The 102932-nt window shown below is 61.3% G+C and carries 92 protein-coding genes and 2 pseudogenes (1 of these 94 only partly in view); 36 read left to right on the top strand and 58 right to left on the bottom strand.

Annotated elements, in window-relative coordinates:
• Window positions 1-41: 41 nt before the first annotated feature.
• Both GR158_RS17540 and GR158_RS17535 read right to left on the bottom strand, forming a co-directional pair.
• Window positions 42-1310 (bottom strand): D-tagatose-bisphosphate aldolase, class II, non-catalytic subunit, encoded by a 1269-nt coding sequence (locus GR158_RS17540; RefSeq protein WP_160871982.1) that lies wholly within the window; start codon window positions 1308-1310, stop codon window positions 42-44.
• Window positions 1307-2293, bottom strand: coding sequence for a sugar kinase (locus GR158_RS17535; protein WP_160872005.1), 987 nt, complete (start codon window positions 2291-2293; stop codon window positions 1307-1309). Before GR158_RS17535 ends, GR158_RS17540 begins: the two co-directional genes overlap by 4 nt.
• 322 nt (window positions 2294-2615) lie before the next feature.
• Between GR158_RS17535 and GR158_RS17530 the strand changes: the two genes are divergently transcribed.
• From GR158_RS17530 to GR158_RS25660, 5 genes are all read left to right on the top strand, one after another.
• On the top strand, window positions 2616-3929 hold the full coding sequence (locus GR158_RS17530) for a sugar ABC transporter substrate-binding protein (RefSeq protein ID WP_160871981.1): 1314 nt from the start codon (window positions 2616-2618) through the stop codon (window positions 3927-3929).
• 137 nt (window positions 3930-4066) lie between these two features.
• A complete protein-coding gene (locus tag GR158_RS17525; protein ID WP_160871980.1) occupies window positions 4067-4837 on the top strand; it encodes an L-iditol 2-dehydrogenase in 771 nt (256 codons plus the stop codon).
• 3 nt (window positions 4838-4840) lie between these two features.
• Window positions 4841-5851 carry an alcohol dehydrogenase catalytic domain-containing protein gene (locus GR158_RS17520; protein WP_160871979.1) on the top strand — a complete coding sequence of 337 codons (1011 nt, stop codon included), beginning with the start codon at window positions 4841-4843 and terminating at the stop codon, window positions 5849-5851.
• A 114-nt stretch (window positions 5852-5965) separates the two neighbouring features.
• On the top strand, window positions 5966-6976 hold the full coding sequence (locus tag GR158_RS17515; RefSeq protein WP_160872004.1) for a LacI family DNA-binding transcriptional regulator: 1011 nt from the start codon (window positions 5966-5968) through the stop codon (window positions 6974-6976).
• Entirely contained in the window at window positions 6906-7463 is a 558-nt protein-coding gene (locus GR158_RS25660) for a GGDEF domain-containing protein (RefSeq protein WP_371731733.1), read from the top strand. Before GR158_RS17515 ends, GR158_RS25660 begins: the two co-directional genes overlap by 71 nt.
• Before the next feature lie 207 nt (window positions 7464-7670).
• On the opposite strand, the gene GR158_RS17505 is transcribed toward GR158_RS25660, so the two are convergent.
• Entirely contained in the window at window positions 7671-7997 is a 327-nt protein-coding gene (locus tag GR158_RS17505) for a helix-turn-helix transcriptional regulator (protein WP_134650286.1), read from the bottom strand.
• A gap of 86 nt (window positions 7998-8083) precedes the next feature.
• Between GR158_RS17505 and GR158_RS17500 the strand changes: the two genes are divergently transcribed.
• Window positions 8084-9271: an MFS transporter gene (locus tag GR158_RS17500; protein ID WP_160871977.1), complete on the top strand. Its 1188-nt coding sequence runs from the start codon at window positions 8084-8086 to the stop codon at window positions 9269-9271.
• Window positions 9272-9517: 246 nt separating this feature from the next.
• On the opposite strand, the pseudogene GR158_RS25420 reads toward GR158_RS17500, so the two are convergent.
• Window positions 9518-9771, bottom strand: a pseudogene (locus tag GR158_RS25420) (oxidoreductase); the annotation flags it as partial.
• On the opposite strand from GR158_RS25420, the gene GR158_RS17495 reads away from it, so the two are divergent.
• Window positions 9742-9984 carry a LysR substrate-binding domain-containing protein gene (locus GR158_RS17495; RefSeq protein ID WP_160871976.1) on the top strand — a complete coding sequence of 81 codons (243 nt, stop codon included), beginning with the start codon at window positions 9742-9744 and terminating at the stop codon, window positions 9982-9984. The pseudogene GR158_RS25420 and the gene GR158_RS17495 sit on opposite strands and share 30 nt — an antisense overlap.
• Before the next feature lie 60 nt (window positions 9985-10044).
• Here the strand turns inward: GR158_RS17495 and GR158_RS17490 are convergent, their stop codons facing one another.
• Window positions 10045-10923 (bottom strand): LysR substrate-binding domain-containing protein, encoded by an 879-nt coding sequence (locus GR158_RS17490; protein ID WP_160871975.1) that lies wholly within the window; start codon window positions 10921-10923, stop codon window positions 10045-10047.
• 188 nt (window positions 10924-11111) lie between these two features.
• On the opposite strand from GR158_RS17490, the gene GR158_RS17485 reads away from it, so the two are divergent.
• Complete coding sequence (locus GR158_RS17485; protein ID WP_160871974.1) at window positions 11112-12218, top strand: mandelate racemase/muconate lactonizing enzyme family protein; 1107 nt, start codon at window positions 11112-11114, stop codon at window positions 12216-12218.
• Window positions 12219-12312: 94 nt separating this feature from the next.
• Here the strand turns inward: GR158_RS17485 and GR158_RS17480 are convergent, their stop codons facing one another.
• The 15 genes from GR158_RS17480 to GR158_RS17410 all read right to left on the bottom strand — a co-directional run bounded on the left by GR158_RS17480 (window position 12313) and on the right by GR158_RS17410 (window position 30130).
• On the bottom strand, window positions 12313-13056 hold the full coding sequence (locus tag GR158_RS17480; RefSeq protein WP_160871973.1) for a sulfite exporter TauE/SafE family protein: 744 nt from the start codon (window positions 13054-13056) through the stop codon (window positions 12313-12315).
• A gap of 34 nt (window positions 13057-13090) precedes the next feature.
• A complete protein-coding gene (locus tag GR158_RS17475) occupies window positions 13091-13855 on the bottom strand; it encodes an SDR family NAD(P)-dependent oxidoreductase (protein ID WP_134650281.1) in 765 nt (254 codons plus the stop codon).
• Window positions 13856-13867: 12 nt separating this feature from the next.
• Window positions 13868-15463 (bottom strand): rhodanese-like domain-containing protein, encoded by a 1596-nt coding sequence (locus tag GR158_RS17470; protein ID WP_160871972.1) that lies wholly within the window; start codon window positions 15461-15463, stop codon window positions 13868-13870.
• Between the two features lie 56 nt (window positions 15464-15519).
• Window positions 15520-16578, bottom strand: a complete 1059-nt coding sequence (locus tag GR158_RS17465; RefSeq protein WP_246665696.1) for an ABC transporter substrate-binding protein — start codon at window positions 16576-16578, stop codon at window positions 15520-15522.
• Between the two features lie 56 nt (window positions 16579-16634).
• On the bottom strand, window positions 16635-17996 hold the full coding sequence (locus tag GR158_RS17460; RefSeq protein ID WP_160871970.1) for an LLM class flavin-dependent oxidoreductase: 1362 nt from the start codon (window positions 17994-17996) through the stop codon (window positions 16635-16637).
• A 12-nt stretch (window positions 17997-18008) separates the two neighbouring features.
• Complete coding sequence (locus tag GR158_RS17455) at window positions 18009-19595, bottom strand: FAD-dependent oxidoreductase (RefSeq protein WP_160871969.1); 1587 nt, start codon at window positions 19593-19595, stop codon at window positions 18009-18011.
• A gap of 11 nt (window positions 19596-19606) precedes the next feature.
• Complete coding sequence (locus GR158_RS17450; RefSeq protein WP_160871968.1) at window positions 19607-21346, bottom strand: iron ABC transporter permease; 1740 nt, start codon at window positions 21344-21346, stop codon at window positions 19607-19609.
• A complete protein-coding gene (locus tag GR158_RS17445; RefSeq protein WP_202402328.1) occupies window positions 21343-22494 on the bottom strand; it encodes an ABC transporter ATP-binding protein in 1152 nt (383 codons plus the stop codon). The genes GR158_RS17450 and GR158_RS17445 overlap by 4 nt, the downstream gene beginning before the upstream one ends.
• A 36-nt stretch (window positions 22495-22530) precedes the next feature.
• Complete coding sequence (locus tag GR158_RS17440) at window positions 22531-23868, bottom strand: LLM class flavin-dependent oxidoreductase (RefSeq protein WP_160871967.1); 1338 nt, start codon at window positions 23866-23868, stop codon at window positions 22531-22533.
• A 211-nt stretch (window positions 23869-24079) separates the two neighbouring features.
• On the bottom strand, window positions 24080-25048 hold the full coding sequence (locus GR158_RS17435) for a D-2-hydroxyacid dehydrogenase family protein (RefSeq protein WP_160871966.1): 969 nt from the start codon (window positions 25046-25048) through the stop codon (window positions 24080-24082).
• A gap of 93 nt (window positions 25049-25141) precedes the next feature.
• Window positions 25142-25798 (bottom strand): methionine ABC transporter permease, encoded by a 657-nt coding sequence (locus tag GR158_RS17430; RefSeq protein ID WP_134650272.1) that lies wholly within the window; start codon window positions 25796-25798, stop codon window positions 25142-25144.
• Window positions 25779-26840: a methionine ABC transporter ATP-binding protein gene (locus tag GR158_RS17425; RefSeq protein ID WP_160871965.1), complete on the bottom strand. Its 1062-nt coding sequence runs from the start codon at window positions 26838-26840 to the stop codon at window positions 25779-25781. Before GR158_RS17425 ends, GR158_RS17430 begins: the two co-directional genes overlap by 20 nt.
• Before the next feature lie 77 nt (window positions 26841-26917).
• On the bottom strand, window positions 26918-27748 hold the full coding sequence (locus GR158_RS17420; protein WP_134650270.1) for a MetQ/NlpA family ABC transporter substrate-binding protein: 831 nt from the start codon (window positions 27746-27748) through the stop codon (window positions 26918-26920).
• A 194-nt stretch (window positions 27749-27942) separates the two neighbouring features.
• A complete protein-coding gene (locus GR158_RS17415) occupies window positions 27943-29070 on the bottom strand; it encodes a YeeE/YedE family protein (protein ID WP_371731731.1) in 1128 nt (375 codons plus the stop codon).
• A 133-nt stretch (window positions 29071-29203) separates the two neighbouring features.
• The gene (locus GR158_RS17410; protein WP_160871963.1) at window positions 29204-30130 is read right to left on the bottom strand and encodes a sulfurtransferase; all 927 of its coding nucleotides are present in this window, start codon (window positions 30128-30130) and stop codon (window positions 29204-29206) included.
• A 639-nt stretch (window positions 30131-30769) separates the two neighbouring features.
• On the opposite strand from GR158_RS17410, the gene GR158_RS17405 reads away from it, so the two are divergent.
• The 4 genes from GR158_RS17405 to GR158_RS17390 are packed head-to-tail and all read left to right on the top strand — an operon-like array spanning window position 30770 to window position 35464.
• Complete coding sequence (locus tag GR158_RS17405) at window positions 30770-32116, top strand: NtaA/DmoA family FMN-dependent monooxygenase (protein WP_160871962.1); 1347 nt, start codon at window positions 30770-30772, stop codon at window positions 32114-32116.
• A 28-nt stretch (window positions 32117-32144) separates the two neighbouring features.
• On the top strand, window positions 32145-33113 hold the full coding sequence (locus tag GR158_RS17400) for a glycine betaine ABC transporter substrate-binding protein (RefSeq protein ID WP_160871961.1): 969 nt from the start codon (window positions 32145-32147) through the stop codon (window positions 33111-33113).
• A 3-nt stretch (window positions 33114-33116) separates the two neighbouring features.
• Window positions 33117-33965: an ATP-binding cassette domain-containing protein gene (locus tag GR158_RS17395; protein ID WP_160871960.1), complete on the top strand. Its 849-nt coding sequence runs from the start codon at window positions 33117-33119 to the stop codon at window positions 33963-33965.
• Window positions 33962-35464, top strand: a complete 1503-nt coding sequence (locus tag GR158_RS17390) for a proline/glycine betaine ABC transporter permease (protein ID WP_160871959.1) — start codon at window positions 33962-33964, stop codon at window positions 35462-35464. Before GR158_RS17395 ends, GR158_RS17390 begins: the two co-directional genes overlap by 4 nt.
• 124 nt (window positions 35465-35588) lie before the next feature.
• Here GR158_RS17390 and GR158_RS17385 read toward each other — a convergent pair whose 3' ends face one another.
• From GR158_RS17385 to GR158_RS17375, 3 genes are read right to left on the bottom strand one after another with little or no spacing between them, the layout of a single operon-like run.
• A complete protein-coding gene (locus GR158_RS17385; RefSeq protein WP_160871958.1) occupies window positions 35589-36797 on the bottom strand; it encodes an acyl-CoA dehydrogenase family protein in 1209 nt (402 codons plus the stop codon).
• Window positions 36794-38074 (bottom strand): SfnB family sulfur acquisition oxidoreductase, encoded by a 1281-nt coding sequence (locus GR158_RS17380; protein ID WP_160871957.1) that lies wholly within the window; start codon window positions 38072-38074, stop codon window positions 36794-36796. The genes GR158_RS17385 and GR158_RS17380 overlap by 4 nt, the downstream gene beginning before the upstream one ends.
• A 30-nt stretch (window positions 38075-38104) precedes the next feature.
• On the bottom strand, window positions 38105-39475 hold the full coding sequence (locus GR158_RS17375; protein ID WP_160871956.1) for an LLM class flavin-dependent oxidoreductase: 1371 nt from the start codon (window positions 39473-39475) through the stop codon (window positions 38105-38107).
• 203 nt (window positions 39476-39678) lie between these two features.
• Between GR158_RS17375 and GR158_RS25415 the strand changes: the two genes are divergently transcribed.
• The 7 genes from GR158_RS25415 to GR158_RS17340 all read left to right on the top strand — a co-directional run bounded on the left by GR158_RS25415 (window position 39679) and on the right by GR158_RS17340 (window position 46783).
• Entirely contained in the window at window positions 39679-40635 is a 957-nt protein-coding gene (locus tag GR158_RS25415) for a homocysteine S-methyltransferase family protein (RefSeq protein ID WP_246665695.1), read from the top strand.
• Complete coding sequence (locus tag GR158_RS17365) at window positions 40538-42223, top strand: ABC transporter substrate-binding protein (protein ID WP_371731737.1); 1686 nt, start codon at window positions 40538-40540, stop codon at window positions 42221-42223. The genes GR158_RS25415 and GR158_RS17365 overlap by 98 nt, the downstream gene beginning before the upstream one ends.
• Before the next feature lie 53 nt (window positions 42224-42276).
• Window positions 42277-43272: an ABC transporter permease gene (locus GR158_RS17360; RefSeq protein WP_160871955.1), complete on the top strand. Its 996-nt coding sequence runs from the start codon at window positions 42277-42279 to the stop codon at window positions 43270-43272.
• A gap of 29 nt (window positions 43273-43301) precedes the next feature.
• On the top strand, window positions 43302-44081 hold the full coding sequence (locus tag GR158_RS17355; protein WP_160872000.1) for an ABC transporter permease: 780 nt from the start codon (window positions 43302-43304) through the stop codon (window positions 44079-44081).
• 2 nt (window positions 44082-44083) lie between these two features.
• The gene (locus tag GR158_RS17350) at window positions 44084-45691 is read left to right on the top strand and encodes an ABC transporter ATP-binding protein (RefSeq protein ID WP_160871954.1); all 1608 of its coding nucleotides are present in this window, start codon (window positions 44084-44086) and stop codon (window positions 45689-45691) included.
• A 293-nt stretch (window positions 45692-45984) separates the two neighbouring features.
• On the top strand, window positions 45985-46170 hold the full coding sequence (locus GR158_RS17345) for a hypothetical protein (RefSeq protein ID WP_134650257.1): 186 nt from the start codon (window positions 45985-45987) through the stop codon (window positions 46168-46170).
• Window positions 46160-46783: a helix-turn-helix domain-containing protein gene (locus GR158_RS17340; RefSeq protein ID WP_160871953.1), complete on the top strand. Its 624-nt coding sequence runs from the start codon at window positions 46160-46162 to the stop codon at window positions 46781-46783. Before GR158_RS17345 ends, GR158_RS17340 begins: the two co-directional genes overlap by 11 nt.
• 47 nt (window positions 46784-46830) lie before the next feature.
• Here GR158_RS17340 and GR158_RS17335 read toward each other — a convergent pair whose 3' ends face one another.
• A complete protein-coding gene (locus GR158_RS17335; RefSeq protein WP_160871952.1) occupies window positions 46831-47160 on the bottom strand; it encodes a hypothetical protein in 330 nt (109 codons plus the stop codon).
• Window positions 47161-47753: 593 nt separating this feature from the next.
• Between GR158_RS17335 and GR158_RS17330 the strand changes: the two genes are divergently transcribed.
• Entirely contained in the window at window positions 47754-48107 is a 354-nt protein-coding gene (locus GR158_RS17330) for a TIGR01244 family sulfur transferase (protein WP_160871951.1), read from the top strand.
• 116 nt (window positions 48108-48223) lie between these two features.
• Here the strand turns inward: GR158_RS17330 and GR158_RS17325 are convergent, their stop codons facing one another.
• From GR158_RS17325 to GR158_RS17310, 4 genes are all read right to left on the bottom strand, one after another.
• The gene (locus GR158_RS17325; protein ID WP_160871999.1) at window positions 48224-49012 is read right to left on the bottom strand and encodes a transporter substrate-binding domain-containing protein; all 789 of its coding nucleotides are present in this window, start codon (window positions 49010-49012) and stop codon (window positions 48224-48226) included.
• Between the two features lie 89 nt (window positions 49013-49101).
• Window positions 49102-49761, bottom strand: a complete 660-nt coding sequence (locus GR158_RS17320; RefSeq protein WP_160871950.1) for an amino acid ABC transporter permease — start codon at window positions 49759-49761, stop codon at window positions 49102-49104.
• On the bottom strand, window positions 49758-50567 hold the full coding sequence (locus GR158_RS17315) for an amino acid ABC transporter ATP-binding protein (RefSeq protein WP_160871949.1): 810 nt from the start codon (window positions 50565-50567) through the stop codon (window positions 49758-49760). Before GR158_RS17315 ends, GR158_RS17320 begins: the two co-directional genes overlap by 4 nt.
• Complete coding sequence (locus GR158_RS17310) at window positions 50564-51190, bottom strand: DUF1989 domain-containing protein (RefSeq protein ID WP_160871948.1); 627 nt, start codon at window positions 51188-51190, stop codon at window positions 50564-50566. The genes GR158_RS17315 and GR158_RS17310 overlap by 4 nt, the downstream gene beginning before the upstream one ends.
• A 364-nt stretch (window positions 51191-51554) precedes the next feature.
• Here GR158_RS17310 and GR158_RS17305 point away from each other — a divergent pair, with 364 nt between their 5' ends.
• Window positions 51555-52730 carry a M24 family metallopeptidase gene (locus GR158_RS17305; RefSeq protein ID WP_160871947.1) on the top strand — a complete coding sequence of 392 codons (1176 nt, stop codon included), beginning with the start codon at window positions 51555-51557 and terminating at the stop codon, window positions 52728-52730.
• Between the two features lie 61 nt (window positions 52731-52791).
• Here GR158_RS17305 and GR158_RS17300 read toward each other — a convergent pair whose 3' ends face one another.
• The 8 genes from GR158_RS17300 to pxpB are packed head-to-tail and all read right to left on the bottom strand — an operon-like array spanning window position 52792 to window position 59624.
• The gene (locus GR158_RS17300) at window positions 52792-53205 is read right to left on the bottom strand and encodes a VOC family protein (RefSeq protein ID WP_113049404.1); all 414 of its coding nucleotides are present in this window, start codon (window positions 53203-53205) and stop codon (window positions 52792-52794) included.
• A gap of 31 nt (window positions 53206-53236) precedes the next feature.
• On the bottom strand, window positions 53237-54421 hold the full coding sequence (locus tag GR158_RS17295; RefSeq protein WP_160871946.1) for a Xaa-Pro peptidase family protein: 1185 nt from the start codon (window positions 54419-54421) through the stop codon (window positions 53237-53239).
• A 12-nt stretch (window positions 54422-54433) separates the two neighbouring features.
• Window positions 54434-55072: a GntR family transcriptional regulator gene (locus tag GR158_RS17290; protein WP_160871945.1), complete on the bottom strand. Its 639-nt coding sequence runs from the start codon at window positions 55070-55072 to the stop codon at window positions 54434-54436.
• Window positions 55069-56325, bottom strand: a complete 1257-nt coding sequence (locus tag GR158_RS17285; protein WP_160871944.1) for a hydantoinase/carbamoylase family amidase — start codon at window positions 56323-56325, stop codon at window positions 55069-55071. The genes GR158_RS17290 and GR158_RS17285 overlap by 4 nt, the downstream gene beginning before the upstream one ends.
• Window positions 56322-57266: an NAD(P)-dependent oxidoreductase gene (locus GR158_RS17280; protein WP_160871943.1), complete on the bottom strand. Its 945-nt coding sequence runs from the start codon at window positions 57264-57266 to the stop codon at window positions 56322-56324. The genes GR158_RS17285 and GR158_RS17280 overlap by 4 nt, the downstream gene beginning before the upstream one ends.
• Complete coding sequence (locus GR158_RS17275) at window positions 57263-57907, bottom strand: GntR family transcriptional regulator (RefSeq protein WP_160871942.1); 645 nt, start codon at window positions 57905-57907, stop codon at window positions 57263-57265. Before GR158_RS17275 ends, GR158_RS17280 begins: the two co-directional genes overlap by 4 nt.
• Window positions 57904-58884 carry a biotin-dependent carboxyltransferase family protein gene (locus GR158_RS17270; RefSeq protein ID WP_160871941.1) on the bottom strand — a complete coding sequence of 327 codons (981 nt, stop codon included), beginning with the start codon at window positions 58882-58884 and terminating at the stop codon, window positions 57904-57906. Before GR158_RS17270 ends, GR158_RS17275 begins: the two co-directional genes overlap by 4 nt.
• Window positions 58881-59624 carry a 5-oxoprolinase subunit PxpB gene (gene pxpB, locus GR158_RS17265; RefSeq protein WP_160871940.1) on the bottom strand — a complete coding sequence of 248 codons (744 nt, stop codon included), beginning with the start codon at window positions 59622-59624 and terminating at the stop codon, window positions 58881-58883. Before pxpB ends, GR158_RS17270 begins: the two co-directional genes overlap by 4 nt.
• A 230-nt stretch (window positions 59625-59854) precedes the next feature.
• On the opposite strand from pxpB, the gene GR158_RS17260 reads away from it, so the two are divergent.
• A complete protein-coding gene (locus tag GR158_RS17260; protein ID WP_160871939.1) occupies window positions 59855-60628 on the top strand; it encodes a LamB/YcsF family protein in 774 nt (257 codons plus the stop codon).
• 14 nt (window positions 60629-60642) lie between these two features.
• On the top strand, window positions 60643-61497 hold the full coding sequence (locus GR158_RS17255; protein WP_160871938.1) for a D-amino-acid transaminase: 855 nt from the start codon (window positions 60643-60645) through the stop codon (window positions 61495-61497).
• A gap of 192 nt (window positions 61498-61689) precedes the next feature.
• On the opposite strand, the gene GR158_RS17250 is transcribed toward GR158_RS17255, so the two are convergent.
• Window positions 61690-62631, bottom strand: a complete 942-nt coding sequence (locus GR158_RS17250) for a LysR family transcriptional regulator (protein WP_160871937.1) — start codon at window positions 62629-62631, stop codon at window positions 61690-61692.
• 32 nt (window positions 62632-62663) lie between these two features.
• Here GR158_RS17250 and GR158_RS25410 point away from each other — a divergent pair, with 32 nt between their 5' ends.
• On the top strand, window positions 62664-65510 hold the full coding sequence (locus tag GR158_RS25410; protein ID WP_371731730.1) for an MFS transporter: 2847 nt from the start codon (window positions 62664-62666) through the stop codon (window positions 65508-65510).
• Window positions 65511-65747: 237 nt separating this feature from the next.
• Here the strand turns inward: GR158_RS25410 and GR158_RS17235 are convergent, their stop codons facing one another.
• Genes GR158_RS17235 through GR158_RS17225 form a run of 3 tightly spaced genes read right to left on the bottom strand, consistent with a single transcriptional unit; the run spans window position 65748 to window position 68415 of the window.
• Window positions 65748-67382, bottom strand: a complete 1635-nt coding sequence (locus GR158_RS17235) for an NTP transferase domain-containing protein (RefSeq protein WP_160871936.1) — start codon at window positions 67380-67382, stop codon at window positions 65748-65750.
• Window positions 67379-68086, bottom strand: coding sequence for an XdhC family protein (locus GR158_RS17230; protein WP_160871935.1), 708 nt, complete (start codon window positions 68084-68086; stop codon window positions 67379-67381). Before GR158_RS17230 ends, GR158_RS17235 begins: the two co-directional genes overlap by 4 nt.
• Entirely contained in the window at window positions 68086-68415 is a 330-nt protein-coding gene (locus tag GR158_RS17225; RefSeq protein WP_160871998.1) for an XdhC family protein, read from the bottom strand. The genes GR158_RS17230 and GR158_RS17225 overlap by 1 nt, the downstream gene beginning before the upstream one ends.
• Before the next feature lie 494 nt (window positions 68416-68909).
• Between GR158_RS17225 and arr the strand changes: the two genes are divergently transcribed.
• Window positions 68910-69323, top strand: a complete 414-nt coding sequence (gene arr, locus GR158_RS17220; RefSeq protein WP_160871934.1) for an NAD(+)--rifampin ADP-ribosyltransferase — start codon at window positions 68910-68912, stop codon at window positions 69321-69323.
• 136 nt (window positions 69324-69459) lie between these two features.
• Here the strand turns inward: arr and GR158_RS17215 are convergent, their stop codons facing one another.
• From GR158_RS17215 to GR158_RS17160, 12 genes and pseudogenes are all read right to left on the bottom strand, one after another.
• A complete protein-coding gene (locus GR158_RS17215) occupies window positions 69460-69648 on the bottom strand; it encodes a hypothetical protein (RefSeq protein WP_246665707.1) in 189 nt (62 codons plus the stop codon).
• Between the two features lie 91 nt (window positions 69649-69739).
• Window positions 69740-70664, bottom strand: a pseudogene (locus GR158_RS17210) (ABC transporter substrate-binding protein); the annotation flags it as partial.
• A 139-nt stretch (window positions 70665-70803) separates the two neighbouring features.
• Window positions 70804-72135, bottom strand: coding sequence for an FAD-binding oxidoreductase (locus GR158_RS17205; protein ID WP_160871933.1), 1332 nt, complete (start codon window positions 72133-72135; stop codon window positions 70804-70806).
• A 1-nt stretch (window position 72136) separates the two neighbouring features.
• Window positions 72137-72847, bottom strand: coding sequence for an SDR family NAD(P)-dependent oxidoreductase (locus tag GR158_RS17200; RefSeq protein ID WP_160871932.1), 711 nt, complete (start codon window positions 72845-72847; stop codon window positions 72137-72139).
• On the bottom strand, window positions 72847-73332 hold the full coding sequence (locus GR158_RS17195) for a MarR family winged helix-turn-helix transcriptional regulator (RefSeq protein ID WP_160871997.1): 486 nt from the start codon (window positions 73330-73332) through the stop codon (window positions 72847-72849). Before GR158_RS17195 ends, GR158_RS17200 begins: the two co-directional genes overlap by 1 nt.
• A 383-nt stretch (window positions 73333-73715) precedes the next feature.
• Window positions 73716-74186, bottom strand: a complete 471-nt coding sequence (locus GR158_RS17190) for a MarR family winged helix-turn-helix transcriptional regulator (RefSeq protein ID WP_134650212.1) — start codon at window positions 74184-74186, stop codon at window positions 73716-73718.
• 156 nt (window positions 74187-74342) lie between these two features.
• Entirely contained in the window at window positions 74343-75656 is a 1314-nt protein-coding gene (locus GR158_RS17185; RefSeq protein WP_134711007.1) for an MFS transporter, read from the bottom strand.
• A gap of 175 nt (window positions 75657-75831) precedes the next feature.
• On the bottom strand, window positions 75832-76863 hold the full coding sequence (locus GR158_RS17180; RefSeq protein ID WP_160871931.1) for a leucyl aminopeptidase: 1032 nt from the start codon (window positions 76861-76863) through the stop codon (window positions 75832-75834).
• Window positions 76864-76904: 41 nt separating this feature from the next.
• Window positions 76905-77552, bottom strand: a complete 648-nt coding sequence (locus tag GR158_RS17175; protein ID WP_160871930.1) for an N-carbamoylsarcosine amidohydrolase — start codon at window positions 77550-77552, stop codon at window positions 76905-76907.
• Window positions 77553-77561: 9 nt separating this feature from the next.
• Complete coding sequence (locus GR158_RS17170) at window positions 77562-78314, bottom strand: Asp/Glu racemase (protein ID WP_160871929.1); 753 nt, start codon at window positions 78312-78314, stop codon at window positions 77562-77564.
• Window positions 78315-78386: 72 nt separating this feature from the next.
• Window positions 78387-79187 (bottom strand): alpha/beta fold hydrolase, encoded by an 801-nt coding sequence (locus tag GR158_RS17165; protein ID WP_160871928.1) that lies wholly within the window; start codon window positions 79185-79187, stop codon window positions 78387-78389.
• Window positions 79184-80320: an FAD-dependent monooxygenase gene (locus GR158_RS17160; protein ID WP_134650206.1), complete on the bottom strand. Its 1137-nt coding sequence runs from the start codon at window positions 80318-80320 to the stop codon at window positions 79184-79186. The genes GR158_RS17165 and GR158_RS17160 overlap by 4 nt, the downstream gene beginning before the upstream one ends.
• Window positions 80321-80699: 379 nt before the next feature.
• On the opposite strand from GR158_RS17160, the gene GR158_RS17155 reads away from it, so the two are divergent.
• The 11 genes from GR158_RS17155 to GR158_RS17105 all read left to right on the top strand — a co-directional run bounded on the left by GR158_RS17155 (window position 80700) and on the right by GR158_RS17105 (window position 97385).
• On the top strand, window positions 80700-81200 hold the full coding sequence (locus GR158_RS17155; RefSeq protein WP_230640297.1) for a (2Fe-2S)-binding protein: 501 nt from the start codon (window positions 80700-80702) through the stop codon (window positions 81198-81200).
• Window positions 81197-84739 carry a molybdopterin cofactor-binding domain-containing protein gene (locus tag GR158_RS17150; RefSeq protein WP_160871927.1) on the top strand — a complete coding sequence of 1181 codons (3543 nt, stop codon included), beginning with the start codon at window positions 81197-81199 and terminating at the stop codon, window positions 84737-84739. Before GR158_RS17155 ends, GR158_RS17150 begins: the two co-directional genes overlap by 4 nt.
• Window positions 84740-84750: 11 nt before the next feature.
• Window positions 84751-87438: a carbohydrate-binding protein gene (locus GR158_RS17145; protein WP_160871996.1), complete on the top strand. Its 2688-nt coding sequence runs from the start codon at window positions 84751-84753 to the stop codon at window positions 87436-87438.
• A 15-nt stretch (window positions 87439-87453) separates the two neighbouring features.
• Window positions 87454-89682: a trehalase family glycosidase gene (locus GR158_RS17140; RefSeq protein WP_160871926.1), complete on the top strand. Its 2229-nt coding sequence runs from the start codon at window positions 87454-87456 to the stop codon at window positions 89680-89682.
• 383 nt (window positions 89683-90065) lie between these two features.
• Window positions 90066-91142: a PotD/PotF family extracellular solute-binding protein gene (locus GR158_RS17135; RefSeq protein WP_160871925.1), complete on the top strand. Its 1077-nt coding sequence runs from the start codon at window positions 90066-90068 to the stop codon at window positions 91140-91142.
• A complete protein-coding gene (locus tag GR158_RS17130) occupies window positions 91132-92046 on the top strand; it encodes an ABC transporter permease (RefSeq protein ID WP_160871924.1) in 915 nt (304 codons plus the stop codon). The genes GR158_RS17135 and GR158_RS17130 overlap by 11 nt, the downstream gene beginning before the upstream one ends.
• Before the next feature lie 10 nt (window positions 92047-92056).
• A complete protein-coding gene (locus GR158_RS17125) occupies window positions 92057-92836 on the top strand; it encodes an ABC transporter permease (protein WP_134650200.1) in 780 nt (259 codons plus the stop codon).
• Window positions 92823-93872, top strand: a complete 1050-nt coding sequence (locus tag GR158_RS17120; RefSeq protein WP_160871923.1) for an ABC transporter ATP-binding protein — start codon at window positions 92823-92825, stop codon at window positions 93870-93872. The genes GR158_RS17125 and GR158_RS17120 overlap by 14 nt, the downstream gene beginning before the upstream one ends.
• A gap of 2 nt (window positions 93873-93874) precedes the next feature.
• A complete protein-coding gene (locus GR158_RS17115; RefSeq protein WP_160871922.1) occupies window positions 93875-94480 on the top strand; it encodes a cysteine hydrolase family protein in 606 nt (201 codons plus the stop codon).
• Between the two features lie 44 nt (window positions 94481-94524).
• Complete coding sequence (locus GR158_RS17110; protein ID WP_160871921.1) at window positions 94525-95013, top strand: MarR family winged helix-turn-helix transcriptional regulator; 489 nt, start codon at window positions 94525-94527, stop codon at window positions 95011-95013.
• 38 nt (window positions 95014-95051) lie between these two features.
• Window positions 95052-97385: a beta-glucosidase gene (locus GR158_RS17105; protein WP_160871995.1), complete on the top strand. Its 2334-nt coding sequence runs from the start codon at window positions 95052-95054 to the stop codon at window positions 97383-97385.
• 145 nt (window positions 97386-97530) lie between these two features.
• On the opposite strand, the gene GR158_RS17100 is transcribed toward GR158_RS17105, so the two are convergent.
• From GR158_RS17100 to GR158_RS17075, 6 genes are all read right to left on the bottom strand, one after another.
• Window positions 97531-98607 (bottom strand): ABC transporter ATP-binding protein, encoded by a 1077-nt coding sequence (locus GR158_RS17100; RefSeq protein WP_160871920.1) that lies wholly within the window; start codon window positions 98605-98607, stop codon window positions 97531-97533.
• Window positions 98604-99404 carry an ABC transporter permease gene (locus tag GR158_RS17095; protein ID WP_160871919.1) on the bottom strand — a complete coding sequence of 267 codons (801 nt, stop codon included), beginning with the start codon at window positions 99402-99404 and terminating at the stop codon, window positions 98604-98606. The genes GR158_RS17100 and GR158_RS17095 overlap by 4 nt, the downstream gene beginning before the upstream one ends.
• A gap of 2 nt (window positions 99405-99406) precedes the next feature.
• Window positions 99407-100258, bottom strand: coding sequence for an ABC transporter permease (locus GR158_RS17090; protein WP_160871918.1), 852 nt, complete (start codon window positions 100256-100258; stop codon window positions 99407-99409).
• Between the two features lie 69 nt (window positions 100259-100327).
• A complete protein-coding gene (locus GR158_RS17085) occupies window positions 100328-101338 on the bottom strand; it encodes an ABC transporter substrate-binding protein (RefSeq protein WP_134652769.1) in 1011 nt (336 codons plus the stop codon).
• Between the two features lie 29 nt (window positions 101339-101367).
• Entirely contained in the window at window positions 101368-101697 is a 330-nt protein-coding gene (locus tag GR158_RS17080) for an NIPSNAP family protein (protein WP_160871917.1), read from the bottom strand.
• A gap of 5 nt (window positions 101698-101702) precedes the next feature.
• Window positions 101703-102932, bottom strand: the 3' portion of a protein-coding gene (locus tag GR158_RS17075; RefSeq protein ID WP_160871916.1) for an aldehyde dehydrogenase. It continues 234 nt past the right edge of the window; only the last 1230 of its 1464 coding nucleotides appear in the window; its start codon lies beyond the right edge, outside the window — the gene reads right to left on this strand; the stop codon is at window positions 101703-101705.

The raw sequence follows: 102932 nt of genomic DNA, 5'->3' as shown, positions 1-102932 counted from the left end.
AATTTTTTCAGGTGACGGCTTCGTTCGTCGCGCCCGCTCCGCTACGACCGCTCGGCAGCCGCGCTATTGTAGATCGCCAGCACCTGATCCACTGCGGCAATCAGGATATCCTCCGGGCGGTCCGCTGCTGTCGGCGCGATCATCGGCAGATACTGATGTAGCACCGTTTCGGGGATGCGAACGCCGTCCAGCACCGCCAGCAAGGCCGAAACGGCACGTTCTGCCTCAGGTCGGGTCCAGTAGTAGCGGATGCGATCGCTGTAGCTGAAATGGCGCTGGATCCTGAGCGCCGTCTCGTCGCCGTGGTAATAGCCGCTCCAGTTCCCGGGTGCGGCCAGCATCAGCGCTTCCATCGCCCGCAGGAGCGGGCGATCACCATAACCGGGCACGATGTCGGAGGCGATCAGGTCGAGAGCATAGAGCGCCTCGCGATAGGCGAAGGTCAGTCCTGGCCCGACCTTCAGGATCGGAAAGCCGTCTGCGACGAGGGCCGCCAGTGCCTCCTGCGTCTGGTAGTCGGTGGAATGGGCCTCGAAGACCAGCGCCGGCTCCCTATCGAGAAGGGCACTCAAGGTTGCGGCGCGCGGCGGATCATAGGCGACGACATTGTCGCTGCCAAATTCCACGCCGGGCTGAACGACGAAGGCGATGACCCGCTTGAAGGCATCGGATAATCCTGCCTTGGCAAAGGCGTCGCGGTGCACGGCAATCGTTTCGCGCGCAGCGCTGGGCGCGGTGGGCTCGACGCCGTCCAATACATGATCGGCACCGCCTGGTATCGGCACTTCCGTGCCAAGGACATAGACCGGCATCGGTAGATTTTCACGCCGGGCCGTTTGCTCGCCAACGGCGCAGAGGGCGGCGGCGCGCGCAGCGACGGTGCGATCATCCAGCGCGACCGGTTCGCCGGCACAGCCCATAGAGGCATCGAGATGGATTTTTGTGAAACCGGCCGCGACATAGGCCTCTACCATGCCTGCCGCCTTTTCGAGCGCCACGGCTGCCGGCTCCTTGCGCCAGGGGTTCGGTCCCAGATGATCCCCGCCGAAGATAATCTTGTCGCGCGTGACGCCCTCTTCGCGCGCGATCGCCTCGACAAAGGCGATGAAATCGGCCGGCGTCATACCCGTATAGCCGCCGAACTGGTTGACCTGGTTGCAGGTCGCCTCGATCAACACCGGACCTTTTCCTTTCGCGGCACGGCGCAATGCTGCACGCAGCACGATTGGATGGGCGGAGCAGACGGAAACGATGCCATAAGGGCGACGGGCGCGGCGGGCATCGGCAAGGCCTGTGAGAAAACGGCTCATATCCCGACCTCCCGGCCCGCTGCCGCGATGAACTCGTCGAGCTCTTCTCGATTGGACACGCCCTCCATCGGCCCCTGCCTCGTGACCGTGCGCGCTCCGGCAGCATTGGCATAAAGCAGCGCGCGGGCCGGGGCGAGGCCGGCGCGTCGGCTCGTCAGATAGGCGGCACCGAAACAGTCCCCCGCGCCCGTCGGATCGACTTCCTCCACAGAGAAGGCCGGGCAATCGACACGGCCGAATTGCCGGCTGAAATGGCTGGATCCGGCACTGCCGCGCTTCAGCGCGATCTCGCCGATGCCCAGATCAAGCAGGCGCTCCACAGCGGCTTCTTCAGTCGCCGCATCAGCCGCGACAAGCAGTTCATCACCAGAGGGAAGCAGGAGATCGGTGACGGCCAGTACATCATCGACAAGCTTGCGACCCTCGTCGGCCTGGGCCAGCTCTTTGCGGATATTCGGATCGAAGGAAACCGACCCGCCGCGCGCCTTGACGGTCGCGACCGCTTCGACGAGGGCGGCGGCGATGCCCGGAATAGCGAATGCCGAACCCATGACGTGAACATGGCCGGACTTGGCCACGAGCGCGCGGGCAGCCTCGGTCATGCGTGCTTCGCCGGCAGCAGAATGGGTGATGTTAAAGATGAAGTCGCGTGCGCCATCCGGCCGGTAGCGCACGAAGGCACTGCCGGTCGGCCTGCCTTGGATGGTCGCAATCGCCGAGACATCGACACCGTCGGCTCGAAGCCGCTCCACGTTGATCGTCCCGAAATCATCCGCGCCCACCGCGGCAACGATACCCGCCGCACCTCCGAACCGCGCAACTTGGTCGATGAAGATTGCTGGCGCACCACTCGGAAACGGGCCAACGAACGACTGTGGCGACAGGAACCCCGCACCGACTGTCGTCGCCATGATCTCCACTAAAATCTCACCAACGGTGATCGTCAGGCCCAGATTTTCAGGCGCCAATTCGCTTGGTCTCATCAATGCTGCCTCCGCCGCAATGGGCCGGTTATCGCCCGAAGCGGCCAACTCGATACGGCAGCAACTTACATCATGTCAATTCAATATTTACGCGCGTAAATTATTTTTTGGAGTGCAGTTCGCTATGTGAGGTTGGGAAGAGCAAATCGAAAAGCGGCATAGAGAATACCTTTATCTATATTTCTCATATACATACGCTTGGCTGTCGGCTTCCCGCCGTCGCACTACGCCACCAGGCGCCTTGACAAGACCCAAGTCGTGCACGATAAAACTTTACGCATGTAATTTTATGCGTAAACATCCGTAAAGGAGGAACGGACCTATGAGGAACATGATCCGCATGCTGTCGGCGACCGCCGTTGGCCTTGGGCTCTTTGCCGGTCTGGCGCAGGCTGAGGAAATCAGCATTGCCACCGTCAACAATGGTGACATGATCATCATGCAGAAACTGTCGGCGGCCTGGGAGAAGCAGACCGGCAACAAGATCAACTGGGTCGTGCTGGAAGAAAACGTGCTGCGCGAGCGCGTGACGACCGACATCGCCACCAAGGGCGGCCAGTTCGATATCATGACGATCGGCGGCTATGAGGCACCGATCTGGGGCAAACAGGGCTGGCTCGCACCAGTTGACGATCTCGGCGACGACTACGACTACGCCGACCTTCTGGAGCCGATCACGGCCGGCCTGACGGTCGACGGCAAGCTCTATGCCGTGCCCTTCTACACGGAGAGCTCGTTCACGCTTTACCGAAAGGACCTCTTCGAAGCGGCCGGCCTCACGATGCCGGACCAGCCGACCTACGAGCAGATCAAGGAATTCGCCGCCAAACTGACCGACAAGGACAAGCAGCAATACGGCATCTGCCTGCGCGGCAAGCCGGGCTGGGGCGAGAACATGGCCTTCGTCGGAACCATGGTGAACGCCTATGGCGGCCGCTGGTTCGACATGGACTGGAAGCCGCAGCTGAACTCGGACGCCTGGAAGAAGGCGATCACCGACTATGTCGCACTTCTCACCGAATATGGCCCGCAGGGTGCCACCGCCAATGGTTTCAACGAGAACCAGACGCTGTTTGCGACGGGTCATTGCGCAATGTGGATCGATGCGACGTCGGCCGCCGGCCGCGTTTATGATCCCAAGCAGAGCGAAGTCGCCGACAAGATCGCCTTCACGCGCTCACCGATCGCCGAGACGTCCAACGGCTCCAGCTGGTCGTGGTCGTGGAACCTCGCCATTCCGGCCACGTCGCAGAAGGCCGAAGTCGCCAAGTCCTTCCTGAAATGGGCGACCTCCAAGGACTATGTGAAGATGGTTGGTGAAAGCGAAGGCTGGGTCGCCGTACCGCCGGGCACGCGCAAGTCTACCTATGCCCTGCCGGAATACCAGAAGGCCGCGCCCTTTGCCGCAACGGTGCTCGAGGCGATCATGTCAGCCGATCCTTCGAAACCGACCAAGGATCCGGTGCCTTATACCGGCGTGCAATTCGTCGCGATCCCGGAATTCCAGGCGATAGGCACGTTCGTCGGGCAGCAGGTCAGCGCCGCGCTGGCCGGCCAGCAGACCGTGGACGCTGCGCTCGAGGCCGCACAGGCCCAGGTCGAACGCGACATGACGCGCGCCGGCTACATCAAGTGAGGCTCCCGTCTGCGGATCAACCCGCAGGCCCTCCCAGGAGGACCCGGCACTTCGGCGCCGGGTTTTCCCAAACCGGATCATCTCAACCAATGGATTTCGCGGCGCCGGCCTTGTCCTGTGACGCATGGAGAAGAGACATGAAACTCAAGGACAAGGTAGCGCTCATTACCGGCGGCGCCCGCGGCATCGGTCTCGGCTTTGCCGAAATCTTCGCCGCCGAGGGTGCGAAGGTCGTTATCGCGGACATCAATCTCGCGCGCGCCGAAGCAGCGGCAGCCACAATCGGCGCGGCCGCGACGGCGATGAAAGTCGACGTGACCAGGCTTGAGGATATCGACGCCGTCGTCAGCAAAATCGACGCCGATTTCGGGGGCATAGACATCCTTGTCAACAATGCCGCCATCTTCGACATGGCGCCGATCCAGGCGATCACCGAGGAAAGCTACCAGCGCGTCTTCGACGTCAACCTCAAGGGGCCGCTCTTTACCATGAAGGCTGTGGCGAATGTGATGATCGCCCGCGGTCGCGGCGGTAAGATCATCAACATGGCAAGCCAGGCCGGTCGGCGCGGCGAAGCCCTGGTGACACTCTATTGCGCCTCCAAGGCTGCGATCATCTCGGCTACCCAGTCGGCAGCACTGGCGCTCGTCAAATACGGCATCAATGTCAACGCGATCGCTCCCGGCGTCGTGGACGGTGAGCACTGGGACATCGTCGACGCCAAATTCGCCGAGTGGGAAGGCCTGAAGCCGGGTGAAAAGAAGGCGGCTGTGGCGAAGTCCGTCCCGATCGGCCGGTTTGCCACGCCTGATGACATCAAGGGCCTGGCCCTGTTCCTCGCCTCCAGCGACAGCGATTACATCCTCGCCCAGACATACAATGTCGACGGCGGAAACTGGATGAGCTGAGCGATGCGAGCGATCCAGTTCACCGCCAAGGGAGAAGCAAGGCTTGCCAATCTGACGATTGACGACATTCCCGCAGGCCACGCCTTGGTCAAGGTAAAGGCATCGGGTCTTTGTCATACAGATATCGACGTGCTGCACGCGCGCTATGGCGACGGCGCCTTTCCGCTGGTGCCGGGCCATGAATATGCCGGCGTGGTGGACGCCGTTGCCGCCGATGTTGCCGGCCTTGAAATTGGCACCCGCGTCGCAGTCGATCCGAACCTGCCCTGCGGCACCTGCCCGTCGTGCCGCAAGGGGCTGAGCAATCTCTGCCGCGACTTAAAGGCCTATGGGGTCTCGCACAATGGCGGCTTTGCCGAATACAGCCTCGTGCGCGCCGATCAGCTGCACGGGATCGGCGCCATGCCCTTCACCGTCGCGGCCCTTGCCGAACCACTGGCCTGCGTGGTGAACGGCCTCAACAGCGCGGGCCTGCGCGGCGCAGCACCTGTTCCAGAGGAGGCGCTGGTCATCGGCGCAGGGCCGATCGGCCTGCTTTTGGCGCTGTCGCTGAAGGCGAAGGGCGTAAAGAGCGTCACCGTCGCCGATATCAACGAGACCCGGCTCGCCTTTGCCGCCGATCTTGGCCTTGGCGGCGTTGTCTCCGGCTCCGCCGAACTTGCCGCCAGACGGCGCTCGTTCGACTTCGTGGCCGATGCCACCGGCATTGCCGGCGTCGTTGAGGGCTTGATCAATCTCGTCGCAGATGGTGGGACGGCACTTCTCTTCGGTATCTGCGCGCCGGACGCCCGCATCTCGATCGCCCCGTTCGAGATCTTTCGCCGACAATTGAGGTTGGTCGGGTCTCATTCGCTCAACCGCAACATTCCCGACGCGCTGGCCATCTTGGAAAAGGACGACGGCTCCATGGCGCAGCTCGTCTCGCACCAACTGACGCTCGACGAAGTCCTGCCGTTCTTCACAAGGAAGCCGACGAACCCCGTGACGATGAAGGTGCAGTTCGTCTCCGACTGATCGCAGAACCGCTTGGCCGACCTCAATTTCGGCTTTCCGCGCGAAATGAGGCCGGTTATGAAAGCGAACACCGGAACCGTAGGGAGCAGCCGCTTGGCCAAGTCGATCAGAACCATGGAGGATTTTTCCGAGTTCGTCGGCCTGTCACGGCCCACGGTATCGAAGTACTTCAACGACCCTTCCTCGGTGCGCAAAAAGACGCGCAATACCATTGAGGAGGCACTCAAAAAATCGGGCTTCAGGCCAAATCTTTTTGCCGTCAATCTCAATCGCCGCCGCTCGAACATCATTGGCGTCGTGATTCCAAACTCGCTAGATCCCTTCTATATGGCGCTGACCCGCCGCATCGAGCTTATTGCTAACGAAGCCGGCTTTCTTGCATTTGTGCTCTCCTCTGACGGCCGCTCGTCAATGGAAGATAATGCGATCAAAACGCTCAAGTCGATGAACGTGGCCGGCGCAATCATTGCCCCTCTCGGCGTTCGCTCCCGCCAGGTTACACTTGAGCAATTGGGTGAAGCGATCCCTCTTGTTTACGTTGATTCACCTATTGACGAATCCTCGGCTTTCGTTGGGACAGATAACCACCAGAGTTTCGGGCTTATCGTTGACTATCTATGCCGTTCCGGTGAGCCGCCATGTTATTTCGGAATGCCTCATGTGAACACCAATGCCGAGAAGCGCGTTTCCGCCTACAGAGAGTCGATGAAGCGTCTGAACATAGAGCCACGCGTTATCACGGTTTCGGATCACTCGACGTGGGATTTCGAAGACTTTGCGTTTCAGGAGGCAAACCGGCTTTTCGAGCGACTTGAACTACTCCCAACGCGCACGATCCTGTGCGCGAACGATCGACTGGCGTTTGGTGTTATTGCTGCAGCATGGCAACGAGGAATAAAAGTCGGCCATGGCAGCGAGTACGACCTGCGCGTCGCCGGCCACGACGATCATCCGCTGTCACGCTATGCTTGCCCACCGATTACCACGGTCGCACAGAACTACAATGAAATCGGTAGGCTTGCGATCGAACTGTTACTCGGTAAACTTAGCGAGAATGAAAATCCCAAACGACGGTCGGATAGGGTTTTCCTCAAGTCGGAGCTCATGCTGCGGCAGTCAGCCTGATTGTTCCCACCTTCGCTTATGGATGGAGAGCTTGCTCTCGAGCGGAATAGAACATCCGTCCAGCCAGATAGCGCCTTTGGCGGAGTTTATGGCATCCTCATGGGGTGGCAGTTACATGTCAGCGACAAGATCGCCGCCGGGCAGCTCGTCCGCCTCCTTCTCGGGCGTTCGTCCATGCGACCGGCTATTCCGGCTGGGTGGCGACGAATTCGCCATCTTCATGCCGGGCCTCTCAGTCCAGGAAGCCAACCTCGCATGCCAAAGATTGTCGCTTTCCCTCTCAAGACCAATGCGGCTGCTCGACTGCCAAGCGACTATTGGAGCATCGTTTGGGGTGAGCGAGGTCAACTCTTCAGGAGCAGACTGCGATGCAGCTTTGCGGTCTGCCGATACGGCTCTGTATCAGGCTAAGGCGCTTGGGCGCGGAGGCGTGATTTCGGCTTCCATCCAACCGGTTCGACGACCGCGCCTTATTCGCAACGGTTGAAGGTGCAGGCGCGATCTGCCCGAGCACTGCGAGCAGCGCCAAGCAATCGTCGACCGCTAGACGCCCATCATGAAAATTTCCCTGACCGCCGATCCGATATCTCAACTGCCTCCTTCAAAAGACTGATATTCTTCGGAGGCCGGATCATCTGCGCTCATCTGCCGCCCGTCAGCCAGCGCCCCTTGACCGCATGCCAGCGAAAACGTCCTAGACCCTGGCGCTGGCAGACAGGACTGCGCCGAGCAATCCAGGAAATCGCGCCTCCAGATCGTCATGCCGGAGGCTCAGCCGACGACCACGCCCCAGGGGCTCGTTGCGAATGACACCCGCCTCACGCAGCACCTTCATCAGGTGCGATTTCGTCGATTTGGGTATCGCAGGGTCGGAAAGATGGCATTGTGCCATATCTAGGGGGCCCCCAGCGAGCTGGCGAACGATCGCCAGGCGTTCGGGGTCACTCAACGCAAAAAGCACGTCGGTCAGCTGCATATCAGACCGAGCAGGATGTGGGAGATCGGTGACATCAGAGGCCATGGTTCGATTTTAGTTGAACCTTTACGGAAATGATAGTAGCGATTAGTTCGAAATTATTCGAACCAATTAGGTATACCGTAACCGATATGACGTTCGCCTTACCGCTCCGCAGTTCGGCCGGCTTCCGCATCACGCTTGCCGGCATGGCCGTAATGATGGCCGGCGCCAGTGCGCCCTCGCCATTTTATCCCGCGCTTCAGCAGGAGATGGGCTTTTCAGCCGCGACGCTGACCGGAATCTTTGCCGTCTATACCGTCGCGTTGCTGATATCGCTGCTCGTCACCGGGTCGCTCTCGGACCACATCGGCCGACGACCGGTGATTTCGGGAGGTTTTGCCCTGATGGCGCTGAGCCTGCTGATCTTTTGGCAGGCGGGCGACGTCGCGGGATTGATCGTCGCACGTGGGCTGCAAGGCATCGCAGCCGGATTGCTCCTCTCGGCTCTGTCAGCCACCGTGGTGGATCTTGAACCCGAAGACAAGCCGGGAAGTGCCTCCATATGGAACTCTGTCATCCCACTGGGCGGGCTCGCCGTCGGCGCACTGCTGGCGGGCATCTTGATGGATGTGACGGATCATGCGGAAGCGGATGTATTCGGCGCGTTGGTCACTGCCTACGCGCTGTTTGCCGCCGTGATCTGGCTCATTACCGAAACAGCGCCGCGGCATGAAGGCGTCTGGGCGTCGCTTCGTCCGCGCATCGGCGTGCCGAAGACCGCTGCTAAAGCTTTCTGGCGCAGCGCACCGGCGGTGATCGCCGGGTGGGCGACGGGTGGCCTCTATCTCTCTCTCGGAGCCCCGATCGTCCGGCATGTCTTCGGCGCGAAGGATCATGTAACGCAAGCCGGCGTGATCGTGCTCCTCTGCGCCGCCGGCGCGATCGCTTGTTATGTCGCGCGCAGCCACTCGTCGCGGCAGGTCACGCTTTACGGGACATCCGCGCTGGCCATCGGCACCGCCCTGACGCTCGCGGCAATCGCCTGGTCATCGCTGCCCGCCTATCTTGCCGCGCTTGCAATCGCCGGAACGGGTTTTGGCACCTGCTTTTACGGCGTGCTGCGGTCGATCGTTCCGGTCGTTCGCCCGGATGAGCGCGGAGAACTCTTCGCCGCCCTGTTTACGTTGAGCTATCTCGCTTTCGGACTGCCCACACTATTGGCCGGCCTATGCGTCGGTGCGTTCGGCCTCACGCCAACAACCCTCGGCTACGGCGCCCTGATCGTCGTGTTCTCAGCAGTGGCGGGCATACTGCGGAAGTTCGGGACAGGGGATTGAGACGTCCCCTGGATCTGGTGCTTTGCGGACCATGGCGACGTGATGCTCGCATCCGTTGCCGATCTCGGGTTTGCAAGCGGGGGCGCCTCCGTTCCGTTATGCGTCGGTGAATTCGTCTCCGCGATACGCCATTAACCGCATGGGCGCACCGTTCCGACTTCCGGCCACGGCAAAGGCCTGATCGGCGCCAACCCACCGCGCATGCGAAACCCGCCCGGCCGTTCAGTGCCAACGGTGCCTTCCGGATTATAGCGGCGTTGCCTGCATCCGCGTCGCCATCTTCCAGAGACGGAAGGCATTCTCCGGATCGACAGCGTATCTTGCCACGCCTTTGAATGGTCCCTGGCCGCGCTCGTCGACCACCGGGGCCTCCTGACAGTCGTCGAAGTACCTGCCGGAAACCCCGTCCACCAGCGGCGACCCGCTAGCAGCGCTGTTGTCGACGCGACCTGCTCTATCGACTTGCGGAGATGCTCGGGCGTTCGCAGGCCTCCGATGTGTCCGCCGCTCTGGATGGCTGCGGCCTCGCCTACGTCACGCGGTGGATGGCGGCGGACGCAATCGCCGACGGGAGACTCAAGCAGGTGCTGGCGGAGTGGACGCCGCCTTACCCGGGGCTTCGCCTGTACTACCCGCGACACCGCCATATCGGACCGGGAATGCGCGCGTTTCTCGACTTCCTGAGAAACACACCTCCCGCCCTCAGTTCCTGATGGGATAGGAATCTCCAACCGCGGCGTCTCTACGGGATTCGCATACATGAAACATGCGGATCAGATCGCCTTGGCCAGCCAATCCGCAAACAGGCGCGATTTGCCGCTCGCCTTGGCATGGATTTTCAGATGGAACGGCACGGGTGAGGAAACCGATTGTGGCACCAGCGGAACGAGCCGCCCCTCTGCCATCACGCTGCTCACCAGCCCGTCCCAGCCCAGCACTGCGCCGACATCGTCCTGGGCTGCTTGCAGCGCGATCATATAGTTGTTCACGAAAAAACCTCGCCCTTTCGGCGCCGCATGTCCCAGCGCCTCGAACCAGTCGGTCCAGGTTGTCCAGCCGTTTTCCTCGTTGCTCATATGAATGAGAGGCACTTTGCCCAGGTCCGCAATGCTCGAAACACGGTGCTGGGCGGCAAACGCAGCGGTCCCCAGCGCGACTATGCGGTCCTGAAAAAGAAAGCGGTGTTCCACGCCGCTCTCGCCGGGATCGCCATAGTGGATGCTGAGATCGCAATGCCCGCTGTTGCTTGGAATATCACTCGTAACCTGTGAGACACTCACGGACGGATAGATTTTCCAGAACGCCGAGATTTTGGGCATGAGCCACAAGGAGCTTATCGCCGTGGTCGTGCGGATCGTCACGTCGACCGTCTCGTTTCGATCGCGGGTCTGGGTCACCGCCTCCGATATCCCCTCGAAGCCACGACGGATCGAAAGGAACAGGAAAGCGCCCTTTTCCGTCAGCTCGACGCCACGGCTGCGTCGAACAAACAGGCTGCAACCGAGATCCAGTTCCAAGGCCTTTATCTGATGGCTGACCGCTGCCGGCGTTACGCTCATTTCCTGCGCGGCATCTTTGAAACTTGCCTTGCGAGCGGCCGCCTCGAAACAGGCCAGAGCCGTCAGGGATGGAAGATCGTAGGGGCGGCGCATCGGTCACCTTATCCGGCACTGGCATTAATCCATCTAATCTCACGCCAAAAAAAGTGCTGTTGTCAATTGGCCTTACCGCAATGACAATCCCGCTGAGTTAAACCACCCGAATGTGCGCCATCGTCATGATGGTGCCTGTCCGTCCATTCATGACCTGCACGGCCACCGGCCACTATCTTGAGGCGTCCATGAAAATTACGGAAATCCATATCTATTCACACGCCCTGCCGGTCGTGGACGGCCCCTATAAGATTGCCAGCAGCGAAGTGTTTTCGCTCGATACCACGCTGGTCAAGATCGTTACCGACAACGGCCTTGTCGGTTGGGGCGAAACCTGTCCCGTCGGCCCCACTTACCAACCGCATCATGCTGAAGGTGCCCGTGCGGCACTGGCGGTGGTTGCGCGGGGGCTGATTGGTGCGAACCCGCTTCAGCCTGTCGTGCTCCGCCGCACCATGGACACCCTTCTGAACGGCCATCAATACGCAAAAGCCGCCATAGATATCGCCGCTTACGATGTGATGGGGAAGCATTTTGGTTTGCGCGTCGCCGATCTTCTGGGTGGTGTTGTTACCGAGCGGGTGCCCTCCTACTACGCATCCGGTGTCGGTGAACCAGATGACATCGCTCGTATTGCAGCAGAGCGTGCGGCCGAAGGCTATCCGCGGCTGCAGATCAAAGTGGGCGGCCGACCGGTCGAGATCGACATAGCGGTCGTGCGCAAGGTGTGGGAACGCATTGGTGGCAAGATGCGCCTTGCCATCGATGGCAACCGGTCGCTAACGACGCGCGACACGCTGCGTCTTAGCCGAGAATGCCCTGACATTCCCTTCATTCTGGAACAGCCTTGCAACACGCTTGAGGAAATCAAGGCCATTCGCGGACAGCTCCATCACGGTGTCTATATTGATGAGAACGGGATTGACCTCTCAACGGTCCTCCGAGCTGTCGGCGAGGGCCTTTGCGACGGTTTCGGCATGAAGGTCACCCGCATCGGCGGCCTACAGCAAATGGCGGCGTTCCGCGATGTCTGTGAGGCCCGCTCGATGCCGCACACCTGTGACGACGCATGGGGTGGCGACATCATCGCCGCTGCCTGCACCCACATTGGGGCAACGGTCCTGCCGCGTCTCAACGAAGGAGTATGGCTGGCTCAACCCTATATCGAACATCACTACGACCCTGAAAACGGCGTGGCTATCAAGGATGGACATATCCAGCTTCCGAGTGGACCGGGCCTCGGCGTCGTACCCGATGAGTCCATCTTTGGCGCCCCTGTCGGTTCCTATGGTTGATGTTGGTGAGAGCCCATCGCATTTCAGAGGTTACAGGTGATCATAATGCAGCACTGACGAGCGCTTCCTCTGGTCCTCCCGCCGATGTGAAACTTCACCAGGAGAAATCCGAAAAAGGGATGCGAAGCAGGTAGACGGCGCCGACGGCCGTCACGATCCACCGGGCCCACGTGCGGTAGCGCTCGTTCGACATGCGATGGAGGATGACGTCGCCGGTTCGCGTTCCGATGATCGCGAACGGCATCGCGGCAATGACGACCATCCAGCCATTGACCGTTAGTTCGGCTGCGGCATCGACGTAAAATAGAACCTTCGTGCCGTGTGTGATGAGCTGGAAGGCCGCTTTCGTCGCAATGATCTGCCGACGATCCATGCGCGTGGTGATGAAGAAGAGGTCGACTGTCGGTCCCGAAACGCCGATGGCGATCGACAGGCTGCCGGATATCAGCCCGCACAGAAAGGCCTGGATCGGTCGCTGGCCGTCCAGCCGCAGCCTGCCCATTGGCAGCCAGACAAGAATGGGCATGACGCCGATCACGACGGACACGACGACGAGGCTGGGCCTATAGTCGATGAAGGCGAGGAAGCCGGCAGCCGTCCCCAGACCGGACAAGAGAAGGATCAGCGTCCGGACATCCAGATAGGCACGAGACATCCAAGCGCGCGAGCCGTTCGACACCATCTGCACCAGTCCGTGTACGGCGATGGCCGAGGCTATCGGCAGCAGGAAAGTCAGGATCCAGAGCAGGATCAGACCACCCGCCATGCCGAAGATCCCAGACAGCAGCGATGTCAGGAACACGGCGACTGTTATGGCGATGAAGAAAACGACCGTCATCTCCCGATCCCGGCAGCGGCCTCTCGACAGGGCGTCATGGCAGATAGAGCCCGCCGCTGACATGGATCGTCTGCCCGGTAATATAACCTCCTGCGGGCGAGGCGAGCATCCTGATCACCTCCGCCACGTCATTAGGCTCACCTTCCCGGTTGACGATCGGGCCCCTATCCCCGGCGAAACGACCGCCAGCGCCCGACGTTGCCGACCGCTTGCCGCCGATACGGCCGGGAACAACGAGGTTCGACGTGATGCCATGGTCTCCGAGTTCGGCGGCGAGCGCCTTGGCGAAGCCGATCAGCGCCGATTTCGCCGTTGCGACGTGCAGCCGGTCGATCGCGCCCGCATGGGCGCTCACGCCTCCGATCGTGACGATCCGGCCGCCACCACGGGCAACCATGTCCGGCACGAGTGCCCGCGTCACGAGGAACGCGCCTTCAACGGCAACGGTATAGACCGACCGGAAGGTCGCAAGGTCGAGGTCTGCGAGCGCCCTCTCGCTGCGGATCGCGGCGTTGTTGACCAGAATATCGACGCGGCCAACGCGCTCGTGAATCTCTTCGACGAGCCGTTCCACGGCGACCTCGTCCGTAATGTCGGCGAGCAGCGCCGTTGCCTGCCCGCCGGCAGCGCGGATCTCGTCGGCAACGGACGCGATCTCGGCAACTGACGAGCGGGCGTGCGTTATGACATGGGCGCCCTCCTCCGCCAGAGCGAGCGCCGCCGCCCGGCCGATACGACGGGCTGATCCGGTGACAAGCGCGACCTTGCCGGCCAATGGCGTTCCGCGGCGGTTCGACATGCGGTGCACTCTCTACAGCTTGAAGGACAACGTTCCGTCGCGGCGCACCTGCGCGACGAGATCCAGTTCCCATTGCAGGTACTGGCGCATCGCCTCTTCGCGCTTGTCGGCGCGCTCGAAGGCCTTAAGAAAGACATCGTCCGGCGTCGATGCGAGGTTCGTTCCGCCGCTTTCCACGGCGTGGCCAGCCGCGATCCAGGCGTCTGTTCCACCTGTTAGCACCCTGACGGGCGTTCCCGTCGCCGCCGCCAATTCGGCCGCCGCCAGATGCGCATAGACGCCGTCCGGGGACGTTGCCACATAGAGCGGCGCTGCGGGAAGGCGCGAAGCGTCGGCAGAAAGCCGGCCGCGCAGCGCAAACCATGCACCGGGAATGTGTCCGGCACGATACTGCCGACTTGTCGCGAAATCGACGACGACCGCCTCGCCTGTCGACAAGCGCGCGGCGAGATCCTCGACGCTCGTCGCCTCCGGCGCGGCGTCGTCCGTCGCTAGCAATGTTTCCGGCGCGTCGCCGGTTTCGGTCGGCAAATCGTCGTCCCCTTCGAGGACGAAGACCGACGGAAAGCCCATCCGGTTGAGCCAAGCGGCGGTCGTGCGAGCCCGAATGCCGTCATCATCGGCAAGCACGATCCGCGCCTGTCTGACAGCGATGAAGGTATCCGTTGCCTGGACGAGTTGACCGCCCGGCGCCGAGCGGAAACCGCGGATGTGGCCGCTGCGATATTCGCCCGGATCCCGCACGTCGAAACGGTAGAGGGTGGTCTCGTTCTGCTCGGATTCAAAGCGTGCCAGTTCACCGGCTGTGATCGTCACAACCGCGTATCGTTCCGCGATTTGCCGGGCCGCGGTTTTTGCCCAGGCGCGTGCATCCTGCGTCGGTCGCGGCGCGACGCGGGCGGCGCCGCGCTCGACCTCGAGACCGGCCAGATGCCAGCCCTGTGTCCCATCCTTCAGCGAAACGACGGGATTGGCGAGACCCGCATCGATGAGGATTTGTGCGCCGATGATGGAGCGCGTACGGCCGCCGCAGTTGACGACAACAAGCGATGTCTCGTCCTTCACGGTTTCGCACACGCGCAGCACCAGCTCGCCGCCCGGAATATCCACCGCACCCGGGATGGTGATCCAGTTGTATTCATCGAACGGCCGGCTATCGATGAGATAAACGGTCTCGCCGGCACCGCGTCTGGCCTGCAGTTCCTCCGCGGAAATATGCGGGGTCCCGTATTCGATCTCGACGAATTCCCCGAACGCCTTGCTCGGGACGAAGACGCCCTCGAAGGTCTCGAAGCCCGCTGCCTTCCAGGCCGCAATGCCACCATTGAGCACCGAGAGATCGTAGTATCCCGATTCGATGAGGCGCGAGGCCGCGCGGGCGGCCAGACCGTCGCCGTCATCAACGAGGACGACAGGCGTGCCATCGCGCGGTACGAGCGCACGCGTCAACCGTTCGAGGCGGCTGAAAGGAAGATTACTCGCTGCAAGGAGATGCTCCCCAGCGAAAATTCCTTCCTCCCTGATGTCGAGGAGCGCAAGTTCTCCTCCGGCGAGCAGGCGAGCATGTAGATCCTTCGCGGTGATCGGCTTGAGGGGGGCAGTCAACATCATTCTCCAGTCATCGGCTCCGCCTTCGGACGGAGCCGGGTTTTACGTCTCGCGGGTTACTGGCGGTTGAAGACTTCATCGAACTTCTGCAGAAAAGCTTCGGACGCCTCGCCGCCGATATCCTGGTCGGCGACGATGATCTTCAGGTCGCTAAGCCGCGGAAGGCCACCCGGGATCGGGGTATCGGGATGGGTCGGTATGTAGGAACCGGCCTTGGAAACCACCTCCTGCCCCTCGGCGCTCGACAGCACTTCCAACAGCAATTTCGCCGCCGCCGGATGCGGGCCACCTTCGAAGATCGCAAGATACTGCTCGTTGGCGACGACGCCCTCCTCCAGAATATAGGATTCGATGCTCTGGCCCTTTTCCCGCGCCGTGATGACGTTCTGCGAGGAAATCAGCGGCGAGAGATCACGCTCGCCGGCGACAAGCAGGCGGACGGATTCAGCATTGCCGCGGGTGAAGAGGAAGTCCTGCTTCGCAAGGCCTGCGATCGTATCCCAGTCGATGATCTTGTGAGCAAGCAGCGTCTGGAACCAGGTCAGCTGCGAGGAGGCCGTCCGCGGATCGGAGAAGACGATCTTGCCCTTCCATTTCGGGTCGAGGAAGTCGGAGATCTTCTTCGGCAGGACGGATGGATCCGGATAGACCTTCGGATTGTAGGCGGCCGAGAGCAGGGTCGCACCAACGGCGGTGAAATAGCCGTTGTCTTCACGGAAATAGCCACTGAGCTTGTCGAAATCGCGCACCTTGTGTGCGGTCAGCCAACCCTTGTCGCGCCAGCTGTTCAGGATGAAGCGCTGACTGATGAAGGTGACGTCCGGATTGGTGCGGCCCGCCGCCTTTTCGGCCTCGATGGTCGGGATCAGATCGAGCGTCTGCTTCTGGACGATCGAGAGGCGAACATCCGGGAAGGTGTTGCGCCAGAATTCAAGGACGGCCGTGCTCGTTTCCTGCCGATAGGACGTGTAGAAAACCACCTCCCCGTCCTTCTTTGCCGCCTCGTAGAGATCGGCGAAGCGCTCGGGCAGGGTGTCGGCAAGGGCCGCAGCAGGCGTCAGCAGCCCCGCGACGAGGCCGAAAGCGGCGGCCTTCATCAAAAGTCTCTTTGTCATCGAAGTCATCGTTTTGCTCCAAAGGTCTCGGTGGTCAGTCTGGGGATGGGAAAGGATCAGGCGGCGTCGATCGCTCGGTTGTGCCGATGCCGGCGGCCGGGACGCCGCAGGCCGAGGTGGTCGCGCAGCGTCCGCCCTTCGTATTCCGTGCGAAACAACCCGCGCCGCTGCAGCTCCGGCACGACGAGCGCGATGAAATCGTCGAGCCCGCCCGGCAGATGCGGCGGCATGATATTGAAGCCGTCGGCCCCGTCGTTCAGGAACCGCTCTTCCATCACATCGACGATCTCTTCGGGCGTTCCGGTGACCTGCCAGTGGCCGCGCGCACCGGCGACCCGGAGCGCCAATTGGAGGATCGAAAGCTTCTCGCGTTCGGCTAGTTCAAGCAGCAGCGTCTGGCGGCTGCGGGCGGCGTTGGTGAGCGGGATATCTGTTGGCACGGGCGCATCGTGCGGCAGGTGGCGCAACGGCACGCCAAGCCGATGCTCCAGGATCGACAATGCCACGTCCGGATGGATGAGGTTTTGCAGTGCCTCGAATTTCGCCTCCGCCTCCTCCCTCGTCCGGCCGACAACCGGAAAGATGCCGGGCATGATCTTCACGTCGTCCGGGGAGCGACCATTGGCGATCGCCTCCGCCTTGACCTCCCGATAGAAGGCCTGCGCATCAGCTAGCGTCTGCTGGGCGGTGAAGACCACCTCGGCAGACGCCCCGGCCAGCGCCTTGCCCGGACCGGAGGAGCCTGCCTGTACCAGAACCGGCCAGCCCTGCGGCGAACGTGGAATGTTGAGCGGACCGCGCACGCCGAAGAACTCGCCTCGATGATCGAGCCGGTAAACCTTTTCCGGATCGAAGAAGACGCCCGTCGCCTTGTCGCGGACGAAGGCGTCGTCCTCCCAGCTGTCCCAGAGGCCGCGGGCGACGTCGAGGAATTCACCGGCGCGCCGATAGCGATCGCCATGGGCTAGGTGTTCCTCGCGTCCGAAATTGAAGGCTTCTGCCTCGTTGCCGGAGGTGACGAGATTCCAGCCGGCACGCCCGCCGCTTATATGATCGAGAGAGGCGAATTTGCGCGCGAGGATGTAGGGCTCGTTGTAGGTCGTCGACGCCGTCGCCACGAGGCCGATCCTCTCGGTGACGGCTGCAAGCGCGCTCAACAGTGTCAGCGGCTCGAACTGCGCGACGTAATGGGTTGAAAACCGGGCAAGCGCGCCCCAGTCCTCGCCGCGGGCGCCAGCGCTGTCGGCGAGGAAAAGGAGATCGAACTTGGCGGCCTCGGCTGCCTGCGCAAGGCGTGCGTAATGGCGAAAGTTGATGCCGGCGTCAGCCTGGCCATCCGGATGGCGCCAGGCAGCGGCATGGTGACCGGTCGGGTAGAGGAAGGCTCCTAGAGCCATATGTCCGTTGCGTCTTGTCATGATTTTCGTCCGTCAGAGACCAATGGCCCGCGCTATCGAACGGGCTTCCAACAGGCCGGCGTCCCTCCAGGCGGTCTCACCCGCCGCTTCTCGCCCGGCGATCTGGCCGGTCACGAAGCACTCGGCGAGGTTGCCGGCGCCAAGATAGAGGAAACCCCAGATCGACCCGATCTCACCGGCCTCGTAGAGCCGCGGAATAGGCTCGCCATAAGCATTGATGATGCGCTGCTTTTCATCATGCACCGGCCCACCCTGGGTATTGTTGACCACGGGCCAGAGAGTGCCGACATAAAAAGGCGGCTCCGCCACAGGGAAGAGCGACCTCGGCGGACGGCCGAATGCATCGTCGCGGCCGGCCGCGACCGAAGCGTTCCAACGCGCAATGCTGTCCGCGAGGACGGCCGGATCGGCCCTGATGAGTGCTGCCAGCTCGTCCAGGCTGTCGGCACGGCGCAGGATGCCGTTCTCGACTTCCTTCAGATTGTCCGGGCTCCAACTGTAGGGCTCGACGGTACGGTCGTTCACCACGGCCTGGCCGATCGGGTAGAGCGCCCTGCCCGCCTCGTCGAACACGAGATAGGCGGGGATTTTCGGGAAGCTCTGGGTTTCGGGCGCGAATTCGTCGAGCGGACGGTGACCGGTATCCTGAACATAGGGCTGGTATTCGTTCATGAACCGCCGCCCCGTGCCGTCAAGCACGATCCAGGACATCTGCACCTCGGGTTCGGTGACCTCCGGCGTCCAGTCCGGCAGGCGCTTCACGCGCAGCGCATAGGGGTAGTCCGGATCCGGATGGCGGAAGCCGTAGGAGCCGTGGAAATTCCACATGTGCCAGAGATCGGCGCCGGCGGCCTGCGCCATGCGGATGCCGTCGCCGGTATTGCCGCGCGTCGCGACGGGAAGGACGGGCCGGATCTGCCAGTATTTCCGCTGCAGCACCGGGTCGGCCTCGAAGCCGCCGGAGGCGAGGATCACGCCCCGGCTCGCCGCGATACGCCTCGTCGTCGTGCCGTTTCTCACGACCGCACCCAGAACGTCGCCGTCCGGCCCCGTGATCAAACGCTCGGCCGCCGTTTCGAGCCGCACCTCGATGCCGCGGGTGCGGACATTGTCGTGCAACAGCTTGAACACGTTCGGGCCGAGAAGGCGCCCGCGCGCGTGGGGATACTCCTGGCGCGCATCGAAGCCCGGGATAGACGTCACTTCGACAATGCCGAGCGCGTCATGTCCTGGGAACGGATAGTTGCCGCCGCGATTGCGCAGGTTGATCTCGGCGCCATTGACCTTCGCGAGATCGCGGAAATAGCCCTCCAGATTCGCCATGCCCGAGGCGATGGCGTCGAGGACGGAATCCGGCACGTCCGGTCCGGCGCTGTGGCGGAGATATTCGCGGCCGCGCGGCAGGTCGGTGATGGTCCTGACGCCGCCGCCGGCGCAGATCGAAATACCACCCGGATCGGGCATTTTCTCGATGAGCAGCACACGTGCCCCCGCATCGTGCGCGGCAATCGCGGATGCCGCACCGGCAAAGCCGAAGCCGACGACGAGCACGTCCCAGGTTTCATCGAAGGGTTCGCCTGTCTGGGCGGATCGGGACATGTCTGCTCCTGTCATGTGATGACGGCCGTCTTCTTGCGGTTGAAAATGCGGGCGAGCAGCAGCATGAAGAGGCTGACGCCGACGATGATGACGGCAAGTGCCGCGGCGAGTTCGACGGCGCCGTCTTCGATGAACTGCAGCACGACGGTCGGCATGACCTGCGTGTCCGACTGGGCGAGGATCGCCGACATGGAGAGTTCGCGCAGGCTGAGCGAGAAGACGAGCACCCAGGCGATGCCGACCGCGCCGCGCACGAGCGGGAAGGTTACGTCGCGAATCGAGCGCAGCCACCCGGCGCCGGAAATCCGCGCGGCCTCTTCGAGATCGCTCGACAACTGCTGGATCCCGTTGCGAACCATCACGAAGGCGATCGGCAGCAGCTTGCCGGCATAAGAGATGAGGATCAGCATCAACGTGCCGTAGAAGAGATCGACATAGCCCATCAGCACGCCGACCGCGTAGGCGATCGACGGGAAACCGTAGGCGATCATCACGAGAAAGCTGATGAGTTCCCGGCCGAAGAAGCGGAACCGCTCGACGATCCATCCCAGCACGAGGCCAAGCGTCGCGCAGACCGTGGCGGTGGCAAGCGCCAGCAGGATCGAATGCAGGATGGAGCTGCGTGCCGGATAATAGGGATCGACGATCAAGGCGTAGTGCTTGCCGACCAGGTTGTCGGGCGTGATTTCCGCGCCGAAATTGCTGAGCGTCGACAGGAGAACGAGCGCGCCGAGCGGCAGGACGGCCGTGACGAGGGCCACCACGACGCAAAATGCGCCTGCCGCCCAGCGCCAACGCCCGAGCGCGATGACCTGTTCGGGCGAGGCCTTGCCCGAAAGCGTGCGGAAATTCTCGGCCCGGATCACGTATTTCTGCACGATCAGGCTGATTGCGGTGAAGACCATAATCGGCATGGCGACGGCGGCAGCATAGTTGAACTGGGGCGGGAAGGTCAGCAGATCGTAGATCTTCGTCGTGATGACGGAGAAATTCGCCATCGTCCCGATCGCAGCCGGCGCGCCGAAGGAGGAAAGCGCATCGAGCATGACGAGGATAACGGCCGAGAGAATCGCCGGACGAACGAGCGGCAACGTCACCGTCAGCGTCGTCTTCAAGCGGCTTGCGCCCAGCACCCGGGCAGCCTGCTCATGGCTGGAATCGATATTGTTAAGGGCGACGTTGAGCGCGAAGAAAACAAGCGGATAGACGCCCACGATCTCGATGAAGACGAGGCCGCCGAAGCTCATGATGTTGAGCGGCGCGTGGGTGAATCCGAGATAGTCGACCGCGAGTTTGTTGAGATAGCCGGAATTGGGTGCAGCGAGGAATATCCACGAGATGACCGAGATGAACGTCGGGATGACGAAGGAGATTCCGGCGGTGAGCACGACGAGCGACTTGCCTGGCGCGTCGGTACGCGCGACGATCCAGGCGAGTGGAATCCCGAGCGCGCAGGCCCCGATCGTTACCCAGGTAACGAGCCAGACCGAATTCGTCGTCGCCGTCCACATGCCGCGGCGTGAAAAGGCCGTCGCGAAGGTCTGGATGGTGAGATTACCGTCCTGATCGACGAGACTGTAGCCGATCAGCAGCGCAAGCGGATAGGCGATCAGCGCAAAGAGGATAGCAAGCGCCGCGCCGATGACGAGGGCTCGGACAGGCTGGATTGTCGAGAGATGGCGACGAAGGCCAGCGAGCGCGTCCGGTGACGCTGACGACGCGGCCGCCCTGGCAAGGCTGAGGCCGGTCATTCTACGATCCACGCGCTGTCCGGCCGCGCCCAGAGCCGCGTCTTGCCGTCGACGAAGGCGCCGCGCTCGCGCGATTGCACGCGCAGAAGCGTCTGGCCCGCCCGGAGTTTAACTTCATAGTGTCCGCCGAGAAAGGCTTCCGAGATGAAGTCCGCCTCGATGGGCCGCTCTTCCGCATCGGTCGTCTCGGCCTTGAAACGAAGGTCCTGGAGGCGAATGAGGACGGTGGCGCGGCTGCCGGGCGTGACGCCGGCAAACCAGGCGACCGGCGCGTTGCTCCACACCTGCCCGCCGATGTCGAGGCTGACGAGCGTGCGCCCGGTCCTGACATTCTTTTGCAGCACAGTCCCTTCGAGGAGGTTGGCCGTTCCCACGAAGCTTCCGACGAAGCGGCTCGCCGGCTTGCGGTAAACCTCTTCAGGCGTCCCGATCTGCTCGATCCGACCGGCATTCATCACGACGATCCGGTCCGCGAGCACAAGCGCCTCGTCCTGGTCGTGCGTGACATAGAGCGAGGTGATGCCGAGTTCTTTCTGAAGCTGCCGGAGCTCGAAGCGCATCTCCTCGCGCAGCGAGGCGTCGAGGTTCGACAGCGGTTCGTCGAGAAGCAACAGGGAAGGCCGCGTCGCAAGCGCCCGGGCGAGCGCGACGCGCTGCTGTTGTCCGCCGGAAAGCTCGGCCGGGTAGCGTTTGGCGAGGTCGCCAAGCTTCACCAGATCGAGCGCTGCCGCAACGCCCTCACGCACCTCGGCGCGGGAGTTTCGAGACATCTTCAGGCCGTAGGCGACGTTTTCTTCAACCGTCTTGTGCGGCCAGACCGCATAGGTCTGGAAAACCATGCCGAGGCCGCGTTTTTCGGGCGGGAGCGTATAGCGCGCGTCGGAGGCTAGGACGCCGTCGAGATGGATTTCGCCGCCGTCCGGCTGGAGAAATCCTGCCACCATGCGCAGCGTCGTCGTCTTGCCGCACCCGCTCGGGCCAAGCAAAACAACGCTTTCGCCCGCCGTCACCGAGAGATCGATGCCGCTTACGGCGGCCGTATCGCCGAGCGATTTCCTGAGGCCGCGGAGCGTCAGGCGTGCGGAAACGTCTTCGGCACCGTCCTGATGCTGGCTTGCTCCGGAGAGCGGTTCGATTTTCGCAAGCAAGAATGCCTCCTCAGTCTTTCGGTTTGCCGGTTACGCTCAGGCGCTCCTGGCGTAGCGGCTGGCCGGGCGTGGTAGGCCAAAATGGTCACGCAGCGTGCGTCCGGCATAACGGGTACGGAAGAGGCCGCGCTGCTGGAGGATCGGAACGACCTCATCGACGAATTCGGTCAGGCCTGAAGGCGAGACGGCTGGCATGATGTTGAACCCGTCGGCCGCGCCTTGCTCCACCCATGTCTGGATATGATCGGCGATCGCCTTCGGCGTTCCGGCAAGCACTTTGTGCCCGCGACCCCCGGCCAACCGATGAAGAAGCTGGCGGAGTGTCGGTCGCTCGCGCCGGACGATTTCCAAGATGATTCCGGCACGGCTCTGCGCACCCTGGACGGTTTCCGGCGCCGGAAATGAGTCTATCGAGATTGGCTCGTCGAGCGGCAAATTGGAGAAATCGAACCCGTCAAAGCGTTGCGACAGGTGCTTGAGGCCGACAGCCGGCAGGGAAAGCGCGTTCAGTGCCTCTTCGTTGGCCCTTGCTTCGGCTTCCGTGGAGCCGAGAATAGGTGAGAGACCCGGCAGGATCTTGAGCGATGCCGTATCGCGGCCAAAGGCGCGGGCCCTACCCTTTACATCCGTATGGAAGGCCTGCGCATCCGCAAGGTCCTGTTGGGCTGTGAAGATCGCCTCTGCATAACGGGCCGCAAAATTGCGGCCGCTTTCCGACGAGCCCGCCTGCACCAACAGCGGATGCCCTTGCGGTGAGCGCGCCTGATCGAGCGGCCCGCGGACGGTAAAGTGATCGCCGCGGTGGTCGATCTGATGAATCCGGTCCGTGTCCGCATAGATTCCATTGTGACGATCATAGACGCGGGCGCCGTCTTCCCAGCTGTCCCAGAGCTTAGAGACGACATCGACGAATTCCGTCGCCCGCTGATAACGGTCGCCGTGCTGGGCACGCTCCGATGCTCCGAAATTTCCTGCCGCCTCGGCAGACCAGGAAGTGACGATGTTCCAACCGGCCCGACCACCGCTTATATGATCGAGTGAGGCAAACTGACGCGCGAGATTGTAGGGCTCGTTATAGGTCGTCGAGGCCGTCGCGATGAGGCCGATCCGCTCGGTTGCACCCGAAAGCGCCGAAAGAAGCGTGAGCGGCTCGAGCTTGCCTTGCGCTACGTGCCGTACACTGCGACCGATCGCGAGCTGATCAGCAAGGAACAGGCTGTCGAAGAGCCCGCGCTCGGCAATCTGGGCGATCTCGCGATAGTAGGAAATATCCGTCGTCCGCTCGGGTTGCGCTTTTTCGTGCAGCCAGGAAGCCTCGTGATGGCCGGTTGTTGGGACGAAAACATTAAGATGAAGGGCGGTATCGGCGGTCATCGCGGCTACTGGTTCGTTTCGCTTGCAAAACAGACGGCTATGAAATGGCCTCGTCGGTCGACCGCGAGCATAGTTGGCAAGCACCGGCCGTACAGGACGGATTCACTAAATTTGATAGATTTTATAGATTATTATGGCGCGCCGCGGCTTTTGCTTGCCTTGGAATTGAGCCGCCTTGGAGCGGCCACATCCTGCGGACGCACCAGGGATGTCAGTTCCGGTTCGGTGCGACAAGGACACGGACAGGCTTGCCCTCGCGCCATGCGCGGATATTCTCGACCGTGTCGCGGAAGAACGCCGCATACGCACCATTCGTGACGTAGCCCAGATGGGGTGTCAGTACAGTGTTTGGCGCTGCGCGCAGCGGATGGTTGATCGGTAGGGGCTCCTGATCGAAGACATCGAGGCCGGCAAGAATACGACGCTCTTTCAGGGCTTCGAGCAAGGCGCCTTCATCGACCAGCGGGCCGCGCGACGTGTTGATCAACATGGCGCCCCGCTTCATGGCACGCAGTTCCGTATGGGAAACGACATGCCGGCTTCGTTCGCCAAGCACCAGATGGAGCGAAACGACATCTGCCTCCTGGAAGAGCCTCATCTTCTCGACGCGGAGAGCGCCCGCTTCGGCCGCGCGATCGTTCGTCAGGTTCGGGCTCCAGGCAATGACATCCATGCCAAAGGCTCGGGCGATGGGCACCATGCGCGCACCCAGCTTGCCGAGACCGACGAGGCCAAGGGTCTTGCCGGCGAGCGTAGAGCCGATTGTCTTCTGCCATCCGCCTTGGCGCAGGCGCGCGTCCTCTTCGGGAATGGAGCGGGCAAGCGAAAGGATAAGACCCCATGCAAGCTCCGGTGTGGCAGTGGCAGATTCACCCGCATGCGTGTGGCAGACGGTGATCCCATGTTCTGCTGCCGCCGCCATATCGATCGTGCGCACACGTGCCCCCGTGACAACCACGAGCCGCAAAGCCGGCAACCGGGCAATGACCTGCGCCGAAAGGGGCATGCGCTCGCGCATCAAGCAGAGAACGTCAAAGCTGGCAAGGGCCGAGACGATCGCATCGTCCCGATCCAGATTGTGATCGAACCGGACGACTTCGACGTCCCGTCCGAGCGACGACCAATCGGCCAAAGTAAGGGCGACGTTCTGATAGTCGTCGAGAATGGCCACGCGCAGCATTTAGACCCTTTACGCTTTATCCTGATGCATTTCATTCGAAACTGTCGGCCGAGCCGAAAGGTAGTCGTTTAGAAAGGCGATTGCCGGCGACCGCTAGCCACGATGGTCGACCGCATCCACTGCACGGTCGCCAAGCCATTGGATAGCGGATACCAAAATGATCAGCACGACCACGACCGCGACCATGACAGCCGTTTCGAAGCGCTGATATCCGTAGCGAATGGCAAGGTCGCCCAGGCCACCTGCCCCGATCGCTCCGGCCATGGCGGAGGCTCCGATCAGCGTGACGACCGTAACGGTGAAGCCCGCAACCAGACCCGGCAGGGCTTCGGGTATCAGAACCTCGCGTACGATCGTCCAGCGGTTGCCGCCCATCGCGCGGACCGCCTCCACGAGACCACGATCCACCTCGCGAAGGGAAACCTCGGCGATGCGTGCATAGTAGGGCGTGGCTGCGATGGCGAGCGGTACAATGGCGGCCCAGGTGCCGATCGACGTACCGACGATGAGCCGCGTCACCGGGATGAGCGCGACGAGGAGAATGATGAAAGGAACGGAGCGAAAGGCGTTGATGATGGCGCCGAGCACGATGTTGACGCGACGTGCCTCCGCGATACCGCCGCGGGCGGTCATCACAAGCGCTAATCCGAGCGGCAATCCGAAGACGAGCGAGATCAAGCCAGACGCCGCCGTCATGAGCACGGTTTCCCAGAGGGATCGCAGGAGCAGTTCAAACAGGATCTGCGACATGGCCGAGCACCTCCACATGCGCGCCGAGAATTTGCGCCGATTGCAGGAAAAGAGAGAGAGATTCTGACGGCAGCGAGAGGAAGAACCGGCCCACGGGCTGGCTGCCGATATGGTCGATGCCGCCATGGATCAGGTTCAAGCCGTCGGGGAAGGCGCGTCCGATATCCTTTAGGAAATCCGTCGCGGCCGCGCCGCCGACATCCGCGGCAACGATCACCGTCGCAGTTGTGGCCTGCGTCAGACTGCCTGCAATATGCGCGGGCAGTTGTGGACGCACACCGCTCAGCAAGCTTCGGGTCGTATCGCTCTGCGGGTGCGAGAAAATCTGCCAAACGGGGCCCTCCTCGACGATGCGACCATGATCGAGGACGACCACGCGGTCGGCAATCGCACGGACCACTTCCATTTCATGCGTGATGAGCAGGATCGTCAGACCGAGCCGGCGGTTGATATCGCGCAGAAGCGCAAGGATGGACCGTGTCGTTTCCGGATCGAGCGCGGAGGTCGCCTCGTCCGACAGAAGGAGCGCCGGCTGGGCGGCAAGCGCGCGCGCGATGCCGACGCGCTGCTTCTGACCGCCCGAAAGCGCCTTGGGATAGGCGTTGGCTTTTCCGGTAAGCCCGACAACGTCCAGAAGCTCCGCGGCCCGTGCCAACCGCTTCGCTCTGGGCCATCCCTCGATCTTCAACGGCAACGCGACATTCTCCTCCACCGTCTTCGCCGACAGCAGATTGAAATGCTGGAATATCATGCCGATCTTTCGGCGGAGCGGCTGAAGGTCCGTCTCGCCAAGGCGGGTGATGTCGCGCCCCTCAATCTCGATCGTGCCGGCATCCGGTCGCTCCAGCCCGTTAAGGCAACGGATCAGGGTTGATTTTCCGGCGCCGCTTCGGCCGATAATGCCGAGAATCTCTCCGCGCTGGACATTCAGCGAGACGCCATCAAGCGCTGCCGTTGCCCCGAAGCGGCGCTTGACGTCCCTAAGGCGGACGACGCTCTGGTCCTGAGATGCCGTCGAAGACGGCGGCATATGGCTGTTCATTGCATAGCTTTCGAAAACGACACCAGCCCGCGATGGCCAAAGGCCTCGCGGGCTGGTGACTGGAATGTCCAAGAGGGTCAGTAGGCGCTGATGCCCGTGCCCTTGTATACGCGGTCAAACTCGGCCTTCACGGCGTCGTTCTGATAGGCCGAAACAAGCTCCTTGACCCAGGGCTCTTTCTCCGATTCAGTCCGCACCGCGATGAAGTTTCGGTAGGGATTGTCGGCAACCGGTTCCTGCGCAATACGGTTCTCGGGCGTAAGACCACTCTTCAGCGCCCAGTCGGTATTGACCACAGCAGCATCGAGATCATCCACCGAGCGTCCGACGATGCCGGCATCGAGTTCCTTGATTTCGAGGTTCTTCGGGTTTTCCGAGATGTCGGCAATCGTCGCCAGGATACCAGTGCCGTCCTTCAGTTTGATCAGCCCTTCGTTCTGCAGGACCCGAAGTGCCCTGCCCTCGTTGGAGGGATCGTTGGGGACGCCGATCACGGCACCGTCAGGCAGATCAGCCGTCTTTGCATGCTTCTTCGAATAAAGACCGATCGGCCAGACGCCGGTATACCCGACGGGGACGATCTTGTAGCCGTTCTGCTTGATCTGGTTTTCGAGGTAGGGGAGATGCTGGAAGGCGTTTGCGTCGATTTCGCCGCGCTCAAGGGACTCGTTGGGCTGCGTATAGTCATTGAAGACGACCGTTTCAATCGTAAGTCCCTTCTTGGCGGCCTCAGCCGTGACGACGCGCCAGACATCCTCGTCCTCACCGGAAATGATGCCGACCTTCAGCACCTTCTTGTCCTCGGCAAAGACAGGTGACGAAGGCAGGGCAGCAATGGTGAAGGCGGTCGCGGCAAGGGCGGCGAGGAATGTGCGGCGAGAGAGGGAGGCGAGAAGTGCTTTAGTCATGTTCGTCGGCTTTCGTTACGTCGGAAACACCATCGTTTCTGCATTCGAAAATCGCAGATGCCGTTTTTTTGAACAACGAATGGTGGCCTATGCCTTCGCCGCAAACGGAATTTCCATGCCCGCAGGCGCTGCACCCACGGGCATTATTTTCTACTGCTTTAATAGACAATCAGTGCGGCTGATTGCATCTTGGATTACATGCCGGTGCGCAGGCGACGCATCAGGGCGAGCGTCGCAACGGCGCCCACAGTCACGAAGACCAGAAAAATCCAGCCGGACACCGCACCCGCATGGATGCCCGAGAGGAGAACACCGACGGTGCAGCCAAGACCCGTCATCGCTCCCCAGCCCATGAGGACGCCTCCGACGAAGCGCGCCCCAAGCCCCCGTGCATCCGGCCAAGACGGCTTAAACCGTCCAGCCGTCAGCGCGGCGGCAAGGCTGGCCAGCACCATGCCGATGACGAAGACGCCGTTCGGCGAGAGCAGGGACGTCTTTATGGCACTGATGCAGCCGCGAACCGTATCCAGCCCGACCAACGTTTCCGGCACCAGCCCGACGGAGTGCCCGGCGGTTCTGGCAATGCTCCCCAATTCGGCAGTCACCCCAAGGGGTGCCACGCGCAGATAGGCGACCGCTCCGATAACGGCGACGAGAACGCCGGTGACGACCGGCGGCCAACGATCCTCGAATATCCGCTTCGATGGCGCCGCGGACGTCGCCAGCCCGCCATGCGCCTCAGCCTTGCGGATAACCAGCCAGGCCAGCCCTCCAATGACGGCAAGTGATGCGGTCGTTGCACCGGCATATCCAAGGATGCCTGGCAGCCACACGGAAGGGTCGTCGAAGACCGTGTTTGTATAAAGGGTATTCCAGGTCAGGAAGCCCAGAACGAAACCGATTGCAGCGCCGAAGAGCGCAGCGAGCGACCCGAACGCACCCTCGCCGAGCCGATAGAGATGAGCCGACAGGCAGGAGCCGGAAAGGGCCATGCCGACTCCGAACGCTGTTGCGGCAAGCGCGAGCACCCAGCCGACGGGACCGATATGGGCGCCTGGCGGCAGGCGGTCGGGCTGCGGGACCGGCACCCATGCGCCGAGCACGGCCTGGTAAAGGACAATGCCCGTCGAGAGTGCGACAAGGATCGCGACGAGGCCGGAGGCATCGCGCCTCTCCACGAAATCACGGAGATTGCAGAGAAAGCAGAAACGTCCCCGCTGCAGAACCGTCCCGAAGGCCGCGCCGGCAAGAAGCGAAAAGGAAAGTGCCCGGCCGGCAGCGTCCTGGGCGAGCCAACCACTCCAGAGAAGGATGACCGCCACTATGACTGCGGAAAGGATTCGAGGTAGAATGAGGGGCATTGTGATCCGGCAGCAAAAATAAAATGGTGGCGAGCGCATTCAGCGCTCGCCACTGGGATCATTCAGCGTCGGGCATAACCGCGCGCCAACCTGATTACTTTCCGGTCCAGATGGTGCCGGCGACATTCTTGACAGGCACGCCGACCGCATTGCCGTACTCGGTCCAGGAGCCATCGTAGTTGCGCACGTCGTATCCGAGGATCTTCTTCAGCGCGAACCAGGTGTGGCTCGACCGCTCGCCGATACGGCAATAGGTGATGACCGGCGTCGAGCCATCGATGCCCTGTTCCGCGTAGATTGCCCGGATGTCCGCCTCAGACTTGAAGGTTCCATCCTCGTTTACGATCTTCCCCCAGGGCACGTTGACGGCGCCCGGAATATGGCCCGCGCGAACGGATAGTTCCTTGACGCCGTCCGGCGCAAAGATCTTGCCCGCATATTCGTCAGCCGAACGGATGTCGACGAGTTTGACGTCCTGCTTTCCCTCTGCCACGGCAACGACGTCGACGAAGCGCGCACGTACGGAGGTGTCGCGGTCGGCAAGCGTGAGGCTCGAATCGGGATGATCGGGCAAAGCGGTATCGAGCGGAAGGCCCTCAGCCTCCCAGAGCTTTCGTCCGCCATCGAGCAGCTTCACATTGTTGCCGAGACCATAGACCTCAAAGACCCAGGCGCCCCAGGCGGCAAACCAATTGTTGTTGTCGCCGTAAAGGACGATGGTCGTATCCTTATCGACACCGGCGTCGCGCAGGACCTTTTCGAAAGCTTCGCGGCTCGCAATATCGCGCCGCTCCGGATCGACGAGATCGGTATGCCAGTTCAGATGTGCGGCGCCCGGAATATGGCCGCGTTCGTAAACGCCCGTGTCGACGCTCACCTCAAAGATCCGCACCTTCGGATTGTTCAGATTCTCCTGAACCCATTTCGCATCGACTAGCGCATCCGATGCGAGTGCCGTGCCCGCCGTAAGCGCGAATGTTACTGCGAATGCCGTAAGCCCTTTTACACCCCAGACTGCCATGAACGTCTCCCTGATCCGATGTTGAACAGACAGAAGATCGGCAGCTTTTCAGCGAGAATGAAGAAAATTTATTCTATAGATTTGATGTATATTAAACCATTGTCTCGTTTGACGAAAATTGTTCACGAGGCCGTGAATTCAGCCCGGAGACTGCTCACGAGATCGTTATCCCGAGCCTCAGAGAATGCGACTCCAACACAGTGCGGGTCGGGATGCAGCGATGCATTTTCGGGCGCGCGGTCTCGTGCTGCCTCGCGTGATTTGGCGTTCTTGACGGTGTCGTCAGCGAAAATCGCAAGGACATGCGGGGCAGCCACCCGATGTACCGGAGGAAGGGCGAACGGCCAGATGAGGGAAATGCGATGAAAAATCCCGTCGCAGGCGCTGGAAGAGAATGAGATTTCTTACTCAAACTATAGAAATTATTATTTTGAACGCACTGTGACGAGCAATCGCGCAGGAGCAGACAGAAAGCGATCATGACCCAAACTCCCAACTCTCCGATGCCATGCTGATTGTCAGACCTTCCCCCGAAGAATTCGGGAGCTCGTTTAGATAGTTCCACCCACAGATGCCACCGGTCAAACAGCGCAGCTGTAGCATCACGTCGGCATCGCCATGATTTCGTGAAATTTTCAAATGTCTCGTCGCAAGATTGTTCTCGGCACCATCCTCTATCCGAGCGGCCATCATGTCGCCGCCTGGCGCCACCCGTCGACGCAGGTCGATGCCAACGTCGATGTCGACCACTATATCGCGGCCGCGCGGGACGCAGAAGCTGCCGGCTTCGAAATTGCGTTCATCTCCGATCGCCTCGGCATCCCGAAGAGCCGTGCGGAAGCGATACGGCGCGTTGATGAATGGTCGCATGGGTTCGAGGCGCTGACGCTTGCCGCCGCTGTTGCGACCGCGACGCGGACGATCGGCGTCGTGGCGACAGCCTCCACCACGTTCAACGAGCCCTATAATCTCGCGCGCCAGCTCGCCTCCCTCGACCTCATCAGCAAGGGACGGATCGGCTGGAACATCGTTACATCGTCTCTCACCCCGGAAAGCGAGAACTTCAATCCCGGACCGGATTTCGACCACGCCGCGCGCTATGCCCGCGCCGACGAGTTCGTCGCGGCGGTTCTCGCGCTCTGGCAGAGCTGGTCGCCTGACGGTCTCGTGCGCGACAAGGCTTCAGGCGAGTTCTTCAAACCGGATGCCGTCAGGCCCATCGATTTCGATGGTACGTACTTCCGTAGCAAAGGGCCGCTGAACGTCATTCCGTCGCGGCAGGGGCGGCCGCTTCTCGTCCAGGCGGGGTCATCAGATGCCGGCAAAGCGCTGGCGGCAAGAACCGCCGACGTTGTTTTCACCGCGCAGACGGACATCGTTTCGGCTCGAGGCTTTTACCAGGACATTAAACGGCGCCGCGCTGACGCTGGGCGAAACGCCGATGACGTTCTGGTCCTTCCGGGTATCTTCCCGGTGATCGGCGCGACGAAGGCGGAAGCTGAAGACAAGTATGCCGCGCTTCAGGATCTCATACAGCCGGATGTCGCGCTTTCATTGCTGGAGACCTATCTCGGCGATGTCGATCTTTCGGGTGTCGATCCGGAGGGGCCGGTGCCGGACCTGCCGGTCGCAAATTCCATGAAGAGCCGTCAGACATTGCTGAAGGACCTCGCCGTCCGTGAAAACCTCTCTGTGGCTGCCCTCGCCCGCCGGATCGCCGGCGCCCGCGGTCATTTCCAGATCATTGGAACAGCGAAGGATGTCGCCGACCAGATCGAGGACTGGAGTGAGAGCCGCGCTGCCGATGGCTTCATGCTGCTCCCGCCGACCTTTCCGGTCGGCCAGGACGACTTCATCACCTCCGTCGTGCCGCTGCTGAAAGCACGCGACCTTCTCAATCCCGGCCCGGACGGTGGCACGTTGCGCGCCCGGCTCGGTCTCGACCCAATTGCGCAGACGCGTGACGCCGCCAGCAGCCACGCTTGATCACTTCCCTCGAACCACGGACCAGACCATGCAAACCATCATGAAGACCCTTCTGGCAACCTCGGCGGCTCTTGCCGTCCTGCTCTCAGCCGAAGCGAAAGCTGCCCCCATCACGGTTGCCGACCCCGGCTATGCCACCGCACAAGGCACCGCCTACGTGGTAAAGGTCCTGCTCGAAGAGCAGTTGGGCAAGGAAGTCGAAGCAGTCAAGGCCAGCTCCGTTCCCGTCATCTGGGAGGCACTCAACCGCAATGGCGGTGAAATCGACATCTGGACCGATGTCTGGCTCCCGAACCAGCAGGCGCTTGTCGACCAGTATGCGACAGAAGATGGCAAGGTGAAGCTCGCAGCCAATTCCTATGCCGGCACACAGGGCTACTGCACCACCAAGGCGATAGCCGACGCGCATGGAATTCACTCCGTCTTCGATCTCTCCGATCCGGCGAAAGCTGCCGTTTTCTCCGCGGATGGCAAAGGCAAGGGAAAAATCTGGATCGGAGCGGCCGGCTGGCTTTCGACGAACATAGAAACGGTGCGGGCACGCGATTATGGCTTCGCTGATTTCTTCGACCTTCAGACCACGGACGAAGCGGTCGCGACCGCGGATCTCGATGCGGCGGTCAAGGCCGGCAAGGGCTGGATCGGTTATTGCTATGGTCCTCACCAGAACTTCGCTCGCTACGAACTCGAAGTGCTGGAAGAACCAAAGCATGACGATGCGGCCTGGACCTTTGTCGAGCCATCCGATCCCAACTGGCTGGAGAAATCCTCGATCAAGTCGGCCTATAAAGACGCGGCGATTCATATCGCATATTCCAAGTCGCTCGCCGATAGCGCGCCGGACGTCGCTGCCGTTCTGGAGAAAGTGACCTTCACGACCGACGAGGTCAGCAAACTCGCCTACGCGATTGCCGTTGACGGCAAAACGCCGGAAGAGGCCGCCAGGGCATGGCTTGCCGCCAATCCCGATGTGGTCGCCGGCTGGATCGGAAACTGACCGATGATCGAACTCGAGGACGTCTGGAAGGTCTTCGGCAAGGATGAGAACGCAATCCTCGCGCAGGCGCGTTCGGCCGAACCCGACCCGGCCGCCCTCGAGCGCCTGGGCGCTGTCATCGGCGTCGGCGGCGCGAGCCTCACCGTCAAGCGCGGTGAGCTCGTTTGCCTGATGGGCCTTTCGGGCAGCGGGAAATCGACGCTCGTGCGTCTCGTCAACCGCCTCCTCGAGCCGAGTGCGGGACGGGTCAGGATCGACGGCAAGGATATTCTCGCGCTGGGGCGAAAGGCGCTTCGCGACCTTCGTTCCCACCGGATCGGCATGGTCTTTCAGTCACACGCGCTTCTCAGCCATCTGTCGGTTCGCGACAATGTGGCCCTGCCGCTGGAAATCCGCGGCGTCGCGCGCACGACACGGGAAGATACCGCAGACGAAATGCTTGCTCGCGTCGGTCTCGATGGTCTCGGGGACCGCCGCGTCTCGGCATTGTCCGGGGGCATGCAGCAGCGTGTGGGCCTTGCCCGTGCACTGGCGGCCAATCCGGACATCCTCTTGATGGACGAGCCCTTCAGTGCACTCGATCCGCTGATCCGCTATGACCTCCAGACGCAGTTCCGGGCGCTTTCACGCGAGCTTGGCAAGACGACTCTCTTCGTTACGCACGACGTGGACGAGGCATTCCGGATCGCCGATCGTGTCGTGTTGATGCGCGCCGGCCGGATCGTCCAGACCGGAACGCCGGCCACGCTTCTGGCGGCGCCCGCAGACGACTATGTCCGACGGTTCGTCGAACATGCGCGGCCACTTGCTGCAAGCCGGCATGAGGCGACCACGATAAGGGCCATCGCATGACCGACATACAAAGCCGCGACGTCGCAATCGACCGCTTCATAGGCAGCAACAGCACCTATTATCGCGCCGCGTTTCACAAGATCGGTGCGCAACGGGGATATGCGCCTTCCTTCAATATGGCTGCAGCGATTTTCGGCCCGGTATGGCTCGGGGGCCGGCGCCTTTGGGCCGCCTTCTGGCCGTTTCTGATCGCCGAGCTTCTCGCCTTTGTGCTGATCGCCTTTGCGCTTTCAGGGGGCGCCGGCGCGGACCGAGCGGCCCGTGCCGATCGTCTCGAGGGCCTGGCCGCCGTGCGCCTGCAAGAAGCGACCACCGCCAATGAAACCGACGCGACGTCCTCCCTGGCCAAAGCATTGACCCGGTCAGCGGCGGCCCTTGGCGACGCGGCTCGTCAGGCGCGCGAAGAAGCCGGTGCAGCGAATGCCCAAACATCCCTTATCGTAACGCTCGGCCTCGCCCTCTTTCTTGCCGCAAGGCTTACCACTGGCGCTCTCGGCAACCAGCTTGCCGAGCGGCGATTTCGCGCCTGGCGGCTCGGCGGCGAAAAGGTCGAAGGCGGTTTCAGCCGCCTTCACGCGGCCGGCGTTGCGTTGCTTCTCGGCATCCTCATTCCCACCATCGCTTTCCATTTTGCTGACAGGGAGCTATTCCGGGCTTTTCCAAGCAATCCAGCCTGGAATTCCGCCTCGGCCGTTTGGCTGGACGGCGTTGTCTCAGCGATCAGCGGCACCGTCGCACCTGTGGCAAATGGAATGACAAACGGCATCAATGCCGTCCTCACGCTGACGGAAGCGGTGCTGACCCAGACACCCTGGCCCGTCGTCATGATCATCATTGTCGCGGTCGCCTGGCAACTCGCCGGTTTCCGCGTCTTCCTGCTTACGGCCGTCGCTATCAGTTATCTTGCCATCCTCGGATACTGGGAGAAGAGCATGCAGACCGTGGCGCTCCTCGGTACGGCTGCTCTGGTCTCGATAGCGATCGGCATCCCGCTGGGGATTCTCTGCGGCTACAAGAGGCGCGTCGCCGGGGTCGTCCGCCCCCTCCTTGACTTCATGCAGACCATGCCGGCCTTTGTTTATCTCATCCCTGTCATAGCCCTCTTTGGCATTGGCAAGCCATCCGGCGTTATAGCCACGATCATTTTCGGTATTCCGCCCGTCGTTCGCCTGACGGCGCTCGGCATCACGTCGGTCCCCGCCTCCGTCCGCGAAGCCGCAATTGCCTTTGGCGCGTCGCGGCGTTTCATCCTCTTTAAAGTCGATTTGCCGACGGCGGCTCCCTCCATCATGGCCGGCGTCAGCCAGACGATCCTGATGTGCCTGTCTATGGTTGTCATTGCCGCCTTGATCGGCGCGAAGGGCCTCGGCGAAGACGTGCTCCATGCGCTCCAATACGCCGCGCAGGGTCAGGGGCTGCTGGCAGGTCTCGCCATTCTGCTTTGCGCGATCGTTCTGGATCGGATCGTTCAAGGTCGTGGAACGACGGCACGGGATTAGTCGAAGCGCCCGGCCCGCCGTGCTAAAACGGGCTTGGCATTTCCAAGGCGGCTGCCGCTCGAGCAAGCGCACCATCAGCGAACCACCGGTATCGCGGTGCGTTCTGTCTTGCGACCACGCAAACTCAGGTGTAACCCCGAACCGGCGTAATCCGCCCATTGAGCCAATAGTTTCCCACTTCGCGCGCCTTGTAGACAACCGGGTCATGCAAACTGTGTGTCCGTATGTCCCGCCAGAAGCGGTCGAAGCCGTAGATGTTCGACGTCGCACGCGCGCCCATCAGGTCGAAGACGCGCGCGCTTGTCTCGAGCGCCACACGCGTGGTGTTCACCTTCGCAGCATAAACTTCGGCAGCGGCGGCCGTGCGCTCCTCATGCGTCAATGCGCGGGCCTTTGCGAGCGCTGCGTGCAGCGTCTCGCCGGCCCTGTCGGCGAGCGCTTCGGCGGCCAACAGTTCGGCCTTCAGCAACCCGAAATGCTCAAGGATATATGGGTCTTCCGTGGCACGTTGTACATTTGATGCCTGCCACGGCCTTGTCGTTGTCCGGATATAGTTTCGCGCCTCCTCAAGAGCGCCGATCGCCGCACCGAGATAAACGTTCACGAATGTAAGCTGCATCATCGGAATGCGGGTCGTCATCCAGGCGGGCTGCTCCTCATGCGGCGGCAGTTCCGCAAGCACATCGCCAGCGTCGACCCGTACGTCCTTGAACTCGATCGTCCCACTTTCACTTTGGCGCTGCCCGAAGTGGTTCCAGTCGTCGATAGCGACGACCCCGTCACGGCGTCGCGGCAGCGCGACGATCACCGTGCGGCCATCCCGATCCGGGAAGATCGACAGCATGTCAGCGATGCTGGCGCCAGAGGAGAAGCTTTTACGGCCATTAAGTCTGTACCCGTCTCCATCAGGCGTAAGGATGAGGTTGGGCTCGCGCGGATTACCGGAGCCTGACCAATGCCAGCGTTCCCGCACGGCGCGTCGGCGCAGGTCGGCATCTTCACGCGATGCGTCGTAGCCGCCCGGTGTCTGGCTCATGACATAGTGATAGCCAAGCAGCTGCCCAACAGACGGATTGGCGCTCGATATATTGCGCACGAGTGCCAGAGCATCTTTCCAGGCATAGCCTGCACCGCCGTAAAGCGTCGATTCGACGATCGTCAGAAGGCCCGCATCGCGCAAGCGCGCAAATTCCTCAACAGGAGGAACGCCCGCGCGCTCTCGCTCGGCGGCCGTTCGGCGAAAATCCTCCGCGAGCGCCCTGGCAACGTCAAGCCATGCCGTGTCGTCGCGCTTGCATGTTGTCGCCGTCTCGGCGCCACTGACCGCAATCATTCGCCCGTCTCCTTCTGCAGCACTTTCGTCTCGACGCCTCTTGAACGATCCCCGTGTTGTTTGGGAGGAATGCCGTTCAGCCAATAGTTCCCGACCTCATGGGCGCGCCAACGGATCGGGTCATGGACAGAGTGGGTCCGGACATTTCTCCAGAACCTGTCGTAGTTGAGTCCGCCACGCGTGGCGCTGGCGCCGCCAAGTTCTATCAACTTGCTCGACGCCTGAAGTGCGACGTCGGCGGACGCCATTTTCGCTTCTGCCACGGCAACCGCTGCCTCTGCCCAGCCGTCGCTGTCCGGTGAGGCTGAAACGCGATCGAGAATAAACCCTGAACGTTCGATCAACGCCTCCGCAGCGTGCAGGCGCATCGTCAGTTCACCGATCTGGAGGATGGTGTGCGGATCCTCCGCCGCACTTGCTATGCCGCTGTCCGCCCACGGTCGCGCCTTTTCGCGGATAAAGCGGATAGCCGTATCGATCGCGCCGCGCGCGGTACCCGCATCGATCGCGGCGTGCATGATGTGGGCGACCGGATTGCTCAGCGAAAACCCATCGGCTCCATGTGTGGGAACGACAGCGTCCGCAGGCACCGTCACCTCTTCGAGGATGGTCGTGCCACTGGCCGTCGTGCGTTGGCCAAAGCCGCTCCAGTCGTCGACGAGCGATAGGCCGGGGGTGTCGGACGCCAGAAAGACGAAGGCGCGCTTGTCATGCTCGTCAACCACCAGCGGAACCACCCAGTCTGCAAACAAGACGCCGGAGCAGTAGTACTTGCGGCCGCTAAGGCGATAGCTTTCACCGTCGGGAACCAGCGTGGAGCGGATCGCACTTGCCGTCGGCGTACCGAGCTCGGCAATCGCATTGCCAAACCGGTCTCCTCCCAGCACACGCGAATAGAGAAAACGCTTCTGCGCCGCCGAACCGCCCCAGCGCAGAACTTCCAGCAGGAAGTAATGGTTCTGCGGAATCTGCCCAAGACTGCCATCGGCGGCAGAAATCGTCTCCACGACCTTTGCGAGCGTGCCATAGGAAACCTCGGCACCGCCGTGAGATTTCGGAACGGTAATGGCCCACAGGCCGCTTTGGGAAAACGCATCGACCTCTTCATACGGCAGGCGCCGATCGCGGTCACGATCGGCTGCCTCCACGGCGAACCGTTCCGCCAATCGCGCTGCCACGTCCAATGCCTCCGTGTCGGAGGTGATGATGTGGGCTGGTGCGCGGGCGCGGGTCCTTGCCCCTATCGGCAGGCTTACGGATGGAAAATGCTCGTTCATGTCTCACTCGTCATTCTGAGTTGGCCGGCATCATGCCGGCCGGCGGAACCGGGCGGCGGGATGGGCCGCATCGATGTGGGGAGAATCCGTCTCGAACAGTTTTTCGCGCAGGGAACCGCGCGCATAGTCGTGTTTGAAAAGTCCCTGCTCCTGCAGCACCGGAACAACCAGGTCGACGAAATCGCGCAAGCTTTCGGGGGCGACGGTACGGGGCAGGTTGAAGCCGTCTATGTCGCCGATCTCCACCCAACGCCGCATGACCTCGACAATCTGCTCCGGCGTGCCAACAACAGGTTTTTGCCGGCTCCCGAGAACCATCTGATCGATGATGCGCCGGACGGTCCAGGCGCTGTCAGCGCTTCGCGTGGTAATCGCCTCCAGCGCCGAGTTGTTGGCGTTGGTCTTGCGGTAGGTAATGGGCTCATCCGGATCGAGCCGGCTGAGATCGATGCCGATCGAACTCGAATAGTGTGCAAGGGCGCCCTCGATATCGGCATAGCGGCGATAGTCTTCGAACTTGTCGTAAGCCTCCTTCTCGGTGCGACCAACGACGACACTGAGGCCCGAAAACAGCTTGACCGAGCGGGCGGCCCGTCCCGCAGCAACCGCCTTCGCGCGGATATCCGCGACAATCGACGCAGCGGCCTCCGGCGAACTCGCGCCTATAAACGCGCATTCCGCGTGCCGTGCAGCAAATTGGCGTCCGCGCGTGGAAGAGCCCGCCTGATAGAGCACGGGCGTGCGCTGCGGCGAGGGCTCCGATAAGTGGATGGCGTCGAGCCTGTAATGCTGGCCTTCATGCCGGATGGGACGAACCTTGGATGGATCAGCATAAACGCCCGCCATGCGATCCACGCGTACGGCACCGTCTTCCCAGCTTTCCTCCCAGAGGCGGTAGAGCACATCCATGTATTCGTCAGCGACATCATACCTGGCGTCGTGGTCCGGCTGGGCCGATAGCCCCATGCCGCGCGCCGCGCTGTCCAGATATCCCGTGACGATGTTCCAACCTATCCTGCCGTTTGTGAGATGATCGAGCGTGGACAGGCGCCGCGCAAGAAGATAGGGCGGCTCATAGGTGGTGTTGACCGTCACGCCGAACCCGAGGTGTTTGGTGACATACGCCATGATCGGCACGATCAGGAGCGGATCGTTGACGGGGGTCTGCGCGCCGGATGCGATGGCAGTCGAGGGATCACCCTTGTAGACGTCATAGACGCCGATAATGTCGGCGAGAAAAATGCCATCCAGCTTGCCGCGCTCGGCCGTACGGGCGAGGTCGGCCCAATACTCCATCGTATTGTAGCGGCTGGAGGTGTCGCGGGGATGTCGCCACATGCCGTGGTTGATATGTCCGACACAGTTCATGTCGAATGCGTAGATGTGAATGTGCCTAGACATACGGTACCTGTCGCCCAATTGCCTTCCCTTGCGGGGTGAAGCAGCTGGCGACTTATATCGAAGGCACCGCCCCGCCCTAGGGCACGAATTTATATAATCTACTATTTTTATAGAAAATATAATCTTCTTAATGTGTGCGATCGCTGCTTTTGTCTGGCAAGCCGATCAATGGCGGTTACGCCGCGATCCCCAACAGATTTAGCATGGAGACGCTGATGTCCTCAGCAGTAACGATACTTGATGGAGGCATGGGCCGAGAACTCCTCAAAAGCGGCGCGCCGTTTCGCCAGCCGGAGTGGTCGGCCCTTGCGCTGATCGAAGCGCCGGAATTCGTCGAGCGCGCTCATGATGCCTTCATCGCCGCCGGGGCCTCGGTGATCACAACCAACAGCTATGCCGTGGTGCCATTCCATATCGGCGAGGAGCGCTTCGCCGAGAATGGGCTTGAACTCGCGGATTTGTCAGGCCGCCTCGCGCGCGCCTCCGCTGGAAAGGCCGGAAACGCGGTCCGCGTTGCCGGCTCGCTTCCGCCCGTCTTCGGCTCCTACCGTCCCGACCTCTTCGACGCGGCCAAGGCGCCGGAAATTCTTGACGTGCTGATCAAGGGCCTTTCGCCCCATGTCGATTTCTGGCTGGCCGAGACACAGGGATCGACCGCGGAGGTCGAAACCATTCGCGCCGTCCTGGGCAGCGACGAGCGCCCCCTGTGGCTGTCATTCACCCTCGAAGACCGCAAGGACGTTGACGCCATTGTCTCAGGTAGCACTCAGCCCATCCTGCGTTCCGGTGAGTCGGTAGCGGATGCTGCGGTAAAAGCTGCCGAACTCGGCGCAGCCGCCCTGCTCTTCAATTGCAGCCAGGCGGAAATCATGGAAGCTGCCGTCAAGGCGGCACGCGAGGCACTGGATGAACGGGGCTTTGCAACGCCCATCGGCGTGTACGCGAATGCCTTCGTGCCGAAACCGGAAAACACGGAGGAGATCCGTGCCAACTCGGGCCTCAGCGGCTTGCGTGAGGATCTCGATCCGCCAGGCTACCTGCTGTTTGCGCGCCGTTGGGTCGATGCGGGCGCGACGATCGTCGGTGGATGTTGCGGGATCGGTCCCGAGCATATCGCGGAACTGCATGAAACCTTCCACCCCCGTCCCGTTGCCGCTTAACCTCTATTTCCGGAATTCCGTCATGACACACATCATTCGGCCAGGCGCCTCCCGTTCTCTCGAGCTTGACCGCCGCAGTTTCCTCAAGGCCAGCGCGGCGGTTGCCGCCGGCTCTCTGCTTTTGCCAAGCATCTCCCTTGCCGCCACCCAGCCGAAGAAAGGCGGCCACCTGATCCTCGGCATCGACAACGCCTCGACGTCCGACCGGCTCGATCCCGCCTTCTACTTCGAAGCCTACACGTACAATGTCGGTCTGCAGCTGTTCAACACATTGACCGACCTCAACGAGGACGGCAGCCTGCGCGCCAGTCTCGCGGAAAGCTGGGAGCCGGCCAAGGGCGGCAGCGAATGGATTTTCAAGCTGCGCAAGGGCGTGCAGTTCCACAATGGCAAGGAACTGGCGCCGGAAGACGTCATCTATTCGCTCAACCATCACCGCGGCGAGAAATCGGAATCGGCCGGCAAGGGCTACCTTCTCAGCGTCACCGACATCATCAAATCGGGACCGAACGAGGTTACCTTCAAACTCAACGGACCGAACGCGGATTTTCCCTACCTGCTCGGCGATGTTCATTTCGGCATCACGCCGGATGGCGAAAATTTCGACAAGGGCATCGGCACCGGCGCCTTCATTCTGGAAAACTTCCAGCCGGGGGTTCGGACGCTCGCCCGCCGCAATCCGCAGTACTGGGATCCGGAACGAGGCCACGTCGATTCAGTTGAGACGGTCGCATACAATGATAAGTCCGCGCGCGTTGCGGCCCTTCTCAGCAATTCGGTGCACCTCATCAATAATGTCGAAGCCCGCGTTGCCCAGAGGTTGAAAGGCCAGGATAACATTACGCTTCACACGGAGGCCGATTCCTCGATCATTCTTTTCCCAGGACGGGCCGACGCGCCGCCGTTCGACAATCTCGATGTGCGCCTGGCACTGAAGTACGCGATCGACCGCGAGCAGATCGTCGCGTCGATCCTCAATGGTGCGGGATCCATTTCGAACGACAACCCAATCTTTCCCTCCAACCGCTATTTCACGAATGACGTTCCACAGCACGTCTATGATCCGGACAAGGCCGCTTTCCATTGGAAGAAGTCAGGCTTCGACGGAAAAATCGTTCTCTCCGCGGCGGAAGGGGCGACATTCTCGGGTGCGCTCGATGCGGCACAGCTCTACCAGCAGACTGCAACCAAGGCCGGCATCCCCTTTGAGGTCAATCGCGTTCCGGCCGATGGCTACTGGAGCGACGTATGGCTGAAGCATCCTTTCGTCGCTTCAGGTTGGGGTGCACGACCGACAGCCGATGCGATGCTCTCTCTGATCTATCTCTCGGACGCGCCGTGGAACGAATCCGGTTGGAAGAGCAAGGCGTTCGACGACCTTGTGCTTGCCGCGCGCGGCGAGCTCGACGAGGGCAAGCGCAAGCAACTCTATCACGATGCGCAGGTTCTGATCATTCAGGAGAATAGCTCGGTGATCCCGGCCTATGCTGCACAGACGAGTGCGTCCGCCGCCAACCTCAAAGGTTACAAGGCGATTCCTGGCCAGAACGGTCCGCGAACGGCCGAGAAAGTCTGGTTCGATACCTGATGCAATGCCTTGCCGGCCGGGTGTCCCGGCCGGCCGGCGTCCGGAGACATTCAATGACCATCGCAATCGCGGCCCTGCAGAGACGCCGCCGGCATCGTGGATTGTGGGCCTATATCGCCCGTCGTCTTCTGGCCGGCGCAGCCCTGCTGTTGGTGCTCTCCAGCCTTATTTTCCTCGGCACGGCACTTCTGCCGGGCGATGCGGCATCAGCCCTTCTCGGCCGATCTGCAACGCCGGCTGCCCTGGCGGAGCTTCGGGAGAAGCTCGGTCTCGACCAGCCGCTGATTACCCGTTACCTCACGTGGCTCTCCGCCTTCGTGCAGGGCGATCTCGGCAACAGCCTGATGAATGGCCGCGCCGTTTCCGACAGCATCGCCGCACGATTGGGCAACACGTTGTTTCTCGCCGGCTTTGCCGCCAGCATCGTCATACCGCTTTCAATCTTTCTCGGCCTGTTCTCTGTGCGCTATCGCGATAGCGTCATCGACCGGACGATAACATTCGTCACGCGCGGGCTTGTCGCTCTGCCGGAGTTCTTCGTCGGCTATCTCCTGATCTATGCGCTGTCGATATCACTCGGCTGGTTTTCGAGCAGCAGTACGGTTTTTCCCGGCATGAGCCTTTCCAGCCGTGTCGTGGCAACCGTGCTGCCCTGCCTGACGCTTGTGATTGCCATCACAGGGCATGTGACCACCATGGTGCGCGCCTGCGTGCTCGACGTGCTTTCGCGCCCCTATATCGAAATGGCCGTGCTGAAGGGTGTACCGCATGGAACCATCGTCTGGCGGCACGCCCTTGCAAATGCTCTCTCGCCCATCATCAATGTCGTATTGATCAACCTTGCCTATCTCGTCGCCGGCGTTGTCGTCGTCGAGGTCGTGTTCGTATATCCCGGCATGGGCCAATTCATGGTGGACAGCGTCTTCAACCGCGACATCCCGGTCGTGCAAGCGTCGGCGCTTCTCTTCGCCGCCATCTATATCGGTCTCAACCTTTGCGCAGACGTTCTTGCCGTTCTTGCCAATCCTCGTTTGGGATTCACGTCGTGACGCGCACGTCCAAGCTACCGGTCTCCGTGATGCTGTCGGGTGTCGCGATCGCACTGTTTACCGCTGTCACGGCTCTTGCCCCGGTCCTGGCACCTTACGGCGTAAACGAGATCGTCGGCATCAGCTGGGATCCGCCTTCGCTTTCGAGCCCGCTTGGAACAGACATGATCGGTCGCGATCTCCTGTCACGCTTCATCTGGGGAGCACGTGTGACGATCCTGACAGCGGCAGCCGCTACCCTTCTCGCCTGCCTGCTCGGCGCAAGTTTCGGCATCCTGGCCGGACTGCGCCGCGGTTGGCCGGACATGGTGCTGTCGCGCTTCGTGGACCTCGTCATGGCAGCGCCGACCTTGATCCTTGCGATGGTGCTGCTCACGATATTGCCCAGGTCGCTCGCCTTTATCGTCGCGATCATGGCATTGATCGAAGCCACACGCTTCTATCGTCTTGCGCGGCTTATAGCGGTCGATACCGCTGCGCTGGATTTCGTCGAGTCCGCCTATCTGCGCGGAGAAAAAACGCTCTGGATTATCTTCCGGGAAATCCTGCCGAACGGTATTATGCCCATCCTCGCGGAATTCGGCCTGCGCTTCATCTTCACCGTCCTCTTTCTGTCGACGCTGTCCTTTCTCGGGCTCGGCGTCCAGCCGCCGCTGACCGACTGGGGCAGCCTGATCAAGGAGAACAAGGACGGCCTTCTGTTCGGCATCACCGCCGCCCTGCTGCCTGGCGTTGCCATAGCCTTACTCGCCGTCGCGGTCACGACGATGGTGGACTGGATCACCGCCGGCGAAAACGGGGGACGATGAACATGACGACGTCGCTGCTCGAAATCCGCAACCTGACCGTCCGTGCGCACGGCAATCCGGCAGCACCGCCGCTTGTGAACGACGTGTCGCTTCAAATGGAACGGGGGACGGTTCTCGGTCTCATCGGCGAATCGGGCGCGGGAAAATCCACGATCGGACTTGCCGCCCTCGGATATGCCCGCGCTGGAACATCGGTAACATCAGGTTCCGTCCGGTTCGACGGGATCGACCTTTTTCAAGAATCCGAGTCCTACCGCCGTGCGCTCCGCGGGCAGCGGATCGCCTACGTCGCGCAGTCTGCAACGGCATCCTTCAACCCGGCCTTTCGTCTGCTCGACCAGATCATCGAGTCATGCCTTCGCGTCAATCGTCTGGACCGCGGTGCGGCGCAGGAGCGCGCATTGACCTTGCTGGACGTGATGGGTCTCGATGCAAGAACCATCGCAATGCGCTTTCCACATGAAGTGTCCGGTGGACAGCTGCAGCGCGCGATGACGGTGATGGCGCTCTGCGCTCGGCCGGATCTCATCATTTTCGATGAACCGACGACAGCCCTTGACGTGACGACCCAGCAGGAAGTCCTCAAAGCGATCCAGCACGCCATCGAGCTCCAATCAACGGCGGCGATATATATAAGCCATGATCTCGCGCTCGTCAGTCAGGTCGCCGACCGCATCCATGTCCTGCGTCATGGTTGCACTGTTGAGGAAGCGCCGACAATTGATCTCGTGACGCGGCCATCCACCCCCTATACCCGGGCTTTACTCGAAGCGGGCGTGCACGAGACAACGGTTGGTCACCGTGATGCCCACGTCGCGCTGGAGCTGCAAGGTATTACTGCCGGCTACCAGACGGGTTCTGCGATCGTTCGGGATGTTTCTCTCGCGATCGGACGCGGTGAGACCCTTGCCCTTGTCGGAGAATCGGGCTCGGGGAAATCGACACTCGGTCGGGTCGTGAATGGGCTGCTGCGGCCCCGCACTGGCCGCATCCTCTTCGACGGGCGGGAACTGGCCCCGTCGATTCACAACAGGCCACTCGCCGACAGACGCGCTATCCAGACCGTGCATCAAACGCCCGATACGTCGCTCAATCCGCGACATCGGATCGAGGAAATCGTCGGTCGGCCACTGGCGATCTACGAGAACCTTGGCAGGCAACAGCGCAAGGACCGCGTCGGGGCGCTCCTGGAACAGGTCGAACTTTCTCCGAGCCTTGCGCGTCGTTTTCCGGCAGAGCTGTCCGGCGGCCAGAAGCAAAGGGTGGCCATCGCGCGGGCGATCGCCGCACGCCCACAGATCCTCATCTGCGACGAACCCACATCAGCCCTCGATACGCTCGTGGCACGCGATGTGCTTGCACTTCTGATGCGGCTGCAGGCGGAAAACAGCATCGGCTGCCTTTTCATTACACACGACCTGAACATTGTCCGCTCTATCGCGAGCCGCACCGCCGTACTGCGGCATGGGCAAATCGTTCGGGCGGGCTATACGTCGGAGGTGCTCGCACCGCCGTTCGACGACTATACGGGAAAGTTAGTTGCAGCCGTTCCCACGCTGCCCCGCGTCGACCCCGAACCAGCCTTAACGTTGAAATGGAATGCCGGTTAGAGGTCGGGCTTGGCAGGCCGTTGAGAAGAAGCGAAACCTGCGGCCACAACCGACCGCCGCTTTTAGACCGACTAGGTGAGCACGGCAACGAGAGCGGGCGGGAATGGCCAATCCCCTCTGGTGTGCTTCATGGTCTCACGTCGCAACTTGCGGCATCAAAAATCGTTGATTGTTTTACATCCGACCCTGCCGAGGGAAAACTTTTCCCGCGGCACCACCCATTTTGATCGGCCCTGCCTTTAAAGCGGGCGAGAACCACATAATTCTTATAGATAATTATCTGAGGAATTTTCATGCCAGCCGAGAACACCAAGATTGTCGATTTCCAGGCATATCGCGATGCACGCCGCAAGGCGACCGCGCCCTCTCTTCCGGCGCAGGCGGCAACGGCCCCGGCTGGTCTTCAACCAATGGTGATGTGGGTTCCCGTTTGGGCCTACTTCCCGGTCATGGCGAGCCCGTGGGCCTATGCCCAGTGATACTGCCGCCGTGCTGGACCACCTCCCTACCCCGGCACCGTCAGACACGATCTGCATCCGCACGGGTCAGCATCTGCGGCGGCTTAGGACGCGGCGCGGCTACTCGCTCGACCGGCTAGCAAAAGTTTCGGGCGTCAGCCGCGCCATGCTGGGCCAGATCGAAACCGGCAAGAGCAGCCCGACTCTGAGCATTCTCGCCAAGATCGCCGCAGCCCTCGAGGTCACCTGCGGTTCGCTGATCATCGAGGCGGAAGAGCCGACGACCGTGTTGCTGACCCGCGCTGGCTCGAAGACATTGTCGTCCAGCGACGGTAAATTCGAGACCCGCGCACTCTTCCCTTATGATGGTGATCGCACGGTGGAATTCTATGAGCTCCGGCTGGCACCTCATCATTCCGAACGCGCCGACGCTCACCGGCACGGCACCGTAGAAAACCTTGTTGTCACCGAGGGCACCGTTGAAGTGATCGTCGGCAAGCAGCCTTACATTCTCGGCGAAGGCGACGCCCTGCTCTTCGAAGCGGACGTACCGCACGTCTATCGCAACATGACCGGCAGCCCTGCGACGGTCTATCTCGTCTCGACCTGCAAAGACGTCATCCACCAGATATGAAAAGGCCTCCCGTATGGGAGGCCTTGTCGCTCTTCAGGCAATGCGCCTCAAGCGGCCATCGTGCAGCACATCGTCATACCGCCGCACATCATCATCATCGGCATGCCGCCATTCATCATGGCCATCATGCGCTTGCAGCATTCCATGAACATGGCCTGGTCCATGCCTTCCATCGGCTTCATCTCGCACACCATGCCGGCTTCGGTCATCTTGTAGGTCATCATGCCCATCATCATCGGCATGGGCATCATCATGGGCATGCCGCCCATCATGGGCATTCCACCCATCATCGGCATCATGCCGTTCATCATCATCGGCTGGCCCATACCGCCCATCATGGCATTCATCATCGGCATCATGTTCATCGCAGCGTTCATGGAGGTCTCCCGGCTCACGGCCCGTATTTCGCGTTTCAATGACCGATTGGATAATTAATCCCGCCGGGATGCTCAATGCGATAAATTTCTTCCAATAATCTTTCCTCCATTAGAACAGCGCCATTTTTTATAACGGGGATGAAATTGTACATGATCGCGGAAATCCCTCCACGATAGTGGAGTTGAGCCCTGCCCTTCGTTTGGCGTGCTGGGTGATCTTTGCGTCGAGACGATCGAAAATGGCCGGATTTTGCTTTAATCTACAATTTTCATAGAGAATTATCGGGCCAAGCGAACAACGCAATGACATCCCAGGGCTCGTCACCATGACAGGTATTCACGTCAGATTTTCAAACATCCAGGCTCGGGCGAAGCGAATCTCGTTCATCGAAATGCCGAACCACCTGAACAATGCTGAGCCTTCGACCGGACCCAGTCCGCTGATCCATCGGGAGCGCGGATTTTGAAGCGCCATGGTGAACTGGTCTGGTTCGTCACTGGTGTGGCACTGGCCATGATCCTCGTTGCTGCCGCTCTATGGCTCAGCCTGTCGGTACGGGCACTGGGCTTCCTATAGGAAAGGACTGATTGAGATGGACATCCGCAAGATCGACGACGACTATTCCGTTTCCCCGCAGATCGAACCCGAGGACGTCGATATCGTCAGCCTGCTGGGTTTCAGGTCTATCGTTTGCCACCGGCCTGACAAAGAGCAGGCCGATCAGCCGACCTTCGCCTCCATCGCAGAACGGGCCGCCCAGTTGGATATCGCGGTGCGGCATATCCCCGTTCTATCGTCCGGGCTGACGGACGAAGCCGTCAGCGACATGGTTCAGGCACTCGGCGACCTGCCCCGACCGATACTCGCCTATTGCCGCTCCGGCGCTCGATCGACGAAGATTCACGAACAGGCGCTGCTGCTTCTGAGGGTCGGAGTTCGTTCATAGCCGTCGCAAGATGAGAGTTGCGGTTCATGAAGGCGGAGGGGGCCGCCCAGCAAGTGCGAGGCGATATCGGCAGAAATGCAGGCCGAGCACGTTCTATGCCCGGCCCGATGCGATCATCATTGAATGGTCTTGATCGGGTCCTTGGGCGCTGGATCAAAGCCGATGAGGTCGGTCGTCAGCTTGGCGTAGGTGCCGTCAGCCACCATGTCCGCAAGGGCCTTGTTGATCGCTGCTACGAGATGCGGCTTGCCCTTCTTGATGGCGAAGCCCTTTTGGATATGGCTAACATAGTCATCGGTCATTGCGAACGGCAAGCCGGAGTTCTTGATTGCCCAGCTTCCGGCGATGGCATCCGTGATGGTGGCATCGATGTTGCCGTTAGCCATATCCTGCATGGCGTCGGACTCAGCCTTATAACCCTTGACGACAGCGCCGTGCTCTTCCGCGATCTTGGCGAATGTCGAGGAGACGAGCGCTCCGACGGTCTTGCCCTTAAGGTCGGCTGCACTCTTGATGCTGGAGTCCTTCGGCACGACGATGCGGCCACCGGATTCGAGCCAACCGTCTGCGAACGTCACTTTTTCCTGGCGGGCTGCGGTGATGTCCATTGACGCGCTGATCACGTCGTACTGATTGGCCTCAAGACCGACCAGAAGCGAATCCCACTTGATCAGGACCGGGGTATATTCAAGGTTCAAACGCTTGGCGATCTCCGTCATGACGCGGATTTCAAGACCGTCCAGCTTGCCATCCGGGGCGCGCATGCTGAAAGGCGAGAATGTGCCTTCGGTGGCAGCCAACAGCTTACCGGGTTGCAGGAGTTCCAGATCGGCGGCGTTGACGTTTGGGGTGACAGCCAGACCGGCGAAGACGGCGGCGGCTACGATCAGAGCTTTTAATTTCATGTTCCAGTTCCCTTGTTGTTTGTGCATTCTCTGTTCAAGGACATCGTGGATGCCTGTGATTTCTTCCAGGTCGGCGCGGATATGCGTCATCATCCGAGGTTGGCGTAGCGGCGCTCGAGCCAGGACGCCAGCGTGGTGAGGATGGTGGTCAGGACCAGATATATGACCGCAACCGCGATGTAGAATTCGAACGGCCGGAAGGTTGAGGCGATCAGCGTCTGCGCATAGAGGGTAAGTTCCACCACCGTGATGGTCGAGAGCAGCGACGTGTTCTTCAGCGTCGAGATCGCCTCATTGGTGATCGACGGCAGGATGATGCGGAAGACCTGCGGCAGGACGATGCCCCGCATCGTCTCAGCCGGGCTGAAGCCGAGCGCGAGAGCCGATTCCGTCTGACCCCGCGGGATGGCACTGAGTCCACCGCGAATGATTTCGGCGACATAGGCACCACTATTGACGCCAAGCGCGATCACCCCTGCTGCAAATGGCGACAGTCTGATGCCGATCTGCGGAAGGCCGAAATAGATGATGAAGACCTGGATCAGCGTCGGCGTTCCACGGACGAACCAGATGTAGAAGGCAGCCGCCATGCGGACGGCCCTGAACTTCGAGCGCTGCGCCAACGCCGCCACGAGGCCGAAGCCCCAGGAGACGACAATCGTGAGTATGGTGATGCCGAAAACCGTATAGGAGGCTTCGAGAAAGCCCGGACCATAGAGAAGGACTTCGTTCCAGAAATTGCCCGTCACGCCTGTACTCCCCGGTCGCTATCGTTGGAAATGGAATGACCGACCTGGTCGTGGAGGATGCGGTGCAGGAACTGTTTCAGGCGCTCGCTTTCCGGATGGCGCAGGATATCGGGCGAGCCCGCCTCGCTGATCACGCCTTTGTCGAAGAACAGGACGCGCGAGGAGACGTCGCGGGCGAAAGCGATCTCGTGTGTGACGAGCAGCATCGTCATGCCTTCGGAGGCAAGCGAGGCCATCAGCACCAGAACTTCATGCACGAGTTCGGGATCGAGAGCCGAGGTGACTTCATCGAACAGCATCAGCCGCGGTTTCATGGCAAGCGCGCGCACGATCGCGACGCGCTGCTGCTGGCCGCCCGAAAGCCGCGACGGATAGCTGTCGCGCTTTTCGAGCAGGCCGATGCGTGAGAGAAGCGCCTCAGCCTCCTCGATCGCCTGCCTGCGCGGCATTTTCAGAAGCTTTATCGGCGCGTGGATGACGTTTTCAAGCACGGTCATATGCGGCCAGAGATTATAGCTCTGGAACACCATGCCGACGCGGGCGCGCAGCGTCTGCAATTGTGCCTGACTGGGGAAAAAGCGCGATTCCTGGCGGAAATCGAAGGGCATGTCCTCAAATTCCATGAAGCCCGATTGCGGCATTTCCAGCGCGTTGATGGAGCGCAGGAAGGTGCTCTTGCCCGAACCGCTGGCACCAATGATCGAGACCACCTCGCCGGCCTTCACGTCGAGCGAGACGCCTTTCAGGACCTCGTTCTCGCCAAAACTCTTGCGGATTTCCTTGAGGCTCAGAAGCGGTGCACTCATCGGGCATCCTCCTCGGGGTAGCTGTCTGTAATTGCAACGGCGACATCCTTGGGGGTGCGGGCGTCGCCATTGATCGGGGTCATATCCTGCGGGCAGGCGGAAAGAACGAGCGTCAGGTCGATCTCGGCGCGCAGCACGACATAGTCGCCAGCAGCCGTTGCCGGCGGAACACGATCCACTGTTCCATCAGGTTTGACAGGAACGTTCATGAAGAGATTGAGGGATGCGGGCGTGAAAGAAACGGCAAGGCCCGCTTCAACCAGACTCTCATGAAAATTGTCGGTACAGCTGCGGTGCGGTTCGGTGCAGCCCAGCTGCTGGTAGAGCTCGATGCTGCAGGGGCAGAGCAGCGTGTCATGACGCACATCGGCACTATCGGCCACCATCTTGAGCATCGGCCGCCGGCGCGAGGAGATGATGCTCATGCCTTGCGTGAAGAAGATGTTGCTGTTGACGGAACGGGTATGGTCCATCGATGAGGTCTCGCCGGGATCATCGGCCGCGACCGCCCAGGTATCGACAACCTGATTGCCGTGGGTGTTGACGATGCGGGCGAATTGACCGGCCTTCATCGGAAATGCCCGCCCGTGGCTTGCAGCGACAATCTGGTTATTGGGATCCATATCCACTCGTCTTCTCGGTGTCACAGGCTTCCGTCGACGGCGATCGACGCCTCTGAAGCCCGGCCCTCAGTTTCGGTACACCAAGCCTATTCAGTATACCAGTGGAGTTCAAGTAGGATTTTCAATAAATTAGCGATCAATTCGTTAGCGTAACGCGCATTTTTTAATCATCGTCAGCCCATGTATTGGGCGATCATACTTTCCGGTGCCGGGCCAGGTGCCAGCGTGGACATGACGGCGCGACGTCACATTGACGAACGGATACAAGCGGTGTACCGAAAATCAGGCAGCGCCTCTCCCCACCTCTGAAGGCCGGAGGTGGACCCCTGCGCGCGCAAGCAATATCCGCCTCAGGAGTGACGGCATGCATCGCTATTTCCCCGTCGACGAGTATGAAACCCGCTGGTCGCGCGTCCATGACGAGATCACCCGCCGCGGCTTCGAGACCGCTGTTATCTTCGGCCGCGGTGGCGGCACGACCGACAATTGCGGCGACGTCCTCTATCTCTCCAACCACTATGCAATCAGCGGCGGCATGGATTCGCTGATCTGGACCGCCCGTTCCTTTGCAGGCGTCATCCTGCAGCCCGGCAGTGCGCCGCAGCTGCACATCGACGAGCCGGAAGTGCGCCGCGATCTTGTATCCATTGAGGACGTGTTGAGCAGCAACCATCCGTTCGAAAGCGTCGCGAAGTCGCTGGTCGAGCGCGGCATCAAGGGGCGCGTGGCGCTGGTCGGCACGCATTTCATTCCGATCAAGTATTACCGGCAGCTGGAAGCTGTCGCACCCGATATCGAATGGGTGCCGGCCGACGACCTCGTGCGCTCCGTGCGCCGCATCAAGAGCCACCGCGAACTCGACTGTTATCGCTATGCCGGAGAGACGGCGACCCTTGGCGTCAACGCGCTGATGGAAGGGCTGATCGGCGGGCTTTCAGAGCGCGAGGCAGCCGGCGAGGCAGCCCGCGCCGTCATCGCCCGCGGCGGCCGCATCCAGATGATCGGCACCAATCACGGCGAGACGCTCGGCTTCGACCAGCGCTTTCCGCTGACCGGCTATAGCGAGGACGTGCCGGCTGTCGGCGACATCGTCACCGGTACGCTGCATGGCGCGCTCTATCAGGGCTATTATCTCGATCCCGGCCGCACGGCCGTGCGTGGGAAAGCCAATGCCGAGCAGCTTCGCCTGATAGAGGCGGCAAGCGGCATCGTGCATCGCCTGTCGGATATGCTGCGGCCGGGCGTGAAACTGCTGGACGTGGCGGCGGAAGGCGACCGGATGACGGCGGCCTTCGGTGGCTCGATCTCGCCGATCATGAAGAATTTCCCGTTCTACGGCCACGGAATCGGGCTCGGCTTCGAACTGCCGCGTATCTCCACCACCATGTCCATGCCGGAGGATGTGGTCGAGGCCAACATGGTCTTCGGCGTCGAAGCCTTCCTGTCGCTCGATGGCGTCGGTGCCGCCTTCTACGAGGACATCATCATCATCGGCGAAAACACCAATGAGCTGATCACCAATTCGCCCAGCATGTTTTAAGGCGTCTCCAGACCAGAATCGAAAAAGCCCGGCAGATCAATCATCTGCCGGGCCTTTCGTGTCAGTGCGCGAAAACGCCCTCGAAATCCTTGAAGCCCTTGACCTCGATCGGATTGCCGCTCGGATCGAAGAAGAACATCGTGCGCTGCTCGCCCGGCTCGCCTTCGAAGCGAACGACCGGCGGGATGTCAAAGGCGATACCGCCCTTTTCGAGACGCTCGGCCAGCGCGAACCAGTCTTCAAGACGCAGGATGACGCCGAGATGCGGCATCATTACCATGTGGTCACCGACCTTGCCGGTACGGGTGACCTCGAAAGGCTTGCCGAGATGCAGGGAAATCTGGTGGCCGAAGAAGTCGAAATCGACCCAGGTATCGGTCGATCGGCCTTCTTCACAGCCGAGGATATCGCCGTAGAAGCGACGCGACGCATCAAGATCGGTCACATGGTAGGCAAGATGGAAAAGTGAACGCATGGAGTGCTCCGTTTGTCTGGCTGGGTTGAGATCAGCGGATGGTGAGTTGGCGCGGCAGGGTGGAGAGCGGTTCGGCGCCGGTTTCGGTGACGATCACCGTTTCCGACGCGCCGACGGTCCATTGCCCGTAACTTCGCAATGTCGCAGGCAGATGGAAGACCATACCCGGTTCGATAGTGCGGGTGACGTTGGAGAAGAGGCTCAGGATTGCCCCCTCACCCCAATCCGGCGCGAAGGCGACGCCCATCGAATAGCCGATACGCTTGCGGAAGGCTGCCGTATAGCCGGCGCCATCGATGATCGCCTGTGCCGTGTCATGCACATGGGCGCAGGTCGCACCCGGCCGGATCTCGGAAAGTGCCGCATCGAGCGCCCGCAGCGCACAATCCATCATCCGCTGCGCCTCGTCCGGGGCGGCCCCCATCCAGACCGTTCGCATCAGGGCGGCATGGTAGCGCGCGTGGCTGCCGGCCAGTTCGAGGAAGAGCGGATCGCCGGCCTCGAGCACGCGGCGGCGCCATGTCATATGCGGAAGGCCGCTACGGGGCCCGGAGGAGACGAGCGGCTCCATGGCCATGACTTCCGAGCCGGCACGCGTCGCCGCATGCAGCATGTCGGCAGCAACGGCATTTTCATCGGCCCCGATAGCGCAAGCCGCGATGCCGGCGATCATGCCCGCTTCGGCATAGCGGGCCGCATGACGGATCGCCTCGAGCTCGGCCGCCGACTTGATCATCCTGAGTGAGGGAAGGATCTGCGAGCCGTCGATGAGAGAGGCAACGCCAAGTCGCTCTGAAATCTCGGCCGCAAGCTTTGGCGACAGGAACCAGCCGGCAAGCTCGATTGCCGGCTTGACGATACCGCGCTGGCGCAGGAGGTCCACAAGCGCTTCGGCCGGGTTGTCGCCATCCTGATAGGCGACGATATCGGGCAGATAGGTATTGGCGAGCGTTCCGAAGAGTTCGAGCTGGCGCACAAGAAGTACGGGCTCGCCATCCGCCGGCAGGATCAGCGCCTGAAAGGCAAAATATCCCGCCGTCTGGCGCCCCGTCAGCCAGTAAATGGTTTCCGGCCCGGTAACGATCAGGGCCTCATGGCCGCCGGCGACAACGGCGGCACGGGCGCGAGCCTGCCGTTCGGCAAATTCCGCTGCGGGAAAGGCCGCTTCGATGCCCTGGATCTGGGCCTGCGTGTCAAAGGTCGGATGCAAGGTCATGCGGCCAAAATCTCAATTGCGCGCCAGCCAGCCGAGAAAACGGGTTCTGACACTATCGAAATGCACTTCCATCGCCGCACGGGCGGCAGTGCCGTCACGTGCCTCGATGGCATCGATAACGGCGATATGTTCCAGCGCCTGCTGGTCGAAGCGGTCGTGTGTCCGGGTGATGGTGCAGCGGCGCGCGATACTGCGCATCTCGGTCAGCATCGAGGCGAGGAGCGGCAGGCCGGCGGCATGGGCGACCGCATTGTGAAAGGCGTCGTCATCGATCCAGAAGAGGTCGAACGCGATATCGCCGCCACTGGTGAAGTAACGCATCCGCTCGCGCGATTGCGACAGTTCCTCCGTAAACGGCAGACTTGCGGCCTTTTCAGCGGCCGAGCCTTCGAGAAGCCGGCGGACCTGCACGATCTCCAGCAATTGCTCCACGGTGACCGGCCGCACCATCAACGCGCCGTTCGGCAGGCGCGAGATGACGTTTTCCTTCTCAAGGCGCGAAATAGCGGCGCGCAGCGGTGTGCGCGAAATACCCGATTCCAGCGCCAGGGTCCGTTCCGTCAGCATTTCGTCGGAGGAAAACTGCCCTTCGAGGATGCGCTGCTTCAGGTCACGATAGACCTGTTGCGCGAGAGTTTCCTTGTCGCTCAATAATCACCTCCCTTGCCATCATCACGGATCGCTGCGTGGACAACCTCGACGGCTGCGGCCAGATCCGCCGGATCCATGCCCTCGTCGGGGTTATGGCTGCCGTTCCAGTTCCGCAGAAACACCATCACGCTGTCCCAGCCGGCCTGCGCGAAGGCCGCCGCATCGTGCCCACCGCCGGAAAGCATCCTGCGTGGGTTATATCCAAGCCGCGAGGCGCCGCGGGCGATCTGGTCACCGAGCGCCGCCGAGAGTTTCGTCGGCTGACTGCGCGACTGAGCACCGAGATCGAAGCGGACGCCGCGGGCCTTCTCGATCTTGTCGATCTGTGCCCTGAAGAGACTATCCAGCTCGTCAAGCACGGAAACGGTATCGCTGCGCAGATCGACGCAGAAATCCACCCGGCCGGGCACCTTGGCAAAGGCATGTTCCGACGACGCCGCATCGACACGGCCGAAGGTGACGGTTAGATCCTGCGACCGCGCGAGCGTCTCTTCCCAGCACCTGTCCATGCCGACGATCAGGTCCGCCAGTGCAAAGACGGCATCGGCGCGCTCGCAACGCGCCGGGCCACCGGAATGCGCCCAGGTGCCGTCGATCCGCGCCTCACGATAACGCAGGCCGCCGCGCACGCCGGAGACGATGCCGAAAGGCTCCTTTGCGGTGTCGAGGACGGCGCCCTGTTCGATATGCAGTTCGATGAAGCGGGCGGGTGCAAGGCCGGGTCCGGCCAAAATCTCCTCCGGACGGCCACCTTCTTCCTCGATATGATCGTAAAGCGTGCGGCCGGTATCGGAGCGCTTTGCCTGCAGTTCCTGTGCCGTCAGCCGGCCGAGCGCCGCACGCGAGCCCGCGTAGGAAACCGGAAACCAGACGCTTTCCTCGGCGCGCGTCACCGTGACGACGATATCGACGGGCGGCTGTTCGCCGCTTTTCACGAAGGCAGTCACCAGCGCCATGGCACCCGAAACACCAGCCTGGCCATCATAGGCGCCGCCCATCGAGACGGTATCGAGATGCGAACCGATATAAATTGCACGTGCGGAACGGTCGCGGCCCGGCAGGCGGGCAAAGAGATTGAGGCCGGCATCGCGCGTTACCTCAAGGCCCAGCGCCCCAGCCTCCTCGGCAACGACGGCATGCGCCTGGCTTTCCAGCCGGCTATAGGACGGGCGGGTGAAGCCCGGACCGACATCCGAGATCGCATTGACCCGGTCGATCAGCCTGTCGATCGTCTCCCTGATGACAGAATTCATGCGTCCAACCTTTGCATTTCGACTGTCGTTGCCGGACGACCGCCGGAAAGCGCCGTCAGCACGTGGCCTGCAGCCGCAAGCGCAACACGTTCCAGCGCTTCACCGGTCGTACCGCCGAGATGCGGCGTAAAGATTACCCGGTTGGTGGCGCCGAGCGGCCCTTGCGCCGCACCCGGCGAATAGACGTCGAGTGCCGCTCCCGCGATCGTGCCATCTTCGATCGCTGCGGCAAGCGCCACCTCATCGACAAGCCCTGCCCGCGCCGTATTGACGAGGATCGCGCCACGCTTGATGGCGCCGAAGGCCTTGGCGTCGAACAGGTTGCGGGTTTCCTCGCGCAGCGGCGTGTGAATGGAGATGAGATCGGCGCAAGCCAACCCCTCTGCGAGCGTCGCGACACGCTCGTAAGGCAATTCGCCCGTGCTGCGCGGCGAATAGACGAGGACGCGCATGCCGAAGGCGATATCGAGCATGCGCCCGAGCCCCTGCGCGATTGCGCCCCAGCCGACCAAGAGAACCGTCTTGCCGAAGAGCTCATGGAAGGTCGAGGCCTCGCGGAAACCGCGTGATCCGGTACGCACGGACCGATCGGCAGCCGGGATCAGGCGTGCGGCGGCTATCGCCAAGCCCAGAGCCAGTTCGCTGACCGAACGGGCGTTGGCGCCCGGCGTATTACAGACGAGGATCCCGCGCCTTCCGGCCGCGACCTTGTCGATCGAATCGTGGCCCGCGCCATGCGAGACGATCACCTTCAACGTATCGGCAACGGCGATAGCCTCCGCGGAAAGGCCTGCGTCGCGGGTAATCACGGCCTGACATCCGCGGATCAGCCGCATTATGGTCTGAATATCGGTGTCAGGGCAGAGGACAGGTTCGACACCCGCATCCTTCAGAAGGGCGATGCCTGCAGCATGGATGGGTTGGACGATCAGGCATTTCATAGTGGCGATCTCGGTAAAGGCGCACTCAGACGCTGAAGGACGGCGTCGCGGGCATGGGCGATATGTTCGCCCATCAGCACGCCGGCACGCTTACCGTCGCCAGCGCGGAGCGCCTGAAGAATATCGAAATGCTCCTGGCAGCTGACGATGAAACGCGTCGGAACCTGGGTATGGTCGAACATGCAGGTGCGACGGCGCAGATCGCCGATCGCGCGCACCATCATCTGGTTGCCGGCAGCACGCGCCAGCGAATAGTGCAGGTCGTCATCGATGCTGCGCTGCTCGTCCTCCTCGCCGGGCCCCTGCCTCTGCAATGTCAGGACGCGGCTTTCCAGATCGTCGAGAATAGCGGTCGGAATGCCGGTCGCATGCCGCGCGCAATAGCTTTCCAGCTGCTGGCGCATGAAGAAGATTTCCTCGACCTCCGGGATCGTCAGCGTGCGCACCTTGAGGAACCGGCCTTCCTGAATGGCAAGACCTTCCGCCTCGATGCGCTTGATCGCCTCGCGCACCGGCGTGCGCGACATGGCGAACTCGTCCCCGAGCTTGGCTTCCTGCAGAAGGTCGCCCGGCTTCAAGACGCCGGCGAGGATCATCTCGATAATCTTGCCGTAAGCCTGCTTTGCGAGCGGTTTGTTCAAGACCTGCCTCCTTCGAACATTGCCGCATCCGGCGCCTGATCCAGGCCCGCAAGAACTTCGTCGAGTGCAAGGGTATGGGCGATCCAGAGATCTTCCGCCTGTTCCTGCGACACGAGCTTGAAGCGAATCTGGCTGCCGGTCAGCGCCTGCGCCAGCCGCGGCAGATCCACGGAGGCGACGGTTGCGATTTTCGGATAACCGCCGGCCGTCTGCCGCTCGGCCATCAGGATGATCGGGCGGCCGGAGGCCGGCACCTGGATCGAACCCATCACCGTGCCATCCGACACGATGTCGTGCCCGCCGGCCGCGACGATCTCCTGGCCCTCCAGCACCTGCGCCATGCGATCACGGCTGCCCGACACGGTAAAGGGCCCGCGCAGGAACTGCTGCCATGCAGCCTTATCGAAATGCCCTGCCTGCGGCCCCTTGATGACCCTGATCGGGCCTGCGAAGCGATGAAGCGGCGTGCGAAGAACTTTTTGCGGGCCGGCGAGCACCGTCTCGGGTGTGGCACCAAGCGGCAGCACATCACCGGGCGCCAGACGCCTGCCGTCGAGCCCGCCGATGGCGGAACGAAGATGGGTGGAACGTGCGCCGAGCACGGGTTCAGTCTCGATGCCGCCGGAGAACGCGATATAGCCCCAGACCGCACTGGTGAGCGCGCCGATGCGCAGAACCTGGCCAGGTGCCAGCGTGTGGCTTGCCCAGCAATCAACGCGGTCCCCATCGATCGTGACCGAGACGGCGCCGCCGGTGACGGCAAAGAGCACGGGCTCATCCACTTCGAACTGGCCGCCGACATTGGAGAACTCGATCAGCGCATCGTTGTCACCATTGCCGACGAGGCGGTTGGCGATCCGCATCGCAACACCATCCATCGGGCCGGAGGCCGAGACCCCCATCCGTACGAAACCGGTGCGGCCGAGATCCTGCACGGACATCATCGGGCCTGCCTGTTTGACGGTGAGCGTGGTCATGCATCCTCCCACTCGATATGCGGAGCGCCGGAGGCAACCGCTGCATCCAGTGCCGCAGCCTCATCCTTTTCGATGGCGCGGAAGCGGACATGATCGCCGGCCTTCAGGAGAAAGGCATCGCTGCGGATGGGATCGAAAACCTTGATCGGCGTACGGCCGATGAAGCGCCAGCCGCTCGGGCCGGGCACGGAATTGATGCTGGCCTGCTTGCCGCCGATGCCGATGGCGCTTGCCTCGATCCTCTGGCGCGGCACGGCAAGCCGTGGCGTATGAAGCTTCTCCGGCAGGCCGCCGAGATAGGCAAAGCCCGGCGCGAAGCCGATCATATAGACGCGGTAGTCCGCCGAACCATGCGCGGCTATGAGTTCCGCGACGCTCATCTCCTTCATCTCCGCCATCTCGGTAAGGTCGAGGCCGACGTCACCGCCGTAAATCACCGGCACAACCAGCCGGCGCCCACGGCGGCCGTCCATAGCGATGCCGGAAAGCCGCTCAAGCAGAAGCGCCGAAAGATCGCGACCGCGCACGACCAGGGGATCGTAGGAAACGAGCAGCGAGCGATAGGTCGGCACCGTCTCGACGATCCCGGCAATCGGGTTGCTTTCGAGATCATCCGCCAGCGACACGACGCGCATGTTCGTCTCCTCGGAAATCCGGTCCGAGAGTTCGATGACGATGGCGCGATCGCCGCTTGCGGCAATTCGCGGATAGGTGAGGTGCGCGTGATGGGGCACGGTCATTCATTGTTCCAAATTCCGCTTGCACCCTTTGCCAGTCTGCAATCAACGAGGGCGCAGCGTATCCGCTTTATCCATTGTGTTCCCATACGTTGCCGATGCGGATTCGCATATCAAACAACCTCCTTGTCATTTCAGTACACCAACTGTATGTCAAGGCTGCTTTACGATTATGGCCGGCAATATCACGCGAACGTGCCTCATCGATAAACCACAGAGACAGGATGATCCGCATGCCTACGATCGACCTCAATTGCGACATGGGTGAAAGCTTCGGCGCCTACAAGATCGGCGACGACGCAGCGATGATGGATATCATCACGACCGCAAACATCGCTTGCGGTTTCCATGCCGGCGACCCGAGCGTGATGCGCGACACGATCGTTTCGGCCCGCGAGAACGGCGTGGCGATCGGCGCACACCCTTCGTTCATGGATCTCTACGGCTTTGGCCGGCGCCGAATCTATGGCGAGCGCCCGGAGGATATCGAGGCGCAGATCATCTATCAGATCGCTGCGATCCAGGGCATGGCAACCACGCTCGGCTGGCCGATCACCCATGTGAAGACGCATGGCTCGCTCGGCAATATCGCAGCCGAAGACGAGACGCTGGCAAGCGTCTGCGTCAAGGCCATCAAGGCGGTCGACCCGAGCCTTGTTTTCATCACGCTCCCCTATTCGCAGACGATGCTTGCTGCCGAGGAGGCCGGCCTTGCGGTTGCCTGCGAAGTCTATGCCGATCGCCGCTATCTGGAAAACGGCATGCTTGCGCCGCGCCAGATGGAAGGGGCGGTGATCCATGATCTGTCGGCAAGCGTCGACCAGGTTCTGTCCATGGTCTGCGACAACAGGATCCCGACGATCAGCGGATCGCATCTGTCGGTCAATGCGGCGACCGTCTGCATCCATGGCGACACGCCCGGCGCGCCCGCCACCGCACGCGCATTGCGTGACAGGCTGTCCGAAGCCAGCGTTACCATCGCACCATTTACCAAACCCAAGATGTGAAAGGGCCTTTTTCATTGTCCCGTACTGTCTACCTGAACGGCCAGTGGCTGCCGGAAGAAGATGCCAAGGTCTCGATTTTCGACCGCGGCTTCCTGTTTGCCGATGCGATCTATGAAGTCACCGGCGTTGTCGGCGGCAAGCTGCTGGAATATCAGGGCCATTCCGCGCGCTTGCAGCGCTCGAACAAGGAACTCGGCATCACCTGCCCGCTTTCGCCGGAAGCACTGCTGGAAGTTCATCGCGAAATCGTCCGTCGCAACGATCTCAACGAAGGCCTGATTTACCTGCAGATCTCACGCGGCACCGCCGACCGCGATTTCGCCTATCCGGTGGATTCGAAGCCGACGCTGACCCTGTTCACCCAGGCAAAAGCGGTTCTCGACAATCCGAAAGCAAAGACCGGAATCTCCGTTGCCCTCCTGCCGGATCAGCGATGGGCGCGCCGCGACATCAAGACGGTGCAGCTCCTCTATCCGTCGATGGCAAAAATGGAAGCTGCGGCCAAAGGCGCCGACGATGCATGGCTGGTGGAAGACGGTTTCATCACCGAGGCAAGCGCGGCCACCGCCCATATCATCTCCAAGGACGGCAAACTGATCACCCGTCCGCTCTCACATGCGATTCTGCACGGCATTACCCGCGCAAGCGTTCTCGACATCGCCAAAGAGGCCGGTATCGACTACGAAGAGCGCGCCTTTACGCCGGGTGAAGCCAAGGATGCAGCGGAAGCCTTCATCACCTCGGCCACCAATTTCGTCCTGCCGGTGGTTGCGATCGACGGCCAGAATGTCGGCGACGGCAAGCCCGGTCCGCTGACCCTGAAGATGCGCCAGCTCTACATCGAAAAGAAGTTGGCAAACGCCATCTGACGCTTTGTTGCCGCTCTCTTGCGGGCGGCAACATGATGAAACCCGTTCGGTTGATTTAACCCCGTTGGTCATGGCTAAGGTTTTGCTGCTGTCCGGTTCATAACGCCAGCCTGTTCGTAGGCCGACCCGGAAGAAACCGGGTTTCCATCGGTCCGGTGAGAAGAGATGGTTGAAGGCGCATGCTAAAGTCGCTCATGCATTCTCACCGGACGCCGGGTGACGCTCGCTGGTGGAGAGGCACGGCTCGGAGATGAAGAGGTGTTCTGCCAGAAAGTCGACGAGGACACGCACCTTCGGCGACAGATGCCGGCTTGACGGCCAGATGAGGTTGAACTGGCCAGGTGCGTCCAGGTGATCCAGGAGCAGCGGAACGAGATGGCCCGCAAGCACCGGCGCCTCCGCGAGGAAATCCGGCATGCAACCGATGCCGAGGTCACGCAGCACGGCCCCCCGCAGTGCCTCCATATTGTTGCAGGTGAGCACATAGTTGAGGCGGGGATCCGGTTCGCCCTTGGATCTGCGTAGCGGCCAGCTTTGTATCTTGCCGCTGTTGGGGAAGCGAAATCCGATGCTGCAATGATCGGAAAGATCGCGCGGGCAGCGCGGGGTACCATGGCGTGCGAGATAGGCTGGCGTGGCGGCCAAAAGCAGGCGGAAGGGCCGTAGCGCGCGCACCATCAGCCGGCTGTCCGGCAACTCCCCACTGCGAATAGCCACATCCACGCCCTCTTCGATCAGGTCGACGATGCGGTCGTTGAAATCGAGATCAAGCGTGATCTCCGGATAGCGAGCCATGAAGGCCGGGAGGACCGGAAGAAGCAGGTGATAGGCGATGATCGGGCAGGACAGGCGAATGGCGCCACGCGGTTTTTCGCGGGTGCGCAGCAGGCTCTCGTGCGCATCGTCGAGGTCGTCGAGAATGCGGCGGCAGCGCTCATGGAAGGCCCGCCCCTCCTCCGTCAACCGCAGGCTTCGCGTAGACCTCTGGAACAGCCTGATCTCGAGCTGGCTCTCGAGTTTACTCACCGCCTTGCCGACGGCCGAAGGCGACAGGCCGAGCACCCGGCCGGCGGCCGCGAAGCTGCCGAGATCTGCCGTGCGAACAAAGGCGGAAAGACCTGCGATACGATCCATGTCAGGCTCCCATTCGAGCATTTTACTCCGGAATGATCGGAATGATGGCGATCTTATCGATTATTCGAGCGTCTGTATATTGCCCGCCATGCGCGGCTTGGGCCGTTATCGCACACACCCTGATCGTCAGGAGATCTTTCATGTCACGTCACGGCCTTCGACGCGTGGACCGCGCGCATCCCCGACTTGCCTTGCTCGCCGTCTGCCTTGCGGCGGCGGCCATGCCGCTTACCTTCACCGGGACGGCCGTCGCGCTTCCGTCGATCGCCGAGGCGCTGCATGCCGGTCCCGTCGCCACGGCCTGGGTCACCAATGCCTTCATGCTTACCTTCGGTTCGGCCTTGATGGCAGCCGGCGCGCTGGCCGACAGCCTGGGCCGCCGCCGCGTCTTCCTGTTTGGAGCGGGAACCTTCTCGCTCTTTTCCCTGGCGCTCACCGTCGCACCGAATATCCTCCTTTTCGACCTGCTGCGGGGTGGCCAGGGCCTCGCAGCGGCAGCGGCCTATGCCGGTGGCGCAGCAGCGCTCGCCCAGGAATTCGAAGGATCCGCGCGCTTGCGTGCTTTCAGCTTTGTCGGCACCAGCTTCGGGGTCGGCCTTTCCCTCGGGCCGGTGGCGTCCGGTGCGATGATCGAAAGCTTCGGCTGGCGCAGCATCTTTCTTGCCGTCGTGTTGTTCACGGCGCTCGCCTTTGTGATTGGACGCCTTGTCATGAAGGAAAGCCGCGATCCCGCTGCGCTCGGGCTGGACTGGCCGGGCGCCGTTGCCTTCACCGCGATGCTCGCGCTGTTCACCTACGGCATGTTGCTGGTGCCTGAGCGCGGCTGGAGCGATGGCTTCGTTCTCGGCCTGTTCATCGCTGCATCGGTTTGCCTGGTCCTGTTCATCCGCATCGAAGGCACGGTAGCGCGGCCGATGCTGGATCTGTCACTGTTTCGCTATCGCCGTTTCGTCGGTGTGCAGCTGCTCGCCGCCGCTCCCGCCTATGGCTTCGTCGTCCTGCTCATTCTGCTGCCTCTGCGGTTCGTCGGCATCGAAGGCATGGGGACGGTCGCCGGGGGCGGACTGATGATCGCGCTGTCGGCGCCGCTCCTTGTCCTGCCGATCGTCGCCGGCTGGCTGGCGCGCTTTGTGCGCCCGGCCACGCTCTGCGCCGCGGGTTTGATCGTCACGGCCTGTGGCCTTGCCTGGCTCTCCACCTTGCCGGTTGGCACGTCGGCTGCCGTACTGGCGCTGCCGATGCTGTTGATCGGCACGGGTATCAGCCTGCCCTGGGGCCTGATGGATGGCCTTGCCATCGGCGTGGTGCCGAAGGAACGCGCAGGCATGGCCATGGGCATCTTCTCCACAGTGCGCGTGGCGGGAGAAGGCGTGGCGCTCGCCGTGGTCGGCGCGGTTCTCTCGATGCTGATCGCCGGACGTATCCATGCAGCCGGCCTGTCCGGTGCTGCACAGGCTGCCGGTCAGAGCCTCGCTGTCGGCGACCTTGGGGGGGCTTTTGTCGCCATGCCCGGTGCCGAAGCCGCACAGATCCTTGCGTCTTACAGCGAGGCATTCTCCCGGCTCCTGATCCTGCTGGCGGCGATCACCAGCCTCACGGCCCTCATCGTCTTCCTGGCGCTGGGACATCAAACGGAGGAAGAGGCCGTTGCGTCCGAAGCGTACCGTACCTGGCAGGGAAGTGACCGGATCGTCAGAGTCGATACGCAGACCCCCGGACATCAGCGCGCGCGCCATGAGCATCCCTCGAGCTACGCTACGGAATGCGCAATGGATGAACTCGCAGAGGCTGTCGGAATGGACCCGGTTGAGTTCCGCCTCGCTAACGACACCCAAAATGATCCGATCACAGACAAACCTTTCTCATCCCGTCATCTCGCGGGCTGTTTGACGCGCGGAGCCGAAATGTTCGACTGGAACCGACGGCGGCGCGAGCCGGGCGCGTTGGTCGCGGACAATGGCGACCTCATAGGCCTCGGCGTCGCATGCGGGAGTTACAAGGGATCGATGACCGCCGCCGTAACAACGCTTCGTCTTTTTGCAAGCGGACGATGCGAGATCGCGACCTCCGGTCACGAGATGGGGCAAGGCATCCGCAGCGTCATCGCTGCCGAGCTTATCGAAATTCTTGGTGTGGACCCGGCGAAGCTCGATATTCGCATCGGCGACACCGGACATGCGCCGCAGCATATAACCGCCGGCTCATGGGGAACGGGCAGCGTTGCGCCGGCAGCACGAAGCGCCGCGATGAAAATGCGGGAAGAGCTTAGCGCTCTCACCGGTGCTCCATTGTCGGAAGAACCGGTTCATGTCCAGCTTGCCCGAACCCGTCGCCTCTCCTTGGAAGTCACTGTCAACACGATCCCTCTCGGCAAGGACGGGCAAGTGATCGAGCAATTGCGCAGAGGCATCCCATCCACAACCGGCCCGGAATATCCCGGGTTCATAGCCTTCAGCTGGATCGCCCATTTCGCCGAAGTTCACGTGGAGACGTCAACCGGGCGTGTGCGCGTTAAACGCGTCGTCAGCGTTGCCGACTGCGGCCGGGTCATGAACCGGCGAACGTCGGAAAGCCAGGTCAGGGGCGGTGTCGTCTGGGGAATTGGTGCGGCGCTTCGTGAGGCGGGTGAAACAGACCCCCGCTTCGGCGGCGTGCTTAACAACGATCTTGCCGAATATGTCGTGCCGGTCAACGCCGACATCGGCACCATCGATGTCGATTTCATCGGTGAACCGGACTTCAAGCTCAACATGTCCGGCGTCAAAGGTCTCGGCGAAGTCGCAATGGTCGGAGCGGCCGCAGCCGTCGTCAATGCTGTCTACAACGCAACGGGCAGACGGATCCGGCATCTGCCAATACGCATCGAAGATTTGCTCTGACAGCCATGCCTCAACGGCAAGGCATGAAAGATGAAGAAAGGGCTAAGCATGCCCTTTCCCGTGCACAGTCCCGCGATAGAAAAAGAGGCATCCTATCCTACAGCCTTTGGAATTCCGGAGTGCTTATTGCGTCGGATCCTCCTGATGCGGACCGGCTGCCGCACCGCCTCTTTCAAGGCCGACATCCGCACTGGATCGACAGCGACGTAGGACGGGTCGGCGATCAGACGGAAGACTTCATGTTGTCAAAACCCCACCGGCCGCCCGAACGGCCTCGGGGGTATCCACGTCCAGATGCGCCGCATCGCCGATATCCGTGTCGATAATCGGTAGCCCCGAAGTTTCGATGATATGTCGCGCTCCGACATCGCCCTCAAGCCGCATTACAGCGTCGCCAAGCGATTTGGGAAGAATGACCGGGTTGCCACGCTTTCCGCGCGAGACTGCGCGGACGATCGCGCGCCCGGAAGCAGAGCGGAAGGCTGCGATCAGGAGATTGAGATCGTCTGCCTTCACGCCGGGCATATCGGCGAGCATGACGAGAACACCATCCGCATCGCGCGCTGCTCGAGCTGAAAACCCTGAAATCAGCGAGCTTGCCATACCGGATGCATAGTCAGGGTTCTCCACAGCCGTCACCTCCAGTCCGGACAACGCCGCCATAATCTCGCTTCGCCGGTGGCCTGTCACGACGATGACGGATGACGCGTCGGCGGCAAGGGCAGTCTTCGCCGTGCGGCGCACCAGCGGCTCGCCATCGAAGTCGGCCAACAGCTTGTGAGCACCGCCCTCGCCCATTCGGCTCGCCTTACCGGCGGCCAGAATGACCGCTGCGACAGTCGCCGCCCGGTGATTGTCCTCGAAGCTTTCCCGCGGCCGCGGCCTGGTCTCGATCTCCATCAGCAGCCCTCCGACACCCATGCCCGCCAGATCCCGGGCATCCGGCTTCTCGCCAGCAAGAATGCGGTCCAGAACCCAATCGAAGCCGTTCTCTTTAGGGCTCCGGGCGCATCCAGGCGCCCCCACGACATAGGTCTCGCCGATCCGTCCAAGAACAATCAGGTTACCGGGATCGACAGGCATGCCGACGCTCAGAACCTCGCCTCCTGCCTGGCGGATAGCTGCGGGTATGACATCGTCCTCATCGATTACCGCCGAAGCCCCAAAGACAATGACAAGCTTCGGAGAGCGTTCAGCGGCGGCCATCGCCTGGCCGATGGCGGTGGCAACGGCATCATGTCTGTGAGCCACCCGCTGCTCGCGTTCCAGCCGGTTGCCGTATGCCGCAAGCCGGCGCTCCAGGATACGCGCCGTCTTGTCCATGACCGCAGGCTTCAGCGACGGCAGTTGCGTGGCGACAAGCGACACCGCGTGTTCTCTGAACGGTTTGACCTCGAAAGCCGCGGCCATTCTCAAGGCGTCACAAGCGGTCTCCACCTTGTTGCCCGGCAGAGCAAGCGGAATGATCTTGAACGTCGCCACCATGTCCCCAGCCCGGACACGCACATGATCGGCGAGACAGGCCAGTGTAATCGCCGGATCGATCCGGTTGACGCGATTGACGACATCACGATCTGCGACGAAGAGCCCGTCGGTTGCGGCATAAACGTTCACGCGCCCGGTCGCGGCTTCGGAGAAACGCAGGTGGTCCGGCGCGATAGCCGCAGCAAGCCGGCGGGCCGCCTCGTTTTCGTCGAGGTCGCCGTCCTCCATCCGCGCTGCGGTGACGCTGGCGATACCGGCCTGCTTGAGTGCCTCGACATCCGCTGGAGAAAGACGGTGCCCTTTGCCCAACGTCCGCTCCGGCAATCGGACCGCGTGCGCCAGTATGAGTCCTTCCGCACTGGCGACCGGAAACTCGCCGAATGTCATTGCACGTCGCCCTTTCGCAATATGATATCACGCGTTCGCAACGCCTCGATGATCTGGGCGAGGATGGCGACCGCAATCTCGGCCGGACTGGCAGCCCCGATAGGCAACCCGACCGGCCCGTTGATGCGGGCGAGCGCCTTGTCGGCAAAGCCCTCGGCCCTCAGGCGATCCAGACGCGATGCATGCGTTCTTCTGCTTCCGAGAGCCCCGACATAGAAGCAACCGCGACGCAGGGCCTCCGCAATCGGGAAATCATCTATTCTCGGATCATGCGTCACGGCAACGAGCGCAGTGTAAGTGTCAAGCGGCTTGTCCTTCAATGCATCCGCGGGCCAGTCAGTCACCAGGTTGATCCCGGCAAAACGCTCAGGCGTTGCAAATGCCGTCCGCGGGTCAATGATACGGACACCAAAGCCGGCGAGTGCCGCCATTTTTGCCAAGACCTGACTGATATGAACGGCTCCGATAACAACGATATCGGGTGGCGGCAGATAAACGTTCAGGAAATAGCGAGCACCGTCAAGCTCGACAACGCTTGAACGCCCGGAGCGGAACGCAGAAGCCACCGCCTCGCCGAGGACACCATCAAGCTCATCGCCTTCTGCAATGACACTCGCCTCGCCGCTGCCGATATCGGTGATCAATGCAGCCGCAACCCGCGCCCGCCTGCAGGCGTTCAGCCGCTCCAGCGTCGCAAGCTCCATCAGCCAAGCCTTTCTACATAGACGCGAATGCGTCCGCCGCAGGACAGGCCGACGCGCCAGGCCGTCTCATCAGCAACGCCGAATTCCAGCATCTTCGCCTCACCGGTGCTTATGACATCGAGTGCTTCTGAGATAACAGCGCCTTCGACGCAACCTCCCGAAACAGAGCCTTCGAAATTGGCGTCGCTATCGATCACCAGATGGCTCCCTGCTGGCCGCGGCGCCGAACCCCATGTCTCGATGACGGTGGCGATCGCGACATCGCGGCCGCTCTTCCTCCACGTTTCCGCGGTCACCAGTGGATCCAGGTCCATCATCATCTCGTTCATGCAGCACTCCTCGCGCTCTCCAAGGCACCCCGTCGCATCGCCGGCCGGATCCGAACGTCGCTGGAAGATGATATTATCATAACGGCAGTTCTCCTCGCCGTCATACCTTACCTTCCACACACTGCATCGAGTTTCGCTGGCGTCACCACCGATCAGGATCGCGTTCTTTGGCGCTCGTCCAATGGTTGTCAGCAGCCCCACTTTGAAATCAACATCATTCGCTTTGTCCGTGCAAAGGGTACGCGACATTGCAACGGCGATTCCAGTTGCATAAATGTATCCGGCCTCTCGCGAGTGGACTGCTGCTGCAGCCTGGTCATGATGAGATCCACACAGGCCGTTCTCAATAAACGGGCCACTATCATCCCGATACGGTGCACGATCCCCTCTGGTCGGCTTAGTACCAGCTCCAGACAACGGCTTGAGCGAGATTTCCTCTCACATGGGTTGGGTCGGTCCATTATGTTAGAGCCGAGCGCGAAGGGAGCAAAGCAATGTCGGCAGCTGCAACTGCGTTTTCACAATCATTCTTTCACGGAACCCGTGCAGATCTCCGGCCCGGCGACATGATCACCGTCGGTTACCAGTCCAATTTCGCCGGCACGCCGTTGTCGTGGGTATATTTCGCAGGCACCGTGGATGCAGCGATATGGGGCGCCGAATTGGCCGCGGGTGAAGGGTCCGAACGTATCTATGTGGTAGAGCCCACGGGTGCGTGGTTCGACGATCCGAATGTGACAGACAAGAGATTTGCGGGCAATCCGACGCTCTCATATCGATCACGGGACCCGTTGCGGATTATCGGAGAGGTCGTGAACTGGCAGGGCCATTCGGCGGAACAGATCCGGGAGATGAAAAACGGAATCGCGCGGTTAATGCAAGAAGGCAAGAACGTCATTATCGACTGACCGCGGTCAGCTATTGATACTGTTCCGGGCAAGGCCGGTCTCAGCCACCCCTGTGCTCCGAGGCATTTAACTTGGATGTAAGCCGGTCACCCGGACAAAGGGAAGCTCGTAAAAAAACCAGGAGGGCCGCGCTGGTTCAGGCATGGGGTGGCAGTTCCGCTCCAGCCAGTTTTGTGGAGATGTTGTCGCGCAGCCGATAATAGCGCAGCATCATTGTCGCTGCGAAACCCATATAGAAGGGCGCGGCTTTCAGTGGCTCCAGCTTGAGGGCAAGTTCGTTTTCCGGTTTGCCGAGCGCCCATTCCGGGAGAATTGAACCGAGCATGAAGCCGGTCGGCACCGCGGCCCGAAAGACCGGTCAAAGCAACGACGCCCGGCGCGAGATCGTAAAAGCGCGGAACGGTGCGATATTGCATATAGAGCGCCTCTCTTACGGCCGCATCCTTGAACTGCGGGCGCTCCATGTTGAACGAGAGCGATTCAATCGTCGAGCCCGGCACGACATTGACGACCCTGCCGGCAAGGTCCTTCGCCTCGTCATAATGGTCGGGCGTGATCCATTGCAGACCCACGACGTCAATGTCGCCGGTCTTGAACTGGTGTACATGACGTTGAGGTCGGGCACATAATTGTAGACCAGGCGCTCGATGTGCGGACCTTCACCGAAGTAATCCGCGTTGGCGTCGAGAAGGATGTAGCCGCCTGCAACTCGCTCCTTCCACTTGAACGGGCCTGTTCCAACCGGTGCGTTGTTATAGGCGGCGGTGTTGCGGTCGGCTTCCGCGCCGAGAAGATGCTTCGGTGTGATGAAGGTGGAGGCGAGGATCGAGGGATAAGGCGTGAAGGGTTTTTCCATTCTCCAAGTGATTTCCATCGGCGAAACCACCGTCAGATCACGCACGAACTCATGTCCGGTCTTGCGCCATGAACGGAAGTTGGGATCGACCATAAGTTCCAGCGTGAATTTCACGTCTTCGGCGGTGAACGGCTTGCCGTCGTGCCATTTCACGCCGTCGCACAGCTTGACCTTCCAGTTGAGACCGTCGGCACTTCGGCGGCAAGAGCCGCGACGAAGGCGCCCTTCTCATCGACATAAAACAGCGGGTCGAAGATGCTGAAATGGATACCTTCATCCACTTCGATATGTGGCATATGCGGGTTGAAGACGGTTGGCTCCTGCGAGAAGCCGACCGTCAGTTGGCCCTTGGCGTCCTTGTCCTGCGCCATGGCGCGGGAAAAGCCAGGAAGGCCGGAAAGCACGACGCCGGAGGCGCCGAGCGCCAAAAGGCCGAGTACCTGGCGGCGAGTCGCATTGATAAGCGGCTTGTTCTGGTCGGACATTTTTAGTTCCCCTTGTTCCGATGGTTGAACACGACGATTATTTTGCTTCCGCCTCTTTGGGGCGGTACTACTCCCGTCAGCAGTTGCTTGCCTCATGCGTCAAAAGGATCGGCGGCATGAGGCCGCCGGGCTTGCCATGTCAGAAGCCGCTGACCAGCTCGATCTTCGAACCGTCGCTGAAGCGGCTGAAACGGAAATCGCGACGATCGACAATCGGATCGCGGCCGGTGACGATATCCGCCATGAGTTTTCCCGCCGCCGGACCGATGCCGAAGCCATGGCCGGAAAAGCCGGTTGCGACATGGAAGCCCGGAATGGCGTCGATATTGTCAATCACCGGAATGGCGTCTGGCGTCACATCAATCATGCCCGCCCAGCGCTGGGAAATTTCGGCCTTTTCAAAGACCGGGAAGGCTTTCTTCAGCTCGGCAAAGGCCCCATCCGTCATGTCCATGACCGGAACGGGGTCGAGCACGCGGTTATATTCGAAGGGTGAAGCCTCATCGAGCGTCCAGCGTCGCGGGATGCGCCATTCATCGTAAAAGCGGCCTGTCAGGCGCAAGTTAAGCGAGCGCCATTCATGTCGCAGGGCCGGCAGGAACTTCAGCGCGTAACGGAAGGATGCCGGCACGATATCGACGACGTTCTGGAAGCCGTTCGCGATTGTATAACCACCGTCCAGACGTTTGCGGACGGCAAAACCGTTTGACCAGATAGCCTCTTCCGGACCACCCTCCAGCGGTTTGGTGCGCAGCACGGAATTCATGACCTTGAGCTGCGGCAGGTCGAGGCCGTTATTGCCGAGGAAGAGGCTGGACCAGGCCCCACCCGCCATTACCGCCGCTTTGCAGGCGATTTCGCCGCGCTCCGTCACAACACCCGAGACCTTGCCACCGGAAAGCTGCAGGCCGCGCACCGCGCATTCGGTCAGGATGAAGGCGCCACGGTCGCGGGCAGCTTCGGCGATGGCAGGGGCGGCGCGCTGCGGCTCGGCCCGGCAATCGCCGGCGGTATAGAGCGCACCGGCAACATCCATGTTAGAGTCAGGATATTTCGCCTTGAATTCCGCAGCACTCAGCATGCGGCTTTCAATCTGGTAACCCTCCAGATTGCGGTTCCAGCGTTCGTGCTCGGAAAACTCCTTTTCGTTTGCACAAGTGAAGACGATGCCGGAACGCTTGAACCCGGTTTCTCGCCCCGTGCGGCGATTGAGATCCACCCAGATGCGCAGCGATTCCGCCATCAAAGGCACTTCGCGCGGGTCGCGACGGGAAATACGCACCCAGCCCCAGTTTCGGCTAGATTGTTCGTGACCGATACCGCCCTTTTCGCACAGCGCGACACGCAGCCCCAGATCGGCAAGTTCGAGCGCGGTCGAGGTGCCGATAATGCCACCGCCAATTACAACGACATCGACTTCTTTCGGCAATTCCGCATCGCCATGGACGGGAACGACATAAGGACCGGGCATGTTAGAAAAACTCCTCGAGCTGGCAATTGACGGCGAATTCGGCGACGGAAGCCTCGTTCGGTAGGGAGAGCAGCATGGCGATGATGCGGGCGAGATCGGCAGGCTGCGTCATTTGATCTGCCGGTCGTTCGGACAGGGCCATCGCCATATCCGTGGCGACGAAACCGGGGCATACGGCAGTGACACGCACGCCGCTTTCGAAGCCCGCCTGCCGGATGGCATGCGCAAGCGCGACCGCCGCGAATTTGGAGAGAGAATAGCTGCCGGCCGATGCGGACTTCACCCGCTTGCCGGATAGGGAAGCGAGGATGATGACTCGGCCACGGCCACTTTCGCGCAACGCTTCCCAGGCGGCCTTAACCAGTCGTCTCGGCGCCTTGACGTTGACCGCAAGCATGGCGTCAATGTCATCGTCATCCGCTTCGATTACCGTCTTCGGGATCATGATGCCGGCATTGGCGACGACGGCATCGATACGACCGAAACGCTGCAAGGCGTCGTCCGCCCAGCGCTTCTCGGCAGTCGCATCAAAAGCATCATAGTGGGCAAGATGGACCTGTGCTTCATGGCCGATGGCCCATTGCGGCAGCGATGGGCTGCGCATGCCCAGCGATACCGACCATCCTTCGCCAAGAAGAGTAGCGGCGACATGATCGCCTATACCCCTGTTTGCCCCTGATATGAGAGCCACGCGTCCTGTCGTCTGCGCCATCATGCAAGCCCCACAATATGCCGGTAGGCGCGACGCAGGATGTCGATGACCTGTTTCTGCTCGTCTTCTGGAATGAAGCTGAAGAAATCGCGCGATTGCTGCGGCACGATCTCGCGAACTTTCGTTGCAAGTGCCGAGCCGGCTTCTGTGATGTAAAGCTCCTGGGCGCGGCTGTCGTCCGGCGACACCTCCCGTCGGATCAGATCGTGCGCCACCATCTGGTCGATGATCCTGCCCATTGCCGAGCGGTCCCGCATCGTCAGATGGGCTATCACCGACGGACGGATGCCCGGATAGTCATCAACGAGCAGCAGGGTCGTGATCTTCCCCGTTCCCTTCGCCACATCCAGCCCGTCCAGCCGGGCATCGAGATCACGCGAGACGGCTAGGTTGATCGTGCGGATGTAAAAGCTCAGCGTGTCTTCAAGCACATCGAGATTGATGTCAGTCGGCGATGTCGGCGGATTTTCAGTTGGTTTGGACACGGAGTTTCCGTTCGCATGGTCAAGGATCAGCGTTGGCGCACACGCGTTTCCGGCGTGCCGCAATGCAGGTTTTCGGCCATGCCGTATGTCAGTTTCGTGACTGAATGAAAGAGTAATCAGTGGACAAACGCAACTAGTTTGATTGCGATAGTCCAAGAAGAACGGGATAATGATGAAATCCGCGCCTTGGCCGCCGACGCCATCCATGGATCATGTCTCGTGGGATCCAGCCATCGGAACGACGAACCGCATCGACGTCGGGCCGCTGCCTCGACGATCGCCTCCGCGTCAGCCGCATCATTCTTGTGCCGTTTGACGAAAGGCTTCCCGTAGGCGGCGGGATCCGACTGCGTCCAATTTTCTTTTGGTCATAAATTCGCAGGTCAAACTTTCGGATCATCGTCCTCTGCGATTTTTCGCAAAAGGAACAGGAGCGCGACCTTTTCCGCCGGGTTCAGTCGCCTCATAGTCTGTTCACTGATGATATGTCCTCGCGGGTACATCTGCTGGAGGATAGCTTCCCCCTTCGGCAACAGTGAGATAATCACTTTTCGCCCATCGACCTCGTCTCTGGAGAGGTCAACGAGGCCGCGGGCCTTCAGGCGCTCGACGATACCCCGGATGGTGGCCTGATCGACGGAGGTGGCCTTGACGAGTTCAACCTGCGAGCTCGGACCGAGATCATGCAGGGCACACAGGGTTACGAACTGGACCGATGTCAGGTCAGGATCACTTGCGTTGCTCTGGAAGATGGAAAGGTGCCGCTGATAGGCCTTGCGCAGCAGGTGCCCGACCTGCTCAGTAACCTGGTAAAGCCCCGCCGCCTGCTCGTGCTCGTCTTTGTCATCAGCCATGATGGTGGCACCCGTATTGATATCTCATTCGTCTTCGTGCAAAACGCCGCAAATCGCAACACCATCTATGCGCGAATTTCGTTCATTGTGGGCGCTTCGCGCGCAACGCCGGAATTTGCCACGCAGCGTCAAACTGCGTGGCGATAGATCATGGGCCTATTCGAGCACCTGATCTTTCGATTCCGCATTGATCAGCCAAACGCTGACGGCGGCCACAACCAGCAATCCTGAAATCACCCCAAGCGCAAGGCCGAAATTCGAGGTCATCAGAGGTGCGACGATCGAAGGGGCCAGCAGGCCGCCGAACCGGGCAACCGATCCGGCCATGCCCATGCCGCTGGCGCGAAGCGTGGTCGGGTAGATCTCCGGCGTGAAGGCATAGATCGCGCCCCAGGTTCCGAGAAGTGCAAAGCTGAGCAGCAGGGTTGCCGCGACGATGATCTCCGCCGTCTGCCCCAGGCCATAGGCGAGTGTACCGACCGCACTGAGCAGAAGGAACCCGATCAGCGTGGGCTTGCGGCCCCATTTCTCTACACCATAGGCGGCAAGCGCGTAACCGGGTAGCTGGGCGATAGCCAGAATGACGAGGAAGACCTGACCGCGGACGAAGCCGAAGCCGTCGGCCGCGAGCTTGACCGGCAGATAGACGAAGACGCCGTAATAGGAGACCGAAATCAGCATCCAGGCCAGCATCAGGAAGACGGTGCGGCGACGCAGATCACTTGAGAAAAGCGCACCGACACTCTTCTTCTGGGGTGTCTGCGGCTTCAGCGGCGAAATTTCCACATTATTGCCGTTTGCCTTGGCAACTTTCTGCAAGACCTGACGCGCCTCATCGGAACGCCCCTGCTGATTGAGGTAGAGCGGCGATTCCGGAACATAAAAGCGCAAGACGACGCCGATCAAGGCAGGAAGGCCGGTCACGAAGAAGATCGTCCTCCAGGCTTCTCCACCCTGCGTTCCGGCCACGAGGGCCAGAAGGGCGAGCGCGACCGTACCGACGGCCCAAAAGCCTTCAAGCAGTACGAGCCAGCGGCCGCGCCGGTCGGAGGGAAGGAATTCCGCCATCATGGCATAATCGACAGGAAGCGTTCCGCCGACGCCAAGGCCGGTGAGAAAGCGCGCGACAAGAAGCCATTGGAGGTCCGGCGCGAAGGCGGATGCCACGCCGCAGATCGCGTCGAGAATGATCGCGATGAACAGGACAGGTCGGCGGCCGATCCGGTCCGCCAGGCGGCCGAAAACAAAGGCGCCGATGAGCATTCCGAAGAAGAATAGCGTGCCGGTCTGTAAGGCCTCCGGGACCGTGACGCCGAAACTTTTGGCGATCGATGGCGCGCTGAAGCCGATCGCCAGAACCTGCATGGCATCGGCCGCCCAGACGAGGCCGAAAATGACAAATAGACGTTTTTGAAAGCGGCCGACACCGGCGGCTCGGATGCCGTCTTCTACTGTAATGGCTGATTGCATGGTTTCCCTCTTTTATAAATGTATAGTTGGCGTTCTGTGAGAGCGGTGATCTTTGCCACCTTGATTCTCGTGGAACCGAGCACATGGATATGCCCGGCTCCGACCGCCTTGGGGACGGCCGGAGCATTTGAATATTCTCCGTCTTTGAAGAGCTGATTGAGCGAAGACCGGTTGATCAGCTGAACTTGTACTGCATTTCCTTCACGGCGATATCGCCGTTCAGAACCATCGGCTCGTCATCGAGGAACAGCGAGCAATTGCGCATTGGGATGTCCAGGTGGCATGCCGTGTCGTTCGGGCCGCCCAATTCATTATTCGGGCCCGTGGAGAACATGACGTTTCCGTAGAAGGAGCGCGCCTCCATGCCCATCCCGCCCGGGAATTCGCCCGGCACCATGCGATGCCACTTGGCATTCTGGTTGAGGCCCCAGCCGACATGGCTCATGCCCATGCCACGCGGATCGTTGAAACCGGCCATGTAGGATTTGACCAACTCGGCATCGAGACCGCCGCGGATGTCGGTGATCCAGCCGTTTTCGATCGTATAGATGATCGGGTCGCGGACGTAGATGTTCTGTGGCAGCAGGATATCGCCAGGCGCGACGACGATCGTACCGTCGACGCCATCGTCGTCACCGCCGGTGAAGACAAAACCCGACGGCCAGTGGTCCCAGCGGCCTGGTTCGTCGGTGCAGGCATATTCCGTGATGGCCGGATAGGTGTTGAGCTTGTAGGTGACATCCGTGCCGTGTTCGGAGGTGATCCGCATCACCTTCGCCTTGGACAGGAGGTCGCCGGCAAACTCGACGCGTTCGCGCAGTTCCTTCGTCGGCAGCATGCGGGCGAGGATTTCCGGCGGCTCCACTGCGGTCAGAATGCGCGTGCCGGATGCCTGAATCGCCATCTGCTCCGGACTAAAGAGAAGGAAGATGCAATCGATCAGCATGTCTGCGGCCTTGAGAGCCTCGACCGCTTCAGGCATGGCTGCCAGACCGGTCTGGCCGACAGCCCAGGCACCTGCCGGCGGCACCGGCGGCAGACGCATGTGATACATCTTGGCGCCCAGACGCATGCCCGCGGCCATGAAGGCGTCGGCATAGGCGAGGCGCTCGTTGCCCTGGGTCAGGACGATGAGTTTTTCACCCTCGTGCACGCCAGACATCTTCAACTGATGCAGGCAGATTTCCGTGAAGCTGAATTGATCCATATTCGTTCCCTTTTTGATTGAAAGCTGAAGCACTTCGGATGTTACGGACAGCCGGACTTTGCCTTGGCCTTGGCGATTTCCGTGATCGCCTCCTCTTTCGAAACGACATCGCCATATTTGCTGTCGATGTCGAAGAGGTTTGCATTGTGCGGATCAGGATGCCGGTCGCCGACGCACTCCCGCACGACGATGGGCCTGAAACCGTATTGAACCGCATCGACAGCGCTTGCCCGGATGCAGCCGCTGGTCGAGCAGCCAGCCATGATCACCGTGTCGATGCCCTGCGCATGCAGTTGCGAGGCGAGGCTGGTGCCGAAGAATGCGCTGGCATACTGCTTTACGATGACCAGTTCACCCTTTGCCGGCTCCACGTGGTCGCAGAACTCGGCCAGGACATTGCCCTCGACCATCGCCTTCATGACCGGCGATTTCCTCACCCACATGCCGCCATCGGCGCAGTTTTCCGCCAGATAGAGAATGCGTGTATGGATCACCGGAATGCCGGCATCCCGCGCCGCCCGGATCAGTTCGGGAGCCTGCGCTACAGCCTCGACCACGCCGGGCGCGTAGAGTGGTGCTCCCTCGATCGTATAGGCCTTCAGAAAGTCGATGACGAGTAGCGCCGGGCTCTTGCCGAAGCCGATGCGATTGCCCCAGACACCTTGATAATTGGACTCAGCGCTCTGCATGATCTCTCCTCAATAGGCGCCGGACAGAAGTGCGCCGGCACCGGGCACCACCGCCTCCAGACCGAGCGACTTCAGCATGCAGTACGTCGTCGCGACGGCGGCGGTCAGAACCGGTTTTCCGGTCATGGCCTCCACCTTGGCGATGACAGGCAGGGACGGCATCTGCACGCAGGCGGACAGGACGATCACATCGACATCGGTCAGGTCGAGCGTCTGGACGATCGCCGGCAGGTTTTCCGGATCGTGGCGGGCGACATCCAGATTGTCGGGAATTTCCAGCGCCCGCCAATCCATCACCTCAAAGCCTTCCTCGCGGATATAATCGACCACGAGTTCGGTCAACGGCTTCATATAGGGTGCGACGACGGCGATCTTTTTCGTCTTCATCACCTTCAGCCCCTCGATCAGGGCGCCGGCGCTGGTGACGACCGGAATGTTCGTGCCTTCCTCGATCGTGCGGCCGGTCAGACGCTTTTCGGACTGGCGGTGATAGCCGAGACCCATCGCCATGATCGCGACGAGGCACGCATAACCCAGCACATCGACGCGGGCATCGGACAGTTCAATGGCGCAACGATCGGATTCCGCATCCATCGCCGCCAGTTCTTCCTTGACGACCTTCTTCATGCGCATGCGGCTGGAATGGAAGGTGAAGCGCTCCGCGCGGATGGATTGCCGCGCCGTCAGCATGGCCGGGATTTCCGTCTCCATGGTGGTATTGGAACTGGGTACGATCTGGCCGATACGGTATAAGGTCTTCACGAGATAAATCCTCTGCTTTGCGAAAAAGAGCAAAAAGAAACAGCGGCGAACCGTTTGATCCGCCGCTGCCGATCAGCGGGAGAGGAAATCTCCGAGAGCCTCAAAGAAGCCGTCGAAATCATCCCAGGGGATCATGTGGCCAGCGTTCGGCACATGGATGATTTCCAGCGCGGGCTGAAGCGACAGTGCTTCCTCCTCGTCCACCTTCTCAATCACGCCGCCCCGACCGGCCACCATCAGCATGGCAGGCAGCGTCAGTTTCGGCAGATCCGGAAAGATATCGTCCTTGTGGAAGTCCTCAAAAGCGGTGACGATGGCGGGCTCGTAGCAGGTGTGCAGCCATTCGGCGCGCAGCTTCAACTGTTCGTCGGTCCAGGTCGGGCAGAACGCCCTCATGCCTTCGGCGTCGATACCGCTTGTCGCCAGACGGATACTGTCGACATACCAGGGCAACTTGCTCGGATAGGCACGCCGCCCGGGTCCGGAAACCGGTGGATCGATGAGGGCGAGCCTCGAAAACGCGCGAGGCGCGGAAACTGCCGCGCGGATTGCGATGCGTGCGCCCATCGAATGACCAAGCAACGCCGGTTTCGAAAGCCCGAGCGCCGAAGCGAAGGCGACGACATCGGCCGCCATCGCATCAAGACCGTAGTCGAGATCGGGGCCGGTCGAGGACAGGCCACGACCGCGCACGTCGAGGACATAGACGTCGTAGCGCTCGGCCAGCCGTTCCGCAACGAAACCCCAGGTGATCGCCGGGCTGGTGATACCGGGAATCAGGATGACGGCCGGGCCTTTCCCACCGTAGCGGAGATAATGCTGGCGGATGCCATTGGCGGAAATGTTAGCGCCGTAGAGCGCCTGCCCGCTCATGCCGCGTACTCGCTCTTCAGCGGTTCGGCATAGATATCGTAGCCATAGACCCAGGACGGATCCTCCTGGTCGAGCAGGAAGGTATTGGCATTGGAAACGGCCTGCACCCGCGTCGCGCGATCTCGGCGGTTGGCTTCATATAGCTTGAAGGCCGTGCCGAAATCGCTGACGCCGGTTTCCTGCAGGCAGCGGGTGAGCATGGCGGCATCTTCGATGGCCATGGCCGCCCCTTGCGCCATATGCGGCTTCATCGGATGGCAGGCATCGCCAAGCAGAACCAGGCGCCCCTTGCTCCACAAGGGCAGCGGATTACGATTGAACAGCGGCCATTTGGTCACCGTATCGGTGCTCTCAATCAGAGCCTGGATGATCGGATGATAACCTTCGAAGGCGGACGCCATTTCTTCGCGACTGCTGTCGACAAAGGTGGAATCGAATTCCCATGCCGCATGCGGGACACCGGTGACATAATAATATTCGTCACGACGCGCCGTCGTGTAGTAGACCATCATATGCCGGTCAGGACCCCACCACTTGACGCAATCCTCGAAGGTGAGATCGAATTTTTTAAGCTTGTCGGCGGAGATCAACGCACGATGGCCGACCCAGCCGCTATAATTGGGCTTTTCCTCGCCAAGCAGCGTTTCGCGGACACGCGAGTTGATGCCATCGGCACCGATAACGATATCGGCGCGAACCGACGTTCCGTCCTCGAATTCCACGAGTACATCGGAACCACTGTCCTCGACGCGCGCGAGCTTCTTGCCGAAATGCAGCGTGCCGGGCTGAAGCGCATCGCATTGGATTGCCTGCAGATCACCGCGATGCACCGTGCAATAGGTTGCGCCATAGCCTTCGAGCGGAATGCGCGAAAGATAGTCGCCGGTGATTCCGTCACGGCTGAACCAGTGGGTCGGCGTGCTGCTGATATCCTTGACCTTCTGATCGACGCCGATGCGTTCGAAAATCTTCAGGACATTCGGCCCCATATGAATACCGGCGCCGAGGCGCGCAAAGCTCGGCGCCTGTTCATAGACGTTTACGTTGAACCCGGCATGCTGAAGCAACGCACCCGCGACGGCGCCGCCAAGGCCTGCACCAATAATCGCAATCTTTTCATTTCCGCTGGACATGGCGACCCCTCTAACCGTCTTTCGACGGGCTGTTTTCTCATTGGATAGCTTGTCGTAATTTGTAGTGTATACGCTTTAAATAGCAAGTGCGTTACGTAATTTTTTCGCTGGTCTGCGATTTTCGTCCCAAATCCTACGGCGTTTTCGCCGGTTTGCAACGCATAATTTGGACTTGCCAGCCCACAATATGAAGCGTATACACTTTTAATATAAAAATAAGGGAACAGTTGATGCGTGATGTCGGTGACCGTCGCATCGTTATGGGATGCGGGCATCTTCGGGATGCCTGTGTCGTAGCGATTCGTCCGATTGCAAAAGGCGCGAGCCTTGTTTCCGTCGCGTGGCCGGAGCGCCGGCCTTGACGTCGGTTTCCGTTTCATTGACCGTGAATGATGCAGTCCGTCACCTTGACGCGAAGCCCGAAACGCCACTCCTCTACATCCTGAGAAACGACCTCGCCCTCAACGGCCCGAAATACGGTTGCGGCCTCGGTGAATGCGGCGCCTGCGCCGTTCTTGTCGATGGTCGGCCTGTGCGCTCCTGCACGGTCCCGCTTAGTGCCGTCAGCACCCGGCGGGTGACGACGCTCGAAGGTCTCGCGGCTGAAGGAGGCCTCCATCCCGTGCAGCGCGCCTTCATCGAGGAAGCGGCGGCGCAATGCGGTTATTGTCTCAACGGCATGATCATCGCCATCGTTGGTCTGCTCGCGCGCAATCCCGACCCCGGCGAGAGCGACATTCGCGAAGCATTGCGCCATCATCTTTGCCGTTGCGGTACACATATGGAAATTCTGGCCGCCGCACGGCGGGCTGTACGCTATGCCCGGGCGGACCGGGAATCCGGCCCGGCGCCGGTCGACAAGACGGAGGTTTCGCCATGACTGCCCACCGCGAAACGCCGAAATCATCCTACATGGCCGCTACCGACACGCTGCTCATCGTATCGGATGTCACCTGCGGTGATGACGCCGAACTCTACATCGCCATCCGACCGGACGGGCTTGTCACAGCCTTCAACGGTCACGTCGATCTCGGGACGGGCGTCCGCACTTCGCTTGCACAGATTGTCGCGGAGGAGCTCTGCGTACCATTCGAACAGGTCGAGATGGTACTCGGCGCGACCTCTGCCGCACCCAATCAGGGCGCGACCATTGCCAGCGAAACCATTCAGATCACAGCCGTTCCCCTGCGACTGGCCGCCGCGACGGCGCGCCATCACCTTCTCGCAAAAGCTTCCGCGAAGACCGGCGTCCCGCTTGATCAGCTTCTTCTAGAGTCCGGGATCATTCGTGCCTCTACCGGCGAAAACTGGGCCCTGACCTTTGCCGACCTCGTCGCGGGCGAACATGTGCGCCTGTCGATCGATGCCGACGCTGCCCTGAAGCCCGCATCGGACTATACGCTTGTCGGGTCGTCACGTCCGCGGGTCGATATTCCGGCGAAGGCGACCGGACAATGGACCTATGTACATGACGTGCGCGTACCCGGCATGCTGCATGGCCGCGTCGTGCGTCCACCCTATGCCGGTTTCGATCATGGCGAACATGTCGGTAACAGCCTGATCTCCATCGACGAGGGCTCCGTTGCCGATATCGACGGACTGGTCGGCGTCGTGGCCATCGGTGATTTCGTCGGCGTCGTCGCGACACGCGAGGAAATTGCCATCGAGGCCGCGAAAAGGCTCAAGGTCGTCTGGCGCGATCCGCCGGAGCGCCCGGATCTCAACGCACCGGAGGCGGCGCTGCGTGCCAATCCCGCGACGGCGCGCACGCTCGCCGATCGCGGCAATGTCGATATGGCCCTCGCTGGCAGCGCCCAGCTGCTGGAGCGGACCTATGTCTGGCCCTACCAGATGCATGGCTCGATCGGCCCGTCCTGCGCGGTGGCGGACTATCGAGACGGCGGGCTGACAGTCTGGTCGGGCACACAGAATCCCTTTCCGATGCGCCGGGATCTGGCCCTGCTTCTGGATCTCCCGGAAGACGTGATCCTGGTGGAACGTCTAGAAGCTGCTGGATGCTATGGCCGCAACTGCGCCGACGACGTCACCGCCGATGCCGCCCTGCTGTCGCGCGCCGTCAAGGCTCCCGTCCGGGTCCAGTTGAGCCGCGAGCAGGAACATGCCTGGGAACCGAAAGGGGCCGCCCAGATCATGGATGTGCGTGGTGGCCTTGATCTGGAAGGTGGGCCTTCAGCCTATGATTTCCAGACGCGCTATCCCTCCAATCTCGCCCCGACCCTGCCGCTCATCCTGACCGGCAAGGTGCCACCGGTCTCCGATGTCGTGCAGATGGGTGACCGCACAGCGATACCGCCTTACGCCTATGGCAACCTGCGTGTGACGGTTCACGATATGCCGCCGATCGCCCGGGCGTCGTGGTTCCGCGGCGTGTCCGCCATGCCAAACACCTTTGCGCATGAATGCTACGTGGACGAACTGGCAGCCGCTGCTGGCGTCGACCCGATCGAATACCGGCTGCGTTATCTTGCGGATCCCCGCGCAGTCGACCTGGTCAACGCACTGGCAGAACGGGCGAAATGGGTTCCCCATACCAAATGGGGCACGCTCGGCGGCGAAGGGGACCTGCTTTACGGGCGCGGCTTTGCCTACGCGGTCTATATCCACGGCCCCTTCCCCGGCAAGGCAGCTGCCTGGGCGGCATGGGTTGCCGACGTTGCCGTCAATATCAAGACCGGTGAGGTCGCGATCACGAAAGTGACCTGCGCCCAGGATTCCGGGATGATGATCAATCCCGATGGCGTCCGGCATCAGATCCACGGCAATGTCATACAGTCGACGAGCCGGGTGTTGAAGGAAAAGGTAGAGTTCTCTTCGACGGCCGTCACCTCGAAGGAATGGGGCGGCTATTCGTTGATCACGTTCCCCGAAGTTCCCGACATCGACGTGCTGATGATCCCGCGGCAGGACGAGCCGCCACTGGGCGTCGGGGAATCCGCATCGGTCCCAAGCGCATCCGCCATTGCCAATGCGGTCTATGACGCAACCGGAATTCGCTTTCGTGAACTGCCTTTGACGCCGGAACTGGTGCTGGCCGCTTTGAACGGCAAAGCCGACGAACCGACACCCGACCCCAAAAAACGCAAATGGTGGAACATTGGACTATCCGTCGCCGGAGTGGTCGCCGCTGTTTCCAGCATCGTGACGATGTCTTCTCCATGGCGCCCTGCGATCCCCACGATCGCCCGTCCGGACAGCAACGTCTACAGTGCCGCCACCATCGAACGCGGACGTCTCGCCGCAGCGGTGGGTGCCTGCAACGTCTGTCACGTCGGCCCGGACGGAACAGCCTTTGCCGGCGGACGACGCTTCGACACGCCGTTCGGCGCCGTTTACGCAACCAACATCACGCCAGACAGGGAAAATGGCATCGGCGCATGGTCCTATCCGGCCTTCGAGCGGGCGATGCGCGAGGGCGTGAGCCGTGACGGCCATCACCTCTACCCCGCCCATCCCTACACCTCCTTTGCCGGAGCCGAGGATGCCGATCTTCAGGCACTCTACGCCTATATGATGACGCAAGTCCCCGTTGCGAAAAAGCCGCCGGAAACGGCGCTGAAGTTCCCCTACAACATCCGCTCGATGATGGCCGGCTGGAACGCGCTGTTCCTGAAAAACGAACCGTTTCGCTACACCGAAACCCGCTCGGCCGAATGGAACCGTGGCGCCTATCTGGTCGAAACGCTCGGCCACTGTTCGGCTTGCCATACCGAGCGCAACGCGCTTGGCGCGGAGAAATCCGGAGAAGCCCGACTTTCCGGCGGATTCGCCGACGGGTGGGAAGCGCCTGCGCTCAACAGTTTTTCCAGAGGGCCGGTCGGCTGGACGGCGGATGCCTTCTACGACTACCTACGCACTGGCCATTCGCGCGACCATGGGAGCGCTGCCGGCCCCATGGCGCATGTTGTCGAAGTCATGCAGCCACTTCCCGATACGGACATCCGTGCAATGGCGACCTATCTCGCCAGCCTGAACGAGGTAACCGCGCCGGATACGGCTGCGGCGCAAAAGGAGGCGGCGATTGCCGCCAGCGAAACTGCAAAGGCAAAAGCCGCGCGCATCTCACCGAAGGGCGAGCGCATCTTCAACGGAGCCTGCGCCACCTGCCATCAGGGCAATACGCCCCTCTCTTCCCTGGCGCTGAACAGCAACCTGCATGCCGATACGCCGGACAATATCCTCCAGGTGATCCTCAACGGTGTCGAGGCGCCAGCGATCCTCGCCGAAACCACAGGACGAGAAGCGCCCGAAGTCATGTCGATGCCAGCATTTCGCGAGACGCTGAACGAGACGCAGATCAAGGATCTCGTCGCCTATCTGCGCGCCCGTTTCGCGCCGGACAAGGCCGCGTGGACCGACACGTCGAGCGCGATGCAACGCGTCGTGTCGCCCGCGCATTGAAGGGCAGAGAGTTGGAACCGGCGGCGACGGACAGGCAGAATGAAGACCGCGCTCTTTTCCGGGAGCCGACAGCCGCGTTTCGCCCATCCGCATACTGGTTCTGGCACTCCATACCGACGCCGGACGTCTGCCGCACCCAGCTTGCCGATTTCAAGGCGAAAGGCATTGGAACGATCCTCATCCAGGCCCGGCTGGCCATGCCGCTGGATGGTTATCTCTCCGCGCCGTATCTCGAAGCCTATCGCATATCGGCCGAAATCGCAGCTGAACTGGGCCTGAAGCTCGGCCTCTACGATGACTACAATTGGATCAGCGGCCATGCCGGCGGACGCACCGTCGCAGGTCGGGACGATCTGCGCGAACGTCATATGTTCTGGTCGTCAGGCTCGTCGCCACAAGGGGCGATTAGCGGCATCCACCCGCCTTTCGTACAAGCGATGGGGCCGGATATCATCGGCTGGCAGTACGAGGGCGGCCGTGTAGAATGGTGCGAGTGGACGGTGGAAGCGGCAGTCCTGCACCCGATTTCAGATATCAGGACTCCTGACGAAATTGTCGACGTGACAACGCACGTTCGCATCACCGACAGCGACGCCGTTTCCTGCACCTATGCATTCCACGGAAATATCGAAGCGGACCTGGCGCTGACCGTCTTCATCAGTGCCCGCTCCACGACCTCGCGCCTCATCAACTACCTCCTTCCGCAAGCGGCCAGGCGTTTCATCGAGGTCGGTCTCGATCCGCTCGTCGCGGCACTGGACGGGTTGATCCCTGATCCTGTCGGCTTCGTGTTCTACGATCAGCCGGCCGCTGGCTTTTATCGTTGGGACCAGATGTCCGGCAGCCTCGGCAACAGCCTGCTTTTTGCACCATCGCTTCGCCAGACAGTGGCGGAACGGAGCGACGTATCCTTTGCGAAGGCGCTGCTGGCGCTGGTTCGCGATACCGGGCGCGAGACGTTGCGCATACGGGCCCAATTCTACGCCGCCTATTCGGCGCTGATGAACGCGGCATTCTTCGGCACCTTGCGCCATTGGGCCGAAACGACAGGAATCGTCCTGACCGGCCATGAAATCCTGCCGCATGTCTCGTCCTTTGCCCTGAATGGCGGCTTCATCAGCATCGATCCCCGCGTCGCGCCGGCGGTGGATTTCTTCGGCATCGATGCATACCGGCACCAAACGGCCGTCGATTCCAACAATTTTGCAGCGCAGCTTGCACCGAAACTCGGCGATTCCGTCGCACGCTCGAACGGACGCAGCCGATGCATGGTCGAAACTTATGCCAGCGCCGAGAGAACGACGGTGCGCGCCGCCGGCCAATGGGAACTGACGCTGAAGACCGCACGCGCGCAGGCCATCCGGCTGCATTGCCTCGGCATGCGACAGTTCATCTGGCACGGCGTCTACCAGACAGACGGCCGAGACGACGACCCCTCGCCTTTCGTCAACCCGAGATTCGATTTCGCGCCCGGCATCAATTTCGAGCCGTGGTGGCCCTATCATGATCTCTTTTCCGATGAGACTGCCCGGATTTCCGCGTTCATCGAGCCGGCGAAACCCCGCACGCCGGTCGCGATCCTTTATCCGCTTTACACCGCCTTTGCCGAAGGGCCGCGCCACAGCCATGCAACCCATCTTGGCGCGTGGTGCAAAGAGCTTCTGGCGCAGGGCTGCGATTTCATGATCGTCAGCGAGGCCGATCTGATCGCGGCGCAGATCCGGGATGGCCGGCTTTTTGCGTCGGGTCTTGTGTTCGACGCCGTGGTGCTGCCGTCGGTCACCGTCCTTGAAACAGTGGAGACGCTCCGCACGCTCGAAGCCTTCAGGTCCGCGGGTGGTATGATCTGGTCGTCAGGTGAGCGCCTGTCGCTTGCCTGCGACGACGGCGCGGCGATTGCCGCGCCCACGCTGTCCCACCACTGCGGTACGCCGCCCGCTGCAGAGCATATCGCCACCCTGCTTTCTTCCGTCCGGTCGTCCGGTCCTGATATCCAAATCGGATCGGTGCGCAGGCCGTGGCAATGGGTCGGATACGAAGAAGGCGGCTGGTGGCGCATCGTCCTGTTCAACGACGGCCTGGAAGGCGTCGATGTCTCTATAACTCTTGCCGAGGGCTTCGAATGCGAGGAATGGTCGCCCAATGACGTCACGATAACGGCTATCGGAGCCTTTCGCCATCTGGTCACAACCATCGAACCGCACGCTGTACACTGCCTGCGGATACGAGCGGCAAATCATGACGCAGCGGACAAAGGTACCATCGCCCCCCTGCCCGCCGTCGATCGCGAACGCGCCATCACGCTTGCCGATGGCTGGAGTTTCGCGCCGGGCGCAGGTGCCGATTTTGTGCCGATCTCCGTCGAAACCGGTTGGGAAAATCAGGGTTTCTCCGACTTTTCTGGCGTCGGTGTCTATCGCATGATGCTCACGGTCGAGACCGAAGCCAAGTGGATCCTAGAATTGCCGCAAGCCGAGACTGCCGTCACCGCATTCCTTGATGGCACGCCCACCGATCGGCGAGCCTGGCGGCCCTACCGCTTTACGCTCGGGCGCCTGAGCACCGGCACGCATATGCTGGAGCTTCACGTCGCCAACACGGCTGCAAACCGCTATTACCGGAACACGCCCTATCTCGGCGATAGGCCGGACGGGTGCGGCCTGACCGCCGCACCGAAACTGATCCCGCTTTCAAACTGACCGGATACCGGAACCATGCCAAAACATATGACCGTCCCCCTGATGCGCGCTTGGAACAGCTGGTCCGATCGCCCGGCCGAAATGGTTTTCCTGCCGCTTGGCGTGCGTATCACACCGGTGCTCTATTCAACCCGCAGCAAGACGACCTCGGCCATCGAACCGCGCCACAACCCGGTCCGGCTGGGCCGGCATACCATAGACGGGTCACTGATCGAACTCGAAACCGACCACACCGGAACAACGATCGCCTTCTCGACGACCAAAACCGACCCGTTTGCCGTTCGCGGAAGCTGGGAAGGAACGGTTTCCGCCGAATGGGGTCTGCGGTTCTGGCTGACGCTGGCGATCTCCTCCGATGGCGGCGAGGTCGGTGTCCACGATGCCGGGCGCAACACCACACTCCTGAAGGTCGGCACGCGCTTCGTCGCAGTCGTGACGGCTGAAGCGCCGGTCCATGTCACCGGTCATGATACGATCGATGCCCTGCGCGCCGACTTCGAGGAAAATGGCTATTTCTATACGGCGACGCGCCGCAACGAGGCGCCGGTGATCGCGCTGCGGTTCAATCTGGAAATGATGCGCAAGGGCGCCTATGCCGCCGCTGTCGCCGACAGCGCCGACCTTGCCGTCGAGAAAGCCAAGGCGTGCCTTGCCGGCGGCACGGCTCCGGCCAAGACGGAAGCCCAGAGTGGTGCATTTAGAGGTTCCCTCGACGCAGTGCGCGACGTGGTCGCGTGGAACACAATCTGGGACGACACCAATGCGCGGCCCTATACGGCTGTAACGCGGATCTGGAATCTCGGGAAATTCGCCGTCTGGTACAATGATCAGCTTTTTGCGGCTCTTCTGGCCGGCGTTTTCGATGCGGATCTGGCACGCGAAAACATGGCGACCGCCATGGCCAGCGCCACACCTCAGGGCAATATCGCCTGCATCGTCACCTCAAACGATGCCTGGGTCGATCGCAGCCAGCATCCGAACGGCGCCCTTGTCGCTTGGCAGCTCTATCAGCGAACCGGCGAACGCTCGATGATCGCGGCAAGCTACGACGCCCTTGCCCGCAATCAACGCTGGTGGTGGGAGAACCGCGATCCGGATTCCTTCGGGCTCTTGTCTTGCGGGACGTCAGACGTGGGCGAAGGTCTTTACAAGGGTACGGCTTTCGGTGCCCGCAACGAGACCGGGATGGACAATTCCGCGACCCATGACGAGGCGGTCTACGATCCGGTTACCCGCACGCTGTCCACGTTCGATCTCGGCCTGAACTGCGCAGCCGCGCTCGATGCCGAAATGCTGTCCAAGATGGCAACGGTGCTCGGCAAGCATGATGATGCCCGCGAATTTGCAGATATCGCCGAACGCAGCCGCAAGCTGATCTCGGAAACGCTCTGGGACGAAACACGTGGAATCTTCGCCAACCGCCAGCGTAGCGGCGGTTTCGTGCGCTCGCTCTCGCCAACCAGCTTCTATCCGATGCTCTGCGGCGCAGCCACGCCAGAACAGGCTGCACGTCTGCTTGAACACCTGAGCGACGAGAGGACATTCGGCGGAGACTTCGTGCTGCCGAACGCGACCCGCGATGACCCTGCCTTCGGTGATAATGTCTATTGGCGCGGACGCATCTGGCCGAACGTCAACTACATGGTCTGGCTTGGCCTGCGCCGCTATGGGTTCCATGCGCGGGCGAGCAAGCTTGCCGACCAGAGCTACGCGCTTTTCATGAAATCCTGGAGCAAGGACCGTATCGCCTCGGAAAACTACAATGCGGTCACAGGCGAGGCGATGGATCAGGGCGACACCGATCCATTCTATATCTGGGCCGCTTTGCTGCCTCTGATGGCGACAGGTGAAATCGTGGATTTCGATCCTTGGACAGGATGGACGATCCACAACGGCGGCAAGGACCTTTCTATCGGACCGATGCTGTCGCCCGCGGGAACTTTGAACATTACGATCGACGCCGGCCTGCTCTCTATGACGCTGAATGACCGCGTCGTGATGCAAACCGACCTGCAGACAACGTTTTCCCGAATCGACGTCGGGCCAACGGCCTTTTCCTGTGCCATTTCGCCGGTCTCGAAAGCGGGCGCCATTATCCTGCCGAATGTCTCCGCGCGCGCGGTGGCGAGCGTGTGGGTCGATGGCGACGAGGTGGATTATACCACAAGCCACGATGGTATCCGCGTGAACATCGCCGAAAGCGCGCAGGCTCGGCATTTCCGGGTCTATTTTTTATCGGCATGAACACGCGTGGGGGGGTAAGAAGCGCTTGACAGGCAGAAAATCCTGCCCAATAGTTTGTACACAAATAAAAACGAAAAGACTGATAAAAGACCAGAGGGTTTGAACTAAGGATCGCGATGGGAGTTTGATACTCTCGCTTGAGGTCTGCATAGCAGATAGTATTGCATCGTCGTTTCGGAAAGACGTTCCGCTATCGTGCGGAGCGTGGATTCGTTCGTCCCGAAATACTCGGTTGCAGCATTCTCATTCCCTCTGTTTTGTTTGTACACAAACATAATTGTGCGCCTGCAAGGCGCCTTCTACCGTCGGCCTTGCCGATTCCATTGTGGTCGTTGACCAAGTCACGATCATCGCAACTGTGTATTTACGAGAGGGGTGCCAACATGACTGAGCTTACCAAACGCAATGTATTGAAACTGATGTCCGCGGCACTTGTAGCCGCCAGCGCATTTGCAGCGCTCCCGGGCATGGCTTTTGCGGCCGGCACCATCACGGTCCTGAACTGGCAGGGCTATGGCACCGACGAAGCCTGGTCGATCAAGGCCTTTACCGAGAAGACCGGCATTGAAGTCGTTCACGACTATTACAGCTCGGAATCGGAAATGCTGACCAAGCTGCGCACCAATCCCGGCGCTTACGATTTGGTCGTTCTCAATGCAGCGCGTTGCGCACAGGCGATCGCCGAAGACCTTCTCCAGCCGATCGATTTCAGCAAGGTGCCGAACTCGAAGACGGTCGACAACGCATTCCTGACCAATCCGAACTTCAGCAAGGACGGCACGGGCTATGCGGTTCCGTGGGTGTGGGGAATGACGTCGCTGGCAATCCGCGACGGCATGCCGGTTCCCGACAGCTACGCCGCTCTCGCTGATCCTGCCTACAAGGGCCGCGTTGCCTTCGATGACGACGCCATCATCAATGTTGGCATCGGCGCCCTCATGACCGGTCAGGACATGAACGACCCCAAGGATCTGGCTGCCGTCATCGAAGCGCTGAAGTCGATCAAGCCGAACGTCAAACTGCTCTGGTCGACCGAAGATCAGTGGAACAAGTCTTTCGCGGCCAAGGAATTCGATCTCTCGGTATTCTGGTCCGGCGGTTCCGTGCGTTCGAAGCGCAATTCCAAGCTCCCGGTGACCTTTGTCGTTCCCAAGGAAGGCGCAGTCGGCTGGGTTGACGGTCTCGGCATCCCGGCGTCGGCCCCGAACCCCGAAGGTGCGCTTGCCTTCGCCAACTGGATGATCGATCCAGCCTTCTATGTGGAATGGGCAACCAAGGTCGGCGCGCCGGCATCCGCAAACACCGCCGCCATCGACGCACTGCCCGCCGACGATCTTAGCCGCCAGGTGCACAAGGCCGAATACCTGAAGACAATGAGCATCATGTCGGCCTTGCCGGATGATCGCCGGGAAGCCTTCAACAACATCTGGCAGGAAGTGAAAGCCTTCTATGCGGAATGACCAGCTGACACTGGCGCCAGCGCGCGGACCTTCCGGTCCGCGCAACGGGCGCGCACTGCCGCCATGGGTTTCGACCACGGCACTCCTGATGCCGACATATGGCTGGCTGACGATCGCGGTATTCCTGCCGCTTCTGACGATGTTCGCGTTCAGCTTCCTGTCGGCGACCCCGATGGGCAAGGCGCCGATCGTTTTCACGTTGAAACAGTACCGGGCCTTCTTCGACCAGCCCTATCTGGTGGGCATCGGCATCACATCGCTGCTGATCGGCCTCTGGACGACGCTGATCTGTGCCATCCTGGGCTTTCTGGCCGCCGTCGCGCTGGTGCGCTCGACATTCGGCAAGACGCGCGAAATGCTGCTCATCCTCATTCTCCTGCCGTTCTGGACGAACGGCCTGGTCCGCGTCTTTTCATGGACGATGGTGCTCCGGGAAAACGGCTTCCTCGACAGTCTGCTGCATATGGTTGCGCCGGATGCCGGGTCGATCGGGTTCCTCTATACCCGCTATGCGATCGTGGTCGGCCTGGTTCACGGTTACCTGCCCTACATGATCCTCACTTGCTATATCGCGCTCGTGACGATCGATGACGCGATCATCGAAGCCGCAGCCAGCCTAGGGGCGCGCTGGTGGACCATCCTTTTCAAGATTCTCCTGCCACTTGCGGCCCCCGGCCTCATCTCGGGCGCAGTCCTGACCTTCGTTCCGGTCATCGGGTCGTTCATGGAACCCCGAATTCTCGGCGGGCGTGTCGGCGTGACAATGGGAACGGTGATCGAGGACCAGTTCACACAGGCTTTCAACTGGCCACTGGGCGCATCCCTGTCCTTCACGCTTCTCGCTGTCGTGCTCGCAATCTTTGCAACCTTCTCCGGCGTCCTGCGCCGTGGCACAGCGGCGTGAGGAGACGATCATGAAATCACTTGGCCGTTTCTATCTCATCGCCACCCTGGTCTTTCTCTACACGCCCATCCTCGTGATGATGGCCATGGGTTTCAATGAATCGCAACTTTACGAACTGCCCTTCACGTTCTCGACGCGTTGGTACGATGCGCTCTGGAACAACAAGATCCTGCTGACGGCAGGCATGAACAGCATCATCATCGCGCTGATCACGTCTGTCGTTGCAACGGCGCTCGGAACCATGGCGTCGGTGGCGCTCTCGCGGCGGACGTTTCGCGGCAAGAGCCTGCTACAGCTCATGCTTTTGCCGCCGATCGCCATTCCGTGGCTGATCACCGGCACGGCCATGCTGATCTTCTTCTACTGGAGCGGGATCGGCCGGGGCATGCATGCGCTGTTGATCGGCCATGTCGCGCTTGCCATTCCCTATGTGGTTCTGGTCGTCGGCACCGGTTTCCGGACCATCCGCGCCGATCTCGAAGAAGCGGCGATGAGCCTCGGCTCGACGCCGGTGCATGCCTTCTTCTCCGTGACACTGCCGCTGCTATATCCGAGTATTCTGGGCGCTGCCCTGTTTGCCTTCGCGGTGTCGCTCGACCAATTCGTGATTTCCTACTTTCTCGCAACGCCCGGCTATACGACGCTGCCGGTGCAGATCTACTCCTCGATCCGCAAGGGCTTCACCCCTGAAATCAATGCGATCTCGACCGTGCTCCTGCTCGGCTCGATGACCGTGATCCTGATTTTTGCGCGCTTTGCCAAGCCCGGAGACACCCGTGACAAACGTTAAAGTCAATTCTGTCGCCAAGACCTACGGAACCACACCGGTTCTCGCCAATATCACCACCGAATTTGCGGAAGGCTCCTTCACAAGCCTCCTCGGCCCCTCCGGGTCGGGCAAGACGACATTGCTGCGCATCATTGCCGGCTTCATCAAGCCGGACCAGGGCTTGGTAATGATCGGTAACAACGATGTCACGGATGTTCCTGTCTGGGGTCGCAATATCGGCATGATGTTCCAGTCCTATGCGCTCTTCCCGCATATGACCATTGCCCAGAACGTCGCCTTCGGCCTCGAACGGCGCGGCATCAGGGGCGCAGAGGCGCGCAGGCAAGTCGACCGCGCGCTCGAAATGGTTCGTCTTCCCGGCTTCGGCGACCGCACACCAAAACAGCTTTCCGGCGGTCAGCAGCAGCGTGTGGCATTGGCCCGCGCCATCGTGATCAAGCCGAGCGTATTGCTTCTCGACGAACCACTATCGGCGCTCGATCGCAGGCTGCGCCAGGAAATGCAGGTCGAGTTGCTGCGCATCCAGCGGGAAAGCGGCCTGACGACCATTTTCGTGACCCATGACCAGGAAGAGGCGCTGACCCTTTCGGACAAGGTGGCCATTCTCGACAAAGGCCGCATCGTGCAGATCGGCGAACCGGAAACGGTTTATGAAAAGCCGCTGACGCGGTTTGCGGCCGAATTCCTCGGCGATTCCAACTTTCTCACCGGCACGGTCGAAGGCGGCGCCGTTCGCCTCGCCGATGGTTCCCTGATCAAGAGCACGAGCATATTGCCCACGACGGGCTCCACGGTCACGCTTGCAATACGCCCCGAGAAAATGGCGATCGCGTCGGGCAGTACCGCTGAAAACAGCATCAAGGCGCGCATCACCACCGTCATCTACGCCGGTCCCGTCCTGTCCTATCATCTGGAGACGGCCGATGGCCTGCCGCTCAAGCTGTTCGCCCAGAACCGCGACGGCACGGTCCTGAAGGAAGGCGACGAGATTTCGCTCACCTGGTCGGCGCAGCACACGGTCGCGGTGGCGGACTGATCATGGAAACCACGGCATTCTCGAAAAACACGCTGCACCTCGCTATCGACATGCAACGCCTCTTTGCCGAGGAAACCGTGTGGTACACGCCGTCGATGGCGGATATTCTTCCGAACGTGCTGAAGCTCTGCAAAGCACGCCCGCAGGAGACCCTCTATGCCCGTTTCATCGTCCCGCAGAACGCAGGCGCCGCGACAGGCCGGTGGAAGACTTATTATGAACGATGGTCGTCCGTCACACGCGATGCAATTGATCCCGCCATGCTGGATCTGATGGTACCGCTGGTAGGACTTGCCGATGAGAGCAACACCATCGACAAGGCGACCTATTCCATCTTCGGTTCGCCCGGCTTTGACGAACGCCTGAAAGCTTCGGGCGTCGATACGCTGATTTTTTCCGGCGTCGAGACCGATGTCTGCGTCTATGCCAGCGTCCTTGATGCCGTCGACGCCGGCTACAGGGTCATCCTTGCCATCGACGCGCTGACAAGCAGCGATCAGGCGGCGCATGATGCGGTCATGACCCATCTGGTCCCAAGGCTTTCGGAACAGGTTGAAACCTTGTCCACGCAGGCCATTCTGAATTTGTGGCGAGATGAGGCAGTATGACGGGGCGTCAAATCCCTGGCAAAAGGCGAAGGTCGAGAGATCCGATGGACGTTCCGTTCAAAGACAATACCAGCTCTGATGATGGCAGCCCGTCTTCGGCGTCCGGCGTCGGCGATCAACACGCCCAATATATGCTTGGCGAACAGATCGGCTTTTATCTGCGCCAGGCCAACCAACGGCACGTGGCCATTTTTGCCAGCCTGATCTCCGAGAAGCTGACGACAACCCAATGGGCGGCGCTGGTCAAGCTCAAGGATCTCCAGCCCTGCTCCCAAGGCAATCTAGGCCGCGAAACCGCGATGGACATGGCGACCATCAAGGGGGTCGTGGACCGCCTGGTCAAGCGAGGGCTCGTTCATACCGCGCCGGACCCGACTGACGCCCGCCGCCTTGTCCTCACCTTGACCGCCGAAGGGGACGCAACGGTCAGCCGCAATCTGTCGATTGCGTTGCAAATCTCGCAGGAAACCCTGGGCACGCTCTCCCCTGCCGAGCGCATGATGTTGATGGAATTGCTCCGGAAAATCTGTTGAGCCGCCTCGCGCTTCCCACAAGACTTGAAAGCTCCCTCATGTTCCAGCCGACGGACAACGAAATCATAACGCTTGTCGATCAGATGACGGCGGTCGAGAAGGTCGATCTTCTCAGCGGTCGCGGGCTTTGGAAAACCGCCGGCATCGAGAGGCTCGGCATCCCGTCGATCGTCATGACCGACGGTACGTCTGGCGTCCGATATTCGACCACGCAGATCGATGCTGGCGACAGCGATGAGAACAGCCTCCAGGCATTCCTGGGACTCGTCAACCAGCAAGCTGGTGACGGAAGCGGAATGTTCGGCACGACGCGGCCTGCAACCTGCTTTCCAAACGGCAATCTGCTTGGCTGCTCCTGGGATGTTGACCTCGCCTATCGCATGGGCACGGCGCTTGCCGCGGAGTGCCAGAACTTTGGCGTACATCTCCTGCTCGGGCCGGGCATCAACACCCGCCGCACGCCACTCGCCGGCAGGGCCTATGAATATTATTCGGAAGATCCGGTCATCAATGGTGATCTCGCCGCTGGGCTGATTTCCGGACTTCAGGACGGTGGTGTCGGCGCCTCGCTCAAGCATTTCGCCTGCAACAATTCCGAAATCGACCGAACCACGACAAGTTCTGAGGTCGATGAACGGGCCTTGCGTGAAATCTACCTCGCCGGTTTCGAGCGTGCGATCGAAAAGAGCGGGCCATGGACCGTCATGAGTTCCTACAATCTGCTCAACGGCGTGCAGGCGGCCGAAAATCATTGGTTGCTGACCAAAGTGCTTCGTGACGAATGGGGGTATGACGGGCTGGTGCTCTCCGATTGGCACGCCATCAAGGACCGTGCCGCGTCCTTGCGCGCCGGAACGGTGCTGGACATGCCGGAGAGCAAGCCGCGCAAGCAGCAGTTGCTCGCTGCGATCGAAACCGGTGACGTCGAACTCGACGCTGTGGACGCAGCCTGCAAGGCGCTCCTGAAGTTCATACGCCTGTGCAAAGCCAACGAACGGCCGGACACAACCGTCGACCTCGATGAACATCACCGGCTCTCGCGCCAGCTTGCGGCGGAATCAATTGTACTTCTGAAGAACCAGGGCAGTATCCTGCCACTGGATCCCAAGGCATTACGCCGTCTCCTTATCATCGGCGACAGCGCCCTTGAGCCAATCATCCAGGGCTCGGGATCTGCTACGACCAATCCTTACCGCGTCGATTGTCCATTGACGCAGATCACCGAACGCGCCGGTGCAGGATTCGATGTCCGTCATCTGCCGTCCGAAAGCGCCCCAAACGCCGCTGTTGAGGCGGCACGGGACGCCGATGTCACGATCGTCTTTGCCGAAAATGAGAAGAGCCGCCACGGCGAAGGCAATGACCGTGACACGCTGAGGCTCGCTGCGGGCCAGGCCGCAATCATTCAGGCGCTGGCTGATGCGGGGCGAAGCGTTATCGTCATCTTGTCCATGCCAGATGCTGTGGAAGCGCCGTGGATCGACGGCGTCGATGCCGTGCTGGCGTGTTTTTATCCCGGTCAGGGCGGCGGTGAAGCTATCGCCCAGATACTGTTCGGTGAAAGAAACCCCTGCGGCAAGCTGTCGGTTACCATGCCGGTGCGCATCGAAGACATTCCAGGTTGGCATACCTATCCGGGCGAACATGGCCGCCACTTCTACAGTGAAGGGATTTTCGTCGGATACCGGTTCTACGATCTAAAGGCGATAGAGCCGCTATACCCTTTTGGTCACGGCTTGAGCTACACGACCTTTTCCTATGAAGACATGACACTCGATACCGACGTCGCTACACCGGGCACCCATTGCACCGCTCGTGTCACTGCGCGAAATACCGGCGCGGTCGCGGGCAAGGAAATTGTTCAACTCTACATCCGTCCGGTCAAGCCCGGTTTGAAGCGACCAATCAGGGAGCTCAAAGCCTTTGCCAAAGTGCATCTGTGTCCCGGCGAAGCGAAAACCGTGACGTTTGCGCTCAGTCCACGCGATTTCCAATATTACGATACCACGCGCTCCACATGGGTTCTGGATGCCGAAGCCTTCGTGATCGAGGCCGCCGCCTCATCGCGCGACATCCGCCTTAGCCGAACCCTGGCCTGCCATCGCCAGACATTTCTGCCATCAAACCTTTCCCCGGATTCGCCGCCAGCGCTGATCTTTTCCCATCCGCAGGCGGATACGGTGTTACGCGAGTTCCTGGCAGCAAAACTCTCCATCACGGATAGCGAGGCAATCGCGCTTTTGGACAAGGTTCGTGGCTCATTCCTTGGGTTCTACGATACACTCAGCTGGTTCATCGGCGATACCGTTGCGAAAGAAGATATTTGTGTCCTGCTAGAGGGTCTGAACGAAGCGGTCCATAAATCGGAGTAAGTCTAAAATCCGCCGTCGGTAAGCTCGGTGTTTATTGCAGCACCTCGCGGCGCAGTATTTATAAAACACTGTGATTATTCTACGCTGTAGGTCGGGCTGCACATGGACAAACTGCCAGGACCAAGCTCCCAGCGGGATGTTCGGGTCAGGCGAAGGCGTGCGCGGAGGCGGTGTCGAAGGTCAGCCAGGCCTGCTCACCTCTCGCAAGGCTCAAGATCGCTTCATGCCCGAACGGTAAGCGCACGGCGAGATCGACACCTGCCGGTGTCGCGGTGCTGACTTCGACATTGTTGCCGAGGAATGTGATATCCCGCACCGTCACGCTTATCCCGGAAGGAACAGCGGCGCGCGACAACGAGAGCCGTTCCGGGCGCAGCATCAACGATGCCTTGCCGTTCGCTGCCGACCCCCCGTGCAACGGCACGCCTTCCACCATGACGCCATCGCCGAGCGAAAGCCTGGCCTTGCCGGCATTGCTTTGAACGACGGTCGCTTCGAGAAAATTGCTATCGCCGATGAACCCGGCCACAAAGCGGGTCGCCGGATTGGAATAGAGTTCCGGCCCTGTCCCGATCTGGTCGATCTCCCCCTGGCTGAACACGGCGATGCGGTCGGAGAGACGCAAGGCCTCCTCCTGGTCGTGCGTTACATAGAGAATGGTCACGCCGGTCTCGTGATGGATGCGACGGATTTCGAACTGGATTTCCTCACGCAGCTTCTTGTCGAGCGCCGAGAGCGGCTCGTCCATCAGGAGCACCGGCGGATTGTAGACGAGCGCGCGAGCGAGCGCCACGCGCTGCTGCTGGCCGCCGGACATCAGCGCCGGCATGCGATCCTCAAAGCCTTCCAGACGTACGAGCTTCAGCGCGGCCTTGACGCGTTCGGCGATCTCCGCCTGCGGGCGGCGGCGGATGCGCAGCGGGAAGGCGACATTTTCGCCCACGGAAAGATGCGGGAAGAGCGTGTAGCGCTGGAACACCATGCCGATATTGCGTTTGTGCGACGGCGTCGACAGCAGGCTTTGGCCTCTCAGTAGAATGTCGCCGCCCGACGGATCCTGGAAGCCGGCGAGGATATAAAGGGTCGTCGACTTGCCGGAGCCGGATGGGCCAAGAAAGGTCATGAACTCGCCTTCAGCGATATCCATGCTGACATTCTTCACGGCGGTCACCGGGCCGTAGGACTTGCGGATGCCGCGGATGCTGAGGAAGGGCTGGGTCATGCTTTGCGTCCCTTGCGGAAGAGCGCCGCGACGATCATCAGAAGGATCGTGAAGGCGATGAGCAGTGTGGAGGCGGCGGCGATGACAGGCGTCAGGTCCTGCCGTAGCGTCGTCCAGATTTTTACGGGCAGGGTCTGCAATGTCGGGCTCGCCATGAAGATCGCCAGCACCACTTCGTCCCAGGAAGCCAGGAAGGAGAAGACGGCAGCCCCGAAGATGCCGTGGCGGATGGCCGGGACTGTGACGCGCAACCGTGCTTCCCAGGGATTTGCACCACACAGGATGGCCGCATCCTCAATCGAACGATCGAATCCCGCGAGCGCGTTACCGATCGAGATGATCGAAAAGGGCAACGCGATCAGAAGATGCGCGATGACGAAGGCGATGGTCGTGCCGGCAAGCCCTAGTTTCAGAAACAACGCATAGAGAGCGACGGCGAGAACGACGACGGGCAGGATCATCGGCGTCAGGAACAAGGCGCGCAGGAAATCCCGGCCGGCGAAGCGGCCGCGATCGAGTCCGAGTGCGGCGAGGAAGCCGATCACCACGGACAGGACCGTGACCATCGCCGCGATCTTCAGGCTGGTCAGCGCCGAATAGAGCCAACGCGGATCAGCGAAGAGATCCTGATACCACTTGAAGGTCCAGGATGGGGGTGGGAAGATCAGCCACTGGGACGAACCGAACGACAGGGCCGCGATGAAGACGATCGGCAGGATGAGAAAGAAGCAGACCAGCACCACGAGAGCGACAAGAAAGGTCTTGAGACCGCCGAGTTTGTCGAAGTCGAGCAACACGATTACTTCCCCCGTGCTGGATTGAAGTAACGAAGCTGGACGGCATAGAGCACGAGCGTGACGACGAGCAGCACCAGGGCCGCAGCGCCTCCCATGCCCCAGTTCACCAGCGACTGGACGAACTGCGCGACGAGTTCGGCGAGCATCATGTTCGACGTCCCGCCCAACAGCGCGGGCGTAACGAAGTAGCCGAGCGACATGACGAAGACCATCAGGGCACCGGCGGCGATGCCGGGCAGCGACAGTGGCAGCAGCACGCGCAGAAAACACTGCATCTTGCCGGCTCCGCAGAGGGCAGCAGCGCGCAGAATGGCGGGATCGATAGTGCGGATGACGCCCATCAGCGGCAGGATGACGAAGGGCAGCATGATATAGGTCATGCCGATGGTGACACCGACGAGATTGTTGACCAGCGCCAAGGGCGTATCGATCAGGCCGAGCCCCATCAACGTCTTGTTGATGACGCCGGTGCGCTGGAGCAACACCATCCAGGCATAGGTGCGTGCAAGCAGGTTCGTCCACATCGAAAGAACGATGATCGCCAGTACGATGCGCGACCACCGTTCCGGCATGATGGCGAGCAGCCAGGCGACGGGATAACCGATGACGATCGACACGAGCGTGACGATGCTGGCGACCATGAAGGTGTTCAGGAAGACACGCAAATAGGTCGTCGACCCCAGCAGGGCCTCGTAGTTCTGCAGGCCGACTTCCGGTTCCAGCACACTGCGCATCAGCAGCATCAGCACCGGCACGATGAAGAAGAAGGCAATGAGCAACAAGGCCGGCAGGAGATAGCCGAGCGTGCTCTCGCGCTTTGTTTTGACGGCGCCCGTCGCTACCGTATCAGACATGGTCGATCATCCAGTGTGTCGAGAGGCGGACCGGCAGACGCCGGCCCGCCGTCGTCTTGGGAGGCTGCGTTACTTCGCCTGCCAGGCGTACCAGCGCGTGCCGATCTCGTCGCGATGCTCCGCCCAATAGGTCATGTCGGCGTTGACCTGGGTGTCGGCCTGCATGTCGGGCAGCGACTTGCGCAGTTCGGCATCCATGAGCGTGTTCGAATCGAGGTTCACAGGCGCGTAACCGGTCGCCGTGGCGAACTGGGCCTGGGCGGCGTCGCTCGTCGCCTGCGCGATGAACTTCATCGCCGCGTCCTTGTTCTTCGCGCCCTTCGGCACAACGAGGGAGTCGGCGGCGGTGATGTTGTTCGTCCATGATGTTTCGACGGTGACGCCCGTTTCGGCGAGTGCCGTCAGGCGGCCGTTCCAGAACGAGCCGAACGGCGCTTCGGCGGACGCGAGAAGCTGCTGCGACTGGGCGCCGCTATCCCACCAGACAATGTCAGCCTTGATCGTGTCGAGCTTCTTGAACGCGCGGTCGAGATCGAGCGGATAGAGCTTGTCGGCCGGCACGCCGTCGGCAAGCAGCGCCGCCTCCACGACACCCGGCGCGGACCACTTGTAGAAGGCGCGCTTGCCTGGGAATTTCTGGGTGTCGAACAGGTCCGCCCAGGTCTGCGGGCAGGCTTCGACGGCGTCCTTGTTGCAACCGATCACGAAGGAATAATAGAAGCTGCCGACCGAATAGTCGGTAACGAAGCGGGGATCGAGCTTGCTCTTGTCGATGACGGAGAAATCGAGCTTTTCAAGCAGCCCGGCATTGCCGGCCTGCACGGCATAGTCACCCTCGACGTCGACGACGTCCCAGGTCACGTTGCCGGCTTCGACCATGGCTTTGATCTTGCCGTAGTCCGTCGGGCCGTCCTGCGTGACGGCGACTTTGCTTTCCGCCGTGAAGGGATCCGCCCAATAGGTCTTCTGTGCGTCCTGTGTGGTGCCGCCCCAGCTGGTGAAGACCATGTCCTGCGCGGCCACGCTGTTCGAGAAACAGAAAGAAGCCGAGAGGAGCGCTATAGCAATCTTGTATTTCATGTTCCCTTTTCCTTGTTGTTTGTAACTGTTCAGGCTTGCGTCGTTCCGCCGATCGGCGAAAAAGCCGCCGGCGTCATGATCTTGTTGTCCGCGGTGACGATGAGGTCGCGAATCTTCGGCAGGAACGCCTGCCAGTCCGGGTCGGCGGCAAGGCGCGCGCGACGGGCTTGCCGATCGTCGAGGCTTGCAAAGCTCCAGATGTGGACGATCTCGTTGATCGGCCCGATCTCTGAGGCGAAGTAGCCGACGAGATTGCCGAGGTGCCTCTTCTGGATCGCGATGCCGGTTTCGCCGACCACCTTGAGATATTCGGGAATGCCGCCGTTCTTCAGTCTGTAGGTGCGGATCTCGACGAACATGGCCGTCACCGCATCACAAAGGGATCGGGGATCGGATCGTCCGACGTCCGTAGCCACACGGTCTTCGTCTTTGTGTAGTCGAGTGCCGCAGCAAGCCCGCCCTCACGCCCCTGCCCCGACTGGCCGTATCCCCCGAAAGGCGCGATGGGCGACACCGCACGATAGGTGTTGACCCAGACGATGCCGGCGCGGATGCGCTTGATCATGCGGTGGGCACGCGCGAGGTCGCGTGTGAAGACGCCCGAGGCAAGCCCGTAAGGCGTCGCATTGGCAAGCTGCACCGCCTCCTCTTCCGTCGTGAAGGAGAGGACGGACAGCACCGGCCCGAATAGCTCGGTCTCCAACGAGGCGGCGGAAACGCCGTCGCAATCGAGAATGGTGGGCTTGTAATAGAAGCCGCCCCCCTCGCCTGACCTGCCTCCTGTAACGAGCTTCGCACCAGCCGCAAGCGAGGTGGCCACGACCGTCTCGATATGATCCCGCTGCCGCCTGGTGCAGAGCGGGCCGACTTCCGTTGCCATATCGAGCGGCGAACCGATGCGGATGGCCTCTGCCTTCGTCTTCAGGATGGCGAGGAACCGGTCCTTCACTGACGCCTCGACGATCAGGCGCGAGCCTGCCACGCAACTCTGCCCCGTCGCGGCGAAAATCCCGGCGACCTGCGCGTTGGCAGCACTTTCCAGATCGCAATCGGCAAACACGATGAAGGGTGACTTGCCGCCGAGCTCCAGCGAGGTGGTCGCAAGGTTTTCCGCTGAATTGCGCACAACGGCTGCCGCCGTTCCCGGACCGCCGGTAAAGGCGATATGGTCGACACCGGGATGACGGGTCAGCGCACTGCCGCAGGTCGCGCCGAAGCCCGTCAGGATATTGACGACACCTGCCGGGAAGCCCGCCTCGTGCACGAGGCGCGCGAACTCGAGAAGCGGTGCGGGACCGTCTTCCGACGCCTTGACGACCAGCGTGCACCCGGCGGCCAGCGCCGGGCCGACCTTGACGGCGGACAGGAAGAGCTGGCTGTTCCACGGCACGACCGCGGCCACGACGCCGATCGGCTCGCGCCGCGTCCAGACATCCATGTCCGCCTTGTCGATGGCAAGCGTGGCGCCCTCGATCTTGTCCGCGAGCCCCGCATAATAGCGATAGTAATCCGCGACATAGGCGATCTGCGCGGACGTCTCGCGTATGATCTTGCCGGTGTCGCGGGTCTCGAGTTCGGCTAGCTTCTGCGCATT

Origin of the sequence: Shinella sp. AETb1-6 (genome assembly GCF_009826875.1) — a bacterium.
GTDB classification, from domain to species: Bacteria; Pseudomonadota; Alphaproteobacteria; order Rhizobiales; family Rhizobiaceae; genus Shinella; species Shinella sumterensis.
This window is presented reverse-complemented; position numbering and strand designations above follow the sequence as displayed.

Bases quoted from the DNA above. Each gene is read 5' to 3' on its own strand.
- GR158_RS17540 (WP_160871982.1), bottom strand. From the start codon at position 1,310: ATGAGCCGTTTTCTCACAGGCCTTGCCGATGCCCGCCGCGCCCGTCGC.
- GR158_RS17535 (WP_160872005.1), bottom strand. From the start codon at position 2,293: ATGAGACCAAGCGAATTGGCGCCTGAAAATCTGGGCCTGACGATCACC.
- GR158_RS17530 (WP_160871981.1), top strand. From the start codon at position 2,616: ATGAGGAACATGATCCGCATGCTGTCGGCGACCGCCGTTGGCCTTGGG.
- GR158_RS17525 (WP_160871980.1), top strand. From the start codon at position 4,067: ATGAAACTCAAGGACAAGGTAGCGCTCATTACCGGCGGCGCCCGCGGC.
- GR158_RS17520 (WP_160871979.1), top strand. From the start codon at position 4,841: ATGCGAGCGATCCAGTTCACCGCCAAGGGAGAAGCAAGGCTTGCCAAT.
- GR158_RS17515 (WP_160872004.1), top strand. From the start codon at position 5,966: ATGGAGGATTTTTCCGAGTTCGTCGGCCTGTCACGGCCCACGGTATCG.
- GR158_RS25660 (WP_371731733.1), top strand. From the start codon at position 6,906: ATGAAAATCCCAAACGACGGTCGGATAGGGTTTTCCTCAAGTCGGAGC.
- GR158_RS17505 (WP_134650286.1), bottom strand. From the start codon at position 7,997: ATGGCCTCTGATGTCACCGATCTCCCACATCCTGCTCGGTCTGATATG.
- GR158_RS17500 (WP_160871977.1), top strand. From the start codon at position 8,084: ATGACGTTCGCCTTACCGCTCCGCAGTTCGGCCGGCTTCCGCATCACG.
- GR158_RS17495 (WP_160871976.1), top strand. From the start codon at position 9,742: ATGCTCGGGCGTTCGCAGGCCTCCGATGTGTCCGCCGCTCTGGATGGC.
- GR158_RS17490 (WP_160871975.1), bottom strand. From the start codon at position 10,923: ATGCGCCGCCCCTACGATCTTCCATCCCTGACGGCTCTGGCCTGTTTC.
- GR158_RS17485 (WP_160871974.1), top strand. From the start codon at position 11,112: ATGAAAATTACGGAAATCCATATCTATTCACACGCCCTGCCGGTCGTG.
- GR158_RS17480 (WP_160871973.1), bottom strand. From the start codon at position 13,056: ATGACGGTCGTTTTCTTCATCGCCATAACAGTCGCCGTGTTCCTGACA.
- GR158_RS17475 (WP_134650281.1), bottom strand. From the start codon at position 13,855: ATGTCGAACCGCCGCGGAACGCCATTGGCCGGCAAGGTCGCGCTTGTC.
- GR158_RS17470 (WP_160871972.1), bottom strand. From the start codon at position 15,463: ATGTTGACTGCCCCCCTCAAGCCGATCACCGCGAAGGATCTACATGCT.
- GR158_RS17465 (WP_246665696.1), bottom strand. From the start codon at position 16,578: ATGACAAAGAGACTTTTGATGAAGGCCGCCGCTTTCGGCCTCGTCGCG.
- GR158_RS17460 (WP_160871970.1), bottom strand. From the start codon at position 17,996: ATGACAAGACGCAACGGACATATGGCTCTAGGAGCCTTCCTCTACCCG.
- GR158_RS17455 (WP_160871969.1), bottom strand. From the start codon at position 19,595: ATGTCCCGATCCGCCCAGACAGGCGAACCCTTCGATGAAACCTGGGAC.
- GR158_RS17450 (WP_160871968.1), bottom strand. From the start codon at position 21,346: ATGACCGGCCTCAGCCTTGCCAGGGCGGCCGCGTCGTCAGCGTCACCG.
- GR158_RS17440 (WP_160871967.1), bottom strand. From the start codon at position 23,868: ATGACCGCCGATACCGCCCTTCATCTTAATGTTTTCGTCCCAACAACC.
- GR158_RS17435 (WP_160871966.1), bottom strand. From the start codon at position 25,048: ATGCTGCGCGTGGCCATTCTCGACGACTATCAGAACGTCGCCCTTACT.
- GR158_RS17430 (WP_134650272.1), bottom strand. From the start codon at position 25,798: ATGTCGCAGATCCTGTTTGAACTGCTCCTGCGATCCCTCTGGGAAACC.
- GR158_RS17425 (WP_160871965.1), bottom strand. From the start codon at position 26,840: ATGAACAGCCATATGCCGCCGTCTTCGACGGCATCTCAGGACCAGAGC.
- GR158_RS17420 (WP_134650270.1), bottom strand. From the start codon at position 27,748: ATGACTAAAGCACTTCTCGCCTCCCTCTCTCGCCGCACATTCCTCGCC.
- GR158_RS17410 (WP_160871963.1), bottom strand. From the start codon at position 30,130: ATGGCAGTCTGGGGTGTAAAAGGGCTTACGGCATTCGCAGTAACATTC.
- GR158_RS17405 (WP_160871962.1), top strand. From the start codon at position 30,770: ATGTCTCGTCGCAAGATTGTTCTCGGCACCATCCTCTATCCGAGCGGC.
- GR158_RS17400 (WP_160871961.1), top strand. From the start codon at position 32,145: ATGCAAACCATCATGAAGACCCTTCTGGCAACCTCGGCGGCTCTTGCC.
- GR158_RS17395 (WP_160871960.1), top strand. From the start codon at position 33,117: ATGATCGAACTCGAGGACGTCTGGAAGGTCTTCGGCAAGGATGAGAAC.
- GR158_RS17390 (WP_160871959.1), top strand. From the start codon at position 33,962: ATGACCGACATACAAAGCCGCGACGTCGCAATCGACCGCTTCATAGGC.
- GR158_RS17385 (WP_160871958.1), bottom strand. From the start codon at position 36,797: ATGATTGCGGTCAGTGGCGCCGAGACGGCGACAACATGCAAGCGCGAC.
- GR158_RS17380 (WP_160871957.1), bottom strand. From the start codon at position 38,074: ATGAACGAGCATTTTCCATCCGTAAGCCTGCCGATAGGGGCAAGGACC.
- GR158_RS17375 (WP_160871956.1), bottom strand. From the start codon at position 39,475: ATGTCTAGGCACATTCACATCTACGCATTCGACATGAACTGTGTCGGA.
- GR158_RS25415 (WP_246665695.1), top strand. From the start codon at position 39,679: ATGGAGACGCTGATGTCCTCAGCAGTAACGATACTTGATGGAGGCATG.
- GR158_RS17365 (WP_371731737.1), top strand. From the start codon at position 40,538: ATGCGGGCGCGACGATCGTCGGTGGATGTTGCGGGATCGGTCCCGAGC.
- GR158_RS17360 (WP_160871955.1), top strand. From the start codon at position 42,277: ATGACCATCGCAATCGCGGCCCTGCAGAGACGCCGCCGGCATCGTGGA.
- GR158_RS17355 (WP_160872000.1), top strand. From the start codon at position 43,302: ATGCTGTCGGGTGTCGCGATCGCACTGTTTACCGCTGTCACGGCTCTT.
- GR158_RS17350 (WP_160871954.1), top strand. From the start codon at position 44,084: ATGACGACGTCGCTGCTCGAAATCCGCAACCTGACCGTCCGTGCGCAC.
- GR158_RS17345 (WP_134650257.1), top strand. From the start codon at position 45,985: ATGCCAGCCGAGAACACCAAGATTGTCGATTTCCAGGCATATCGCGAT.
- GR158_RS17340 (WP_160871953.1), top strand. From the start codon at position 46,160: ATGCCCAGTGATACTGCCGCCGTGCTGGACCACCTCCCTACCCCGGCA.
- GR158_RS17335 (WP_160871952.1), bottom strand. From the start codon at position 47,160: ATGAACGCTGCGATGAACATGATGCCGATGATGAATGCCATGATGGGC.
- GR158_RS17330 (WP_160871951.1), top strand. From the start codon at position 47,754: ATGGACATCCGCAAGATCGACGACGACTATTCCGTTTCCCCGCAGATC.
- GR158_RS17325 (WP_160871999.1), bottom strand. From the start codon at position 49,012: ATGAAATTAAAAGCTCTGATCGTAGCCGCCGCCGTCTTCGCCGGTCTG.
- GR158_RS17315 (WP_160871949.1), bottom strand. From the start codon at position 50,567: ATGAGTGCACCGCTTCTGAGCCTCAAGGAAATCCGCAAGAGTTTTGGC.
- GR158_RS17310 (WP_160871948.1), bottom strand. From the start codon at position 51,190: ATGGATCCCAATAACCAGATTGTCGCTGCAAGCCACGGGCGGGCATTT.
- GR158_RS17305 (WP_160871947.1), top strand. From the start codon at position 51,555: ATGCATCGCTATTTCCCCGTCGACGAGTATGAAACCCGCTGGTCGCGC.
- GR158_RS17300 (WP_113049404.1), bottom strand. From the start codon at position 53,205: ATGCGTTCACTTTTCCATCTTGCCTACCATGTGACCGATCTTGATGCG.
- GR158_RS17295 (WP_160871946.1), bottom strand. From the start codon at position 54,421: ATGACCTTGCATCCGACCTTTGACACGCAGGCCCAGATCCAGGGCATC.
- GR158_RS17285 (WP_160871944.1), bottom strand. From the start codon at position 56,325: ATGAATTCTGTCATCAGGGAGACGATCGACAGGCTGATCGACCGGGTC.
- GR158_RS17280 (WP_160871943.1), bottom strand. From the start codon at position 57,266: ATGAAATGCCTGATCGTCCAACCCATCCATGCTGCAGGCATCGCCCTT.
- GR158_RS17270 (WP_160871941.1), bottom strand. From the start codon at position 58,884: ATGACCACGCTCACCGTCAAACAGGCAGGCCCGATGATGTCCGTGCAG.
- pxpB (WP_160871940.1), bottom strand. From the start codon at position 59,624: ATGACCGTGCCCCATCACGCGCACCTCACCTATCCGCGAATTGCCGCA.
- GR158_RS17260 (WP_160871939.1), top strand. From the start codon at position 59,855: ATGCCTACGATCGACCTCAATTGCGACATGGGTGAAAGCTTCGGCGCC.
- GR158_RS17250 (WP_160871937.1), bottom strand. From the start codon at position 62,631: ATGGATCGTATCGCAGGTCTTTCCGCCTTTGTTCGCACGGCAGATCTC.
- GR158_RS25410 (WP_371731730.1), top strand. From the start codon at position 62,664: ATGATCGGAATGATGGCGATCTTATCGATTATTCGAGCGTCTGTATAT.
- GR158_RS17235 (WP_160871936.1), bottom strand. From the start codon at position 67,382: ATGACATTCGGCGAGTTTCCGGTCGCCAGTGCGGAAGGACTCATACTG.
- GR158_RS17230 (WP_160871935.1), bottom strand. From the start codon at position 68,086: ATGGAGCTTGCGACGCTGGAGCGGCTGAACGCCTGCAGGCGGGCGCGG.
- GR158_RS17225 (WP_160871998.1), bottom strand. From the start codon at position 68,415: ATGAACGAGATGATGATGGACCTGGATCCACTGGTGACCGCGGAAACG.
- arr (WP_160871934.1), top strand. From the start codon at position 68,910: ATGTCGGCAGCTGCAACTGCGTTTTCACAATCATTCTTTCACGGAACC.
- GR158_RS17215 (WP_246665707.1), bottom strand. From the start codon at position 69,648: ATGCTCGGTTCAATTCTCCCGGAATGGGCGCTCGGCAAACCGGAAAAC.
- GR158_RS17205 (WP_160871933.1), bottom strand. From the start codon at position 72,135: ATGCCCGGTCCTTATGTCGTTCCCGTCCATGGCGATGCGGAATTGCCG.
- GR158_RS17200 (WP_160871932.1), bottom strand. From the start codon at position 72,847: ATGGCGCAGACGACAGGACGCGTGGCTCTCATATCAGGGGCAAACAGG.
- GR158_RS17190 (WP_134650212.1), bottom strand. From the start codon at position 74,186: ATGGCTGATGACAAAGACGAGCACGAGCAGGCGGCGGGGCTTTACCAG.
- GR158_RS17185 (WP_134711007.1), bottom strand. From the start codon at position 75,656: ATGCAATCAGCCATTACAGTAGAAGACGGCATCCGAGCCGCCGGTGTC.
- GR158_RS17180 (WP_160871931.1), bottom strand. From the start codon at position 76,863: ATGGATCAATTCAGCTTCACGGAAATCTGCCTGCATCAGTTGAAGATG.
- GR158_RS17175 (WP_160871930.1), bottom strand. From the start codon at position 77,552: ATGCAGAGCGCTGAGTCCAATTATCAAGGTGTCTGGGGCAATCGCATC.
- GR158_RS17165 (WP_160871928.1), bottom strand. From the start codon at position 79,187: ATGAGCGGGCAGGCGCTCTACGGCGCTAACATTTCCGCCAATGGCATC.
- GR158_RS17160 (WP_134650206.1), bottom strand. From the start codon at position 80,320: ATGTCCAGCGGAAATGAAAAGATTGCGATTATTGGTGCAGGCCTTGGC.
- GR158_RS17150 (WP_160871927.1), top strand. From the start codon at position 81,197: ATGACTGCCCACCGCGAAACGCCGAAATCATCCTACATGGCCGCTACC.
- GR158_RS17140 (WP_160871926.1), top strand. From the start codon at position 87,454: ATGCCAAAACATATGACCGTCCCCCTGATGCGCGCTTGGAACAGCTGG.
- GR158_RS17135 (WP_160871925.1), top strand. From the start codon at position 90,066: ATGACTGAGCTTACCAAACGCAATGTATTGAAACTGATGTCCGCGGCA.
- GR158_RS17130 (WP_160871924.1), top strand. From the start codon at position 91,132: ATGCGGAATGACCAGCTGACACTGGCGCCAGCGCGCGGACCTTCCGGT.
- GR158_RS17125 (WP_134650200.1), top strand. From the start codon at position 92,057: ATGAAATCACTTGGCCGTTTCTATCTCATCGCCACCCTGGTCTTTCTC.
- GR158_RS17115 (WP_160871922.1), top strand. From the start codon at position 93,875: ATGGAAACCACGGCATTCTCGAAAAACACGCTGCACCTCGCTATCGAC.
- GR158_RS17110 (WP_160871921.1), top strand. From the start codon at position 94,525: ATGGACGTTCCGTTCAAAGACAATACCAGCTCTGATGATGGCAGCCCG.
- GR158_RS17105 (WP_160871995.1), top strand. From the start codon at position 95,052: ATGTTCCAGCCGACGGACAACGAAATCATAACGCTTGTCGATCAGATG.
- GR158_RS17100 (WP_160871920.1), bottom strand. From the start codon at position 98,607: ATGACCCAGCCCTTCCTCAGCATCCGCGGCATCCGCAAGTCCTACGGC.
- GR158_RS17090 (WP_160871918.1), bottom strand. From the start codon at position 100,258: ATGTCTGATACGGTAGCGACGGGCGCCGTCAAAACAAAGCGCGAGAGC.
- GR158_RS17085 (WP_134652769.1), bottom strand. From the start codon at position 101,338: ATGAAATACAAGATTGCTATAGCGCTCCTCTCGGCTTCTTTCTGTTTC.
- GR158_RS17080 (WP_160871917.1), bottom strand. From the start codon at position 101,697: ATGTTCGTCGAGATCCGCACCTACAGACTGAAGAACGGCGGCATTCCC.